The organism is Mesorhizobium sp. C432A (assembly GCF_030323145.1).
Classification (GTDB): Bacteria; Pseudomonadota; Alphaproteobacteria; order Rhizobiales; family Rhizobiaceae; genus Mesorhizobium.
On record NZ_CP100470.1, the window covers coordinates 2,645,008 to 2,753,666 of the forward strand.

Consider the following 108,659-nt stretch of genomic DNA (forward strand, 5'->3'; position numbering starts at 1 on the left):
TGGGCCGCGCACAAGCCGAAGGTCTACCGCATCATGCTGCCGGTGCTCGACCTGATGCAAACGCTGCCGACCTTCGTCTACCTGATCCCGGTTCTGACCCTGTTCGGTCTCGGCAACGCGCCCGGCCTCATCGTCACCATCATCTTTGTCATCCCGACCGCGGTCCGGCTCACCCATCTCGGCGTCGTCTCGGTGCCGAAGTCGATCATCGAGGCCGGCGAGGCGTTCGGCGCCACCAAGCAGCAGCTGCTGTGGAAGGTCGAGCTGCCCTCGGCCTTGCCGACCATCATGGCCGGGCTGACGCAATCGATCATGCTGTCGCTGTCGATGGTGGTGTTTGCAGCACTGATCGGCGCCGGCGGCCTCGGCACTGAAATCAACCGCGCGCTCGGCTCGCGCCGCATCGATCTCGGGCTCGAGGCGGGCCTGGCGATTGTCGTACTCGCCATCGTGCTCGACCGGATGACGCGTATCGGCGTTGGAGGCAAGAAATGACCGTCGCCGTCGATTTCAAAAATGTCGATATCGTCTTCGGCTCCGACCAGGCCGGTTCGCTGGCTCTGATCGACGGCGGCGCCACGCGCGCCGAAATCCTTGAAAAGACCGGCAATGTGCTGGGTTGCGCCGGCGCCAGCCTGACCGTGCATGAGGGCGAAATCTCGGTGCTGATGGGCCTGTCCGGCTCCGGCAAGTCGACGCTGCTGCGGGCGGTCAACCGGCTCAACGTGGTGTCGCGCGGCCAGGTGCTGGTCAAGGACGGCGACAATATCGTCGATGTCGTGACCTGCGATCAGGCGACGCTGCGGCGGCTGCGGCAGAAGCAGGTGGCGATGGTGTTCCAGCAGTTCGGCCTGCTGCCTTGGCGTACGGTGGAGGAGAATGTCGGCCTCGGCCTCGAACTCGCCGGCGTGCCGGAGCAAGAGCGCAAGGAGCGCGTGCAACGCCAGCTGAAACTGGTCAATCTCGACCAGTGGTCGAAGAAATACGCGCATGAGCTGTCCGGCGGCATGCAGCAGCGCGTCGGCCTGGCCCGTGCCTTCGCCACCGAGGCGCCGATCCTGCTGATGGACGAGCCGTTCTCGGCGCTCGATCCGCTGATCCGCACCAAGCTGCAGGACGAATTGCTGCAGCTGCAGGCGGAGCTGAAGAAGACCATCATCTTCGTCAGCCATGATCTGGAAGAGGCGCTGAAGATCGGCACCCACATCACCATCATGGAGGGCGGTCGCATCGTGCAGACCGGGGCGCCGGAAGACATCGTGCTCAAGCCCGCCAATGACTATGTCCGCGACTTCATCGCCAATGTGAATCCGTTGTCGGTGCTGACCGCCTGGAACGTCATGCGCGACAGCCGCGACCTCGAGCACGGCGATAATGGCTGGGTGTGGCTCGACCGGCGCAAGACGACGCGTTTCAAGATCGACGAGCACGGGCTGGTGGCGGCGGCGGAACGCGACGGCAAACCGGCGGTATGGGTGTCGTGCGCCGATGTCGAGGCGCAGCCGGAGGAGACGGCGCAAGTGTTCTGGGCCAACCCCGGGACCTCGCTGAAGACGGTGATGCTGGCCATGCACCGCTCGCAGACGGCACCCGTGGCGCTGTTCGACGACCAGTCGCGCTTTGTCGGCGCGATCGGGATACGCGATGTGCTGAGCGCGGTGTTGCGGCGCTAGACCATGATGAGATTTGGTTGAAATCTCATCATGATCTAACCCTTTGTTGGAGCATGATCTTTTCCAAAAACCGGTACCCACTTTTTGGGATCATGCTCTAAGCCAGCCCGATGCGCGTGGCGCCGAGCTTGAACAGGGCTGTGGCATCCCGGTCGAAGCGGAAGGTGTCGATGAAGTCGTCGGCTCGGTAATCCGGAAGCGTCTTGCGGATGGCGGCGGCGAAGTTTTCGCCTCGTCCAGCCGCCCAGCCAACGCCAGGCAGTGGGCGGCGATCGACAGGATGATGACATGGGCGTTGGGGCGGGCGGCCGCCTTCAGTGCCCAATCGGCTGCCTCGTCGAACTGGCCGAGGCGGACATGGGCCATGGCGCGCGCGCCCAACATGCCGAACAGCATCGGATCGAATGGTGACAAATGGCGCGAATGATCCGACGATCCGATCGCCGCTTGCGGATCGCCCGACTGCGACTGCACGAACGACAGCGCATAGTGGCCGAGGGCGAAGTTGGGGCTGAGGTCGACGGCTCTCTCCAGTTCGAGCAGGGATTGGTCGCCTTCGCCGCGCAGCCACAGCGCCCGGCCCATCGCCCAGTGCGCGGCCGGATTGTGGTCGTCGACCAGCAGGCTTTGGCCGGCCGCCTCAAAGGCGAGCGCGCTGTCCTGGTCGCGGTCGCCCCAGCGCTGGAAAGCACTTTGCCAATGGGTGAAGGACAGGCCGGCATAGGCGCGGGTGAAGGTCGGATCCTGCCTGACAGCAATGTCGAAGAAATGCCGTGCGAGGTCGTTCTCGCTGCGGGTGAAGCGATACATGTGCCAGAGGCCGCGATGGTAAGCCTCCCAGGCGTTGAGCGAATTGGGCGCCTTCAGCATGGCGCGGTTGCGCTCGACCATCTCTATCTCGGATGAGATAGAGGCCACGATGCTGTTGCCGATGTCGTCGAGGACAATGAAGATGTCCTCGGGCTTGCGCTCGAAGGTCTCGGCCCAGACGATCCTGGCCGTGCGAACCTCGACAAGCTCGACGGTGACGGTCAGCCGGCCCGCCAGACTGCGCACCGAGCCGGTGGCGACATAGTCGACATTCAGCCGGCGGCCGGCATCCTCCGGCGCGATGTTCTTTTCCGCCAGGGCAAAGACCGAGCCGCGGGCAATGACGAAAAAATCCCTGAGCTTGGCGAGGCGGGTAATGATGTCATGGGTCAAGCCGTCGGCCAGCCCACCACGAACGCCGCCGGCATCTTCGGCGAACGGCATGACGGCAAGCGAAGCCTTGTGCGGTGTCGCGGCTTCGGTGGGGGCACGCGCGATCGGGCTGTGGCCCGCCACCGGCGCCACCGCAGGCTGTGCCGGCAAAGTCGCGCAGTGACGTTCCGCGCGAATGGCAAGCCACGCCTGGCGCACAGGGCCGAAATCCAGCTCTTCCGATTGGAAGAGCGATGCCGCAGCGGCAAGATGGTCTTCGCAGGCGCCGAACTGGCCGCGCCGCGCCAGCCTCACCAGGAGTGCGACATGGGCGCTGCTGTCGAACGGGGTCAGTTCCAGCCATTTTTCGAGATGGGCGGAGACGGCTTCGCAATCGGCCGGCAGCGTCTTGACCAAATGTTCCAGTATAGCCGCGTGGCAGGAACCGAGACGGCGGCGCTGCGCGGTCAGCCAGCTGTTGAAGAGAGGGCTGCGGTCGATTTCCAGCCCTTCGAGGAAGTCGCCGACGAACAGGCCGGAGAGCGACTGCAGTCGCATCGGCTCAAGCGTTTCGATGCCTGCGGCAGCCGCCGCCGCGACATCCAGCACGTCGACTGAGATGCCGTCGAGATCGAGCGCGATCGTATCGCCCGATGTTTCGATTCTGCAGCGGCCCGGTTCGTCGAGCGCGGCCCGCAGCTTGCTCAGGCACCAGCGCAGCTCACCCTTGGGATCATTTGGAACATCCCACAGCAACTCGCAGAGCTTGCCACGTCCGACCGGATGGGGCGCCAGCGCCAGATAGGCCAGCAGCGCGCGCAGCTTGCGCGATGCCGGCAAGACCACCGGGACGCCGTCGCGCGCAATTGTCGGCGGCCCAAACAGGCGCACGACAACACCTTGATGGCTGCTCGCCAGGCTCGATTCCACGCCAGATACCACGCCTGCTCCCACGCTGACCTGCCGGCCCCTGCTTTACCACCGAGCACGACAAAGTGCACCCGGCTCGCAAAATTTGTGCGCCGAATGTGGTGTTTACCACACTGCCGCACGTCAAGGACCTGTAGTGCGGCAAGGTGTCGAAATCTCGCCGCCCAAACCGCCGGTGTGTAACCGGCCCGTGAGCAAGAACCAGGAGTCTACCATGTTGCATCAGCAGAAAATCAGAACCACGGCCGGCCGCGGCCGCCTGTTCGACAGCATTCTCGACACCATCGGCGACACGCCGGTCATCCGCGTCAATAATCTCGGACCGGCGCACGCCACCATCTACGTCAAGGCCGAGTTCTTCAATCCGGCGGCGTCGGTGAAGGACCGGCTGGCGCTCAACATCATCGAGGAAGGTGAACGCACCGGCGCGCTCAAGCCTGGACAGACCATTGTCGAGGCGACCAGCGGCAACACCGGCATCGGTCTTGCCATGGTCTGTGCGCAGAAGGGCTACAAGCTGGTGGTGACGATGGCCGACAGTTTCTCGGTCGAGCGCCGCAAGCTGATGCGGATGCTGGGCGCCAAGGTGGTGCTGACGCCGCGCGCCGAGAAAGGCTTCGGCATGTACAAGAAGGCGGTGGAACTGGCCGAAGCGAATGGCTGGTTCCTGGCCCGCCAGTTCGAGACCAAGGCCAACGCCGACATTCATGAAGCTACCACGGCACGCGAGATCGTCAACGATTTCGCCGGCTCGCGGCTCGACTATTTCGTCACCGGCTACGGCACCGGCGGCACCGTCGCCGGCGTGGCGCGGGTGCTGCGCCGCGAGCGGCCTGAGACCCGGATCGTGCTCACCGAACCGGCCAACGCGCAGCTTGTCGGCAGCGGCAAGCCGCAGATGCGTGGCGCCGGCGGAGCGCCGGCCGCCAGCCATCCGGCTTTCGAACCGCACCCGATCCAGGGCTGGACGCCGGATTTCATCCCGCACGTCCTGCAGGAGGCCATCGATGGCAACTTCTATGACGAGGTGATGCCGATCGCCGGGCCGGAGGGCATGAAATGGGCCAAGGCGCTGGCGCAGCAGGAAGGCATCTTCACCGGCATCTCCGGCGGTTCGGCTTTTGCCGTGGCGCGCCAGATCGCCGGCACAGCGCCGGCCGGATCGGTGATCCTGTGCATGCTTCCCGATACCGGCGAACGCTATATGTCGACGCCGCTGTTCGATGGCATCGAGGCCGAGATGAATGCGGAAGAGCTTGCTCTCTCGCGCTCGACGCCCGGTTGCCAGTTCCCGGCATGATGACGCGGGAGCAATCTGCATGGACGCGATGCCTGGACACTCGGCTACCAGTACCGAGGAAACGCTTGACCCCTCGGACTGGGCCGATGTGCAAAGCCTGTCGCATCGGATCGTTGACGATGCCGTCGCTTACCTGCGCGATGTCAGGCAACGGCCGGTGTGGCAGGAGATGCCTGGAGATGTGAGGGATTTCTTCACCGCCTCGCTGCCGCAATCGCCGACCCCACTTGCCGACATCTATGGCGATGTCGTGGACAAGGTGATGCCCTATCCGATGGGCAACATCCATCCGCGCTTCTGGTCCTGGTATATGGGGTCGAGCAACTTCACCGGCGCGCTCGGCGATTTCCTGGCGGCAATCCAGGGCTCCAATCTCGGCGGCGGCAATCATGCCGCCGCCCTGATGGATGGACAGGTCGTCGACTGGTGCAAGCAGATTACCGGCATGCCGGCTTCGGCCAGCGGCACGCTGGTCAGCGGCGGTTCGATGGCCAACATCATCGGGCTGACCGTGGCGCGCAACACCAAGGCCGGCATCGACGTGCGCGAGCACGGCGTTGGAGCAATCGAAAAGCCGTTGCGTTTCTATGGCTCGGACCAGGTCCATTCCTGTCACCGCAAGGGGATGGAAGCGCTCGGCCTCGGCAACAAGGCGCTGCGGCGCATTGCCAGCGACGCCGGACTTCGCATCGACATCGAAGCTTTGCGGGCGGCGATATCGGAAGATCGCGCGGCCGGGTTCAAGCCGGCCTGCATCATCGGCAATGCCGGCACTGTCAACACCGGCGCCATCGACGATCTGCAGGCGCTGGCCAAGCTGGCGCATGAGGAGGATCTCTGGTTCCATGTCGACGGCTGCATCGGCGCGCTGATCGCGATCGCGCCCGAGAATGCGCGTCGTGTCGCCGGCATCGAATGGGCCGATTCCATCGCGCTCGACCCCCACAAATGGCTGCACGCTCCGTTCGAGGCAGGCTGCGCGCTGGTCAGGGATGCCTCGGCGCATCGCAAGACCTTCGCGGTGACGCCGGAATATCTGGAATCGACACCGCGCGGCCTCGCCTCCGGCCAATGGCTGCACGATTATGGCCTGCAGACGTCACGCGGCTTCAAGGCACTCAAAGTGTGGATGGCGTTGCGAGAACACGGCGTCGAAAAATTCGGCCGCCTGATCGACCAGAACATTGCGCAGGGGCAGTATCTCTCAGGGCTAATCGCGGCCGAACCAGCGCTCGAACTGACGGCGCCGACCAGCATCAACATCGTCTGCTTCCGCTATCGCGCGGATGGTCTCGATGGCGAGCGCGCGAAAGCGCTCAACACCGAGATCATGCTGAGGCTGCAGGAAGAGGGCATCGCCGCCATTTCCGATACCACGGTGCAAGGCCAGCATTGCCTCAGGGTGGCGATCAACAACCACCGGACCCGGCGCGAGGATCTCGACCTTCTCGTCGCCGAAACGGTCCGCCTGGGCAACGAGATCGCTTCCGCCTGACCGGCCATGGGGTAGGGCAAGCGGCTCTCAGCCGCTGGCGGCCTCCTGGAAATCGCCCTTCGTCACGGGGAACGCCAGGCCGGGAAGGTAAAATGTGATCGGCCGGATTTCGTAGACCGCCGAGGGATTCACGCGGCGCAAGTCGCGCGCAGCCGCAATCGCCGCCTCCTGCGTGGCGCAGTCGAGGACATAGAGACCCAGCAATTGTTCCTTGGTCTCGGCAAACGGCCCGTCGATGACGATGCCTTCGCCCGGACCGCGCAGCGTGACGGCCTCGGCGGTCGCGCCCAGCCTGGCTGCCGGCCCAAGCTTGCCCTCACGGGTCAGCCTGGCATTGACCTCGAGCAGGTCGTGCATCAGCGCCGCATCCTGCTGTGGCGTCAGGGACTGGATGGTCTGTTCGACGTGATAGGCCAGGATGGCGTAAAACATGCGGCGATCTCCTCCTGTTCGAGCGGCCGCACTATTGCAAGGTTGGGTTGGCTGATCCAGCCCGGAAGCCCATCGAGACGCTAGTCTGCTGCCTTATGCCGCCAGCGGCAGGCTGAGCTCCGTCAGCAGGCCGCCGCGGGGATGGTTGGACAGGTTGACATCGCCGCCGGCGGCACGCGCAATGTTGCGGGCAATGGTCAGGCCGAGGCCGAGGCCGCCGGTCTGGCGGTTCCGCGATTGCTCCAGCCGCACGAAGGAACCGAACACCTGGTCGAGCTGCGCCTGCGGTATGCCCGGCCCCTCGTCGCGGATAACCAGCGTGACCGTGCCGTCCGACTGCCGCAGGCTGACATGGGCTTTCTTGCCGTAGGTCACGGCATTCTGGACCAGATTGTTGACGCAGCGCTTGAGCGCCACCGGCCGCGCCATGCAGATCATGCCGCGGGGCCTTGCGCCGTCATGGTCGAACGTGACGTCCTCGAAACTGTCGGCGATCGATTCCACCAGCGACCAGAAATCGATCCGCTCGCTCTTCTCCTCGGTGACTTCGAAGGTGGCGAAGTCGATGACGGAGCTGGCGATGCTCTCGATGTCGGCGAGGTCGTGGGCCAGCGCCTCGCGCGCCGTCGATCTGCGCAACAGTTCGAGGCGCAGCCGCATGCGGGTCAGCGGCGTGCGCAGATCGTGGGCGAGCGCGGCGGCCAGATGTTCGCGGTCCTCGACATAGTCGCGCAGCCGGACCTGCATGGCGTTCACGGCTTTGGCCGCGGCGCGGATTTCGCGGCTGCCGGTCTCGGCGATCGGCGGGCTCTTCAGGTCCGTGCCGATCCGGTTGACCGCCGTTTCCATCATCCGATAGGGCGCCGTCAGCCGGCGCAGCGACCAGATCGACATGATCACCACCAGGGCCGCGATCAGCGAATAGAGCGGCAGGCTGTCGAAGCTCAATATCGGTCCGACCGGCGTGTTGGGCTCGGTGAAATTCAGCCATTGGCCGTCGGCGAAGCGGACAGATGCCGTCAGCTTGTCGCTCTGGGCGAAGCTGGCCGCTAGCGATAACAGGTCGCGCTCCACCGCGCCGACATCCTTGGTCACGGCCACACCGCCAGGCGCGTTGGCTGCCTGGGTTGCCGGATCGCGCCGGACGCGGGCGTCGGTGATGCCGAATTTCGACAGCCGCCCGACCAGGATGTCCTCGAGTTCGGCCAGTTCGTCGTCGCCGGCGATCGACGAGGTGACCGCGGGTGTGTCCGACACGGTCAGCGCATAGGTGGCGTTGAACAGACCGGAGGCCGTCAGCTTGCGCTGCTCCGGCGTGTCGTCATGCATCAGCTGCACCAGCGAATAGGCGCGGTCGTTCAGCCTGTAGAGATCGACCTCGTCATTGGCGACGGCACGGTCTCGCGAGACGATGTAGAGCGTAGCGACCTGGCTGATCAGCAGGCCGGCAATGACGATGAGCAAAACCCAGACCGGCAGGGTTTGCGGCAGGAAACGTCTCATTCGGAGGTGGTCTCGGGCAGAAACTGGTAGCCTCCACTGCGCACGGTCAGGATCAGTTTCGGCGTCTTGGGGTCGTCTTCCATCTTGCGCCTGAGGCGGCTGACCAGGATGTCGATGCTGCGATCGAAGGAATAGTCGCTGTCGCCGCCGGAAAGCTCGATGAGCTGGTCACGGGTGAGCACTCGCTGCGCGCTTTTAACGAAGGTCTGCAACAGGTTGAACTCCGCCATCGTCAGCTCGACCCTGACGTCGCCCGGCGCCATCAGCCGGCGGCGCGAGCAGTCCATCGTCCAGCCGGCGAAATGATAGATCTGCTTGGTGGTGGCGCGCTTCGGCTCGGCAGCACCATTGCGCCTCAAAACGGCGCGGATACGGGCCAGCAGCTCGCGCGGATCGAAGGGTTTGGGCACATAGTCGTCGGCGCCCATTTCCAGGCCGACGACGCGGTCGGTGGTCTCGGTCACCGCCGTCAGCATGATGATCGGCGTCGAGTAGCTGGCGCGCAGGTCGCGGCAGAGCTCCAGCCCGCTCTTTCCTGGCAGCATCACATCAAGCACGATCAGGTCTACCTGCGTGCGGCGCAGTATGTCTTCCATCTCGACGCCGTCGGCGGCAACCGTGGTGCGCAGGCCGCGCTTCTGGAAGAATTCCTGAAGCAGGTCGCGAATGCCCTTGTCGTCGTCGACGATCAGTATGTGCGCATCGGATTTCACGGCGATCCTGTCATTGCTGGCGGCCGGTCGGCGGCTGCCTTCTGAGTCTGCTTCTGTGGCGTCACCCACACGATAGAATTCTGGCCACATGTTGGCCAGCGGCGATGATCGCCCGCAAAGCCGATTTGCCAGAAACAATCCAGAAACAAAATTCTATAGTCCGGAAAAACTCCCGAAAAAAATCAAGGGCATAAAGGGTGCCGTGGCGGTCAGGACATCGGCTGCGACGCGAAGTCTCCGGAGTAACGGACATTACCGATGCACAGGTTCACGATCAGCTTGATGGGTGCGCTGCTCAGCATTCCGCTCGTCACAGCCGCGATCGGAGCCACAACCGCAAAGGTGACGCCGATCACAAGGAGCGAGCGCTGCATCGATCTCAATCGCCAGGTAGACGAAGCCCTCGAAACCCATGCCGCGGCAACGCAGGTCACCGCGGCGAAAGCACTGCAAAGAAAGGGAAACCGGTTCTGCGCCAACAAGAAACAGGCACAGGGTATCCGGATGCTCGCGAACGCTTTGAAGCTGCTTGGAGTGACACCGATCGACCCGGTTCAGTGACACTCGAAACTCGACCCGCACAAAGAAGGAAATGAAGCCATGAAAAAGTCCATCCTCTCCGCCACCGGTCTCGCCGTCGCTCTCGCTTTCGCAATGCCGGCTCTGGGCAATGCCGCTGCCACCACGACCGCTGCTCCGGCTGCTTCCACGACCACCGCTCCGGCGACCACGACCGCCAAGCCCCCGGTGAAGAAGGTCGTCGCCAAGAAGCCCGTCAAGAAGCACAAGAAGGCGAAGAAGGTCGTCAAGACGGACGCCCCGAAGGCCTGATCCAGACAGCCAACAGGCTTGTCTGTAACAAGGCCGCTCCAGCACCCCCCGGCTGGAGCGGCCTTGTCGTGTGAGAGCATGATTACCCGTTGATGGGTGCCGGCCACCCAGGACTTTAACCCGTTTGCAATGCCGGTCCGGTAGGACAGCCCGCATGAAGAAGCGGCTTTCATCCATTCTGCGCTCGATGGCCATCGGCGGCCTTGTGGCCTCGGCCATGGTCAGGGTGCTGATCCAGTTCACCGCCAGCCCGGTGCCCGATCCGGTGAGCGGGCGCACGGAGCCGTCGCTGTTTGCACCGGCAATCTCCAGCAGCTGGCAATACATCACACCATGGCAAAGCCTGCTGCTGACCGTGATCACCGGCGCGGCGCTGGCCTGCTTCTTCGGCTGGCTCGCGGTCGCCTGGGTCGAATACAAGGCGGCCGGATCAAGGCCCGATGCGGCATCCAGCGCACGGCAATTCCAGGCTCGTCGCGTCGCCGACCGCCAGGGCCGTTGAACCGCAGCGCACAGTTCCTAAATTTGTGAACGGCAGCACTTCCGGGAAGCCGGTTTGGCGCGCCGATCAAAATGGACGACGGCTTTCCCCCATGACAAAGTGAGAGCGACCCCTCGCGCGATACCGGTTCCCGATGCCTGAAATCAGCTCCAAACCCCGGACCAAGACCAAGCCGCAGACCGAGCGACCGAAGCTCTACAAGGTCATCCTCATCAATGACGATTTTACGCCGCGCGAATTCGTGGTGACGGTGCTGAAGGGCGAGTTCAAGCTCAGCGAAGACCAGGCGAACCGGGTGATGATCACCGCGCACCGGCTCGGCGTTTGCGTCGTTGCCGTCTTCACCAGGGATGTCGCCGAGACCAAGGCGACACGGGCTACCGATGCCGGCAAGGCCAAGGGCTACCCGCTGCTGTTTACGACGGAGCCGGAGGAGTAGGTTGAGCGTCTTTCTCCCCGTATAGTGACGGGGAGAAGGGATCCTTACCTTCCCTCCCGGTACCACATCGCGCCCATGGCCAGCAGCAGCAGGCAAAGGCCGAGGAAGCCGCCGAACAGGGGTACGCGCGAGACGGCTTTGAGCACGCTGTCGTCGGTGCTGCGCAGGCCGATCCAGTCTGCGCCCGAGGCCGCACCGGAGGCGCGGACCGGGACGATGGAGGGCAGGGCGACACTGCCGGTGAGCTGGCCAAGGGTGGAGGAGGCCGCCAGCCGGCGCACGCTGCCGCCGGTGGCCTCAGTCGGAGCCTTCAACCGGTCCTCGGTAGAGACGACGTCGGAGAATTCCGGCGCGTTGACCGGGCCGACATGGGCGAGTGCGGTCAGGTCACCATTGCCGATCTGGTAGAGGCCGATCTCCTTGGTCTCGATGCTGCCCTGGAAAACGCCGGGTTCGGACTTCTCCAGCTTGACGATCAGCGCCTTGCCCGAAGGGGTGATCACCTGCGCCGGGCCGGGATCGTCGCTCATCGTCTGGCGGCGGATTTCCAGCATCATGCCGCGGCCGTCGGCGGTCAGCCGCTCTTCCTCGAGTTCAGGTTCCTTCATCAGCCAGTGGGCGATGCGGCGGTAAAGCTGGACATGCGGCCCGCCACCCTCGAAGCCGCGCGCCCATAGCCAGCCCTGATCGGACAGAAGCATGCCGACGCGGCCTTCGCCCTTATGATCGAGCAGAAGCAGCGGGCGGTTGTCGGCGCCCTTCATCACCACTTCGCCTTCGGGGTTCTGCACGCCGATGGTGCGGAACCAGCGGCTCCAGCGCGGCGGCTCGGTCGCCGAGCCGTCGAGGCCGCGCGTCACCGGATGGCGCTGGCCGAGATCGGTGAGGCGCGGATAGAAGGCCTTGTCGATGACTTCGCCGGTCGGCATTGCCGGCAGCGACGACATTAGCGGGGTGCGGGCAATCGAGGCGTCGCCGGCATATTCTGGCCCGGCAGCGATCAGCAGCGCGCCGCCTTTTTCGACGTATTCGGAGATGTAGTCGTAATAGAGGATCGGCAGCACGTCGCGGTGCTGGTAGCGGTCGAAGATGATGAGATCGAAATCCTTGATCTTCTCGACGAACAACTCGCGGGTCGGGAAGGCGATCAGCGACAGTTCGTTGATCGGCGTGCCATCCTGCTTTTCCGGCGGCCGCAAAATGGTGAAATGGACGAGATCGACCGAGGCGTCGGATTTCAGCAGATTGCGCCACGTGCGCTCGCCGGCATGCGGTTCGCCGGAAACCAAAAGCACGCGCAAGTTCTCGCGGATGCCGTCGATCAGCGCGATGGCGCGGTTGTTGGCGTCGGTCAGTTCACCCGGCTCGCGGTCGATGGAGAGTTCGACGATGTTGCGGCCGGCGCCGGGGATGGTCACCTGCAGCGGCATCGCTTGGCCGATGGTCGCCTCTTCGACCGCGACCTGCTCGCCATTGACCGAGACGCGGACGTCGACCGGGCCGGTTTCGCCGTCGGTGGCGATGACGCGGTAGGTCATGTCGAGCGGCTTGCCGACGAGGCCGAAGCGCGGCGCGTTCTCGAAGCGGATGCGGCGGTCCTTCTCGTGCTCGTTGCCGGTGATCAGCGCGTGCAGCGGCGCATTGAAGTCGGGGGCGGCCGGTGCGTCATGCACCTCGCCATCGGTGATCATGATGGCGCCACCGATGCGCGAGGGCGGCACGTCGCGGAAGGCGCCTTCAAGCGCTGCAAAAAGCTTGGTCTCGGTGCGCTCGTCGGCGGCTTCCGACTTGCCGGCCTCGACGACGCGGACGTCGAACTGCTTGAAGCGGCCAAGGCGCTGCTGCAAACCGGTAAGCGCTTCGTCGGTCTGTTTGGTCCGGTCGCCGATATCCTGGCTCTGGCTGCGGTCGACGATGACGGCAACGACGCTCTTCAGCGCCTCGCGCTCCTCATCGAGGAAGACCGGATTGAGGAGTGCTGCGCCCAGCGCAATCAGCGCCGCGAAGCGGAAGATCGCGCCGCGCTGGCGAAACCACAAGCCGACAGCCGCCAGCACCAGCAGCGGTGCGAGCACCAAAGCCAGCAAGGGCCAGGACAGCAGCGGTTCGAAGGAAACCGACCAGTTCATAGGCTTACTGCCCCAGCCGTTCGAGCAGGATCGGCACGTGCACCTGGTCGGATTTGTAGTTGCCGGTCAGCATGTACATCATGATGTTGACGCCGGCGCGCAGCGCATAGATGCGCTGCATCGGATCCGATGGCACGGTCGGCAAAAGCGGGTCACCATTCTCGTCGACGGCCCAGGCGCCGGCAAAATCATTGGCGGTGATCAGGATCGGCGAGACGCCGTCGCCGACGCGTACCGGCCGATTCTCGGCATTGCTGGCCTCGAGCGAGGCTTCCACCCAGAGCGGGCTGCCGGAGAAGCGGCCGGGAAATTCGGGCAGGATGAAGAAGGATTTGGTCAGCACATGGTCGGCGGGCACCGGCTCCAGCGGCGGCACGTTGAGATTGCCGAGAATGTCGCGCAACCGTTCCGTCGCCGGGCTCGCCGAATCCGCACCGATGCCGTTGGCGAACTGGTCGCGCGTGTCGAACAGCACCGTGCCGCCCTGCTGCATATAGGCGTCGATGCGGGCGATCGCGGCTTGGCTCGGCATCGGCGCGGAGGGGTCGATCGGCCAGTAGATCAGCGGATAGAAGGAAAGCTCGTCCTTCGAGATATCGACGCCCGCCGGCGCGCCCGGCTCGAGCGCGGTCTTCTCGATCAGGAAGCGGGTCAGGCCTTCGAGCCCGGCGCGGCTGATCGAATCGTCACCGGGCACACCGGTCAGCACATAGGCGATGCGGGTCTTGGCAATATCCTCGATAGCCGCGGCATCGCCGGGCTTGGCATCGTCGGCGCGGGCGAGGTCGGCATGGCCAAACAGCATGCCGAGGCCAAGCAGCAGCGCAGCCGTCGTTGCCGCAGCCGAGCGGGCGCGGCGCGGCCGGCGCGAGATCAGCCCGCCCATCCAGAACACCGCCAGCGTGTCGAGTAGCATAAGCACAAGTGCCGCTGTGACCAGCGATCCCTTGAGGTCGCGCGATTCATCGAAAGCGTACTGGATATTGGTCACCGGCACTGTGAATTGCGGGCGCACCAGCGGCGCGAAGGCGGTGGCCGGGTCGAGCAGATTGTGGGCGAAAACGCCGGTTTCCGAGCCATAGAGGCCGGGCGGGTTCTCGAACGTCACCGGCAGCGAGCCGGCGCCGGGGACCAGCGGTCGTGCGTCCGGCGTCGGCGGCACCAAAGTGCCGTCGGCGGCTATCATGCGATAAGGCGCCAGCGACGTAGCAGCGGCTTCAGCGTTGGCGACCGCCGCACCCTGGTTGCGCGACAGCTGCACAATGCGCCGCAGCATCTCGACGAAGCTGCCGGAGATCGGCAGCGTCGACCATGTCGCTTCCGGGGTGATGTGGAACAGAACCAGCGTGCCCTTGCCCTTCTTCAACCCGGTCACCAGCGGGGTGCCATCGGCAAGGGTTGCCCAGGTGCGTTCGACGATGTCCGGCGTCGGTTCGGCCAACACCTGCCGGCTCACCGTGATCTCGGCCGGCGGTGCGAGGTCGGCGAACGGGCCGTTCTTCGGGAATTCGGTCACCGCTTGCGGCGTCGTCCATGACAGCGCGCCGCCAAGCGAGCGCTCGCCGGTGCGCAGCCTGACCGGCAACAGATCATCGTCATTGCCGGCGGCGGCCAGCCGCGAACCGGCAAAGCGCACCAGCGTGCCGCCATTGTCGACCCAGTCGACCAGCCGCTGATGGACCTGCGGCGGAATGGTACCGATATCGGCCATGACGATCATCGCCGGCTTCTGGTCGAGAAGCTGCGGGATGGCGTCGGCGAGATCGACGCTCGACGGTTCGACCAGATCGGCGAAAGGCTGCAGCGCGCGCCTGATGTAATAGAGCGGCGACAGGAGCGGCTGCGCCTGGTCGGCCTCGGCCTGCGATAAAAGTCCGACGCGGCGGCGCTTGGAGCTTTCGTCGAGCACGCGCACCGCACCTGCCTGGCGTTCGCCGTCGAGCGCGATCGAGGCGAAGTCGTTGCGCAGTTCGAACGGCACCGCCATCGTGCCGGTGGCGGTGGTCTCACCCGGCGCGAAGGTCAGCGTCGCGTCGGCGATGCGGCGGCCCTTATCGTCGAAGGCGCCGGCGGTGACTTGGGCCGGCGCCGGATCGCCGGGCGCGCGGATGGCGGTCAGGGCGAAGCCGTCGACCTGATTTTCGGCGCCAGTGAGCCCAGTCAGCGCCAGCCGGTCGGAATTGGCCCAGACGACACGGGCGGCGCTTTTCGACAGCAGGGTGTTGAAGGCGGCCTCGTCGCCCTTTGCCGCAAGGCCGTCGGTGAGAACGGCAACGCTGGCGCCGGGCAAGGTTTCCAGCACGCCGGCGACGCGGGCATAGACAGCGGGTCGGTCGGTCGGGATCGGCCTCGGCTTGGCGGCGCGCAGCCGGTCGAGGGCAGCCGCCCCATCGAAGGGGCCGATCTCGGCGTTCGGCTTTTCGGCGGTGAAGGCGATGACGACCGGTACGCCGTTCGAACCGGCATCGGCGATCAGCCGCTGGGCGGTGGCGACGCGCTTGCCCCAGTCGGCGGCACTCGCCCAGTCATTGTCGATGACGAGTGCCAGGGCGGCGCCCTCGGCCGGCAATTTTTCGCGCGGATTGAAAACGGGTTCGGCTAATGCCGCGACGACAAGGGCTGCCATCAACAGCCGCAGCAGCGTCAGCCACCACGGGCTCTGCTGCGGCGTTTCCTCGCGCTTCAGCACGCGAGCGAGGATCTTCAGCGGCGGAAACATTTCGGACTGCGGCTTGGGCGGTGTGAGCCTGAGCAGCCACCAGATCACCGGCAGCGCCAGCAGGCCCCACAACACCATGGGAGCGCCAAAGGAGAGCGGCAGCCAGCTCATGCGCCGGCCCTTCCCACGAATGCGCCATCGGCGGTCATCGCCATGTGGATGCGCACCAGCGCCTCGGAAGCGAGGCGGTCGGTGTGGTTGACGGTATAGCTCCAGCCGAGGCGCTTGCACCAGCTGGCCAGCTCCTGGCGGCGGGCGGTGTAGAGCAGGCGATATTCGTCGCCGAGCATTTCGGCGCGGCCGGCGGTCAGCTTGTCGCCGGTCTCGGGATCGGTGAATTCGGTGCGGCCGGCATAAGGAAAGGTCTCCTCCGCCGGATCGGCAACCTCGATCAGATGCGCACGCACGCCATGCCGCGCCAGCACATCGAGCCATTCCATGGTCTCCTCGACCGGGTCGAGGAAATCGCTCACGACGACGATGTCGCAGAAGCGGCGGATGGCGGACAGGTCAGGCTTTGCTGGCAGGTCCGCGGCGTGCATCAATTGCGCTGCGATGCGCTCGGCGCCGTTGCGGGCGGTGAACGGATCTGTCAGGCCGGGCCATGCGATGCGCTCGCCGCTCCGCGACAAAAGTTCGGCCATGGCCAGCGCCAGCACCAGCGCGCGCGATTCCTTGGAAACGCTGGCGCCAGTCGATTTGTAGAGCATGGAGGGCGAGGGGTCGGCCCAAAGCCACACCGTGTGGGCTGCTTCCCATTCGCGGTCGCGCACATAGGTGTGGTCGTCCCGGGCCGAACGGCGCCAGTCGATGCGCGAGGAATCGCCTTCGACATAGGGGCGGAACTGCCAGAAATTCTCGCCGATGCCGCGCTTGCGGCGGCCATGCCAGCCGGCAATTACCGTATTGACGATACGGCGCGCCTCGACCAGCAGGTCCGGCACCAGCGAAGCCCGCAACCGGCCCCTGGCGAGCGCGTCGCGCGTCGCTGCCGGTGCCTGGACTTCGCCGATACGCGCCATCAGATTCCTTTGGCCAGTTTCGCCACCACGTCACGCACGGTCGTGCCCTCGGCGCGCGCGGCAAAGGTCAGCGCCATGCGGTGCTGCAGCACTGGTTCGGCCAGCGCGCGGATATCGTCGACCGACGGCGCCAGCCGCCCGTCATAAAGCGCGCGCGCACGGGCGCACAGCGTCAGCGCCTGGCTGGCGCGCGGGCCGGGACCCCAGGCGACATGCTTGTCGGTCTCGGCATTGCCCTGGCCGGGACGCGCCGAACGCACCAGTTTGAGGATGGCGTCGACGACGCTTTCGGGCACCGGCATACGGCGGATCAGCGTCTGGATTTCCCTCAGCCGCGCCGGCTGCAGCACGTTTTGCGCCTTGGCGTCCTCGATGCCGGTGGTCTCCAGCAGAATGCGCCGCTCGGCCTCGATTTCGGGATAAAGGATGTCGACCTGCATCAGGAAGCGGTCGAGCTGCGCTTCGGGCAGGGGATAGGTGCCTTCCTGCTCCAGCGGGTTTTGCGTCGCCAGTACATGGAAGGGCGCGGGCAGGTCGTGGCGAATGCCGGCGATGGTGACGTGATATTCCTGCATCGCCTGCAGCAGCGCCGACTGGGTGCGCGGCGAGGCGCGGTTGATCTCGTCGGCCATCAGCAATTGCGCGAAGATCGGGCCGGAGATGAAGCGGAAGGAGCGCCTGCCGGCCTCGTCCTGCTCCATCACCTCTGAGCCGAGAATGTCCGACGGCATCAGGTCGGGTGTGAACTGGATGCGGCGCGAATCGAGGCCGAGCACGACACCGAGCGTTTCGACCAGCTTGGTCTTGGCAAGGCCGGGCACGCCGACCAGCAGCGCATGGCCGCCGGCAAGCAGCGCCACCAGCGTGCGCTCGACCACCACTTCCTGGCCGAAAATGACGCGGCCGACGCCGTCGCGCACCCTGGAAATATCGGCCAGCGCCGTCTCGGCCTGGGCGATCATGTCCTTTTCGCTGATTGGGCTTTCCTTGACCATTACGCTCATGCCGCATCGATCCTTGTGCTGGAAGTACCGGCTTGCACTGTAGTGCCTTAGAATGCCGCGATTCGGCTTCGCCTGGCGCCTACGAATGAATTTAAATCACAGCCTTAGGCTGACAAGCGGAACAACAGTGACTATTTCGTGACCATGACGGAACGCTCCGAACATCGCGAGCACAGCCTTACTGCCGCAACCGAGGCGCGCGGTCTCGAAGCGTTGATCTCGCGTGCGGCTCGCGCCGGCAAGGGCGCGGCGCCGGTGGAGCGCTGGAATCCCGACTTTTGCGGCGATCTAGACATGGAGATCAAACAAGACGGAACGTGGTTCTATCTCGGCACGCCGATCGGCCGCATGCCGCTGGTGCAGCTGTTTTCCAGCGTGCTGCGCAAGGACGAGGATGGCAGGACCTATCTGGTGACGCCGGTCGAACGGGTCGGCATCCGCGTCGTGGACGCGCCTTTCATCGCGGTTGAAATGGATGTTTCCGGCGCCGGCGCCGAGCAGACCATCACTTTCCGCACCAATGTCGGCGATGTCGTCGAGGCCGGGCCTGGCCATCCGCTGCGCTTCGTCGACGAGAACGAGACCGGCGGCCTGAAACCCTATGTGCTGGTGCGCGGGCGGCTGGAAGCGCTGGTGGCGCGGCCGGTGATGTACGAACTGGTCGAGCATGGCGAGGAGATCGATATCGGCGGCAAGACGATGTTTGCCGTGCGCTCGAAAGGCGAAATCTATCCGATCATGCCGGCGGAAAAACTGAAGCGGCTGAGCGCATGATGGATCAGGTGAGGCCGCCGCCGTTTTCCACAGCGGATTTTCGCGCGCGGGTCGCGGCGCAAGCTGAAGTCCATGCCGGCGACGATTATGGCGATCATCGCTTCAACCCCGGCCATCCACGGTTGACGCAGCTCAAAGCGCTGCGCGACGCCGCGGTGCTGATCCCGGTCGTCGATCATGGACGCGATGCGACCGTGCTTTTGACCAAGCGGGCGGAAAAACTGCGCAGCCATTCCGGGCAGGTGGCTTTTCCCGGCGGCACCATTGATCCCACCGATGCGACCCCGGAAGCAGCGGCCTTGCGCGAAACCTTCGAGGAGATCGGGCTCGGCCAGGACCGCATCGAGATCATCGGCCGCATGCCCGATTATGTCGCCGGCAGCGGCTATCGCATCGCCCCGGTGCTGGCGATCGTCGAGCCCGGTTTTACGCTGTCGCTCAATTCCGACGAGGTCGACGCCGCCTTCGAAGTGCCGCTTTCGTTCCTGATGGATCCGGCCAACCACACCAGGGACAGCCGCATGTGGAACGACCTGGAATGGTTCTTCTACGATATGCCCTATGGCGGCCAGCGCATCTGGGGCGTCACTGCCGGCATCATCCGCACGCTCTATGAAAGGCTCTATGCTTGAGTGATCCGATATCGCTGGCGGGCAAGGCCGACTGGCTGGGTGAAAAGCATCTGCAGCGGCTGCTTGCCGTGCTGGCGCAAGGCGGCGAGGAAGCTCGCATCGCGGGCGGCGCGGTGCGCAATGCACTGATTGGGCAGCCGGTCGCCGATATCGACGTTGCTACCACTTGCCTGCCCGAGGAAACCGTTCGCCGCGCCGAGGCGGCGGGCTTCAAGGCGGTGCCGACCGGCATCGAGCACGGCACGATCACGGTGATTGCCGGCGGCGCGCCCTATGAGGTCACAACGCTGCGCGCCGACATCGAGACCGATGGCCGCCGCGCCAAAGTGTCGTTCGGCCGCGACTGGAAGGCCGACGCCGAACGGCGCGATTTCACCATCAACGCGCTCTATGCGGAGGCTGACGGGACGGTGGTCGACCTGGTTGGCGGCGTCGGCGATATCGAGGCACGAAGGCTGCGCTTCATTGGCGATGCCGAGCAGCGGATCCGCGAAGACTATCTGCGCATCCTGCGTTTCTTCCGCTTTTTCGCCTGGTATGGCGAGGGTCGGCCCGATGCCGAGGGATTGAAGGCCTGCGCCCGGCTCAAGGACGGTCTCGCCCATCTCTCGGCCGAACGCATCTGGTCCGAGCTGAAGAAGTTGTTATCGGCCCCAGATCCGTCGCGCGCCTTGCTGTGGATGCGCCAGGCCGGCGTGCTCACCAGCGCCCTGCCGGAAAGCGAGAAATGGGGCATCGATGCCATTCATGGGCTGACCAAGACAGAAAAGGATCTGGGCTGGGCGCCGGACCCGCTGCTCAGGCTGGAGGCGATCGTGCCGCCCGATGCGGCGAGGATGAAGACACTGGCCGAGCGGCTGAAACTTTCGACCACTGAGGCGGAGCGCCTGCGCCACTGGGCGCTGACGGCTGCCGTCGAGCCCAAGACAAGCGAAGCGGAACTGGCCAAGAAACTCTATTCCGGCGAGCGCCAGGGTTTTCTCGATCGCGTGCGGCTGTCGCTGGCGTCGGCGCGAGCGCGGGCTCTCGAGGACAATGACGCGCTGGTTCAGGCCGGCGGGTTTTCGCGCCTGCTCGCTTTTGCGCTGAAATGGGAAAAACCGGTGTTCCCAGTCAAGGGCGGCGATCTGACGGCGCTTGGCGCGTCGCCGGGGCCAATACTCGGTGCGATCCTGAAAAACCTGGAAAAGGAATGGATCGGGTCCGGCTTTGCGCTCGATCGCGACGCGCTGCTGGAGCGCGCCGCGGAAGCCTTGAAGGCCAGATAGGACTGCTCAGGCCGCGTCGCGAACTTTCTCGATGCGCGAGCGGATCGCCTCGATCATCGTCTCGCGAATGACCGTTTCGCCATGTGTCTCGCGCATATGGTCGACGGCGCGGCGCATGACCTCGGCTTCCTCACCGGCACGCGTGTGCCACTCACAGCCGGGAACCAGCGAGCCGCAATGGAATTCCTTCATGGGATTTTCTCCTTTCCTCCTTGGAGCCTGTGCCTCTCATGGGCACACGAAGCTCCGCCATCTCTGTTCCGCGCCCTGTCACAGCAGTCGGTTTCGGGGGCACGCACGGGGGAGCTAGCATAACACGGTTCGACCATTTTGGTTGCCGTGGTGCGAAAAAGGCGGAGCAGCGCTGCTCCGCCTCTCTTGTCAGGCTAAGCCAAAGGCGAGACCGTTCGGTCTTGTCCCGGTCACTTCACGATCTTGACGGACTCGGCAACCTTGTTCTTGCCGCTCATGTCCCAGGAAACGCGGACCTTTTCGCCGGCCTTCAGGCCAGGATCCTTGAAGGTCTTGGGCAGCGTAAAGGTCGATCCATCGTCCAGAACGAGGCTCATGGCCGTGCCATCATAGGTCTTGACCGTGCCCGTGGTGTGCTTGACCGCGGCAGAGGCAATCGAGCCGGAAGCGAGAAGGGCAGCGGCGGCTGCCGAAACAATGAGCTTTCGCATGTAATACTCCTGGAAATGCGGGCATCCGTTTGGAAAATGCTCCGCCTTGTTCAGGGCCGTCCGGTAGCGTCGTGTCGCGGTTCGGGACTGAACCGCCGGCGCTTCCCGGCCCGAAACGACAAATAGTCGTTTTATTTCAATCACCTATTAGACGAAAAAGATAATGGCGATGCCACATTGGCTGCCCAGATTCGGCGAATGGGACGTCAATGCGGCTCACGTTTCGCTCACCGATTTTTTAAGGCCACCTGACCTCCGGCGGCAGGCTGGACAGGATCGAAGCGACATTGCCGCCGGTCTTCAGGCCGAAGATGGTGCCGCGATCGTGAAGAAGGTTGAATTCGACGTAACGGCCGCGGCGAATGAGCTGCTCGTCGCGGTCGTCGTCGGTCCAGTTCTCGTTGAAATGGGCGCGAACCAGGTGTCCGTAGACGACAAGGAAAGAACGCCCGACATCCTGGACGAAGTTCAAATCGGCATTCCAGCCGCCTTTCTCCTCCCCCGAATGCAGCCAGTCGAAAAAGATGCCGCCGACGCCGCGCGGCTCGTGGCGGTGCGGCAGATAGAAATACTCGTCGCACCAGGCCTTGAATTTGGGGTGGTCGGCGATCGCAGCGTTCTTCTCGCAGGCGAACTGCATGGCTCGATGGAAGGCGACCGTGTCGGGGTGATCTTCCGTGCGGTTGCGGTCGAGCACCGGCGTCAGATCGGCGCCGCCGCCAAACCAGTGGCGCGACGTCACGACCATGCGGGTGTTCATGTGCACCGCCGGCACGTTGGGGTTCCAGGGATGCGCGATCAACGAAATGCCTGATGCCCAGAAGCTCGGGTCTTCCTCGGCGCCGGGCATCTGCTTCCTGAATTCGGGCGAGAATTCGCCATAGACGGTCGAAGTATGGACGCCGACCTTCTCGAAGACGCGGCCGCGCATCATCGCCATGGCGCCGCCGCCGCCCTTTCCATTGTCGCGTTCCCACGGCGTCTTCTCGAAGCTGCCGGGCGACCATTCGGCCAGTGGTCCCTGCAGTTCCTGTTCGATCTGCTCGAAGGTTGTGCAAATGCGCTCGCGCAGCGTCTCGAACCAGAGCCTAGCCTTCATTTTCTTCTGTTCGATGTCGGGTGGCAGGCCTGCCGGTATTTCTGGTCGTTCCAAAATGCTGTCTCCGGTCGCGGCCGACAAAGGACCTAGTGGAGTGAATTTGACATTTGCACACAGCGTGGCGCAGGGCACGATGCAAATGTCAAATTCGAAAACTCCACCAGAAACATAAACTTGCTAGTGGTCCTTGTGATTCCAACATTCGCAACGGCGCCTGGGGATTAGGGAGGCGAATGTTGGAATCGGACCACTAGCCTTTTCCGGGCGCGATCCCTAATCTCTTAGGGGCAAGGGTCAAGTGTCATCTGGTTCGGCCCAGGAGTTCTTTCATGCGCACGCCGGCAAGACCGCCGCTGCATGGCCTGAAGAAAAGGCTCGATCGTTCACGCGCCGAGCGCGAGCGCATGCCGCGTGACGGGTTTTTGCGCGAGACCTTCGTCCTGCCGCGCCCGGATGCGCGGCTCAAGGCCAAGGAATGGTTCGAGCGTTTTCCCAAGCAGGCCTACTGGACCGAGATCGAAAGCTGGTTCGAGCGGCCGGGCGACGTAATCGAATTCACCATACGGCGGCTGCCCGCGGCGGATTAGGATTCCACAAGCAGTCGCCTTGCGCCCGGCCCTTGCGCACTCAAGCGATCTTCCCTGTTTCGCAGCGGGCATTTGTCGATCGACATGCAGCCGCAGCCGATGCAGTCGGTAAGGCCGTCGCGCAGCTTCTTTAGCTGAGTGATCTTGCGATCGAGGTCGTCGCGCCAGCCGGTCGACAACAGGTTCCAGTCCTCGCGCGTCGGGGTACGGCCTTCTGGCAGCGATTCAAGTGCGGCGCCGATCTCGGCCAGCGAGATGCCGACCTCCTGGGCGATCCGGATGATCGCCACCCGCCGCAGCACGTCGCGGCCATAGCGCCGCTGGTTGCCCGACGTGCGGTGGCTGCGGATCAGCCCGCGCGCCTCGTAGAAATGCAGCGCCGACACCGCCACGCCGCTGCGCATGGCCAACTGGCCGACCGTCAATTCCTTTACCGGAGCCATCTCGATTTTCCGCTTGACCTCAACTTAAGTTGAGCTTGTAGCCAGGAAATGTCGATGGGCAATTGAGGAGAAGGCGATGTGCGCCTGGGTGAGAATGATGCAAGACGCAAGGGCCGTTGGCGATGACGACAACGCGTTGAAGGTTCTAGCCGAGTTGCCGGATGGCTTCACCGGCGACCATGGCGACGGACAGCGCGACGTTGATGCTGCGCGTGCCCGGCTGCATCGGGATCGTCAGCCGCGCATCCGCCGCCTGATGGACAGGATCCGGCACGCCGGCGGATTCGCGGCCGAACAGCAGGATGTCGCCTTGGGCGAAGCTGAAGCCCGTATAGGGGGTCGCGGCTTTGGTGGTGAGCAGCACCAGCCGGCAGGCTTGGCCCTTGCGCCAATCCTCGAAGGCGTTCCAGTCGACATGCCGGGTCAGGGCAGCCATTTCGAGGTAGTCCATCCCGGCGCGCTTGAGCGCTTTGTCGGAGAGCGGAAAGCCGGCTGGTTCGATAATGTCGACGCCAACGCCGAGGCAGGCGGCGAAGCGCAGGATTGTTCCGGTGTTGCCGGCGATGTCAGGCTGGTAGAGGGCGATGCGGAGACGGTGGTTCATTTCCGCGTCTTTCTAATAAGTGGCAGATCGGCCACAGCGGGTGGCTGGTTTTGGAAATTGCTGGACCTGCGGGTGGCCATTTTCTGCGAAGTCGATTATACCGCACGCATTGTCAACCCGAACCGATGGAGGGGTATTTCATGATGACCATGCACATCCAGCGCCCCTCCCGTGGGCTTACCTGCCTGCTGGCGGTTTCGGTACGACGATTTACCTGATCTCTTAGATCTGATCGCACCGATTCCCGCCGAACCCAATTTTCGGCTCTCGAAGGAATCCTGCGATGTTTTTCAAACGGTCAAAGGGGCCAAGCGCCCCAGCTGAGCATGTCGCGACCGAGGCCTATCGTCGTGTCCCGACGGATGCAATCCGTGCTTCCGGCCGAAGGCCGGCGCACGACATTGCTTCGCCTTTTTATGTCTATTTTCACACGGAGGACGGACCGATGTTCGATCCCTATAAGATACCTGGTTCAAGAAGCCTGCACGAACGCAAGACGGCGACCTGGGCGTTGCTAGTCGGCGAGACCTATTCGTCGGCGGTTCATGCCGAGACGCGCCGGCGTCCGCATCGCGGCATGTTGCCGGATGTCGATTTCTCGCGTGCGGTTCCCGACCACAGCCGGCCGTCGCTGGTGCGCCGGATCATCCGGCTGATCCGGCCGGGCGCGAAAAACCGGACTGGCGGCGGCGTGCCGTCAGCTCAGTCGAAGGCTTCTGTCGGTGAAAAGCCCGCAAGTCCCTATATTGCGCGAAGCAGGACCGATGGCCCGGGTGATTCCGGGCCGTCAGTCCCCGCCGACGTACGGTCTGGGGACGCGGAGCGCCCCGGGGATTTTTCCCGCGCCGCATGAGCGGACAACAGTTTTGTGAGCATCACTATGTTTAGCTGGTTTGAAAGAAGGCTCGATCCGTTCCCCGCAGCGGAACCGGTCGAGCCGCCGAAGACGCTGGTTGCCTTCTGCGTGCATTATACGCGCGGCGCCTGGCCATACATCATCGTCGACGCGGTGCTGGTGACGGCGATTGCCATCGCGGAAGTGTGGATGTTCGGCTTCATGGGCCACATCGTCGACTGGCTGTCCGGGCAGAACCGCGAAACCTTCCTGCAGACCGAGAGCTGGAAGCTTGCCGGCATGGCCTTCGTCGTGCTGTTCGCGCTGCCGGGTACGGTATGGCTGCATTCTTTGCTCAACCAGCAGACGCTGATGGGCAACTACCCCATGCGCATCCGATGGCAGGTGCATCGTTATCTCTTGAAGCAGTCGATGAGCTTCTACCAGGACGAATTTGCCGGCCGCATCGCCACCAAGCTGATGCAGACGGCACTCGCCGTGCGCGAATGCGTCATCAAGGTGATCGAGGTGCTCAATTACGTCATCGTCTATTTCCTCGGCATGCTGTTCATCGTCGGCTCGGCCGACTTGCGGCTGGCGGCACCTCTCGGCGTCTGGCTGCTCGGCTATATCGGGTTGTTGCGCTATATCATCCCGAAGCTGGGCAAGGTCGGCGAGGCGCAGGCCAATGCGCGCTCGACGATGACCGGCCGCGTCGTCGACAGCTACACCAACATCCAGACGGTCAAGTTGTTTTCCCATGCACGGCGCGAAGCAACGTTCGCCAAAGAAGGCATGGCAGGCTTCCTCGACACGGTCTACCGGTCGATGCGGCTGGTGACGGTGCTTTACGGGCTGCTCTATATCCTCAACGCGCTGCTCCTGTTTTCGGTGACGGCGCTGGCGCTGTGGCTGTGGCTCGGCCAGGCGGTGACGATCGGCGCCGTCGCCGTGGTCATCGGCCTCGTGCTCCGTATGTGGGGCATGTCGCAGTGGATCATGTGGGAAATGTCGAGCCTGTTCGAGAACATCGGCACGGTGCAAGACGGCATCGCCTCGATCTCGCTGCCGCGCCTGGTCGAAGACCGGCCGGGGGCGAAGGACATTGCCGTCACCAAGGGCGAGATCCGCTTCGACGACATTCGTTTCCACTATGGCAAGCAGAAGGGCGTCATCGAGAACCTGTCGCTGACGGTGAAGCCCGGCGAGAAAGTCGGCATTGTCGGGCGCTCGGGTGCGGGCAAGTCGACGCTGGTCAATCTCCTGTTGCGGTTCTACGACCTCGAGAACGGCCGGATCCTGATCGACGGCCAGGAGATCGCTTCGGTGACGCAGGATTCGCTGCGCGCGCAGATCGGCATGGTGACGCAGGACACTTCGCTGCTGCATCGTTCGGTGCGCGACAACATCCTTTACGGGCGGCCCGATGCGACGGAGGAAATGCTTGTCGAGGCAGCCGGGCGGGCCGAGGCGCTGGAGTTTATCGGCAGGCTTTCGGATCACACCGGACGTAAAGGGCTCGATGCTCATGTCGGCGACCGCGGCGTCAAATTGTCCGGCGGCCAGCGGCAACGCATCGCCATTGCTCGCGTTATGTTGAAGGACGCACCGATACTTATCCTTGACGAAGCGACGTCGGCGCTGGATTCCGAAGCCGAGGCCGCCATCCAGGAGAATCTCTACAAGCTCATGCAAGGCAAGACCGTCATCGCCATTGCGCACCGGCTGTCGACCATCGCGGCGATGGACAGGCTCGTCGTCCTCGACAAGGGCCGTGTCATCGAGGAAGGGTCGCACGAGGAACTCGTTGCCAGCGGCGGGCTCTACGCGCAGCTCTGGCAGCGCCAGTCGGGGGGGTTCCTGCTCGACGACGGTCCGGTCGATGCCGCCAATGACGCCGTTGCCAACGACATCGGCGTGAAGGGTGAAGCCGCAGAGTGATGACGTCAGCATGATGACAGCCGTCTATCGCTGGTTCGAGGACTGGGTCTATCCGTTCAGGGAGCCGGCGGACCTTCGGCCACCGCCAAGCGTCGGCGGCTTCCTCTGGCACTATGTCGGCCAGGCGAAGTTCGCCTTCTTCGCCATGCTGGTCATCGGCGGCATCGCGCCGCTGATCGAGGCCGGGCTTTTCTACTTCGTCGGGCGGCTGGTCGATATTCTCGACCAGCTTCCCGGTGAACGCAGCTGGGACGCGCTGTGGACCGCCGCCGGGCCTGAGCTTGTTTTCATGATCGCAGTGGTGCTGGTCATCCGCACCGTCGTCGTCGGCCTGTCGGCGCTGGTCAACGAACAGACGATCACGCCGGGCTTCTACAATCTGGTGCGCTGGCAGGCGCACCGGCATGTGTCGCGGCAGTCCTACACCTTCTTCCAGAACGATTTCGCCGGCCGTATCGCGACAAAAGTCTGGCAGGCCGGGCAGGCGACCGGCGACCTGATGGAGAGCTTCATCGAGGTCATCTGGTTCATGCTCATCTATACGGTGACGACCTTGGCGCTGGTCGCCGGGCTGGATCTGCGCCTGGCCGTGCTGGTGGTGATCTGGATCCTCGCGTTCGCCTGGCTGGCCAAGCTCTATCTGCCCTCGATCCGCAGGCATGCCGAGGCCACGGCTGAAGCTGGCTCGATGATCAATGGGCGCATCATCGATTCCTATTCCAACGTGCAGACGCTGAAGCTATTCTCGGCCGACGGCGACGACCGCTACATCAAGAACGGCTTCGACATCTATCTCGATGCACTACGGCCCTTCACCCGCCGGCTGACCGGCGTGCGCATGGCGCTGACGACGCTGTCGGGCATCATGATCACCGCGATTGGCTGCTTTGCCGTCTATCTCTGGGTCGAAGGGTCGATCACCGTCGGCGCCGTCGCGTTCACGCTGTCGCTGGTCTTGCGGCTCAACATGCTGCTCGGGCGCGTGATGATGCAGCTCAACGGCATATTGCGAAATCTCGGCGTCCTGGAAAACTCCAAGGCGCTGATCTCGCAGCCGCTTGGCCTTGTCGATGCGCCGGATGCGAAAGAGCTTGTCGTCGCCGGCGGCCGCATCGAGGTGAAGAATGTCGAGTTCCACTACGGCAAGGGTTTTGGCGTGCTGAATGGCATCGACCTTGTGGTCAAGCCTGGCGAGAAGGTCGGGCTGGTCGGGCCGTCGGGCGCGGGCAAGACGACGCTCGCCAACCTCATCTTGCGCCTCTACGACCTCGAGAGCGGCAAAATCCTGATCGACGGGCAAGACGTCGCCGAGGTGACGCAGAACTCGCTGCGCGCCAATATCGGCGTGGTCAGCCAGGACACGGCGCTGTTCCACCGCTCGCTGCGCGACAACATCAAGCTCGGCATGCCGGACGCGACCGAGGCCGAGGTGATCGCGGCGGCGAAGAAGGCCGAGGCGCACGAGTTCATATTGGGCCTGCGCGACAACCGGGACCGTACCGGCTACGAGGCTTTTGTCGGCGAGCGCGGCGTGAAACTGTCGGGCGGCCAGCGCCAGCGCGTCGCGATCGCCCGCGTCTTCCTCAAGGATGCGCCGATCCTGATCCTCGACGAGGCGACCTCGGCGCTCGATTCCGACATCGAGGCGGCGATCCAGGAGAATCTGGCCAGGCTGATGGAGAACAAGACGGTCATCGCCATAGCGCACCGGCTGTCGACCATCGCCGCGCTCGACCGTCTTGTGGTGCTGGACGGAGGCCGCATCGTCGAACAGGGCACGCATGACGAGCTGGTGGCGCTCGACGGGCTCTATGCGCGGCTGTGGAAGCGGCAGTCCGGCGGCTTCCTCTACCACGAGGAAAGCGTGCTGGAAGAGACACGGCCGGCGGAGTAGGGCATGGCAGCGTCGCCTGATATCGGCTACGTCCTCAAGCGGCTACGGCCAACCGCGCCGGCCTTCGATGCGCTGAAGGAGGAGAGCCGGCTGGAAGGCTACTGGATGCTGGTGCGGCTGGCGGATGGCTGGGCGGGCGGCCGCAACAAGTTCCTGAAACGAGGCGAGGCGCTGTTTGGTGCATGGCATGGCCGAGAACTCGCTGGTGTGTGCGGGTTGAACATCGATCCTTATTTCGAAGGCAGGGACCACGGCCGGGTCAGGCACCTGTTCGTCAGCGCGCGTCATCGCCGCAGCGGCATTGGCCGCATGCTGGTCGAGACCGTCATTGACAGGGCACGTCAGCATTTTGCCGTGCTGAACACCCGCGCGCCACAAGAAGCCTTTGGGTTCTATGAACGGCTTGGCTTCCAGCCGGTGGTGGGCGAAGAATTCGTCACGCACCGCATGATGCTCTCTCAAGACAGAAAAGGAGGCTGAGATGTCACTGCGTCCGCCATCCCTAGGCGCCTCGGCTGCCGAAGCCGCGTTCGACGCCCTCGGCCATGAGATACTGGCTGAAAAGGCCGCAGCGCTCGGCCGTGCCGGCCAACGGGTCGAGGAAACGCTGGCCAAGCTCCGTCAGAACAACGACGACGAGGAGCAGCGACTGCGGCTGCTCAAGGAGGCTGCCGCAGCGGTGCACGCCTATTTCATCCAGCGTGAACTCTGCGGCCTGCGCCGGCATGAGTCGGTCATCCGCGAATACGATATCCCAAGGGCCGTGCTGGTCAGGCTCGGTGCAAGCTAGAGGTCATCAGCCGGCAACAATCATTCCAGCCATTCGGTGATGAAGCTGCCGTTTTCGTGGATGTCGGTCGTTTCGAGCGGGCCTGGGCCGAGATTGGTGAATTTGTGCGGCGTATCAGGCGGCACGATCAGGATCTGGCCGGCCGTGGCCTCGATCTGCTGGTCGCCGATCGTGAACAGGCCGGTGCCTTGCCGGATGATGAAGATTTCACAATAGGGATGCGTGTGCAGGCGCGGGCCGCCGCCAATCTCTTCCTGATAGTTGAAAATCAGGCAGGAGTTGGAGTCGTAGGCGCCGCATTGCAGTTCGCCCTGCCAGCGGCCGGGCGTCCTGGTCCAGGTCTCGCGGTCGATGATGTGTGCCATAGCCTCTAACCCTTCGTCGGTATCCAGGGGTTGAAAAGCTTCACGCCGGTGCCTTCAAAATCCTTGGTGTTGCGGGTCACGACTGTCAAGTTTTTGACGAGCGCGGTAGCGGCTATGAGGGCGTCGCGCTCCGGCTTTGGATCGGGAACGTGAAGGTTTGCGCAACGCACGACAACAGCCTTGTCTATGCTCAATATCCGGTCGTCAAACTGTGGAATGAGTGTCTGATCCAACCACTCACGGTACATGGTGGCCTGGCGAGTATCCTTCCTCGACAAGAGCAATGTTCCGATTTCGAGTTCCAGGATCGAAATGACCGACATGAAAAAGCTGGCGATGTCGTGGGTCTCTGACCAGGCCAAAACGTTGCGATCGGCCTTGTCCCGACGACGCAGATTCGAAACGACATTGGTGTCAAGAATGAACATCAGTCGAGTTCGGGAATCTTGAAAAACGGTCCTTCCAGGCGAGGTGGTTCCCAGTCGAAATCTGCTTCGGGGCGATCATCGGCAATCGCGTCCGCGAGGCTTCTCGGCTTCTTCTCTAAACGCTGATATTCCTCCATCGACATCAGCACATGGGAGGGCTTGCCGCGGTCGGTAATGATGACCGGCCCGTTCTTGGCTGCCCGTTTGGCATGCGCCGTGTCCTGGTTGAATTCACGGCTCGACATGATGGTTATCGTCTTCGTCGAGATATTCATATCAACACCTCCATCCGGAAGATGTAGACATATTGCTACATTCGGCCAAGCTCGTCAAATTTCTCTTCGTGCGGAACGCCCGCGACAATCTGCCCTTGTGGCCTCAGCCCGCTGGACAAAAACGGGCTTCACGCATAAACCGAAATCCAAATGCCGGAGGAATTCGCTAGCTTGTTCGCCATGCGCTGTCGGGCCGGCGCGATGGAGCGGGGACAAAGCTCGGCCGCCGGCTCGGAAGAGGCGAAAGGATCAGGCACCCGTGAGCGCAACCGACACCCAGGATCCCAACCGTCGTGATTTTCTCTACGTCGCCACCGGCATGGCCGCAGTGGTTGGCGCAGGCGCCGTTGCCTGGCCCTTCATCGACCAGATGCGCCCTGATGCCTCGACGCTGGCGCTGGCCTCGGTCGAGGTTGATGTCGCCTCGCTGACGCCTGGCATGTCGCTGATCGTCAAATGGCGCGGCAAGCCGGTCGTGGTGCGCAATCGCACCGAGCAGGAGATGAAGGACGGCGAAGCCGTGAACCTTGCCGATCTCAAGGATCCTATTGCCCGCAACGCCAATCTGCCCGCCGATGCGCCGGCGACCGATGCCAACCGCACCACGCCCGGCAAGGAAGCCTGGATGGTGATGGTGCAAGTCTGCACGCATCTGGGGTGCATTCCGCTTGGCCAGGAAGGCGATTTCGGCGGCTGGTTCTGCCCGTGCCACGGTTCGGTGTACGATACCGCCGGCCGCATCCGCAAAGGCCCGGCGCCGGAAAACATGGCCGTGCCGGTATTCAAGTTCATTTCCGATACCAAAATCCTTATCGGTTGAGGCAGGGGATAATTCGATGAGCGAGGGACACTCGACCTATACGCCCAAGACCGGTATCGAACGCTGGTTCGACGCCCGCATGCCGCTGCCGCGCATGATCTATGACAGCTTCATCGCTTATCCGGTGCCGCGCAACCTCAACTATGCGTGGACCTTCGGCGGCATCCTCACGATCATGCTGGTGGCGCAGATCCTGACCGGTATCGTGCTCGCCATGCACTATACCGCCGACACCAATCTCGCCTTCAATTCGGTCGAGAAGATCATGCGCGACGTCAATTCCGGTTGGCTGTTGCGCTACATGCATTCCAACGGCGCCTCGTTCTTCTTCGTCGCCGTCTACATCCACATCTTCCGCGGGCTTTATTACGGCTCCTACAAGGCGCCGCGCGAGCTGCTGTGGATCCTCGGCTGCATCATCTATCTGCTGATGATGGCGACCGGCTTCATGGGCTATGTGCTGCCCTGGGGTCAGATGAGCTTCTGGGGCGCCACCGTCATCACCGGCTTCTTCAGCGCCATTCCGCTGGTCGGAAACTGGATCCAGGAACTGCTGCTCGGCGGTTTCGCCGTCGACAACCCGACGCTCAACCGCTTCTTTGCGCTGCACTATTTGCTGCCGTTCATGATCGCCGGCGTCGTCGTGCTGCACGTCTGGGCGCTGCATGTGGTCGGCCAGTCGAACCCGACCGGCATCGAGGTGAAATCGAAAACCGACACCGTTGCCTTTACGCCCTATGCGACCATCAAGGATGCATTCGGCATGATCGTGTTCCTGTTCTTCTTCGCCTATTTCGTCTTCTACCTGCCGAACTTTCTCGGCCATCCGGACAATTACACGATCGCCAACCCGCTGAAGACGCCGGCCCACATCGTGCCGGAATGGTACTTCCTGCCGTTCTACGCGATCCTGCGCGCGATCACCTTCAACATCGGGCCGATCAACTCCAAGCTCGGTGGCGTGCTGTGCATGTTCGGCGCCATCGTCATGCTGTTCCTGGTGCCGTGGCTCGACACCTCCAAGGTGCGCTCGGCGGTCTACCGGCCCTGGTACAAGCTGTTCTTCTGGCTGTTCGTCGCCGACGCTGTCCTGCTTGGCTGGCTTGGCTCGCAGCCGGCGGAAGGCGGCGGTCTGTTGACCCTCCTGATAGGTGAGGTCTCGGGCAACTACGTTGGCTACGCTCAAGCGGCGACACTGTTCTACTTCGCCTTCTTCCTCGTCATCCTGCCGGTGCTTGGCCTGATCGAGACGCCACGCAGACTGCCGAATTCGATCACCGAGGCGGTGCTGGAGAAGAACAAGGGTGCCGGAGGGGGACATCCGGCCGGTGCGACCGCGGCGCCGGAAACCAAAGGCTGAGTGAGAATCTAAGGGGATTTGGCATGAAAAAGATTCTCACCTCGCTCGCCCTGCTAGGCGTGTTTGCCGCTGGCATCGGAGCCGTCGGCAGTGTGGCGATCGCCGCTGAAGAGGCGCACAACGCGGCGGCACCGACGCATTTCCCGATCCACGAGCCGAAGGAGATGGACTGGACTTTTGCCGGTCCGTTCGGCACCTACGACAAGGCGCAGCTGCAGCGTGGCTTGAAGGTCTACAAGGAAGTCTGCTCGGCCTGCCACTCGATGAATCTGGTGGCGTTCCGCACGCTGGAGGACCTCGGCTATTCGGAAGCGCAGATCAAGTCGCTGTCGGCCGAGTACACCATCCATGATGGACCCAACGATGCCGGCGACATGTTCGACCGGCCGGGCAAGCCGTCAGACCATTTCCCGGCGCCGTTCGCCAATGAGGAGGCGGCTGCCGCTTCCAACGGCGGCGCTGCCCCACCGGATATGTCGCTGCTGGCCAAGGCGCGCGGCGTCGAGCGCGGCTTCCCGCGCTTCGTCTTCGACATTTTCACGCAATATGCGCAGGGCGGCCCGGACTACATCCATTCGCTGCTGACCGGCTACGACGAGACGCCACCTGCCGGCATGGTGATCCCCGAAGGCACCCACTATAATCCATACTTCATGTCCGGCGTGTCGCTGAAGATGCCCAAGCCGCTCTCCGACGGCCAGGTGACCTACGATGACGGTTCGCCGCAGACGATCGACCAGTATTCGCGCGACGTCTCGGCGTTCCTGATGTGGGCGGCCGAGCCGCATATGGAAGACCGCAAGAAGACCGGCTTCCGCGTGCTGGTGTTTCTGCTTCTGTTCGGGGCGCTGATGTATCTGACCAAGCGCAAGGTGTGGGAAGGCGTGGCGCACTAAGCCGCATCTTATTCCTCGGAAATGGAAAGGGCGTCTTCGGACGCCCTTTTTGCTTGCCAAACCGGACATGGTTCGCATCTTGGCGCAGCAGCCGTCCAGTAAGAAGTCCGTTGGCACGCCGCCATGCGATTGGTATTGCACGCGCGCCCGGCGGATCGCCGGCTAAAGGGGCATTTGGGATCGATGATGCGGCTACGCGACTGTCACAACTTTTCCGATTTCCGGCGCATGGCCCAGCAGCGGTTGCCTGGGCCAATCTTCAACTACATCGATGGCGCGGCCGACGACGAGGTCACCTATCGCCGCAACACCGAGAGCTTCGAGCGCTGCGACCTCGTTCCCAACGTGCTGCGCGGGGTAAGCGAGATCGACATGTCGGTGACGGTGATGGGCCAGAAGCTGGCCATGCCCGTCTATTGCTCGCCGACCGCCTTGCAGCGGCTGTTCCATCATCAAGGCGAGCGCGCGGTGGCCAAGGCTTCGGCCAAATTCGGCACGATGTTCGGCGTGTCCTCGCTCGGCACCGTCAGTCTTGAGGAAGCGCGCAAGATCAGCAGCAGCCCGCAGGTCTACCAGTTCTATTTCCACCGGGATCGCGGCCTCAACCGGGCGATGATGCAACGGGCGAAAGCGGTTGGCGTCGAAGTGATGATGCTGACCGTCGACAGCATCACCGGAGGCAACCGCGAGCGCGACAAGCGCACCGGCTTTGCCATCCCCTTCAAGCTCAACCTTTCCGGCATGCTGCAGTTCGCGCTGAAGCCGGGATGGGCGATCAACTATTTCACCCATGAGGGGTTCAAGCTGCCGCAGCTCGACGAGCATGTCGACATGGGCGGCGGCACGATGTCGATCAGCCGCTACTTCACCGAGATGCTCGATCCGTCGATGACCTGGGACGATGTTGCCGAGATGGTCAGACTGTGGGGAGGTCCGTTCTGTCTCAAGGGCGTCATGTCGGTGGAGGATGCCAAGCGCGCCGTCGAGATCGGCTGCAGCGGCATTGTGCTGTCCAACCATGGCGGCCGGCAGCTGGACGGCTCGCGGGCGGCGTTCGACCAACTGGCCGAGATCGTCGATGCCGTCGGCGACAGAATAGACGTCATCATGGATGGCGGCGTGCAGCGCGGCACCCATGTGCTGAAGGCCCTGTCGCTTGGCGCCAAGGCTGTTGGCGTCGGCCGCTATTATCTGTTCCCGCTGGCGGCGGCCGGCCAGCCGGGCGTAGAGCGGGCGCTGGAGCAGATGCGGGTCGAGATCGAGCGCGGCATGAAGCTGATGGGCTGCAGTTCGATCGAACAATTGTCGCGCAACAACCTCCGTTTCAGGTAATCTCGACCCATGAAATCCTCGCTCGAAGACACGCTGCTCGCCGCGATCCGCACCATTCCGGACTACCCCAAGCCCGGTATCCTGTTTCGCGACATCACCACTTTGCTCGGCAATGCGCGCGCCTTCCGCCGCGCCATCGACGAGCTGGTGCATCCCTATGCCGGCCAGAAGATCGACAAGATCGCCGGCATCGAGGCGCGTGGCTTCATCCTCGGCGGTGCGGTCGCGCACCAGCTTTCGGCCGGCTTCGTGCCGATCCGCAAGAAGGGCAAGCTGCCTTACGAGACGGTACGCGTCGCCTACAGCCTGGAATACGGGCTGGACGAGATGGAGATGCACAAGGACGGCGTTGCGCCGGGCGAGAAGGTGATCCTGGTCGACGACCTGATCGCGACCGGCGGCACGGCGGAGGCGGCGGTCAAGTTGCTGAGGCAGATCGGCGCCGATATTCTTGCCGCGTGCTTCGTCATCGACCTGCCGGATCTCGGCGGACGGGCGAAGCTCGAAGCGCTGGGCGTGCCGGTGCGGACGTTGATCGGGTTTGAGGGGCATTAGGGAGTAGGGAGTAGGGAGTAGGGAGTAGGGAGTAGGGAGTAGGGAGGGAAGCTCCGCATTCCGTGCAAGGCGCAGCACCCACTGCTGCCTAATCCCTACTGCCTAAAACCTACCCCCTACCCAGCCTTCACCAGCACGGCGCTGTCGAACTCCAGCACCTTGTCGCCCGTCGAATCGAATCCTTCCGAGCGCAGCGCGAGCAGCCGCCAGCCGGGGCGATTGGCGAGCGGGCGGTGGGAGACGGCCGTGCGGGTGAAGGTGACGGTTTCGCCGGCATAGACCGGCTTTGTCCATTTCAGATTCCTGAAGCCGGGCGAGGGGCCGAATTCTGGTACCGGGCCGGGTCCGGTCCATTGAGAAGCGTCCATAGGATTTTTGAGATTGAGCTTCATCCAGGTGGCCGCGGTGTGCCAGCCTGAGGCGCAGAGGCGGCCGAACACGCTTTTCTTCGCCGCCTCCTCGTCGACATGAAAGACCTGTGGATCGTACTTGCGGGCGAACGCCTTGATCGCCTCGGCTTCGAATGTGTGCGAACCGAGGTTGATGGTATCGCCGATGCGGAAGAACGCGTCGAGGCTCATGCGCCGGTCTCGCGGGTCAAGAACATGACAGTGTTCTCAAGTTCGAAGACGCTTTCACCGCGCTGGTTGAACAGTTCGCTGCGCAAGGTGACGAGGCCGAGCTGAGGCCTGGATTTCGACAGGCGCCTGGCAAGCACGCTGGTGCTGCCGGCCAGTGTGTCGCCGGCCAGCACCGGCTTCTTCCATTTGACCTGGTCGATGCCGGGCGCGCCTTGCGCGGTCGAGTCGAGCAGGAAGGCGTCGCACAGCATGCGCATGAAGATCGCGCAGGTGTGCCAGCCGGAGGCGGCCAAGCCGCCAAGGATGCTGGCCTTGCCGGCGGCTTCGTCGAGATGCATCGGCTGCGGGTCGAATTCGGTGGCGAATTCGATGATTTCGGCCGCACTCACCTGCTTGGCGCCGAGGTCGATCGATGCGCCCTCGGTGAAATCCTCGTAGGCCCAGCTTTTTGCGGTCATGATCCCAATCCGGTTGTACGATTACCGGGCATCCGGATGCCGTCCGGGCGGCGTTTGGTCAAGCGAATTCTATTGGGCCTACAACCAGCCGCGGCGGCGGAAATACCAGAACGGCAGGATCGCCGACAGGATCATCAGGCCGATGGCGAAGGGATAGCCGAGCTCCCATTTCAGCTCCGGGATGACGTCGAAATTCATGCCGTAGATCGAAGCCACCAGCGTCGGCGGCAGGAAGATGACGGCGGCGACCGAGAAGATCTTGATGATGGCGTTCTGCTCGATCGAGATCATGCCGAGCGTCGCGTCGAGCAGGAACGAGATCTTCTGCGACAGGAAGGTGGCATGGTCGGCGAGCGACAGCACGTCGCGCGATACGGTCTTGATGCGGGCGCGGACGTCCTTGCTCATCTTGATCTGGGTCGCGACGTGGGCAAGGAAGCCGGTGAGGCGCTGCAACGAGATCAGGCTGTCACGGATCGAGGAGGCGATGTCCTCCTTGCGGCCGATGGCCTTGAGCAGTTCCTGGAAGTCGCGATTGCGCTTGTTCACCTTGGTCGACCGCGCCTCGAAGATGTCGCGCGAGATCGTCTCGATGTCACGGCCGGCGCGTTCGAGAATATCGGCTAGGCGATCGACGATCGCCTCCAGCAGGCCGATCAGGATGGTGTTGCCGGTGGTGCAGCCTGTCGCCACCTTCTCGGCGCGCAGGGGAAAGGTCTTGAACGCCTTCGGCTCATGATAGCGGATGGTGACCAGTCTCGGGCCGGCAAGCACAAAGGTAACCGGTGACATCAAGGGATCATCGATTTCGGTCTGCGCCGGCAAGGTGGCGGTCATGAAGTAGGCGCCGTCCTCGATGTAGAGGCGGCTCGAAATCTCGATCTCCTCCATCTCCTCGCGCGTCGGGATGGCAACGCCGAGCCAGGTCTCGATCGCTGTTTCTTCTTCCTTGGTCGGGTTGAGAAGGTCGGCCCAGACGACCTGATCGCCATTGGCCACGAGATCGTCGGCGAGGCGCAGGCGATCATTGTCGACGACGAAGGCCTTGATCATCGCCGAATCTCCCTTGCCGGATTAAAGGGTGCGTTCAGATTGACGCGTCGTGTAGGACTGCACGGTTCTTCGTCGCGTGCTCCGACCGTGCGCCTGCCGCTTAAACTTATGAGGTGACAAAATCAAGACAGGCGACCGAACTGAGAGATGGCCTCCGGCCGGTTAGAAAATTCGTCGAAAGTGCCGCTGTTAGACTTGGTCTATCTCCACCAAGCTCGTCGTGGTACAGCCAGCCGGTTGTGAACAAATTCCTAGCAAATGTTTAGAACGACGTTTACAATGTCTATGCCACTCTTCCATCAACACGGAAGGTAAAGTGATGGCCGAAACATCAATCGAATGGACAGATGCGACCTGGAACCCTGTCGCCGGCTGCACAATTCTTACTGCCGGATGCACAAATTGTTACGCGATGAGGATGGCTGCTCGGCTGGAAGCCATGGGAGTCGACAAATATGTGGGAGTGACACGCAAAAGCGGTGGCAAAGCGAAATGGACAGGCAAGATTAAGCTCGACCGCGCATCGATTTCCGTTCCGCAAGAATGGAAGAAGCCTAAGCGTGTCTTCGTAAACTCAATGTCTGATCTCTTCCACGCGGAAGTGCCAACTGCCTTCATCGCTGAGATATGGCAGGTCATGGCAGCAACGCCTCGCCACACCTATCAAATTCTGACAAAGCGGCCAGATAGGATGTCGGAAGTACTTTCCTCCCCCGAGTTCAATGTGCTTCCAAACGTCTGGCTCGGCACCAGTGTTGAAGATAGTCGGGTGCTGTACAGGCTGGATGAACTCCGGGCGGTTCCTGCGGCCGTGAGATTTGTTTCATTCGAACCCCTGATCGGGTCTGTTGCCGGCGCCAATCTCAAAAGCATTCACTGGGCAATCGTCGGAGGCGAAAGCGGACCGCAGGCTAGGCCGCTAGATACCCGATGGGTGGACGAGATTTTCGACCAATGCACCGATGCCGACACGGCGTTCTTCTTCAAACAGTGGGGCGGCAAGAACAAGAAGATAACAGGTCGCACCTATCGTGATCGGCTTTGGGACGATCTTCCCGATTTGAGAATATGAGAGGCCATCTTTGTCGCTAGTGCGACTGCGGCCGGACTCGTGTTTGACACGGCGAAAAAGAGTGAAGCCAGTGGCGCGCCCCCTTTATGATGAAGGCGAACTGGCTCCAAAACAGCCCCTTTGAACACTGTGCGCAGGCGCTCCTTCACGTAGGATTCGATAGCGTTCACATCCGCCCGCCGAACTGCTTGCCCCTTCGTTTCGAATAGGTCTTGGCGCGCACTTTCGTGACCATACCAACGCTCCCGCCAGTCAGTTGCCCCTAGAACGCGATCCAGACTTGCCTGCTTGCTCGGATCGAGCTTTGCCGGATCATGGGGAGCGTTTCGGTACAGACCTGACAACGGAAAGAAATACCAACAGTCCAAGGCTTCCGTTGCTGCGATGGCTTTTACCGTCTCCCATGAAACTTCCATGCCATAGGGATCGAGGAAGACAACGCCACGAATCCCACGGCCGACGGTCTCCGCTCCGCGCCAATTTGTGCGCTTGCAAAGGCGTTGGACAAGATCGTTGGCGTCCCCGTTTCGAACAATTATCTTGCGATTGGGATACTCAGAGATCAGTTCACCGAGTTGCGCAAAACGGGAATTATCCCGTTCGATCAGCACGATAGAATGCATCGGCGGGTCGACTTCGATTGCAATCCTAGCCGACCCCTGAGTGGTTACCTCTTCTGGTTCTGCCATTTCTGAACCGAAGAGAGGAAGACCGGGGCGGACTTCCGTACGAGTCCCGGAGCCGGCAAAAGCGTCGATATAAATGCAAGCGAATTCCTGGTCGCGCAGAGCGATAGCAAAGGCTCGGAGATATTCCTGTAAGCAACGAAGCTTCTTAGGGGTGTCTGGCCCCCCAAAGACGTGTGTTACCATCGTCGTCATCCTCCACCCTGGTACATCGATACGCACAATGAGTGGAGTGTCTAGGAGGAACTATGTCATAGCGATATTTTATTGCGCAATCGAGGCTGAGTGATTTCGTCTACCCAGTTGTCGGCCGCCACAGCGCTGCGCTCTACAGTATCGAGGCCGCCACACCCTGCAATCTCGTACCTGCTGCGAGATTTAGGCGCCAGCCTTCTACATGGCCGCGCCGCCATGGGTGGCGTGCTACAAGAAATCAGGTGTTGAACTTGAACAGCAGAACATCGCCGTCCTGGACGACATACTCCTTGCCTTCGTCGCGCGCCTTGCCGGCTTCCTTGGCCGCCACTTCGCCGCCCAGTGTGACGTAGTCGTTATAGGCGATGGTCTGGGCGCGGATGAAGCCGCGCTCGAAATCGGTGTGGATGACGCCGGCCGCCTGCGGGGCCTTGTCGCCCTTGTGGATCGTCCAGGCGCGCGTTTCCTTCGGCCCGGCGGTGAAATAGGTGATGAGATGCAACAGATCGTAGCCGGCGCGGATGACCTTGTTGAGGCCAGGTTCGTCGAGGCCGAGCGAGGACAGGAACTCCATCTCTTCCTCGTCGGAGAGCTGGGCGACTTCGGCCTCGATCGCGGCTGAGATCACCACGGTGCCGGCGCCCTGCGCGGTCGCCATCTTTTCCACGGCCCTGGTGTGCTCGTTGCCGGTGGCGGCGTCGGCTTCGGCGACGTTGCATACATAGAGCACGGGGTGCGAGGTCAAGAGGTTCAGTCCCTGCAGGATGCGCAGGTCTTCCGCTGAAATGCCCTTGAGCAGGATGCGGGTCGGCTTGCCGGCCTGGAGGAGCTCGAGTGCTGCCTCCATCATCGGCAGCACGGTGGTTGCTTCCTTGTCCTTGCTGCCGGCGCGCTTGCGGATCTGCACGATGCGGCGCTCGAGGCTGTCGAGGTCGGCGAGCATCAGCTCGGTCTCGACCGTATCGGCGTCGGCGACAGGGTCGATCTTGCCCTCGACATGGGTGATGTCGTCATCCTCGAAACAGCGCAGCACATGCACGATGGCGTCGACCTCACGGATGTTGGCGAGGAACTGGTTGCCCAGCCCTTCGCCCTTGGAGGCGCCGCGCACCAGGCCGGCAATGTCGACGAAGGAGATGCGGGTCGGGATGATCTCTTTCGACTTGGCGATCGCGGCGATCTTCTGCAGCCGCGGATCGGGCACCGCCACCTCGCCGGTGTTCGGTTCGATGGTGCAGAACGGATAGTTGGCGGCCTGCGCCGCCGCCGTCCTGGTCAACGCGTTGAAAAGCGTCGACTTGCCGACGTTGGGCAAGCCAACGATGCCGCATTTGAAACCCATGTGTCCGGTCCTATCGGGAAACTAGAAATTTGATGAGGGCTATGGGCGATAGGGGTGAGCAACGTCAAGCCCCGCGGTCCCGATCCTATCGACGCTCAGTCCTTCTTGCCGAACAGTTTCTTCAGCATGGCGGCCATAGGGCCGCTTTCCGGCAGCTTGGCCGCCGCCTGCTGTGGCCGTGCCTGGCGGATGTGACTTTGAGCCTTTGGACCTTCAGCCTTCGGCGCCTTGGGCGGCGGCCGGTCGTCGTCGCTGGTCGGCACCAGCTTGTCACGCCAGGCCAGAGTAATGCGGTTCATGAAGGAACTGTCGTCGCCCTTGGCCAGCAGCCCGGCATCGTCGGCGATGGTGTCGAGCAGCACGTCCAGCCACTCGCGATCGGCCTTGGCGAAGTCGCCGAGAACATGGCCATGCACCATTTCCCGGACGCCGGGGTGTCCGACGCCGATGCGCACGCGGCGAAAATTCTTGCCGACATGCTGGTCGAGCGAGCGGATGCCGTTGTGGCCGCCGGCGCCGCCGCCGACCTTGACCCGCAATTTGCCGGCCGGCAGGTCGATCTCGTCGTAGAAGACGGTCAGCGCCTCGGGGCCGAGCTTGTAGAAGCGCAAGGCTTCGCCGATCGGCTGTCCCGACAGGTTCATGAAGGTCTGCGGTTTGATCAGGAGAATCTTTTCGCCGGCAATCGTGCCTTCGGCGATCAGGCCCTGGAACTTCTTCGACCAGGGCGAAAACGAATGGCGGCGGGCAATTGCGTCCGCCGCCATGAAGCCGACATTGTGCCGGTTATCAGCGTATTTCGCGCCCGGATTGCCGAGGCCTGCAAAGACAAGCATCGTGAACTCCGGGCCCGAAAATTACTTCTCTTCGGCAGCAGGAGCCGCCGCTTCGGGGGCTGCCGCTTCCGCCGTCTCTTCCGTCTCCGGCTTCATCGCCGAGGAGCCGGCAATTGTCGCGATGGTGAAGTCGCGATCGGAGATCACCGGCTTGACGCCGGCCGGCAAGGTAACCGCCGAGATGTGGATCGAATCGCCAATGTCGGCGCCGGTGAGATCGACGGTGATGAATTCCGGGATCGCATTGGCCGGGCAGTGGAACTCGACTTCGTGACGCACGATGTTGAGCACGCCGCCGCGCTTGATGCCGGGCGACTTGTCTTCATTGATGAAGTGCACGGGCACGTCGACGTTGACCTCGGTGTCCTTGCCGATGCGCAGGAAGTCGACATGGACCGGGAAATCCTTGACCGGGTCGAGCTGGAAATCCTTGGGCAGAACCTGGATTTTCTTGCCGTCGACGTCGATCGTGGCGATCGTGGTCAAAAACCCGCCGCCATGGATTTTGTAGAAGACGTCCTTGTAGTTCAGCGCAATCGCCAGGGGAGGCTGTCTGTCGCCGTAGATAACTGCAGGCACTTTACCGTTGCGGCGAACTGCACGGGCGGACCCCTTACCGACCTGTTCGCGCGCTTCGGCCTTGAGCTCGTAAGTATCGTGGCTCATGGCATTTCCTTTCGCGTTTTATGGAGCGTTTGCGGTGGCAGTGTGCCTGGACCGTAAACGTCGAAAGCCGCCAGGCCTGGATGTCCGAATGCCAGAAACCGCATACGCGGAGCTTTGTTCGGGATCACAAGGGAAGGCAGCCTTCCGCCGCGTTGCCTCCAAGGGTGTCTACGCGGGTGGCGGCTCTATAGCGGAAGGCGGGAAAGGGTGCAAGCCATGGCGGGCAAGGGCGGCCGATCCTGCGTTGGGCGCCGCATTGCGCTCAGGCCGGCAGGTCGGCGGGCGGATTTGATCCGTTTCCCTTGGCGCCACCCAGCGTGGACAGCGCGCTCAGCAGTTTCGTCCGGTCCTTGCCGATCATCAGCACGCCGCTGTCGGGCGCCAGCAGCGCCGAGAACGGAAGCATGGCAGCGCCGATCGAGGAGGCCTCAGGGCCGAATTGCCCCGACACGATCTCCGGCGCCACGATGCCGATTGCGCTGGCCTGGTTGAACTGGGTCTGCACCCTTGCCAGCAGTTCGAGATGGATCGGCCTGGGCAGGATCGAGTCGAGAACGATGGCCTCGATGTCGATGATGGAGGTGATGGCGATGATCGCCTCGACCAGCGCGCTCGCACAATCGTCGATCCATTCGAACAGCGGCACGCGCGCTTCGGGTGGCAACGGATCGAGTTCCCGCACACGATTGATCACCACGCCGCGCGACCTCAGGTGATTGACCAGCACATAGATCGAGGCGCGATGCAGCAGGCTCTGGTAGCGCGCAGGCTTCGCCGCCACCGAATCGAGGCTTGAGGGCGAGACCGGCAAGGGTCCGAGGGCAGCGCTGTTGCCATGCGGCCCGGTATGGACCCTGCCGCCTTGCACAAGGCCGCCGCCGACAAAAGTGTCGATCGAGATGTGCATGAAATCGCGAAAGCGGGCGCCAGCGCCCTGAACAAGTTCGGCCAGCGCCGCCGACGTGGCGTCGTTTTCCACGAACACCGGCGTCTTCGCCGGCGTGGCAAAGCATGTCGTCAGGTCGATCGCCTCCCAGCGGCTGCCGAGATCGTCGGGAAAGCCGAGTTCCTCGCTCCAGCCGCCGAGGAAATAGGGTGAGGCAATGCCGACGCCGACGATGCTGGCATCGCCAAGCCCATCCACCAGCTTTTCGAAGGTGGCCAGCGCCATGTTGCCGGCCTTCAGCACCAAATCAGGATCGGGGAAGCGGTATTCGTGCGACTCTCTTGCGCGGATTTCACCGGCGAAGTCGACCAGAACGGCTTCAAGCGCACGCCGGCCGATCTTGATGCCGACGCTGTAGATGCGCTCCGGCGTCAGCCGGTACAGCGTGGAGGGCGAACCGCGCTGCCCGAACCTTTTTCCCACTTGCTTTACGAATCCGGAAGATTCCAGGCCGTCGACGATGGCAGCGACGGCCGCCGGCGTCAGGCTTGCCGCGCGCGCCAGATCGGACTTGGAGGCTTCCTTGAGGCGACGGATGGCGTCGAGCACGAAACGCTCATTATAGTGCCGAACTTTGACAGAATTGCTGCCTTTCCCTGACAAAACCCGCACTCCCCAAATGTCCCGTTCCCGGCGCGAAGCCCGCAAACCACCTGCGGCCGAGCGCACCCTGCGGTGCCTATGTTGGCGGCGACAGTGCGCGACGGAACCATGGAAGTCAATTTTGCCGTTGCGCCTTTGCACTATTTAATATAGCAAATTGAAAAAATAACGGTCAGGGAGGAGACGTGCTGCACTCGGGCACACAAAGCGAAGCCGACGCTGCGGTGGTGCGGGCTGTTCCTGTTGCCCTGGTTCAGGCGACGAAGGCTTTCGGCGGCACGATTGCGCTCAAGGACGCCTCCTTCGAATTGCGCTCCGGCGAGGTGCTGGCGCTGCTTGGCGAAAACGGCGCCGGCAAGAGCACCTGCGTGAAGCTTCTCGCCGGTGTGCATTCTCCCACCAGCGGTCATGTCGAGGTTGACGGCAAATCAGCCGTCTTCCATTCGCCGCATGACGCGCAGGCGGCCGGCATTGCGGTCATGCACCAGCATCCTGGCCTGTTTCCCGATCTGTCGGTGGCGGAGAACATCTATCTCGGCCACATGCCGCGCGACCGCTTTGGCGGCATCGACAATGCCGCCATGCTGGCCGGCGCCCGCAAGGTGCTGGCTACCGTCGGGCTCGACGTGCCGGCGGCAACGCGGCTGGGAACACTGCGTACCTCTGAACAACAACTGGTCGAGATCGCCCGCGCGCTGTCGCTGGATGCCCGCGTGCTGATCATGGACGAGCCCACGGCGGCGCTGTCACAGCGCGAGGTCGAGCGGCTGTTTTCCGTCGTTGCCGATCTCAGGCTGCATGGCGTGGCGATGATGTTCGTCGGCCACCGCATGGATGAAATCTTCCGCATCGCCGACCGCATCGCCGTGCTGCGTGACGGGCGCCTGATCGGCGTCAAGCCGAAGGCCGAGCTTGGCCGCGCTGCCGCCATCAGCATGATGGTCGGGCGTGAAGTCACCGACCTCTATCCCGAACGGCGCCATGCCTCAGGCGCGCTGGTGCTGGAGGCGAAGGGACTTTCGCGCGCCGGCGGGTTTGCCGGTATCGACCTCAAGCTTCACGCCGGCGAGGTGCTGGGGCTTGGCGGCCTGGTCGGCAGCGGACGCACCGAGATTGCGCGCGTGCTGTTCGGTATCGACCGGCCCGACGCCGGCGAAATCCTGATCGACGGCAAGCCCGTGCAGTTCGCCTCGGCGCGCGACGCCATGGATGCGCGCATCGCCTATGTGTCGGAAGATCGCATGGGCCAGAGCCTGGTGATGGATTTCTCCATCCTCGACAATGCGGTGCTACCTGTTCTCGACAAGGCCGCACAACGCGGTCTCTACGGCACCGACCGCGCCATCGGTCTGGTGGCGGACTGGCTGAAGCGGATGAAGCTGCGCTTTTCCGGCTACGGGCAGCCGGTGAAAGAGTTATCCGGCGGCAACCAGCAGAAGGTGGTGCTGGCCAAATGGCTGCGCACCGAGCCGCGCGTGCTCATCCTCGACGAGCCGACGCAAGGCATCGATGTCGGTACCAAGGCGGAAGTGCATGCAATGATCGCTGACCTTGCCGCGCAAGGCATGGCGATCCTGCTGATCTCGTCAGAGATGCCCGAGCTGATCGGCATGTGCGACCGCATTATCGTGCTGCGCGAAGGCCGCCAGACTGCTGAGTTTTCGCGCGGGCAAGCCACGCAGGAAAAGGTACTGGAAGCGGCGACCAGGACCGATGAACGTGCCGGCCAGGCAGCGCAGATAGAACGCGCCGCCGAGGAGGAAAAGGCAAAAGGACCGTTCGATTTTCTGAGGCGGCGGGAATTCGGCCTGCTTGCGGCGATGCTCGCCGTCGCCATTCCGGTCACCATCATCAACCCGCGCATGGTGAGCGCGGCGAACCTCACCGCTGTGTCGATGGACGCGGCCTTGCTGATTGTCGCCGCACTGGCGCAGATGCTGGTGCTGATCACCCGCAACATCGACCTGTCGATCGCAGCTGTGATCGGCCTCTCCGCCTATATGGCGGCCAGCATGGTTCAGGCCTATCCCGGATTGGACATCGGCATCGGCCTGATCACCGCCTGCGCGGTCGGCGGCTTTGCCGGACTGCTCAACGGCCTTGTCGTTACCAGGGGAAAGATCCCGGCCATCGTCGTTACGCTGGCTTCGATGTCGATCTTCCGCGGTTTCAACTCGATCTGGGCGGCGGGCGACCAGGTCAGCGCCGACGAAGTCACGCAAGCCTGGCTCGACATGACCGGGCTGAAGATCGCAGGCGTGCCGCTGATCGTCATCATCGCTATTGTCATCCTGTGCGCCGGCTATGTGCTGCTCTATCGCACCGCAACCGGACGCGAGCTGTTTGCCACCGGCTCCAATCCCGACGGCGCACGGCTGATCGGCATCCCGGTCGACCGGCGCATCCTGCTGGCCTTCGGCATGGCCGGCCTGCTCGGCGGTCTGTGCGGGGCGCTGTGGGCATCGCGCTATGCCACCATCGATGCCCGCGTCGCGCTCGGCTTCGAACTCACGGTGATCGCCTCTGCAGTGGTCGGCGGCGTCGCCATCCGCGGCGGCTCGGGCACGCTGCTCGGCATCATCCTTGGCGCGCTCACTCTCTTGGTCATCAAGAACGGGCTGACGCTGGTGCGTGTCGACCCGCTCTGGCTGCAGGGCGTCTATGGCCTGGTGATCCTGGTTGCCATCGGCATCGACACCTTCATCGTGCGGCGTGCCGAACAGGCAAGACAGGCGAGGGCGAGATGAGAAAGTTTATCCGCTCGATCGACTTCTGGGATCTGCTGCTGGCGACCGCCTGCCTCGCCGTCTTTATCTATGCGGCGGCCTTCGTGCCGAATTTCGTTTCCGGCTTTAACCTTTCTCAGCTGGGGGCGAGCGCCTCGGAAAAGGCGTTGCTGATCCTGCCGATGACGCTGCTCATCATCACCCGCGAGATCGACCTGTCGATCGCCTCGGTGCTGGCGTTGACATCCGTGATTTTTGGCCTGCTTGTCCAGGCCGGCGTGCCGACGCTGGCCGCCATTCCGCTGACGCTCGTCTTCGGCGGCCTGCTCGGCGCCTTCAACGGCTATCTGGTGTCGGGCCTCGGGTTGCAGTCGCTGGTGGTGACGCTCGGCACCATGGCGCTGTATCGGGGCATTGGCTACATCCTGCTCGGCACCGGTTCGGTCAACATATTGCCGCCGGCGGTTGTCGATTTCGGCATCAGCAATCTGCCGGGCACACAAATCCCGTGGACCATCGTGCCGTTCCTGCTGCTGGCGCCGATCTTCGCGGTGGTGCTGCAGAAGACGCCGACCGGCAAGCGCATCTATGCGCTTGGCGGCAGCCCCGAAGTGGCGCGCTATTCCGGCATCGGCACGCGCCAAATGGTGCTGAAGCTTTTCGTCGTTTCGGGCCTCGTCGCGGCCATCGCCGGCATCGTCTACACCGCGCGCCTTTCCAACGCCCGCGCTAACAATGCGCTCGGCATGGAACTCGACGTCATCACCATCGTGCTGCTCGGCGGCGTCAGCGTCTTCGGTGGTAAGGGGCGGCTCACGGGGGTCATGCTGGCGCTGCTGTTGATCGCCATCATCCGCAATGTGCTGGCGCTCAACCAGATCGGCGGCGACGCCCAAGGCATGATCATCGGCCTGCTCCTGATCGGCTCGCTGCTGGTCGGCAATTACTGGCGCTCCCTGGAGGAGCGGCTGTCAAGATCGCGCGTCCTGCGCGAAACCAAGGGGTGATCTCGGGCCCCTTTCTTCAAGCCCGAATTCTGACGGAGGAGACACAATGAAAGCGTTTAGAATAGCCCTGCTCGCATCCGCGGTTCTGCTTGCGCCGGCCTCGCTGGCCTACAGCCAGGAATGCGCCAAGGAACCGGTGACCGTCGGCTTCCTGCCCAAGCTCGACACCGATCCCTACTTCAAGGTGGCTTTCGGCGGCGCCGAAGAGGCGGCGAAGGAAATTGGCGGCACCGCCACCCAGGTTGCCCCTTCGCAAGCGACGGCCGAGGCACAGATCGAATTCATCAACAGCCTTGTGTCGCAGAAGGTCGGGGTCATCGCTATCGCCGGCAACGACGCCAATGCGGTTGCGCCTGCGCTGAAGCGCGCCGTTCAGCAAGGCGTCCGGGTGATCTCGTACGATTCCGACGTCGCGGCCGATGCGCGCGCGGTGTTCGTGAACCAGGTGAAGGGCGACAGTCTGGCCGAAATGATGCTGGAAAGCGCATTCAACCTCAGCGGCGGCGAAGGCGAGTTCGCCATCCTGTCGTCGACGCCGACGGCGACCAACCAGAACGCCTGGATCGACTTCATGAAGGCGAAGATGGCGGCAGAGCCGAAATACGCCAAGATGAAACTGGTGCAGGTCGCCTATGGCGAGGAGAGCGAGCAGGTCAACCAGCAGCAGGCCTTGGCGCTGGTGCAGGCGTTTCCGGATCTCAAGGTGATCATCGTGCCGGCAGGCATTGGCCTTCCGGCGGCCGCGCGCGCACTCGAGGAAGCCGGCATGATCGGCAAGGTCAAGCTGACCGGCCTTGCGCCGGCCACTTTGATTTCGAAATACATCAAGGATGGCGCTGCCCAGGATATCTGGTGGAATGTCACCGATCTCGGCTACCTGACCTATCAGGCGGCCCAGGCGCTGGCGCAGTGCAAGATCACCGGCAAGGAAGGTGAGAAGTTCACGGCGGGCAGGCTCGGCGAATACACGATCGGGGCCAGCGGCGAACTGATCCTTGGCCCGGCCAAGATCGTGACGCCGGAAAATCTGGCCGAGTTTAAGTTCTAAGCCTCCCAAGGCCCGGCGGGCGCCGGTTCAAGCCGGCGCCCGCTCGTTCAATTGTCAGTCGAAAAGCGTGAGGGCGACGATGAAACTCTTGCTGGCAGGCGAGACCTTCGCGGCGACGACCTCGGTCGCCGCCGGCGGCGATGTGCTGACGAGTGCGACGTGGGTAAACGGCGCGACGGCCTTCAATGCCGCACTTGCCGCAGAGGGCATAGCGGTGACGCAGATCGGTGGCGATCGCTGCGCGGCCGAATTTCCGTATGACCTCGACGCGCTGGCCGAATACCAGGCGGTGGTGATCTCCGATGTCGGCGCGCTGACCTTGCTGGTCACGCCGGAGGCCCGCGCCGGGCGCATCGGCGTCAACCGCCTCGACGTCCTCAAGGCCTATGTCGAAGGCGGCGGCGGGCTGATGCTGGCCGGCGGCTATATGGGGTTCCAAGGCATGTTCGGCACGGCGCGTTTCCACGACACCCCGGTCGAGGACGTGCTGCCCGTGCGCTGCCTGCCATTCTCGGACGGGCTGGAAGTGCCGCAAGGCCTGCAGCCGTCGATCCTTCAGGCGTCGCATCCGATCCTTGCCGGTGTCGCGGGTCCGTTGCCGCCGATCCTCGGCATGAACAAACTCGATTTTAGGCGCGACGGCTCGTCCCAGCTTCTGGCGACCTGCCATTATCGCGGCACGGACTGGCCGCTGCTTGCGGTTCGTGAGCATGGCCGTGGCCGCACCGTCGCGTGGGCGACCGACATCGGCCCACACTGGCTGTCGCAGGACTTTTTGGGATGGCCGCTCTACGGCAAGCTGATGGGCAACGTCGTGCGCTGGCTGGCCGGCAAGGATTAAGCCTGGCGTGTTTGTAGGGCAGCTAGTCCGGCTTGCTGCTCAACGCTTCGCGCAGCGCTTGGATCCGCCGATTCAAGGCATCGAGATCAGCCATCGTCATGCCCGAGCGTTCGATCAGGGTTTCGTTGAGGCAGTTGCACTGGACGAGCAGCGCGCGGCCGGCAGGCGTCAGGTCGACCTGCACTTGGCGCTCGTCCGTCTGGCTGCGCTGGCGGGTGACGAGACCGGCCTGTTCCATGCGCTTCACCAGCGGCGTGATGGTGCTCGATTCCAAAGCGAGCCTGTGCGCAATCGAGCCGACCGACATCCCGCGGGCTTCGGCAAGTGCGTTCAGCACGAGATATTGCGGATAAGTGATGCCCATCTCGTCCAGCATGGGCTTGTAGGTGCGATTGATTGCTATGCTGGTGGCGTAAAGCGTGAAGCAGAGCTGGTTGTCCAACGGGAGAGGCACGAGGCATTCCTTTAGCCGACTGAGCACATCAATATGTACCACGAAAAATGATATCGCGATACATATTTTCTGTAGACAAGGATTTGGACCTGCGCTAGTCGTATGGTTATCGCGATATTGATTATCGCGGAAGCAATCAATGGAGAGCGAGATGACCAAGCCCGGCAGCAGCACGATCACCACCAAGGATGGCACCGAAATTTTCTACAAGGATTGGGGAACGGGACAACCCATCGTCTTCCATCACGGCTGGCCGCTGAGCAGCGACGACTGGGACGCCCAGATGCTGTTCTTCCTGTCCAAGGGCTACCGCGTCATTGCCCATGACCGGCGCGGCCATGGCCGCTCGACCCAGACCGATACCGGCAACGAGATGGACACCTACGCCGCCGATGTCGCGGAGCTTGCAGCGCATCTCGACCTCAAGAACGCCATCCATGTCGGCCATTCCACCGGTGGCGGCGAAGTGGCCCGTTATGTCGCGAAGTACGGCTCCGGCGGCCGTGTCGCCAAGGCCGCATTGCTCGGCGCGGTGCCGCCGATCATGCTGAAGACGGCGTCCAATCCCGGCGGCCTGCCGATCGAGGTGTTCGACGGTTTCCGCTCCGCCCAGGCAGCCAACCGCGCCCAGTTTTTCCACGACGTCGCGGCCGGCCCGTTCTACGGCTTCAATCGCCCCGGCGCCCAGGTGTCGCAGGCTGTCGTCGAGAATTGGTGGCGCCAGGGCATGATGGGCGGCACCAAGGCGCATTATGATTGCATCAAGGCGTTCTCGGAAACCGACTTCACCGACGATCTGAAGGCCATCGAGGTGCCGGTGCTGGTGATGCATGGCGACGACGACCAGATCGTTCCGATCGCCGACTCCGCGCTGCTGGCTGTCAAGCTGCTCAAAAAGGGCGAGCTCAAGGTCTACAAGGGCTTCCCGCACGGCATGGCGACGACCCATGCCGATGTCATCAATGCCGACCTGCTGGCGTTCTTCAAGGCCTAGAATCGTCCAGGCGGATAGGCAAATGCAGCCGCCGTCAGGCGGGTGCATTTGCTTTCGTCGAAATGTCAGCGGGACAGTGCCTATTTATCGAGAAAACCAGTGATCAGTTTGACGGTGTCGTCGGGGTTTTCCTCCATGATCCAGTGTCCGGAAGCGGGCACGATGCCGCCCGTTACATCGGTCGCAACAAGCCGCAGGAGATCGGCCTGCGTAGTGCCAGCGGATTTTTCACCGCCGACAGCCAGTAGCGGCATGGTCAGTTTGCCGCCGGCGGCAAGCATCGCCTGGTTGTCGATCGCGTCCTGGTCAAACGCCTTGAACTGCTCGAAAGCGTCATGCATCGCATGCGGGCGGGCATAGAGTTTGGCGTAGTGCCTGCGCGTCGCCTCGTCGATCTTCTTGGGGTCAGCCGACAGCTCGTTGTAGAAGCGGTCGAGATAGATGCGCTCGCGCCCCGCGACCAGCCGCTCCATATCAGGGCCGCGGAAGTTGAAGTGCCAAAGCAGCGGGCTTTGCTTGATCTTTTCCCAGTCGCCTATGCCGGGCAGCGGCGCGTCGATGATAACCCATTTGGTGATGCGCTTGGGATACTGAGCGGCGAGCGCATAGCCGACCATGTTGCCGATGTCGTGGGTGACGAGATCTGCCTTGTCGATCTTCAGGGCATCCAACACGCCGGCGATGTCGACGGCCTGGTTCTTCTTGGCGTAGCCCGCTTCCGGGTGGGCCGACAGACCCATGCCGCGCAGGTCCGGCACGATGACGGTGTGGTCCTTTGCGAGGGCGATGGCCGCGGCGCCCCACATGTCTCCGGTATCGGCAAAGCCGTGCAGCAGCACGACGGCGGGACCCTTGCCGCCAACGCGCACATAGAGTTTGGTGCCGTTGGTTTCGACGGACTGCGTCTTGAAACCCGGCGGAAAGGGAACGATGCGTGCCGTCGCCGGCAAGGTAACAAGAAGCACACCCAATACGGCCAATACGATCTTGCGCATGTCATCCCCCAGAGACGTCGAAGGCCCCAAGCCTTCGTTGATGACTATCTCTAGCAGGCTTTTCAACCAGCGCATGGTGAAAGAATCACAGAGGGCGCAGCAATGCCGCGCCCTGCGTCAAATCCGCAAAATCGACCGGTTTTATCTGGCCGCCGCTTGCGCCTTCCTGGCTTCCTTCATGTTGGGCAGGAACACCGTCAGCAGGCCGAGCAGCGGCAGATACGAGCAGATCTGGAAGACGAAATCGATGCCCTTCATGTCGGCGACGACGCCGAGCACGGCGGCTGCAATGCCGCCCATGCCGAAGGCGAAGCCGAAGAAGATCCCGGCGATGGTGCCGACACGTCCCGGCACCAACTCCTGCGCAAACACGACGATGTTGGAGAAGGCCGAGGACAGGATCAGGCCGATCAGCACCGTCAGCACCATCGTCCATTCGAAATTGGCGTAGGGCAGCGCCAGCGTGAACGGCAGCACGCCGACGATCGAGAACCAGATCATCGCCTTCTGGCCGTAGCGGTCGCCGAACGGTCCGCCGAGCAGGATGCCCAGCGCCGAGGCGCCGAGGAACAGGAACAGCATGACCTGGCTCATCTGCACCGACACGCCGAACTTATGGATGGAATAAAAGGTGTAGTAGCTGGAGAGCGAGGCGATGTAGGCGTTCTTGGTCAGCACCAGCAGCGTCAGCACCGCCAGCGCTCCCATCACCTTCTTGCGCGGGAAGGGGGAGACGAAGCTTGCCGCCTTGCGATTGCCCTGCGCGGCGCGCATCCGGCTGTACCAGCCGCCGACCCGCGACAAAACGATGATGCCGATCAGAGACCCGACGGCGAACCATGAAATGCTGGTCTGGCCGAAGGGCACAACGATGAAGGCAGCGAGCAGCGGCCCCATCGACTGGCCGAAATTGCCGCCGACCTGGAACAAAGATTGCGCCAGGCCAAAGCGGCCGCCGGAGGCAAAGCGGGCAATGCGCGAGGATTCCGGATGGAAGATCGCCGAGCCGATTCCGATCAGCGAGGCGCCGACCAGAAGCAGCGCATAGTGGCCGGCATAGGCCAGAACGATCAGGCCAATCAGCGAGGACGCCATGCCGTAGGGCAGCGAATAGGGCATTGGCCGCTTGTCGGTGATCATGCCGATGACCGGCTGCAGCAGCGACGCCGTGACCTGGAAGGTGAAGGTCAGAAGACCGATCTGCCAGAAATCGAGACCGTAATTCTCTTTCAGCAGCGGATAGATCGCCGGCAGCAGCGATTGCATGATGTCGTTGATGCCGTGGCAAAAGCTCACCGCCAGAATGACGGTGAAGGCGGTCGCCTGGGCTGAAGGGAGGCTGGCGCTTGGCTGCGGTGCAATGCTGGTGGCTGTCGTATCGGTCAAGGCAGGCTCCGAGGTCTTTTTGGCGGGTGTTTGCCCGCGGGCAGGCTTGGCGGCCGCTCCCGCGGACCGCCTTAAGGACGCTCGTCTGAAGCGCTTGGGCGACGCCCCTGCGGAGCGCCTTGGGGATGGCTGCCTTATAAGCCGCTTGCGAGGCGACTTCTTTCGTGGTTTGGTCCAATAGTTTCGCAAGTGGGCCATAGCCGATGCCACATGGCAGGGACATCTTCCGCGCCGGCAATGCCGATCTCGGCCGATTGCACGAAAGCCGCTGGCAGTGGCTGGAGGAGGTTTCCGGGCCGGCGGTGGCTTTGCCGACCGAATATCCGGACGGTTACCTCGTGCCGCAACACCGCCACAGCCGCAGCCAACTGCTGCATGCGCTGGTCGGTGTCGTGCTGGTGACGACCAGGTACGGGCGCTGGATGGTGCCGCCCGACCACGCAATGTGGATACCGGCCGGCACCGAGCATTCTGTCGAAATGCTGGGCGACGTCTCGATGCGCTCGGTCTATGTCATGCCGGGCGCTATCCCCGGCCTGCCGGAAGGCTTGCGTGTCGTCGGCGTCACCGAGCTGATGCACAGCCTGATCGTAGAATCGGAAAAGCTGCCGCAAGGTGGCGAACTGGAAGGCCGCGGCGGGTTGATCATGAACCTCTTGCTGCACGAGATCCCGACCTTGCCGGAACGGCCGCTCGGCCTGCCGTTCCCGTCCGACCCGAAGCTGGCGGCGCTCTGCCGACGCTTTGTCGCGGCACCTTCGCCGCACGCCACGATCGACGAGTGGGCGGATGCCGCAGGCATGAGCCGGCGCTCCTTCACCCGCGCCTTCCAGCGCCAGACCGGACTGTCCTTGTCGACTTGGCGCCAGCAGGCCTGCCTGTTTGCGGCACTTCCCAGGCTCGCCGATGGCGAGCCGATCACCAGGGTGGCGCTCGACCTCGGTTATGACAGCGTGCCGGCATTCATAACCATGTTCAAGCGCATGCTCGGGGCCTCGCCGCGCGGCTATATGCGCGGCGCCCGCGACGAAGGCATGCGGCGGGCTCAGCCTCGACTTGAGGCCCCGGCGCCGTAGCGCCAGGAAAAAGCCCGCAGCACTTTGTCGTAGGCCCTAGTCCAGCTGAACGCCGCTGGCCTTGACGATCGGTTCCCATTTGGCGAGTTCGGCCTTCACATGCGCTCCAAGCTCTTCCGGGGTGGAGGCCACTATCGAGGCGCTGAACTGGGCCATGCGGGCGATCACATCAGGGTCTTTCAGGGCTTCAACTGCCGCCTTCTGAAGAACGGCGACGACCTCCGGCGGCGTGCCTGCGGGCGCGAACAGAGCGTTCCAGCTGTAGGTTTCATAGCCGGGAATGGTTTCGGCAATGGCCGGTATGTCGGGGAAGGAGGGAACGCGCTCCTTGGTGGTGACGCCAAGCGCTCTCAGCGTCCCGCTCTTGATATGGCCCGATGAAGAGGGGAGGTTGTCGAACATCATCGGCACCTGATTGCCGATAACGTCGTTCAAGGCCGGTCCGGCGCCCTTGTAGGGAATGTGCTGCATACTGACGCCGGCCATCGTCTTGAAAAGCTCGCCGGAGAGATGCAGCGGGGTGCCATTGCCTGATGAGGCGTAGGCATATTTGTCCGGGTCCTTCTTCAGCATCTCGATCAGTTCCTTGACGTCCTTGGCGGGGAATTCAGGGTTCACGACCAGGACGTTTGGCACCAGCACGAGCAACGATATCGGCGCAAAATCCTTCTCCGCATCGTAGGGCTTTGTCTTCAGGATCAGCGGGTTGAGCGCGTGGGTTGCGACCGTGCCCATCAGGATCGTGTAGCCGTCCGGTTCGGCTCGGGCGACCTGGGCAGCGCCGATGCTGCCCCCGGCGCCGCCGACATTTTCGACGACAATCTGCTGGCCCAGCTTTTCGGACATCTTGTTGGCGACCAGGCGCGCGACCAGATCCGTCGAGCCACCGGCGGAAAAGGGGACAACCATGGTGATGGTCCGGTCCGGAAAATCGGCGGCCCAGGCCGCCGGTGCTGAAAGGGTGGCTGCGATGGAAACCGCGAGCCCGAGCAAAGTCCTACGCCGCATCTGCTACTCCTCCGTTGATTGGAGGGGCAGTATGGCCATGGTGAACTCCTCGCACAATGCAACCATGGACTGACTGCCCGCCTCAGGAGATCGGGCTTGACACCGATGCTTCGGTTGGCGTGCGCGAGAACGCCTCACCCCTCAGTTCAATCAGCCTTGGTCCAGCTGAAAACAAGCCATTTGTATCGTGACGTCTCTTCAGGCTCGGCCGTGTAGGTCATCTGCATGTCGCCGCCCTCGGCGTAGATGTCGAGCCTGGGCGCCGTGTCCAGTTCGAGCCACAGGGAATCGTTCTTGAACGACCATGTCCCGCACCAGACGCAAGGCCCCGATGCCGGGTCACCCGGTTGGTGAAAATTGTAGCGGCCGTCCGCCGTGATCTCCAGATAGCCGAAGGCGCCATAAAAGGCGGTCACAGTCTGCTGAAATTCGGTCGCAGACGCTTCCTGGTCGGGCTTCGCCGGCTCTTTCAGATCACGCGGTGGCCGGATTGCGGACCCTGCGATGCTCCATTTGCCGATGAAATCCTTTTCGGTGGGAAGATATTCCGTTTGCGCCTGCGCGGTCGAAACCGGAGCGATTCTCGGCGCATAGGCCGCGCTGGCGATGCCGATTGCGAGAAGCATTCCTGCGATGCCTGCAGCCTTGATTCGATTGCGCATCAGCTGGCTCCTTTCACGACGGTTTGGGGCAGATTCCAAAAAGGAGATTACCCCGAGCCAGGCCCGTGGGCACGCTTTTGGGCAACATGGATTAATCGAACAGGCTCGACACGGACTCTTCGGTCGCTGTGCGCGAAATCGCCTCGCCCATCAGGTCGGCGATGGAGATGACGCGGATATTCGGGGCGTCGAGCACGCCTTGCGTCGGCTGGATGGAATCGGTGATCACCAGTTCCTGCAGCTTCGAGCCGCTGATCCGGGCGACCGCACCGCCCGACAGCACGCCGTGGGTGATATAGGCGGTGACGCTGGTAGCGCCGTTGGCGAGCAGCGCATCGGCGGCGTTGCACAGCGTGCCGCCGGAATCGACGATGTCGTCGATCAGCAGGCAATCCTTGCCGGCGACCGCGCCGATGATGTTCATCACTTCGGATTCACCGGGACGTTCGCGGCGCTTGTCGACGATGGCCAGTTGTGCGTCGAAGCGTTTGGCGAGCGCGCGGGCGCGCACCACGCCGCCAATATCGGGCGAGACGACGACGACATTGGCAAGCTGTTTGTATTTTGCCTTCACGTCGCGGGCCATCACCGGCACCGAGAACAGATTGTCGGTCGGAATGTCGAAAAAACCCTGGATCTGGCCGGCATGGAGGTCGAGCGTCAAAACGCGGTCGACGCCAGCGCGGGTGATCATGTTGGCGACCAGCTTGGCCGAGATCGGTGTGCGGCCCGAGGCCCGGCGATCCTGCCTGGCGTAACCGAAATAGGGGATGACCGCGGTGATGCGCTTGGCCGAGGAGCGCATGAAGGCATCGATCATGATGAGCAGTTCCATCAGATGATCGTTGGTCGGGAACGAGGTCGACTGCAGGATGAAGACATCCTCGCCGCGCACGTTTTCCTGGATTTCGACGAAGATTTCCTGATCGGCGAAGCGTCTGACGCTGGCCTTGCCCAGCGGGACATTGAGATAGCGGGCGACCGCTTCGGCCAGCACCCGGTTGGAATTGCCCGCGAAAAGCTTCATGCACCGTTCCTGGCGAAGGATGGGGAGGTCCTCTTAATCGGGCTTGTAGCGAGCCGTGCCGGTATTGCAAGCCTCGTTGACGGGAATCCGCCGGCTAATCTCAAAAACGTCAACAGTGAACGGAAGCCGGTAACAGGCGGATCAGCCGGCGCTGCCGCCGAGCCAGGCCGCGAACTGGTCGATCGTCTGGTCGGCGATCGCCTGCATGGTAGCGGGTGCAACCGCGGGCCAGCCTTCGGCGGCATTGACCGAGGGCGCCTTCTGCTGGCCATTGATGCGGTGTAGCCGGTTGCCAGCGGGGTCATAGACGTCCCAGACATAGATAACGGTGGTATCCTTGCCTTCCGTCATGGTCGAGAAGTAGCCCTTCAGCACATGGGTGGCGGCCTGGTCGGCGCTGCCGGCAAGGGTGATGCCGCGCTGCTTGGCGCGTGTCTGCAGTTCGGCCGTCAGCGGCGTTGCCGCTTCCACGGAGGCGCCGACGATCGGCGCGATCTGCAGCCGGGTCTTCGACAAAGCGGCGGCGCTCTGCGCGGGGTTGGCGGGTGTCGTGGCGCCGACGGCCGGCGCTGGTGTGGCGGCGGGCGCGATGCCCGGGGCAGCCAAGGGCTGAGCCGGTTGGGCCGAGGCTGCCGGCGGCGTGATGGCGGACGGCTCAAGGACGTCCTTGGCATTGGTGCAAGCGGCCAGCACAAGCGCTGCGAGCAATGACACGGTCGTCACATGCGATCGTCTCATCTGCCCGAAAACTCCTTAGTCGCGAACGCCCCCGCGTGGACCAACCATTATGGATTCACTGTACGATCAAGTCGAGATCATGGCGCGAAAGCGGCTTCGGCTGGGATTCGGTGGTCAGGTAGGTGCGGCCAAGCGTCATCGCCGTCTCGGTTTCGGAGTCCATGATGATCATGTGCGCGAACAATGTCATGTTGGGCGCGATCGGCTCGGGATTGCCCTGGTAGAACATCGGCATATCCATCCAGGACGGGGTGAAGCGGGCGCCGACGGAATAGCCGCAGGCGTTCAACCGATGCTTGGTCAGGCTGTGCGCCTCCAGCGTGCGGGCATGCGCGTCGAAGACGTCGCCGAAGGTGTTGCCGGGCGTCATCGCCTTCTCGACCGCCAGAAGAGCCGCGCGGGCGGCGTCGAACAGCTCCTGATGGCGCTTCGACGCCTTGCCGGTCAGCACGGTGCGCATCATCGGCGCGTGATAGTGATGGAACACGCCGGCCCATTCGAGCGTCAGCTGATCGTTCTTGGTCAGCTTGCGGCGCCCGGCCTTGTAGCGGCAGAGCAGCGCGTCGATGCCCGAGCCGATGATGAATTCATTGGCCGGATAGTCGCCGCCGCCGGCAAACACCGCGCCCTGCATGGCGGCAAGGACCAGCGCTTCGTCGCCGCCCTGCTTGATCAGCGGCAGGGCTGCGTCGAGCGCGTCGTCGGAAAGGTTGGCGGCCTTTTCGGCCTTGGCGATTTCAGCCGGGCTCTTGAACAGGCGCAGACGGCCGACAATACCGGAGGCGTCGGCGATCTGGCCGAAGGTCTGCAGCTGCTCGTCGACGCGGCGGCCGTTGAAGGCGGTCAGGCCATGGGTGTCGTATTCGACGCCGATGCGGGCGCCGAGGAGATTGAGGTCGTTGAGCAGGTTGCGCAGGTCGATCGCCGGGTTGGCGCCGTCGCGGTCGGTCCACAGCACGATGTTGCCGATGATCGAGGTGTGGCGCGCCTGGCGCAAATCGGCCGAGCGGGTGAGCAGCACCATCGAGCCGTCAGCCTTCACAACCAGGCACTGGAAGAAACAGAAGCCGAACGTGTCGTAGCCGGTTAGCCAGTACATGCTCTCCTGGGCGAAAAGCAGTACAGCATCGAGCTTCTTTTCCGTCATCTCGATCATCAACCGGTCACGCCGGGCGTCAAATTCCGACCGTTCGAAATGCAGCGCCATTATCCGTTCTCCAAAACAATTGCCGAAACCTGCCGACCGTAGTCCGGTTCCTTGCGATGCGTCGCGCGCCGGTAGGAAAAGAAGAGATCCTCCTCGGCATAGGTGCAGCGGCCAAGCCCCTCGGCGGTCACGCCAGCCTTCTTCAGCCGGTCGACCGTATAGAGGTTGAGATCGAACATTGCATGCGCCGGATTGGCCGAAGGCGCGAAATAGCCGATGTTTTCGGCATCGGCTTCGACGAAACGGGCGACGAATTCCGGCCCGACCTCGTAATTGTCGGGGCCGATCGAAGGACCGAGAACCGCAATGATGCGCTCACGGCGGGCGCCGAGGCTTTCCATCGCGGCAATGGTGTTTTCAAGCACACCGGTGAAAGCACCCTTCCAGCCGGCGTGTGCAGCGCCAATGATGCGCGCTTGCGCATCGGCGAACAGCACCGGGCCGCAATCGGCCGTCGAGGCGCCGATGGCGATGCCCGGCCGGTCGGTGACGATGGCGTCGGCCTTGGGCCGCGGGCCGGGAAAGGGTTCCCTGGCAATAACGACATCGGGCGAGTGGACCTGATGCGCGGTCAGGAGATGGCTGGCCGGCACACCCATCCAGGCAGCGACGCGGCGGCGGTTCTCGGCGACCAGCATCTGATCGTCATCCGAGCCGGTGCCGATGTTAAGTCCCTGATAGATGCCGCCGGAGACGCCGCCGATACGGGTGAAATAGCCATGGCGGATACCTCGCGGCTTGGCCGCTTCCAGCAGCGGCGAGCGAACAGGATCCGGTTTGGTCTGATTCAGCATGGATGGGTTTGTTGTCCGCGCCGGCGTTTTCGTCAAGGCGAAGTTCGGCCGAGTGATTGCGACAGTGCTGCCGCGTCGACTTTGCATTGGCCAAAAGCAGGCATGCGACCACAAGCGACATGGCGAGACGGCTTGTAACGATCTCTGAGGGTCAGACTGGCTGATGCGGCAGGATTTTCAGGATTTTGAACAGCGTGCCCATGCCGTCGGGGCCGGCCAGGCGCTCGACGGCATCGGCAATGGTTTGTCGTGCCTCTTGGCTTGCCTGGCTGCCCAACTGGCCAGCTCGCTCAAGCAATCCCGTGCCAAGCAGAAAGTCGCCCTGCGTCGCCAATTCCACATCGAGGCCATGCGCCCGCACGACGGCGGCCAGTGCAGCGAAGTCGACATGGGCGGTGAGATCGGCTTCGCCGGGATTGGCCAGCACATCTTCGGGGGCGTGCCTGCGCACGGCCTGCAATGTGTCGCCGAAACCGGGCTGGAGATGGCCGTAATCGGGGAACAGCCCGGCGCCGCCGTGGTCGGCTATGCGTTCGGCAATGGTCGCCATCAGTGCCGCGCGGGCCGGTGCTATTTCGAAAATAGAGCCTTGTGGCGCCTCGGCGGCGTCTTCCGGCAGCAGCGTCGCCTCGACCGAGCCGGCGCCGGCGAAGAAGCTCAACTCGTCTGAGACATCGAGGCCGATCACCCGTTCGCGCCAGCCGGCGCCGGCGCGGATGAACTGGCGGATCGGCACAGCGTCGAACAATTCGTTGCCGACAATCAGCAACGGCGCCTGCGGTAGTGTGGCGATGGTTTCGTGCCAGCCGAGCTCAACCGAAGTTTCGGCAAGCGTCTGCTTCTGGATTTCGGTTAGCCGCGGACTGGTCTCGACCAGAGCGAAGGATGCTCCGGCGGCGATAGCCGGATCGAGCCGCGTCAGGGTGCGAAGCATGTCCTTCATCAGCGTGCCGCGGCCAGGCCCGATCTCCGCGATGGTGACCGGCAGGGGTCGGCCGATCGCCAGCCAGGCCTGATAGAGCCAGACGGCGACGAGTTCGCCGAACATCTGGCTGATCTCGGGTGCGGTGACGAAGTCGCCGGCGGCGCCGAACGGCTCGCGCGTGGTGTAGTAGCCGTCGCTGGGATCGAACAGGCAGAGCGCCATGTACTCGTTGACGGGGAGGGGGCCGAGCGCGCCGATCAGGTCGACGATGCGGGTCTTCAGCCGTGTCATGCCGGCTGTGGTTGCGGCGCCGGTTTGGCTGTGGCCATCGCCCAGATGCCGGCCAGCACCATCGGCAGCGACAGCACCATGCCCATGGTGAGCCAGCCGCCGAGGAGGTAGCCGAGCTGCTGGTCGGGCTCGCGGAAGAACTCGACGAAGATGCGTGACAGGCCGTAGCCGCAAATGAAGGCGCCGCCGACAAAGCGCGGCGTCTTCAGCTTCAGCCGCGAATGGGTGAGGAAGCGCAGGACCAGGAACAGCACCGCGCCCTCGAGCAGCGCTTCGTAGAGCTGGCTCGGATGGCGAGGCTCCAGGCCCGCGACACAACCCGCCACGGTCTGCTGGAGACGCTCGTTGCAGAAGACGACGCCCCACGACACGTCGGTCACGCGACCCCAGAGTTCGGCATTGACGAAGTTCGCGATGCGGACGAGGCCGAGCCCGACCGGCACGCCGGCTGCCACCACGTCGAACAGCGTCCAGGTGCGGATGCCGCGCTTGAGGGAAAACAGCGTCATGGCGAGGATGACGCCAAGCAGGCCGCCATGGAACGACATGCCGCCCTGCCAGACGGCGAAGATGTCGAGCGGGTGGTCGATATAGCGCTTTAAATCGTAGAAAAGCACATAGCCGGTGCGTCCGCCGAGCACGACGCCGACGGCGGCCCAGACGATGAAATCGTCGAGGTCGATCGGCTTCATCGGCAAGACGCCATCAGGCCACAGCCTTGTGTTGGTGACGAGCCGCTTGGCGTACCACCAGGCGAACAGGATGCCGACGATATAGCCGATGCCGTACCAGTGCACAGCCAGCGGGCCGATCTGAACCAGGATCGGGTCGATGTTGGGGAAGGACAGCGACGCCATCGGCAGCGGGAAATAGTCGTTCAACAGGATCTCCTGGGAGGGCTCGCGTTAGGGCGCGGACCATGCGGCAGGGTTTTGGCGGGGTCAAGGCAAGGTGACGACATCCTGATCGTCAGAGATAATGGGCTCAACCCTGCGGCTTGCCGGCGACCAATTGCCTGAGCGCATCGTTGATCCTGTCTTGCCAGCCGGGGCCATCTTCCTGGAAATGGTCGAGCACGGCGCGATCGATCCTGATCGAGACAAGCTCGCGAACGTTTGGTGCGGCGGAGGGTTCGCGAATGGGAGGCGCGGGTTTCTTGACCGGCTTGAAGGCCGCTTCAGCGGCTTCCATCGGATTGGTCGGTCGGCGCGGGGGCGTTGCCATTGGTTGATCCTGAATGAGAGTGACTCTTGCCTGGAGCAAGTCGTGAGGAAAACTAGGCCGCTGGTCTGTGAAGACCAGTAACTTCACTTGGTTCTCTCTGCCATTGCCCTGTATTTGGCTTCAAGCCTGTCCAGCACCTCGTCGCCAGGCTAGACCCGGCCCGCATCGGCATCCGAAATGCCCTTTGCGAGTGCTGCATCGAGTGCTGCAAAGCGCTTCTCCAAGTCCGCACTGTCCGTCACGGCAACCGTCGTTCCAAGAATCCATTTGCGATAATAGCAATCTGTCGGCCGGACCGTGAGCCAAATCGCGTCCGACATGAAGCCGCACCAGCTTCAACGTTCTTGCATTCCGCAGGCAGTGCCACTACGTCAATTCCAGCAAGCGAGGATTTGCCATGTCGACCGGACCGAACCGCATTCTCGATGAATTCGCCAAGCTGATGACCGATGCCGCGGGTGCCGCACAAGGCGTGCGCCGCGAGGTGGAGACTGCCTTCAAGGGGCAGGCCGAGCGCATCCTCAACACCATGGATGTGGTGCAGCGCGAGGAGTTCGAGGCTGCCCGCGACATGGCTGCCAAGGCCCGCGAAGAAAACACCAGGCTGGCCGCCCGCATCGATGCGCTCGAGGCCAGGCTTGCCGAATTGACCGGACAGGCCGCACCTGTGGCTGCGGCAAAGCCCAAAGCAAAAAAATAAAATTTGAACTTTTCCACAAAGCACAATCCGAAAAAATGCTTTGCCGTGAATCGTTTACCGGCGATGCATGAATCTTTGTGACAGCGCCTTTCCACATGCTGATGACGCAGTGCGAAAAATTAGGCTGTTCACGCGACTCCCGATCAATAGACTGAATTTGTTGCATGATTCGGAGCAGGGTCATGCGGCCGGGCGGTGGGGTCCGGTCCGGGGTCTTTGTGTCGTGAAGTCCTGGCCGTCCGAGTTCAAGACAAGATTGTTCGTCGTGTGTGCCCCGCGGAGCGTGTGGCGCTCCCCTGAACACAGGAAGCATTCCATGGAACTTCTCGAACTCGAATTCTCCCGCGAAATCCATCCGGTGGATGTCATCGAGCAGGTCGCCCATAACAATGACTGGTCCTTCGAAAGGGCCGGCGATGACGAAATCTCGATCTCGGTTGCCGGCAGCTGGACCGACTATCACGTCTCCTTCTCATGGATGGAGGATTTCGAGGCGCTGCATCTGGCCTGTGCTTTCGACATCAAGGTGCCGGAAGCCCGCGCGCTGGAAGTGATGCGGCTTTTGTCGCTGATCAACGAGCAGATGCTGTTTGGCCATTTCGATCTCTGGGAGCAGGAGGGCGCGATCATGTTTCGCCAGTCACTGCTGCTCGCCGGCGGGGTCGAACCGTCGAGCCAGCAGGTCGAGGTGCTTTTGTCGTCGGCGCTTGAAGCCTGCGAGTGCTATTTCCAGGCCTTCCAGTTCGTTGTCTGGTCGGGAACCTCGGCCAAGGATGCGCTGGCCGGCGTCCTGTTCGAGACCTATGGCAACGCTTGAGCTTCCATGAGTTCGAGCAGCGCGCGCAAGCCCGAGATCAGCTTTGCCGATTTTGATCGTGTCGACATCCGTGCCGGCACGATCGTCGAGGCCGAGCCTTTCCCCGAGGCGCGCAAACCCGCCTTCAAGCTGAAGATCGATTTCGGCCCTGAGATCGGCGTGAAGAAATCCTCGGCACAGATCACGAAATACTATGCGCCGGAAACGCTGGTGGGACGGCAGGTGTTTGCGGTGGTGAATTTCCCGCCGCGCCAGATCGGTCCGTTCATGTCGGAAGTGCTCACGCTCGGCTTCCCTGATGAGGAAGGCGCCGTGGTCCTTGGCGCCATCGAGCGCAAGGTGCCGGACGGCGGCAGGTTGTTTTAGGAAGATTGCGTCAGGCGGCCAGCTTGCGCCTTGTGCTCAGCGCCTCTTCGACCGTGTCCATGAACATTTCGGCGCAGGCTTTCCAGCTGTAGCGCATGGCGCGTTCGCGCGCCTCGGCGCGGTCGACATTGAGCGCGGCGAGCGAGGCCTCGCGCAGATCGGTCGACACCGCGCCGCCGATGCCGTCGCCGACAATGTCGATCGGTCCGGTGACCGGATAGGCGGCCACCGGCGTGCCGCTGGCCAGCGCCTCGATGATGACGTTGCCGAACGTGTCGGTGCGGCTGGGGAAAACGAAAACATCAGCCGAGGCGTAGATCTCGGCCAGCTCATCGTTCGGGCGATGGCCGAGGAAGTGCGCCTGCGGGTACTTCGCCCTGAGCCTAGCCAGTTCCGGTCCTTCGCCGACGATCACCTTGCTGCCGGGCAGGTCGAGATCGAGGAAGGCGCTCAGGTTCTTCTCGATGGCGACGCGGCCGACGCACAGGAATACCGGGCCGGGAAAGCCGAGGTCCTTCTTCTTGTCCGGGCGGAAGTGATCGGTGTCGACGCCCCGCGTCCACGGCCTGAGCTTGGTGAAGCCTCGCGACGCAAGGTCCTCCGCCAGCGACTGGGTGGCGACCAGCGTGCCTTGTCCGGAATTGTGGAAATCACGCAGCCAGCGATAGGCCCAGCTCTCCGGCACCGGCAGGCGGGCGCTGAGATATTCGGGAAAGCGGGTGTGATAGCTGGTGGTAAAGGGACGGCCAGCATTGCGGCAATAGCGCCGCGCCATGATGCCGAGCGGGCCTTCGGTGACGATATGGATATGGTCGGCCTTGCGAGCCTCGATCAGCCGCGCGACATGACCGGGCGTGGTCAGCGCCAGCCTGATGTCGGGGTAGGTCGGCAACGGCAAGGTGCGAAAGATGTTCGGGGTCAGGAAGTCGACCGCAACGTCGAAGGTTTTCAGCGTTTCGGTGAGCCGCTCCAGCGTGTGGACGACGCCGTTGACTTGCGGCCGCCAGGCGTCGGTAACCATCAGGATGCGCATTGCGGTCCTTTGCTCGGGTCGACGGTTGCCTTGATGCGATAGCGGTACGGCCCGGCTGCCCTCGCTTCGCTCCACCGCACCCGGGCAGGCACGAGGTCGAAGTAAGGCGGCTGAGCCGAATCAACTGAGGTCGCGCGCTTCATGCGCGCTCTTGGCCATGGTTTCATGACGGGCGGATGAAGCTGGTTTTTGGCCGAGCCCGCCTTCCAGATCATGCTTTGGTCAGGCGGGCACCTTGATCACCGCCCGCAGGCCGCCGAGCGGGCTGTCTTCCAGCGTGATGTCGCCGCCATGGCTGCGGGCGATGTCGCGGGCGATGGAGAGGCCAAGGCCGGTGCCGCTGGCGTCGAGGTTGCGCGCTTCGTCGAGCCGCACGAACGGTTTGAACACGTCCTCGCGCTTTTCCGGCGGGATGCCCGGACCGTCATCGTCGATGGTGACGACGAGTGAGCCGCGGCCGTGATCGGCGCTGATCTCCACCGTCTTGGCATAGCGCAAGGCATTGCCGGCGACATTGGACAACAGCCGGGCGAAAGCGTGCGGGCGCACATGCACGTCCGGATCACCGGCAAGCACGGTCGATAGCTTGCGCTTGTGCAGCGACGCCTCCTCGCCGAGCTTTTGGAAATAGGCCTCGAGATCGAAATGGCCGGCATCTTCCGACGCTTCGCCGCGGGCAAAAGCGATATAGCCTTCCAGCATCGACTGCATGTCGTCGATGTCCTGGTTGAGCGCGGCCTTGGTCTCGGGCTTGCCGCCGGCCAGCGCCAGCTGCAGCTTGAAGCGGGTGAGGATGGTTCTGAGATCGTGGCTGACGCCGGTCAGCATGGCGGTGCGCTGTTCCAGCTGGCGTTCGATGCGCTCGCGCATCTGGATGAAGGCAAAGCCGGCCCGGCGAACCTCCTCGGCGCCGCGTGGGCGGAAATCGCGCGGCATCGGCCGGCCCTTGCCGAAGCTTTCGGCGGCCTCGGCCAGAGACAGGATCGGCCGGATCTGGTTGCGAAGGAAGGGGATGGCAATCGTCAGCAGCACCAGTGACGTCCCGACCATCCAGATCAGGAAGATGTGGGTGTTGGAGGCATAGGCCTGGCTGCGGCGCACGAAGACGCGCAGCACCTTGCCCTCGAGCTGGATGCGGACCTCGACGATGTTGGAATTGCCGACCGTGTCGATCCAGAACGGGCGGTTGATCTGGCGGGTGATCTCGGTGGAAAGGACGTCGTCAAGGATCGAGAAGAATGGCTTGGGTCCAGGCGCCGGCAACGGGTCGGGCGGCAAGAGGTCGACCTTCAACTGCATGCGGTCCTGGGCGATGCGGATGATGTTCGCGTAGTCGCCATCGTGCGGATAGGTCTCGATCATGTCGATGATCGCGGCGATGTCGCGCACGGTGGCCTGCGACAGGCGCTGCGTCACGGTTGCCCAGTGGCGTTCCATGAAGTCGAAGGCGACGACCGACTGCAGAAGGATCATCGGCGCGATGACGATGATCAGCGAGCGGGCATAAAGCCGCTTGGGCATATAGAACGCAACCAGCCGCCAGAACCGCTTCCAGGCACGCGGCATTGCTTTCAGCGCGCGTGATACGCGCGCGCCAAAGCCGCCCTGTTCCGGCCGTTCCAGTTGCGTGGTCGCCATTTGTCCTTTCGCTGGGTCAATGGCCGCTGGTCGATGCCGCTGGTCGATGGCCACACATCTATGGCCAAGGGCGGCCGTCAGCGGCATTCTATTCCACGCTGAGCCGATACCCAATACCGCGCACCGTCTGCAGCCAGACCGGATTGGACGGATCGCGCTCGATCTTGCGGCGCAGGCGGTTGATCTGGACGTCGATGGTGCGCTCGCCGACTTCCGAATCGTCGCCGACAAGCTCGTGACGCGGGATCGTTTCGCCGGCCCGCGCGGCAAAGATCGCCAAGATCTCCTGCTCGCGGTCGGTCAGCTTCAGCGCCTCGCCGCCCCGCTTCAGCTCGCGCCTGGCGATCTGGAAGGTGTAGGGGCCGAAGACCAGCTGCTCGACCTTGGGCGTCGTCGCCGGGCCGCCGCGGCGCAGAATGTTATTGATGCGCAGGATCAGTTCGCGCGGGTCGAAGGGCTTGGGCAGATAGTCGTCGGCGCCGGCCTCGAGCCCAGTGATGCGGCTGTCGGTTTCCGATAGCGCGGTGAGCATCAGGATCGGTACGTTCTTCTCCGCCCGCAGCGCCTTGGTGAGGTCGACGCCGGTCTCTCCGGGCATCATGACGTCGAGGACAAGGAGGTCGAAGTCGAGTCCTGCAAGCTTTCGCCTGGCCTCGCCGGCATTTCCGGCGACTGTGACGCGAAAACCATTTTCGGTCAGATACTGCTTGAGCAAATTGCGAATGCGGGTGTCGTCGTCGACCACAAGCAGATGCGGCGCGTCATCGTCCGGCGCCGTCGGCTGGTCCACCCTCTCAATGGTCTCCATGGCTTTTCCCTGACATGTTTGCAGGCACAATGTCGATCTGCGCCCTTAGTTCCGGATTGACCATGGCTTCCAGGAATCGTTCGATCAAGGGACGCTCGCTGGCTCCGGAATCTTCCAATGCAGCACGGATGCGGCGTGACTGTGGCCGCGCCAGGGCCAGCGCCAGGGCGCGCCCCTTGGCTGTCGGATAGAGCTCCCGCTGGCGGCGGTCGCGCGGACCCTGCAATTGCACGATATGGTCGGTGTCGATCAACTGCTTGAGCACCCGCGCCAGGCTCTGCTTGGTGATCTTGAGCACGTCGAGCAGTTCAGCGACCGTCAGTCCCGGCCGGCGGTTGACGAAATGCAGCACCCGGTGATGGGCGCGGCCAAAGCCGTAATCGGCCAGGATCTGGTCCGGATCGGAAGTGAAATCGCGATACGCAAAGAAGAACAGTTCGATGATGGCGAAGTCGATGCCGTCCTCGTCGGTGATCGGCGTCTTGATCGGTTTTCCGGCAGCTGGGCTTCGATCCGTCATCATTTCTCCGTCCATAGAGGGAAATTATGTCAGTACTATTGACGTAATTTCCCCGCAATGGTAATTTTTGACAAGCTTTTGGGCTGAATGCGAACGAAAAGGCAAGGGAGTGCGGTTTTTCCGGAACTTCCTGAGTTTGCCAGAGTTCGATTCTCCGCTTACGCTTCAAGGGCCGCCCGACGCGGCTGTCGCGCAACAAGAACAACACTAATGATGTGCGGGTCGCCGCCCGCGGGAGGTTTCCATGGCATCCGTTCCCTTCGACCAACTGGACGGCTTCATCTGGATCAACGGCGAGTTCGTCAAATGGGCCGATGCCAAGATCCACGTGCTGACCCACGGCCTGCACTATGCCAGCGCCGTCTTCGAGGGCGAGCGCGCCTATGGCGGCGCCATCTTCAAGCTCAACGAGCACACCGAGCGTCTGCATGAATCGGCGCGCCTGCTCGGCTTCAATATTCCCTATTCCGTGGCCGAGCTCAATGACGCCTCGACCACGCTTCTGAAGAAGCAGGGTTTCCAGGACGCCTATGTCAGGCCGATCGCCTGGCGCGGCAGCGAACAGATGGGGGTGTCGGCGCAGAACAGCCGCATCAACTGCGCCATCGCCATCTGGCAATGGCCGAGCTATTTCGACCCGGCGCAGAAGCTCAAGGGCATCCGTCTCGATCTGGCGGAATGGCGCCGGCCCGATCCGCGCACCGCGCCGTCGAAGTCGAAAGCCGCCGGCCTCTACATGATCTGCACCATGTCCAAGCATGCCGCCGAGGCCAAGGGCTATGCCGATGCCATGATGCTCGACTGGCGCGGCCAGGTCGCCGAAGCAACGGGCGCCAACATCTTCTTCGTCAAGGATGGCAAGATCCACACGCCGAAGCCCGATTGCTTCCTCGACGGCATCACCCGCCGCACCGTCATCGGCCTCGCCAAGGACCGCGGCCTTGAAGTCGTCGAGCGCGCCATCATGCCTGAGGAACTCGAAGGCTTCGAACAGTGCTTCCTCACCGGAACGGCAGCGGAAGTGACGCCGGTCTCCGAGATCGGTCCGTACCGATTCGAGGTCGGCGAGATCGCCAAGACTTTGATGAACGACTATTCTGCTGCGGTGCAACCTAAGCATGCGATAGCCGCAGAATAACGAAAGTCACAGCTTTTTTCGCAAGCAGGGGCGGTTTTGAGGCCGGCCCCTTTATTTCAGCATCTGTGCATTTGACTTTCGTACAATTCAGCGTCTCATGATGGTGTCGGCCCGGGAGGCTGGCAGCTATGGAGGGACTAGGTACATGGATACGAATACGCTCATTGCGCTCGTTGTACAGGTAATTGCAGGTGTTGTCGGTGGTCAGGCGGTCGGCGTTGCGCTGAAGAATGCGGCGATGGGCCAGTTGACCAAAATCCTCGGCGGCGCGGTTGGCGGCGTTGGCGGGGCGGCGATCCTCGGCAGCCTGCTCGGCGGCACGGCCGACCCGGCAGCGGCTGCAACGGCAGCGGGCGGATTGGGCGATACGCTGAACCTCAAAAACCTGCTCGGCGGCGCCGGCGGCGGCGCCATCCTGACCGGCATCATCGGTGCGGTCATGGGCGCGATGAAGAAGTAAGCCTCTAGATCATTCACCGTTTCACGGCGAATGATCTAGTTTGTTGTTTTACCCAATTCCGGACGGAAAACCGCTTTACACTTTTCCTGGAATTGCTCGAGACTCAGGCTTCGTCAAATGGGCGGCCGTTGGGCCGCCCATTTCTGTTTTGGGACGGACTGTTTGCCTTTCAGCAGTGGACGGCCTTCGCCCGCGCCTCTACATCACGCTGGAACAGCGAAAGGACAATCATGGGTCAGCTCAATGCCGGCATCGTGCCGGTCACGCCTTTCCAGCAGAACTGCACCATCCTGTTCGACATGGATGACAAGCATGGCGTCGTCGTCGATCCGGGCGGCGACATCGACAAGGTGCTGGCGGTGCTGAAGGACAATGCGATCACCGCCGCTGCGATCTGGATCACCCATGGCCACATCGATCACGCCGGCGGCGCCATGGAGCTGAAGGAAGCACTCGGCATCGAGATCATCGGCCCGCACGAAGCCGACAAGCTATTGCTCGACAATCTCGAGAACCAGGGCCAGCGCTACGGCATTGCCGGGGCGCGCAACTGCGTGCCCGACCGGTTTCTCGCAGAGGGCGAGACGGTTTCGTTCGGCTCACATATGTTCGAGGTGCTGCACTGCCCCGGCCATGCGCCCGGCCATGTCGTATACTACAATCGCGCGGCGAAGTTCGCTCATGTCGGCGACGTGCTGTTTCGCGGCTCGGTCGGGCGCACCGACCTGCCGGGCGGCGACCATGCGGCGCTGATCGCCTCGATTAAGAACAAGCTTTTGCCGCTCGGTGACGAGATCGGCTTCATCTGCGGCCACGGCCCGGGTGGCCGCTTTGGCGAGGAGAGGCGGACCAATCCCTTCCTGACTTAGCGATGTCTTTCTGCCAAAAAAAAGCGCTGGCCTTGCGGTCAGCGCTTTTTGTGGGACAGGGAAGCTCAATTCGCGACGCAGAAATGCTGCTCACCGTCATTGCCGGTAAACGTGCCGCTGCGGGCATTGAAGCTCCGGTAGCGGTCCGAGCAGTATTCGTACCAGTCGCGGGTCCACGGCTCGGCATAGCGGTCGGCATAGACGACCCGCGGTTCGGCATAGTAACGGCGCACCGGCGCCGGCCGCACTTCGCGGTAGTCGTAATCGTCATCATAGCTGCTGTAGCGCGGCTGCGGGTTGCTCAGCGCACCGGCGATCAGAGCGCCGGCCGCAAGGCCGACGACACCGGCCGCAAGCGCGTCGCCATTATGATGACGACCATGGCCATGATGCCAGCGGTTCCAGTCCTTGGCATTGGCGGCAGGCAAGGTGGCGAGGGTGGTCGCGGCGAGAGCGGCGCCCAGGATGGCGGTCTTGAAAATGCGATTCATTTTGGTCTCCTTCGTGCCGGCCCGGATAGTTTTCGGGGATGCGGTCCAGCCTAGGGGACGATTAATAGAAGACCGTGGCTGAACGGGGGCTGAACGGAATTGGCTGATACGATCCAGTTCTTGCGGCAAAACCAAGCGCGTACGCAAGGCGCTCCGCCTCGTCAATCTCCGTCCGGACTGTCTTGAGCCGGCTTAGCCGACCGACAGGTTGACGGCCTTCGGACCCTTGCCGCGCTTGTCCGGCTCGGTGTCGAATGTCACTTTCTGTCCATCCTCCAGACCGGAAAGACCCGAAGCCTGCACGGCCGAAATATGAACGAAGACATCCTTCTGCCCGTCGTCGGGTGTAATGAAGCCGAAGCCTTTGGCATGATTGAAGAATTTGACGGTGCCGGTCTGCGGCATGGGAAGCTCCCTTTGATCCCATAAAGTCCAGTTTCGGGCCGGCAAATGCCCGAAGGGAAATTTGTCCTTTATTTTAGCGCTATCGGCAAGAGAAAGTTTTGGCCAGGGCGGCAACGCTGAAGGCTGGTCAAATAGATTGTTGCACCGAAGGCAATTCGCGCCAGACGATTGCTCCGGCGATCAGCCACGCCATGGACCGGTAGAGCGTCCTTTGCCTGCGGCGACGGCGGACATGAAAAAGGCGCGACCAGAAACGTCGCGCCTTCGAAACTCTGGACGGCTGACAAAGCCGGTTCAAACACGCTTGAGGTGCTTTTTCGAGCGCCCTGACGGGCGCGCGGGCACCGCCGGTTCAGGCCGCGCGGAGGTTGACCGCCTTCGGACCCTTGCCCATGCGGTCGGGTTCAACGTCGAAGGTGACCTTCTGGCCGTCGACGAGGGTACGCAGGCCCGAGGCCTCGATCGCGGAAATGTGGACGAACACATCCTTGGCGCCGCCGTCGGGCGTGATGAAGCCGAAGCCTTTGGTCGCGTTGAAGAATTTAACGGTGCCGGTCTGGGCCATTGGGGAAACTCCTTCACCCGTGTCAGTCTTATGGTTTGCCCGCCGCCTGGCATCGTGGGCAAGTCCCGGTGGTTGCTTCGGCAGTCCTGCATTTGCGCATGGTAAAACCCCCGCCGAAAACGGGGCCGTCAGAGATTCACAGTATCGGGGAAAGGTCGTCCAAAACGTTCCGCTCTCCGGGTCGCAAATGCCCGAACACAAAATTTATCGCACGGAAACGTGATAGTTGCAAGATAGCGCCGCGGGCCGCGTCCATCGACGCATCCCAACGAAGGCGCTTCGATAAACCTGGGTTCTTAAGAGTTCATCAGCCAGAGCCCGGCCACGCATGGTCCAGCGGTCTGGTCCAGGGCCAAACCAATGCGCGGGCCGGGCATCGCATGGCTCCCGCGCCGCAAACGGGGGTTGCATTTGGCAAGGCAATGGCGAGGATCGACAGGCGCGTTTTGCGCCGGGGACGGGGGTCTCGAGGGAGGCATATTCATGAGATTTCTTGCGACGATCTTCTCGCGCCAGGGTTTTACTATTCTCTTCCTGTCGGGTCTTCTTGCGGCCTGCACCGTCGTCGTCGATGACGGGCCGGGACCACGTCCGCGCCCGCCACGGCCGGAACCGGAATTCTGCACCAGGCAATACGAGCCGGTCTGCGCGCGGCGCGGCGGTGACCGCCAGACCTTCGCCAATGCCTGCCTTGCCGAACGGGAAGGCTACCGCATCGTTCGCGACGGCCCTTGCCGCGACGGCGGCGGTGGTGGCGGTGGTGGCGAAGAGCCGACATTCTGCACGCGCGAATACGCCCCGGTCTGCGCCCGCCGCCATGGCGAGCTGCGCACCTTTCCCAACGCCTGCGAGGCCCGTGCCGCCGACTACCGCGTCGTCGAGGACGGCCCCTGCTGATTTTTCCTTCTCCCCTGTCGGGTGAGTCCGCCGGAGGCGAATTCACCGTCCCACTGACACGATAAAAAAGGCGGCGAATGCCGGGACCCTGCGAAGCAGCGGGGACCGGGCGGGTGGACCGGACCACCCTTGGTCCTTCGCAGGCTCAGGGCGTTCGAAACTCGAAAAGCCAACAATTGGCTTTTCGTCTGCTGCGCGGACCGCTTCTCACCTCCAAGGGAAGAAGGATACCTTGTCGAGCGTGGCTTCGTCGACGTCGCGCGAGCGGCTCGACGAAGAACGTCAAGCAAGCCTCCGTTGCAGAGTTTTGCGCGAGATCGTCAGTCCATTGCTGGCAGGTACGCCAGGCGCGTCCCTGCCTTGTCAGCCCTTCGACTTCGGCTTCAGGCTGCTCTCGGCTTGCTTGACCGAGGAACCGAACGGGGAGGCGGCCTTGGCCACCACCTTGTCTTTCTTGGGCTTGCGAGTTTCGCGATTGCTGCGCTGCTGACCCTTGGCCATCTGTCTGCTCCTTCGTACGTGCTGGGTGGGTGCGGTGTCAGACGGCCGGGCTGTCGGGGACAGCCGGGGCGTCCGCCACTTCGAGGTTGTCTTCCGTGGTGACCCGCTCATAGGTCTCCTGCTCGCTGCGGATGCGATATTGCGGCGAGCCATCCTTGACCGGCAATCTGCTCTTGATCTGAAACAGCTCGGCGGTCTTCTGGGCGAGCCCGCTGCGGCTCTTCATGCGCACGGTCTGGCCGACGGCGAAGAGGTGCGAGGGCGTGTCGGTGCGCGGACGCGCATTCTGCTGGAAGCGGATCATGCTGCGTTCTCCTGGTCGCGCCTCAGCGCTGTTTCGAGTTCGAGGTAGTCGATGGCGACAAGCTGGCTGGTGGCCGGGTTCTTCACCGCCCTTGCCGGCAAATGGATGAAGGTGGCGACGCGACGCCAGGCAAGCCGCGACATGCCCTCGATCAGCTCTTCGTCGTGATCGATGTCATAGTCGCCGGCCGGCAGTTGCCCTTCCAGCCCGCTAAGCACGAAGGGTGCCGCGAAATGGGCGATGGAACGGGTGGTGCGATCCGGCATTGGCTTGGCTCTGGTTCGTCGATGCTTTCCGGCATCAACCGGGAACTCAACCATCGGCGATTGGAATGAGTTTGGCGGGTCGAGTATCTCCGACGCCGCTATATGCCAAGCTTGACCCAAAAAACGATCTCAGATCAATAATCCGAAATTGTTGGCTATTCAAGCTGATTTCCGCCACGGCTCGACCGGTATAAAAAATTTCTCGTATAAACCCCTAATAAATCTGCTATCGTGGAACAATATCAGCCAATTTCTTATTTAGAGCGCATCGGAATAATTATTCCGGTGCCCCTAAGATTATTTTTTACGAAAGGCAAAAATATATGAGATTCATGAAAACGCCGGATCGTCCGACCGCAACAATCGAGCCAATCGTCCTCTTCCCCAAGGCAATGTCAGTGCGCCTGACGATAAGAAGCGACGAAGCGGCACGGCGCAAGATTGCCGACACCGACGGCACGCAACGGCGGGAGCGCCGGCTCGCCGAGAGCAACCGGCTGATTTGAACGCTACATTTTCCTGGAATTCCTCTAGAGTTTCGAAGAGGTCCGCGCCCTTGGCGAGCCCACTCTTCCCTTGAACCTGCAGCGCCGATGGCCTAGATCGCGGCAAGCGGACAAAACACGGCAGGTTTCCCATCAACAGAGATCAGAGAAGAGCGGCGGGTGCTGGAGCTGGCGGACAGCCGCCGCTGGGCCTCGACCAATATGTGCAGCAGGCGCTGCAGCTGCATCAGGCCGGGCGCCGGCAGGAGGCCGAGACGCTGTACCGGCAGGTGCTGGCGCGCAAGGCCAATCACCCGGCAGCGGCGCATTTCCTGGGCCTGTTGCTGCACCAGACCGGGCGCAGCCCCGAAGGGCTGGAGCTGATCGAGCAGTCTGTGCGTCTGCAGCCGAAGAATCCCGATTTCCTCAACAATCTCGGCACGGTGATGCGCGATCTCGGCCGCGTTGCCGCGTCCGCCGATTTCTTCCGCGGCGCGGTCGATCTCAAGCCCGACCAGCTCGCGGCACGCGACAATCTGGGTTCGGCGTTGAAACAGCTCGGCCAGTTCGAGGCTGCGGAGGACATCTATCGCGGCACAATCGGGCGCAATCCCTTCCATGTCCGCGCCCGCATCGGGCTTGCCGAAACGTTGCAGGAAGCCGGTCGTCTGGATGAGGCGCTGGCGACCTTTCGCGAGGCGCTGACGATCCGGCCCAAGGATGCCGACCTGTTGCATGGGCTCGGCGTCGGGCTGATGGAAAAAGGCAAGCTCGATGAAGCGGCAGACCTGTTTCGGCAGGCGTTGGCGATCACGCCAGGCATGGCAAAGGCCTGGCTGATGCTGACGCAGGTCAAGCGCCAGAAGGAGCGCGACGCCGAACTCGCCGGCATGGAGGCCCAGCATGCCAAGGCGCCGGCCGACAGCCTGGCGCGCATGCAGCTGTCCTTCGGTCTCGGCAAGGCCAATGACGATTTGAAGGACTACAACAGGGCCTTCGACTATTTCGCTGAAGGCAATGCGATCCGCCGCAAGGGCATCGATTATGATCCGGTCAGGACGCGGGCCGAATTCGAGGCGATGAAGACGGTGTTCAACGCCGGCTTTTTCGAAAAGCACAAGCCAAGTGCAATCTCCGACGACACCCCGATTTTCGTCGTCGGCATGCCGCGCTCCGGCACCACGCTGGTCGAACAGATCATCGCCAGCCATCCACAAGTCTATGGCGCGGGCGAGCTCAGCATGTTGAAAACCGCGGTCGGCAAGCAATTTCCGCTGACCATGCCGGGAGGTTTCCCCTGGGGACTGGTCGATGTATCCGACGCGGAGTTTGCGGAGGCGGGCCAAGCCTATCTCGACATGCTGCATGAGCGCTATCCCAACTTCAGGCATGTCACCGACAAGATGCCCGGCAACTTCCTGCTCATCGGCTTCATCCATATGATGCTGCCGAAAGCCAAGATCATCCATTGCGCGCGCGATGCGGCGGCGACCTGCCTTTCGATCTACAAGGTGCATTTCCGCGGCGACAACCACCGCTACGGCTATGATCTGGGCGAGCTCGCCGATTTCCACAATATCTACACCGACATCATGGCGCATTGGCACGATGTTCTGCCGGGCGTCGTGCATAACGTGCGTTACGAGGATTTCGTGGCCGACCAAGAGGGACAGACGCGGGCGCTGATCGGGCATCTCGGCCTGTCCTGGGACGACAAGGCGCTGTCGTTCCACGAGACCGACCGCCCGGTGCGCACGGCCTCGGCCGCGCAGGTGCGCCAGCCGATGTATCGGGGCTCGGTCGATCTCTGGAAGCGCTATGGCGACAGGTTGAAGCCGCTGCTGGACAAGCTGGCCTGAGCAGCGGCTAAAGCTCGATGAAGGGCTGGAAGCCGCCGAAGATCATGCGCTTCATATCGAAGGGCATGGGCCCCAAATCGGGTGTCAAACGGGGATCGGCCATCACCTTGGCCATTACCGGCGTCGCGGCTTTGCCTGGACGAATAGACGGCCCAATCAAAGACGACGATCTCGTCGTCTTTTGCCTGAACGGCACGCGGAAACGAGGTCAACTCACCATAGGGCACGTCGTCGGCGGTACATTCGACATAGGCGAGCGCTCCGTGTTCCTTCCATATCGGGCCTGCGAGGTTGGCCAGCTTCTTGTAGTCATCGATATTTGCCTTCGGCACGGCGAGCACGAAACCATCGACATAGGACATTGGGTTTTCCTTGGAGTATCTCACAAAGCTCCTTACCGGCGTCAGCCGGTGAGGAGCTTTGTCAGCGGTGGTCAGTCTTTCTTCGCCGGCGCGTTCATCGCCCATTCGACCCCGAAGGGATCGCGCATGTTGCCCCACTGGTCGCCCCAGAACATCAGCTGCAGCGGCACTGCGACTTCGCAGCCGGCATCGACCGCGCGCTTCCACCAGCCATCGATCTCGTCGGCGCCGAGATGGAGCTGCATGGTATAGCCCTGCGGCTTGACGGCAGGCATGCCGTTTTCGGGGTAGAAATCGGAAATCATCAGCGTCGAGCCGTTGATGTGGAGATGGATGTGCATGGTGCGGCCCTGCTCATCGGGCGGATAGAAGAACACCTGCTCGGCGCCGAAGGCCTTCTTGTAGAATTCGGCGGCCTTGAAGGCGCCGTCCAGCTGCAGATAGGGGGTCAATCCACCGAGAACTTTCGCGGCCGGCTGAATGGGGGTCTGGTCGGTCATGTCTTGTTCCTCTTTGGGTTTGGTCTGGGCGCTTGGTCTGGCCTTTGCGAACCTCAGGACGAACGAGGCGGCGGCAATCCTACATGTCTGATGCGATTTTTTGGGCCGATGCGATTTTTGGGGTGAAATGAACTTGCGTCGGCGGCGCCCAATCAGAGCGCAATCCTCGGTATGAGCAGGTTAGAAAAGGGGACTGCTTCTCCAACCCGCTGAGACGACAATGATCCTCTATTACCAGACCCATTCGCCCTTTGCGCGCAAGGCGCTCGTCTTCGCCCATGAGGTCGGGCTTGCCGACCGGCTCGAGGTCATTCATCACGAGACCAGCCCGACCTTGCGCAATGCCCGTGTCTACGCCGAAAACCCGCTCGGCAAGGTGCCGGTGCTGCTGCGGCCGGATGCGCCGCCGCTCTTCGATTCCGATGTCATCTGCGCCTATCTCGATACGCTGCATGACGGCCGCAAATTGCTGCCGCAGGACGGCGAAGCGCGCTGGCAGGCGTTGCGGCTGCAGGCGGTCGCCCAAGGCCTGGCGCAGACGGGCATAGGCCTGCGCTGGGAGACGGAAAGGCGGCCCGAACAGTTGCGCTATGCAGCGCTTGCCGAAGGCTACCGGGAAAAAATCGAGGCCAGCTATGACTGGATCGAAAGCGCGCTGGACGCCGAGACATCGCTCCATGTCGGCCATGTAGCGCTTGCCACCACGCTGTCCTGGATGGCGTTCCGCCAGCTGCCGTCGTTTCGCGCGCGGGCGCGGCTGACGCGCTGGTTCGAGGCGTTCGAAAAGCGTCGATCGATGCAGGCGACGCCGCTGTCTGGCGATACGCATGACTGAGCAACGGTCGCCCCGCGGCGGCCTGCATCGATCTTTCCCGACCGCATGGTCAGGGCGCCCTGCAGATCCGCGGGCCGTTTTGCGCGTCGATGAGGATTTCCGGCCAGCCGATATCCTTGCGCAGTTCGATCGGCAGGGCCAGAAGCTCGCGCTCGCTGCGATAGCGGGCGCGGTTCTGTGCGTAACGGGCGGCGACGCGGCCTATGGATGACAAAATGGACATGATGCGTTCTCCTCAGATGAAGCCGGCATCATCGTGTCGGCATCCCAAGGACGCAGCAGGTTCAGCCGATCCGACAGAACGCTGAAAATATTTGCGGGAGATGCGAAAGCATGGACCGCAACACGGTGCGGCCCATGGTGGTAGTTCCTCAGCCCACCGTTTCAGCCACCGAGCGGAAGAAATCCTCGGGGTCTTCGACTTCGGTCAGCTTCCGCTTGTCGACCAGCCAGAAGCGGTTGCCGACGGCGCGGATGAAGGAGCGGTCATGCGAGGCGAGCACACAGCTCGCCTGGTGCTTGAGCAGTTCCTCCTCCAGCGCTTCCTGGCCGTCAATGTCGAGATGGTTGGTCGGCTCGTCCAGCAGGTAGAAGTTGGGGTGGGTGAGCCTGAGCGCCAGCATCATCAGCCGCGCCTTCTGGCCGCCGGACAGCACACCGATCTTTTTCTCCTGCATCTCAATGACCACGCCAGCGCCGGCAAGCAGCGAGCGGGCGCGTTGCTCGCCGACATCGTAGCGGTGCGAGACCAGGGCCAGCGGCGTGTCGTCGCCACTGATGCCGGCCAGCGCCTGGTCGCTGTAGCCAAGCACCGTCGACGGCGTCACCTTGACGTTCGGCACCGTGTCCGGCTCGGCGATGGCGTTGCGGATCAGATCGACGAAACGCGACTTGCCGACGCCGTTGCGGCCGAGCAGCACGATGCGGTCGCCCTGGCAGATGTGGCGCTTGCCGGTCTTGAACAGCAGCGTGCCGTCCGGCGTTTCCACTGCGGCGTCATCCAGCGTAATCAGCACCTTGGCATGGGTGCCGCGGTTGGCCAGCCGGATCGCGCCGGCTGATTTCTCGCGATGCGCCGATACCGCGGCGTCTTCCAGCTTCTCCGCCCGTTCCCTGAGTTGCTTGGTCTTCACCGTCAAAAGGTCGCTGCCGGAATTGATGCCGATGTTGTTGAGCTTGGCGGCCTGCTTGCGCAGTTGCTGCGCCACCTTCATGTCGCGCTCGAACCGGCGCGCCGTCGAAGCGTCCAGGTCGTCGAGCGCTTGCCTCGCCCTGGAATAGGGCAGTGCAAACACCGGCGAGTCCTCCGGGCGCAAGAACAGCGTGCGGTTGGTGACAGCGTCGAGAAAGGCGCGGTCGTGACTGGCGATGACCACCGGCACCTCGCGCGGCAGGGCGTTCAGCCAGCTTTCCAGCTGGCTGATCTTGGCGAGGTCGAGATGGTTGGTCGGCTCGTCGAGCAAAAGCACATCCGGATCGGTGACCCAGACGCGGGCGATCAGCGCCAGCCGCTGCCATCCGCCGCTCAGCGCCTGCATCGGCCGTTCGCGCATCGGCTCGGGCACGTCGAGCGAATCCAGCACCACATCGACGCGCCACATCTCGCTGTCGGCCTGCTCGGCCGGCAAGGCATCGGCCACCACCTGATGGAAGGTGCGGCTAAGAAGGGCAGGTGGAACCGACTGCTCGACATGGCCGACACGCAGGCCGCGCGTGCGAGAAATGTCGCCCGAGGTCGGCTCCAGCGCGCCGGTCAGGCATTTAAGCAAGGTCGACTTGCCACGGCCATTGGCGGCGACGATGCCGAGCCGGTCGCCGGCGCCGATGGTGAGGTCGAGGCTGGAAAACAGCGGCGCACTCATGGTGACGCCGAGGGATTTGAGGCTGATCAGGGCCATTTTGATTTCTCTGGTCTTGCCGGAGAGAACTCCGGATCCACTTTGACGGTGTGCTTGCCGGCCATCAGGCTCAGCTTTGCGCACCACGAAGGGCAGACCAAAAAAATCGAGCGGGAAAAAACCCGTGATGTCCCCGGTCAGCCCTGCAAGCGAACTCGCAGGGCAGAAATCGGGCCACGCTGACGATGGTGATCGATAGACACGCAGCCCTCCTTTCAAGACAAGACGTCGAGTGTGCGGAGCGATTACACCAAAGGCGGGGGTGGAGGCAAGTGGGCGACGGATGCGGCGGCGGTGGAGCGCTCTCCCTTCTCCCACAAGGGGAGAAGGAAAGAGGTGCTACTTCCCCGGCCGTCCCGTCTTTCCCGGCCGACGCTTTTCGCGGCGGGCGTCGGCGGGGTCTTCGTAGGAGCCGATGCCGGCGCGCTGGCGAATGATTGGCTTGGCGTCGCGTTCCTTCGCGCCCCCCTCTGCCCTGCCGGGCATCTCCCCCACTCGGGGGGAGATTGGCTGGGGCTTGGCCGGCACTTTTCCTTCGACCGGCTTTTCCGTGCGCCGCACGGTCATCTCGTCCAGCGAGTTTTTCTTGAACAGCGGCTTGGTGGCATCGCCCGGAATGCCGAAGTCGGAGCCGTGCGCCTCTTCGGCCGACTGTTTCTTGAACAGCGAGCGCGATACCGCTCCGGCCGGTGTCGGCATGTCGGTGCCTGGGCCCATGTCGTCGATCGAGGGCTTGGCGAACAGTGGCTTCTTTACCGGCACGGCGCCGTCGGCGCCCATTTCGTCGAGCGCCGGCTTGCGAAAGAGGTTGGACCGGGCAGCCCTGGCCGCCTCTTCGGCGGCACGTGCCTCATCGAACTTGCGGAACCGCTCCTGTTCCTCAGCCGTACGGTGCTTGGCCACGCCCTTGTTGTGCTTGCCCTTCTCGCGGCCCGAAACCGGGCTTTCCATGTCGGCATATTTGGCCAGCGGGTCTTCCGAGATGGACAGTTCCATCTCGCGCAGCCGCTTGATCTCGTCACGGATGCGGGCGGCCTTCTCGAAGTCGAGATTGGCGGCGGCGTCGCGCATCTGCTTTTCCATGGCGTCGAGATGAGCCTTGAGATTGTTGCCCATCATCGCACCGGCGCCGTCGGTGAACTGCGAGATATCGGCGCGGACATGGTCCTTCTCGTAGACCGAGTCCAGAATGTCGGAGATGCGCGACTTCACCGATTCCGGGGTGATGCCGTTGGCCGCGTTCCATTCCATCTGCTTTTCGCGGCGGCGGTTGGTCTCGGCCATCGCCCGCTCCATCGAGCCGGTGACCTGGTCGGCATAGAGGATGACCTTGCCGTCGACGTTGCGGGCGGCGCGACCGATGGTCTGGATCAGCGACGTCTCGGAGCGCAGGAAGCCCTCCTTGTCGGCGTCGAGGATGGCGACGAAACCGCATTCGGGAATGTCGAGGCCTTCGCGCAGCAGGTTGATGCCGACCAGCACGTCGAAAGCGCCGAGGCGGAGATCGCGCAGAATCTCGATGCGCTCCAGCGTGTCGATGTCGGAGTGCATGTAGCGAACGCGCACGCCTTGCTCATGCAAATATTCGGTCAGGTCTTCGGCCATGCGCTTGGTCAAAACGGTGACCAGCGTGCGGTAGCCGGCGGCCGTGGTGTCGCGGATTTCGCCGACGACATCGTCGACCTGGCTTTTCGCCGGGCGGACTTCGACCGGCGGATCGATCAGGCCGGTCGGGCGGATGACCTGCTCGGCGAACACGCCGCCGGCCTGTTCCATCTCCCAGGCGCCGGGTGTCGCAGAAACCGCGACGGAGAGCGGACGCATGGCGTCCCATTCCTCGAAGCGCAACGGGCGATTATCCATGCAGGAGGGCAGGCGAAAACCATACTCCGCCAGTGTCGCCTTGCGCCGAAAGTCGCCACGATACATGCCGCCGATCTGCGGCACGGTAACGTGGCTTTCGTCGATGAAGACCAGCGCATTGTCGGGGATATATTCGAACAAAGTCGGCGGCGGATCGCCCGGCTGGCGTCCCGTGAGATAGCGCGAATAGTTCTCGATGCCGGCGCAGGAGCCGGTGGCTTCCAGCATCTCAAGATCGAAGCGGCAGCGCTGTTCGAGCCGCTGTGCCTCCAGCAGGCGGCCGGCGCGCTCGAGCTCGACCAGCCGGTGCTTGAGCTCCTCCTTGATCGACTTGATCGCCTGGTTGAGCGTTGGACGCGGCGTCACATAGTGCGAGTTGGCGTAGATCTTGACGCTCTTCAGCTCGCCGGTCTTCTGGCCGGTGAGCGGATCGAATTCGGTGATCGCCTCGATCTCGTCGCCGAACATCGAGATGCGCCAGGCGCGGTCCTCAAGGTGGGCCGGGAAGATTTCGATCGTGTCGCCGCGCACGCGGAACGAGCCGCGCACGAAATTGATGTCCTGGCGCTTGTACTGCTGGGCGACGAGGTCGGCGAGCAGCGCCCGCTGGTCGAGCCGATCGCCGATCTGCATCTGGAAGGTCATCGCCGTGTAGGTCTCGACCGAGCCGATACCGTAGATGCAGGACACCGAGGCGACGATGATGACGTCGTCGCGCTCGAGCAGCGAACGCGTCGCCGAATGGCGCATGCGGTCGATCTGCTCGTTGATCGAGGATTCCTTCTCGATGAAAGTGTCGGTGCGCGGAACGTAGGCTTCCGGTTGGTAGTAGTCGTAATAGGAGACGAAATACTCCACCGCATTGTCTGGGAAGAATTTCTTGAACTCGGAATAGAGCTGCGCGGCCAGCGTTTTGTTGGGCGCCAGGATCAAAGCAGGGCGCTGCGTCTGCTCGATCACCTTGGCCATGGTGAAGGTTTTGCCGGAGCCGGTGACGCCGAGCAGCACCTGAGTGCGATCATTGTTGTCGACGCCCTCGACAAGATCCTTGATGGCGGTCGGCTGGTCGCCGGCCGGCTCGAAATCCGACACCATCTTGATGGCGATGCCGCCTTCGGATTTTTCCGGGCGGGCAGGGCGGTGCGGCGTCCACAGCACGCCGTCCTTGTGCAAGGGGTTGCCGGATTCGATCAGCGCCGACAGCGCCGCGACCGTGGCGGTGACGCTGCCCGAGGCCATGGTCTCGGCGTCTTCCAGCGAGATGTCGAGGCCGGCGACCGGATTGAGGCCGGCTGCGGTGCGTTCGCGGGCCGTGGCCGCGCCGCCCATCGAGGTGCCGCGCGAACTGCGGCCGGGCGCAGCGGACCGCTCCGGGATCTTTTTCGCGGACTTTGGCGATCTACCATCGCCCTTACCGGTGAGACGCCCTTCCTTCTCGGCCTCCTGCTCTATCTGCTCTGCCCAGTCGGCAATCGAGCCGCTCAGCGGCGTGCCGGTGAAATCGGCTTGCGGCGCTTCGGCGAAGCCGCCCTTGTGCAGGGGCTCCGAGGCATCGAGGAAATCGGTCAGCGGGCTGCGCCGCTTGGGCGGCGAAGCGCTGTTGTCACCCGCCGGAGACGGTGTCTTTTTCTCGGGAAGTTTGGCCATGCCCCAAATATGGGCAGAGTCCGCCAAAATGGAAAGAGTGCAGTGGCAAGGGACACTAAGCGGGTCGAAGCTCCTGACACAAGGGTGTCAGGAGCTGTGTCACGCAAAGCCGGGCCACCTGCTCAATTGAACCACAGCGCGAAGGTCAAAAACCCACCGCCACCGAACTGACGCTGGATCTGGTCGAACTCGCCGCTGGTCACGATCTCACCGCTCTCGAGGTAGGGCGCGATGGCCGGGCCGGTAATCGACAGCACGAGGTCGAAAGGCTTCGGTTCTTCGAAGAAACGCTTCATGTTGATGCCCTGGCCGGTGCTGGCCGTGATGCGGAAATGCGGCAGCAGCTTGCGGCCTTCCAAAAGGTCTTCGGCCATGGTCAGAGTGGCGAGCCAGGCCTCGACCTGCTCCTCGCCGACTTCGAGCCCGGTGAGCGGGTTCTCGCCCTTCTGCTGCGGTCCCGGCAACCATTCGCGGTCATTGTCGGTCTCGGCGCGGATCGCCTTCCAGTCCTGGCGCGACAGCCGGATCATTTCGAGCAGATGGCGGCGCGCCGCTTGACGTCGCTCGGGCTCGACCACCGGCCAGTTGACGAGGTGAACCATGGAGATGAAATCCGCGATGCGCCATTCCGATGAGAAGATGCTGCTGCCCATGTCCCCGGCGGGAGGCACGAGAATGTCCTGCAGCGGCAGTTTGGCGCGCGGAAACAGCATGTGGAACGAGCCGTCGAACATGGTCCTGAAATCATGCGCCAGCCAGAAATCGGCCTGCGCCATCAGGAATTCGGCATAGCCCTGCAGCCAGAAACCGTCGGCCCGATCGAAGCGGAATGTGAGCGAGGGAGCGGCGCCGTCCGACGAGATACCGCCGCGCGACAGCGCGGCCATGACCGCCGCGATGCTTTCATCCGGCGTGATACTGCCGTCCTCGTTGAGATCGATGCCGGCATGGGTGAGGTCGACGACCATGCCGATAGCGGCTCCCGCGGGCACCGAACCCAGTGTCGCCGCCGACCGTTCCAACCGGTCGCGAAAGGCGACCAGGATGGCGCGGAACTGCTCATAGGTCAGCGGTTCGGGATTGGGATTGTCCGGAACCGGCAGCCGCATCAGCGGCAGCATGAAGGATTGCGGGCTTTCGAACCCGTGGCGGTGCAGGCCGCCGGCCAGGATTTCCAGGGCGGTGAAGAATTCGCCGGCGCCGGCGGCGTAGGCTGACGCCGGATCGCCTTTCGCTGCAGACTCAAGCGTTGTGAGCGCACGGTTGCGCTCAGCCACCGTTTTGGCCTCGAACAGCGCGGTCGCCGCTTCGGGCGCGGCGGCGCGGGCCGACGATAAAGGCAGCAACAGGAGGAAGGCGGACGCCAGCAGGCCTGCAAAACGTGTCATCTCATTCCTCCACTATGCCATTGCGCAGACATTACACGCATTTGGCGCCGTGTCTGCCGGCGGCAGCGTTTCAAGGACTGACGGTCGACACTCCCCGGGCAGACCGTCTACACAAGCTAACCGATTGGGCAAACGATTGGGCGTCGCGTGTCGAACTATCCGCTTTCCTACAAACTGTCATGGCTGCCGCGCTTCCTGAAACCATCTCTCGGCGGCGATGTCCGGGATTTTGCACCGAGGGCGGCGACGACGATCATCGATCCGCCGCCGGGGCGGAAGGTGCGGCTGGCCTTTGTCGGCGATATTTCGGCGGTGGCCAACCGTAGTGCGCCGGAGTGCGATCCGGAAATCGCAAAGCTCTTGGGCTCAGCCGATCTGGTGATCGGCAATTGCGAAAGTCCGGTCGTCGAGCGGCCGAGCGTGGCGTTTGGCACGCGGCTTGGCACTCACCATGCGATGAGCGAGCGGTTTCTTGCCGCGGCGCTTGCCGCCGTAGGCATCGCGCGTGAAAAGCTCGTGCTGTCGCTGGCCAACAACCATGTGCTCGACCAGGGCGTCGCCGGTTTCGACGAGACCGTTGCGGCGTTGAAGCGGCTTGGCATCCGCACCATCGGCACCGCGAAAAAAGGACCGGTCGAGCAGGTCAAGGCCGGGCCGCTGACGATCGGCTTTGCCGCCTTCACACTGTGGCGTAATGGCGACGCCGGGCCATTCACCGAGCTTGTCTCGATGCAAAGCGATCCGGCGGCATGGCCGAGAGGCGCGGCCGACAAGAACATCGATCTCATCTGTGCGGTGCCGCACTGGGACTGGGAGTTCCGGCATTTTCCGCAGCCGCAAACGCAAACGCTGGCGAGGTTGCTGGCCGGTCACGGCGTGGGGCTGATTGCCGGGCACCACGCCCATGTCGTGCAGCCGGTGCAATGGGTCGGCAAGACGCTCGTGGCTTACGGGCTTGGCGACTTCCTCGGCACGGCGCTGGCGCGGCAGCCCTGGCCCGGCCGCATCGCCGGCATTTTCGTCGTCGATGTCAGCGCCGATCTCGGCAAGCGCGGCGCGATCGCCGGCTACCGGATGCATCCCTTCATGCGGCTGCGCGCAGGCGGGCATGAGCGGCTGGTTCCGGTCGAGGCGCTGACTGGCCGGATGAAGGGCAAGGTCGAGGCCAGGCTGAAGGCGATCTTTGGCGACTGACAACTTTCCCGTTATCATAGGTATAATAGGACTTTGCGAGGGGGCGATGGAAGCAGCTGAGTTCATGCCTGATGAAGCGGTGGTCGCCGGCATCAGGAAGAATATCGAGATCTATGAGGCTGGACGGGCTTCGGCCTACCGCCAGGTGCGCTGGCGGGTGCCGGTGTTTCTGGGGCTGCTGCTGGTTTTTGTCGTGCTGGTGGCCTGGCTGTTCAACAAGGTCGCCGACTTGAACGAGCAATGGTTCTCGACGCCGCATGTGTTCCTCTATGTCGGCGGTTTCTTCGCGGCGCTGCTGCTGTACTTCCTGGCGATCAGGCCGGCGACGCGGCTGCAGCAATCGTTCCGTGACACGCTGCTGCCGATCATCTTCGGCTTCATCAGGGATGTGCGCTATCAGCACAGCGTGACGCCGAATTCCTTCGACCGGCTGCCGCGCGCCGTGGTCGGCGCCTTCAACCGGCAGAGCTTCGACGACATCGTGTCAGGCCGCTACGAGGATTTTCCGTTCGAGCTCTACGAGGCGGAGTTGCGCCAAGGGTCGGGCAAAGGCTCGTCGACGGTCTTCAAGGGCGTCATCGTTGCGTTCGAGACAATCGCGCCGTTCCCCGGCATATTGGTCGCGACGCGCCGCAGCAACGCGGTGGTCGGTTTCTTCCGCGGCATCTTCGCCGGCAAGATGCAGGAACTGTCCAGCGGCGATCCGCTGCTCGACGGCGACTACGAATTTCGCACCGACAATGTCGCCGCCGCGCAGCCGCTGGTGAGCGGCCGGCTGGCGCAGGCGCTGAAATGGCTGCACGAGACATGGCGCGATGATCCGGCGCGGGTGGCGCTTAATGGCAGCGATGGTTTCCTGCTCTTGCCGCAGCCGAAGAATTTCTTCGAACTGCCCGCCATTTCCGTGCCGCTCGATTACACCAAGCACATCGCGCCGATGATCGCCGATATGGGCGCGATCCTGGCGACCGCGGCGCTGGTGCGCAAGATCGGCGCGACGGATGGCGAGGCCTAAAGCGCCGCGCGTCGAAACGAATTCATGCGACGCGCTTCAGGTCTTGTTTTCATGCATATCGTTGCGCCAAAACGGCGGTCCTGTTTGGGCGCATGCATTAGCCAGGCTGCCGCTCGTCAGCAGTCGAAGCCGTAGTTCTGGCGATAATATTCGACGTCTTCTTGCGCCATCGTCTTGAACATCACGCAGACGGTGAAGCTGCCGACCTGGCGACCGTTTCTGGTGTAGCCCCAGTCGGAAATATCGTCCCGGTTAAATTCGAGTTCCTGGCCGGCCACGACATTGTGCACCGCTTGCGGCTCATTGGCCAATGTTCCTGCAAAGCCGGTCGCGGTCTTGTGGAAGGGGATGATCCAGAAATGCTCCGAGGCGTCTCCGTCCCTGACCTCGACCTTCAATTTGTAGCTGGTTGTCCCGGCTGGCGGCGCATCCGACAAGGACAGGAATTCATCGAGGCTGGCGCGCGCCTGCGCAATGGCCGCCGCCATGTCCGGATCGTCCTTGGCGACGCCTACAACCTTGTCGCCGCCCTGGCCGGAATCCTGCGCACCGGCCGGAATCGGCGCCAACGCCAGCACCAGGGACAGCATGGTTCGAACTGCATGCTTCATGAAATGGCGCTCCTGCGTGTCGATGCTGACACCATCATGCATCTATCTAGAGTTTTCCACGGCAGTGCGACAGCGTGGTACGGTCCGACCGGCAGGCCGCTCACAACCCGCTCGGCACCAGGCCTGCCAGCCAGTTCGCGGACCGCTTGGCCATGCCGACCGTTGCCGACGCGACGCGGCCGAGATCTGTCTTCACCACGGCGTAGCCGTTCCTGGTGCGGTAGAGCACGCCTGTTCCGCCATCGACCACTTGCTCGTAGGCGACGGGCCGTACCGCTGCTGCCTCCATGGCCGTCGTCGGGGAGCCGACGGGAACGCTCGGCCGATGGCTCAGTTCCGGCGGCAACGGGGTTTGGACATTCCGGCTGGCCGGCTTCAGTTCCGGGCGGGATGCGGCCGCCGCCAGTTGCGAAGAAGACGCCGACCCCTTGCTGCGGCAGATGCCAGAGACCAGCGGATAGTCGAAGTTCTTCTGGTGCAGCATCTGGCTTTTCATCGCCGCTTCGCAGTCGGCGATAGTCGCCCACTTCGCCGGCGTCTCGCCGATATATTCGCAAAGCTTGGCGTCGCAGTCGCAGCCGACAATGGTCATGGCGACAAGGGCGGTCTTGATCACGGTCTTGTCCTTCGGATTGCCCCCCGGCAGCCAGTCCTTCCATCGCGCGCGAACAAGGCGGGATTTTGGCCGCGATCACGCGATGAGCCGGGGGATGCGTTTTTCGGGTACGGCTCACTATAGGTGGATTTCGAGACACCCGGTAGCAGATATGGCGGGGGCGTGATGCATTTGCAGGAAGAAGCCTGAATAAATCTTGTCGGCTATGGCCGCGACAAGTGTTTCTTGGGCCGGTTTTCTACTACGATACTCACGGGGCGATACAACAATATAGGAGGGGTTTGTCATGGGAAGAATTGTCCGGTCCGCCGAGCCTGTGCCGAAAAGGGATTCAACGCTCGAGGGCATTCCAGGCGATGCTCCGCTCGGCGTCGACGATGACAAGCAAGAAGATCAAGGATCGAAAGGCGGCGACGGCTATCTCGACCGGGTTGCGAAGTACGTGCCTGCCGAAGTCGTGGCATTTTTCATCTTCGTCAACTCCATCCTGGTCAATGCCACCGAGCAGCCGGTTGCCAAGGCGTTGACCGATGCGGTGGCGGAAGAGACCAAAGGCAATCCGGGGGACATTCCGGGTAAGGTGCAGGCAGCCATCTATAAGATTGAAATGGCCGGTATCAGCGTTTGGACAATTTCATGGATCATGTTGATCGTCGCGCTGGCGATGACGCCGGTGTATCTGAAATCGGTCAGCGATTCAGCGGACGATGCGGAGGCTCCGGGAGCCAACATCGTCATGTCGATGCTGGCCTTCCCATTCTGGGCCTATGCCGTCAACGCGCTGGCCCTCAGGCCATGGCATGACGGTGCGCTGGCCAGCATCATGCTCGCCACCTTCACGCTCATCAGCGGCGCCATACGGCCGGAATATATAAGCGCCGGCCTCAATTTGATCCCGGGCATCGGCCCGAAGAAGTAGCTTGGCCCGCCGGGCAGGTCGCGGTGCAGGGCGCGTCTTCAGTCGTAGAGGTGTTCCAGCCTGGCGCCTGCTTCGAACAGCGCCGGCAGCACGATGTGCAGCTTGCGCACGGCGACGATCAGCCCGGTGCGACGGGTGGCCGGATCGAGGAAACGGTTGGCTGAACAGCGCCCGGGCGCCTTCGGGCGGAGCGAAGTCCGCCGCCGAAAGCACGGTGAGCATGGTCGCGTCATTGCCACCGATCTCGACGAAGGACACGCCTCTGTCGATCAGGCGCGGGATCATGTCGGTGAATTGCTGACCCCGCCTGGTGATGAAGATGGTGCCGTCAGCGCCGAAATCGCGTTCCAACAAAGTATCGGCTTCTTCACGCGTCGCTTCGCCGACCGGACCCTTGGCCCAAAAGACAGTCGGCGCCGGGATTTCTCCCAGCGCCTCCCTGTCAGATCAGGACACGGTCGCGGCAGCAACTTCCGCAAAGTCGTCGCGCCATGCCGGCCTTGATTTTGACGGTCCTGCCAGTCACCGCCCGAGGACAGTGCCCGTTCCAGACCACGCCGTTCTCCACCCTTGCGAGCTTCGTTCGGCGCGCCATCGAAGGTTTTCGCCGTCCTTCATGGCAGCATCGGTCCGCCGTTGGCGTTCGCACGCTTTCCGCGGCCCCGTAGGTCTCGGCATCCGTCCCTCGAACAAGCAAGCCTGCTCTCGCTTCGGGCCGTACGGGCCTCAGGAAATCCGCCTTTTCGCTTTGCCTTTCGGCGTGGCGATCGGTAGCCGCCTGAGATGGGTTAAACTTACGCCGGGTAAGGGTTTTGGGGAATGGGCGTGAGCCTGTGGATAACGGGATTATCGGGGACGGTTTGCCACAAAGCTCGGAATTTCGACTCCAGCTGCATTAGACAGCCCGCCCGCTTTTTGGCGCCTGATCGGCTGTGCCCCTTGCTCCGCCGGCTGGCGCGGGCTTCAATGCAGGCAAAGCATCGAGCCTATCGGCTCGGTGCGGGGAGGGTGCGCATTGAAAGTCGGGGTGGTGCTCAATCCGATTGCCGGCGGCGGCCGGCTGAAACGGCATTGGCCGGAGGTCGCCGCATCGCTGAAAAAGCATTTCGGCGAATTCGAGCTGCGCGAGACGCAGGCCGAGGGCGACGCCGAAAGGCTGGCGCTCGACCTCGCGGCAAGCGGCTTCGGGCTGGTGATCGCGGCCGGCGGCGACGGCACCGCCAGCGAGGTGGCCGACGGATTGCTGCAGGCATTCGATGAGAGCGACCGGACAACCGAACTTGGCTTGCTGCCTTGCGGCACCGGCATCGATTTCGCGCGCGGACTCGGGCTGCCGAAAGAGGTGGATGCGGCGTTGAAGCGGATCGCCGAAGCCAAGGCGCGCAAGGTCGATGCCGGGCGCATCTGCTACATCGACGACCATGGCGCGCTGGCCAGCCGGCACTTCATCAATATCGCCAGCCTCGGCCTGTCCGGCGCCACGGACCGTGCGGTCAATGCCGACAAGCGCAAGGGCAGGATGTCGGCCAAGGCGCTGTTTTTCTGGCGCACCGTGGTCGAGTTCATCCGCTACCGCTTCCAGGACGTCAGGATCACCGTCGACGATGGCACCCCGGTCGAGGCGCGCATGGCGCTGGTGGCGGTCGCCAACGGAAAGTTCTTCGGCGGCGGCATGATGATCGCCCCGGACGCCGAACTCGCCGATGGCCAGTTCGACATCGTCATCCTGCGCGCGGCCGGCAAGCTGAAGCTGATCTGGGATATTCGGCTGCTCTATGGCGGCCGGCACCGCAACCATCCGGCCATCACCATATTGCGTGGCCGGAAAGTGGTGGTCGAACCTATCGGCGATGTCGAGAAGAACGGCGCGCTGGTCGACATAGATGGCGAGTCGCCGGGGCGTATACCCGCGACGTTTGAGATCCTGCCCGGAGCGCTGACGCTGAGATATTGAATCAAGGCGTTGAGGGATTGATTCAGGTGGTTTGAGCGGCGATTCCGGCCAACCGGCCAAGGGCCTGAAATCGCAGGACATATTTACCCGGCTTAGCTTTCCAGCTTGGCTGGGAAACCGGGCGCGCGCAGATCCATGTCGACGGCATCCTCGAGCAGTTTGACGATCTGGGTCGACCAGGCGCCGCCGCCATATTCCTGTTTGCCCATCAGGAAAATCTCACTCACAAGCGGCGCCAGTTGGAGTGGCAGTCTGAACTCCCTGCCCATCGCAAGCGCAAAGCCGAGGTCCTTCAGTGCCAGGTCCATGGTGAAGCCAATGTCGTAGGAGCCGTTGAGGATGAGCTGGCTTTCGGTCTCATGGACGAAGCTGTTGCCGGAGGAGGCGACGATGGCGTGGTAGGATTGCGCGAGGTCGAGGCCGCCTTGCTTGGCCAACATCAGCGCCTCGCCGGCGGCGACGAGATGGATGAAGGCCAGCATGTTGGTGATCACCTTGATCACCGCCGCCGAGCCGACCGGACCCATCAGGAACGACTTTGCGCACATCGCTTCGATGGCCGGACGATGGCGCTCGTAAAGCGCAGCATCGCCGCCGACAAGCGCGGTGATCTTTCCGACCGCGGCCAGATGCACGCCGCCGGTGACCGGGCACTCAAGCGTCTCGATGCCTTTGGCCGCGGCGAGGGCGGCTAGGCGCAGGATCTCGTCGCGGCCGTTGGTCGACATCTCGATCCAGGAGCCGCCCCTGGGCAGACCCTCGAGCAGGCCGCCGGCATTCGCCAGCACCGCTTCGCTGACCTTGGGCGAGGGCAGGCAAGTAATGGCATTGCCGGCCTGTGCCGCCGCTTCGGCCGGGCTGGTCGCGGCCGTGGCGCCGAGCGCCACGAGGCGCTCGACGGCGGCGGGGTCGCGGTCGAAGACGATGACGACAAAACCGTTGCGCAACAGGCTGGCGGCAAGGTTGCCGCCGAGATGGCCAAGGCCGATGAAGGCGTAGCGTTCGCTCACGGCATCAGCGGCGTTTGCATCATCTGCAAATGCAGGTCCTTGCCGGTGTAGGGATGCGCGTCGCAGACCGCTTCGTCCAGCTCGACGCCGAGGCCCGGCTCCTTCGATGGAATGACATTGCCGTCCTGCCATTCGATCTTCTTCTTGAGCAGTGTCGCGTGGAAGCCGTCCCACTGCTTCAGCGATTCCAGGATGAGGAAATTGGGCAGCGTCACCGCCAGTTGGATGTTGGCGGCGCCAACGATCGGCCCACAATAGCAGTGCGGCGCGATCTGGATGTGGTAGGCCTCGGCCATGGCGGCGATCTTCTTGGTTTCGAGAATGCCGCCGGAACGGCCAAGGTCCGGTTGCAGGATGGTGGCGGCGCGGTTCTCGATGATTCGGGCGAATTCGAACTTGGTCGTCAACCGCTCGCCGGTGGCGATCGGGATCGACGTGCCTCGCGCCACCTGAGCCATCACTTCGGGCATGTCGGGCGGCACCGGCTCTTCGAACCACAAGGGATCGTAGGGCTCGATGGCGCGTGCCATGCGCAGCGCACCCGACGCGGTGAACTGGCCATGCGTGCCGAACAGAATATCGGCGCGGGTGCCGACCGCTTCGCGGATCGCCTTGACCATGCGGGTGGAGGCATCGATGTCGATCAGGCGCGGCTGGTGGCCGTCGAAGGCGGTGTAGGGGCCTGCCGGGTCGAGCTTGACGGCGTTGAACCCCTGCTCGACATATTCGAGCGCGCAGGCGGCCGCCAATTCGGGGTCATTGTAGACGTTCCGGCCGTCCGGCGCGTCCTCCGAATGGACGCTGCCGGTGTGCGGATAGAGATAGGTGTAGGAGCGCAGCGTCTCGTGCACCTGGCCGCCGAGCAGTTTGTAGACCGGCTTGTCGGCTTCCTTGCCGACAATGTCCCAGCAGGCCATTTCCAGCGCCGAGAAACAGCCCATGCCGGTAACGTCGGGGCGCTGGGTAAATCCTGAGGAATAGGCGCGGCGGAAGAAGGTCTCGATGTCATGCGGATCGTGGCCGATCAGGTAACGCTCGGCCATGTCCTCGACCAGCTTGGCCGTTATGTGAGCCGAGAAGGTGGCGTTGTAGGCCTCCCCATAACCGACCACGCCGCCATCGGTGGTCAGCTTGACGAATATGAAATACTTGCCGCCGATGCCCGGCGGCGGGTTGCCGACTACCCAGGTCTTGACGTCGGTGATCTTCATTCTTGGTCCTCCAGAACCAGTTCGGCGCCCTTCCATCCGGTCATGACCGAGGCGGCGTTGGTGTTGCCGGTGATGTTGGCGGGAAAGATCGAGGCGTCTATGACGCGCAGACCTTCGAGCCCGTGCACTTTCAGGCGCGGGTCGACGACGGCGGCCCCGGCGTCCGGCCCATGCGGCAGGTCGAGACCGGGTGATAGACGGTGCCCGAGCGCTTCCTGAAATCCTGGATCAGGTCGGCATCCGATTGGATCGATGGGCCCGGCAAAACCTCCTCAGTGATGATCTCGGCCATGGCGGGCATCGAGGCTATCTTGCGCACGAATTTCACCGCCGCCAGCATCTCGTCGACATCGGCGTTGGTGGAATAAGCGTTGGCGACGATCCTGGGATAGTCCAGCGGATTGCTGGAGCGGATCATGATCTCGCCGCGGCTGGACGGGCGGCAGTTGGAGAGGCCGATGGAAAAGCCCGGCCACGGATCCGGCGTCAGGATCGGCCGCTCGCCGCTCTTCGGAATGACGGTCGAGAAAGCCTGGAAATAAAGCTGCATGTTGGGGCGCGAAAACGCCGGGTCGGTTCGGAAGAAGCCGCCGCCATGGTTCATCGACAGCGACAGCGGGCCGGAGCGGGTGAGGATGTACTGCATGCCGACCAGCAGCTTGCCCCACCAGGGCCGCAGGATTTGGTTGAGCGTCGGCACGTTTCCCTTGAAGGTATAGTTGATGCCGACATGGTCCTGCAGATGCGCGCCGACATTTTCGTTGGCGTGGACGACCGGGATGCCAAGCCCCTTGAGCAGTGACGAGGGGCCGACGCCGGACAGTTGCAAGAGCTGCGGCGAGTTGATCGAGCCGGCGGACAGGATGACTTCGCGGCCGGCCCGCGCCGTCTTGGTCTCGCCGTTCTGCAGATATTCGATGCCGACGGCTCGCTTGCCCTCGAACAGGATCCTGCTCGCCAGCGCATTCGTCTCGACGCGGACGTTTTTGCGCTTCATCGCGGGGCGCAGGAAGGCGCGCACGGCCGACATGCGGCGGCCGTTTTTGGTGGAGATCTGGTAGGTGCCGACGCCTTCCTGGGCGGCACCGTTGAAGTCGGGGTTGAGCGGCAGCCCGGCTTGCTGGCCGGCGGCGAGGTAGCGCCTGGTCAGCGGATGGACGGCGTTCGTCGTGTCGGTGATATGCAGCGGCCCGCCGGTGCCGCGCCATCTATCGGCGCCGGCCTCATTGTCCTCAAGCGCCTTGAAGCCCGGCAACAGATCGTCATAACCCCAACCGGGATTGCCGGCATCGCGCCAGTCATCAAAATCCTCGCGCGCGCCTCGGATCCAGACCATGGCGTTGATCGAGCTTGAGCCGCCAAGCAGCTTGCCGCGCGGCCAATGGTCGACATTGCCGGCAAGGCCGGGGTCCGGCTCGGGCTTGTAGTTCCAGTTGACCGCGGGGTCGAAGAAAGTCTTGCCGTAGCCAAGCGGCATCTGGACATAGAAGCGGCGGTCGCTGCCGCCGGCTTCCAGCACCAGCACGGAGTAACGGCCGGAAGCCGACAGCCTGTCGGCGAGAACCGAGCCGGCTGAGCCGGAGCCGACGATGATGAAGTCATAGGTCTGCATGATTGGTGTTGGCGGCTCCGCAAAACTGGCTGCAGCCTATCCGCGGCAGGCTTCCGAAGTCGCGGTGCCTTCCGGCATGCGTTGTGAAAAATGCGACCGTGAGACGCCTGGCCGGAAAAGCTGCCATGGAACCGACATTGCGCCGGGAGCCTCGCCCGTCGCGTTGACCTCTTGGGTCCATGACGCTAGGGGATCGAGGGCAATCGTTTCAGGGGATCCGGCAGATGGTGCATTACGCGGACGGACGGCCGATCGGCGATCTGACCTTGCGTACGCTCGCCATGCCGGCCGATGCAAATGCGGCCGGCGACATCTTTGGCGGTTGGGTGATGGCGCAGATGGATCTTGCCTGCGGCATCCGTGCGGCCGAGCGGGCCAAGGGTCGCGTGGTGACGGCGGCTGTCAAGGAAATGTCCTTCGCCAAGGCGATGAAGATCGGCGACACGCTGTGCATCTACACCCATGTCGAGCGCGTCGGCCGCACCTCCATGACGCTCAAGGTCGAGGCCTGGGCGCAACGCTACCTCTCCGACCTGATGGAGAAGGTCACCCACGCCGATTTCGTCATGGTGGCGCTGGATAGCGACGGCAAGCCGAAGCCGATTCCAACCGAAAGTTGACATCGTCGATTCTGCCAAGCTTGCGCTTATGTAACATCCCCCGCGCGGGCGATGCGCTGCGCGACATCCAATGGTTGCCTTCACATCCGATTCTGCGGGCGGCGGAGGGAAGACAATGCGTCAACACATGCTGAACGGCTGGCTCGTGGCGGCCCTCGTCGCGGTGATCTGCCTGCTTGGCACGACCGCTTATACCGAGATCAGGAAAGAGCTTCCAGGCGTTGCCTGCACGCACGACCGGACCGTTGGCAACGAGCGGACTGCCCAGCGGTCTGCAAGGGTAGAGACGTGCGGCGCAGTGTGTTGCAGCAACCCTGCGTCAAAGGCCTGAGGGCCCGTCAGCGGAAGACCTCGTCAGCCTCAAAATGATGATGCGCCGGCGAACGAAACGCTGCAGCTATGTCGCGATGGCGTGACCAACGATGCAAGGGCGGATCCAGTTAAACCCGGGTACGCGTCGTCGACGGCAAAATCCGTAAACTATTGCTGGGCAACGGTTTTCAGGCGTGCACGCCATCGAATCTTTCACGCGCCGCCTGGACCCGCGAGGTGTTCTTCCGCGCCCATTCGCCGAGCGCGCCGACCGGCACCAGCAGCTCATGGCCGAGCTCCGTCAGCTCATAGTCGACGCGTGGCGGGATGGTCGGGAACACGGTTCGGGTGACGAAGCCGTCGCGCTCAAGACCGCGCAAGGTGGTGGTCAGCATCTTCTGCGAAATGCCGCCGACAGCGGCGCGCAACTCATTGAAACGCAGCGGTCCGCCGCCCAGCTTGCCGACGACCAGAACGGTCCATTTGTCGCCGACGCGCTGCAGGATTTCCGAGACGGCGCGGCAGTCTTCGGTGTTGTGCGGGTGCCTCAGTAACATAACGGTGCCTCCTTGCGCTGCCATTTGTCAGTATCTCATATAGCGCTGGTATCCAAACGATACCAGCTTTTGCATATATGGAGAGCCCCATGTCCAAGCCCAAAATCGCCATCGTCGTCGGTTCGACACGCGCCGCGCGTTTCGCCGATGTGCCCGCCCAGTGGATCGCCAAGATCGCGAAATCTCATGCCGACATCGACGTCGAGACCGTCGACCTGCGCGACTGGCCGCTGCCCTTCTTCGACGAGGTCGCCTCGTCCGCCTGGGCGCCGTCGCAGAACGAAGTTGCCCAGCGCTGGCAAAAGAAGGTCGCCGAATTCGACGGCTTCATCTTCACCGCCGCCGAATACAATCATGGCCCGACGGCCGTGCTGAAGAACGCCATCGATTACGCCGCCAATGAATGGAACAAGAAGCCGGCCGGTTTCGTCGGCTATGGCAGCGTCGGCGGCTCGCGCGCTGTCGAACATTTGCGTCTTGCCGCGGTCGAATTGCAGATGGCGCCGGTCAAATCCGCCGTTCACATTGCCTGGAGCGATTTCCTGGCGGTGCGCCAGGGCGAGAAGAAGCTCGAGGAGATCGAGCATCTGAACCAGGCTGCCACGGCGCTGGTCAACGACGTTGCCTGGTGGGCCCGCGTGCTCAAGGCAGCGCGTCAGGCCGACGCGATTGCCGGCGAAGCCCAGGCGGCCTGAGCCTTATCCTCCCAAGGATCGATGATTTTTCCAAAGGGCGGCGTTTGCGCCGCCCTTTTTCATTCACGTGAAGAGGCGCTCTCGGCTCCCTTGGCCGGATGGTGGAGTCGGACCGGCAAACTCGCGCTGATGCCTTGACGATCCCGCGCGAAGGATCGCCGCCTGTCACAGCCAACCGCCGGAAAACCCGGCCCGGCGCAGTCCTGTGGTGATGGCCGGCACGCGGCGCATCAATCGCCACAGGAAGTCGGACCGGTAGTTCTCGATCATCAGGGCGATCGGCCCCTGGTTGATGCCGACATGGTCCGGCGATACCCAACCGCAGGCGCGGCCGTCGTCGGCAGCGATCGTCGGGTTGAAGCTCGCGGTGAAGCCGTAAGGGTTGCCGTCGCGCAGGTCCATCTCGTGGAAATGGCGCAGCGCCGGCAGCACGATTTCCGGCGCAAAAGGCAAGGAGGCGATTGCCGCCCATGGCGACAGCGTGCCGTCATCGGGGCCAAACGGTGCGCCGCGGGCGAGATAACCGAAGAAGCGGCGTCCATCGGCTCGCCGCGCGATCGGACCTGGGCCGTCGCTGGCGGTGACGCCCCAGCAATTCTCGCCATAGCCCGCGAACCCCCTCGGATTGCGGATTGCGTAATCGCGCTGCAGATACGTCGCCTGGCGGCTGTTTTCGAAATAGTCCCGGTCGTGATCGCGCATGAAGGCATCGCCGATGTCGCGAAAATCGATCCAGATATGCGAGAACTGGTGGATGAAAAGCGGGCCGGCATAGACCATCTCGCGGCCGTAGATGGTCTTCCATTTGTAAGTGGACAGCCAGGCCGCGTAGCTCTCGGGCGGCAGCGAGTGGGTCGGCGAACCGAGACCCAGGACGTACAGGATCAGCGCCTCGTCAAATCCTTCCCAGCGGTAGCGGAGAAAGCCTTTTCCAGGCCGCCAGCCATGGGTGACGGTGGCGCCGCCGTTCTGCGCCCAGCGCCAGTCGGCACGGCGGTAGAGCGCATCGGCAAGCTGGCGGATTTCCAGTTCGAGCTCATCGTCCTCGTCGAAATAAGCGCCGGCGGCCAGAACACCGGCAAGCAAAAGGGCGGTATCGATCGTGGACAGTTCGCAATTCCAGACGCGGCGGCCGGTCTTCATGTCGAGGAAATGATAGTAGAAACCCCTGTAGCCGGTGGCATCGGGCTCCGGCCCGTGCGGGGCGTTCCAGAAGAAGCGAAGCGTCGCGAGCGTCCGCTCGATTGCGGCATCGCGCGTCATGAAACCGCGCTCGACACCGACGGGATAGGACGACAAAGCGAGCCCGACGGCGGCTATGCTGGCAGGCGACGCCTGCGTGTTGCGGTCGGCGACCAGGCCGTTGGCAGGGTTGGCCTCGTTGAGAAAATACTCGAAGGACAGGCGCTGGATATCTTGGAGAAGCTCGTCGTTTAGCGCGTGTTCGTTCGATGCATCCATGACAATCGATATAGAGGCTTTGGCTGCTTTTGCCATTCTTCCAGCGGATCAATCATGGGTGAGGGCAGGCTGGGGCCGATAGCGAAAGGCGCTGCCGACGCACCGAATTCAAATCGAGGGGCTGCGAAGATCGGTTGGACCGCCATATGCACGGCCCTGCCATCTGGCCTGGCCGTCCTCCCCTGATATATCCGGCTGCGATCCATCACATGAGCATGCCCCGTGAAGTTACCCAGCCCGTCAGGCGTCGTTTCCCCCATGACCCCGGTGCTGGTCTGTGCACTTGCGATCTTCCTTCTGTCCGCCATGGATGCGGCAATGAAGATCCTGGTCATCGCCGTCGGTGTCTACAACACGGTGCTGTGGCGAAGCATGCTTGCGAGCGTGGTCGCGGGCACGGCCTGGGCGGCGGGGCCGCGTTCCCTTCCCACGCCTTCCGTGCTGCGGCTACACGCGCTGCGCGCCGTGGTCGTGGGCATCGTTCTGCTGTCGTTCTTCTGGGGCCTTGCCAGATTGCCGCTAGCGGATGGGATCGGGCTTAGTTTCGTCGCGCCGCTGTTCGCTCTCCTGCTGGCGGCGCTGCTTTTGGGCGAACGCATACAGCGCCAGGCGATCTGGGCCTCGCTGGCGGGCATCGCCGGCGTCGTCATCATCATGGCCGGACAGTTCGGGCAAGGGAACTATACCGGGGATGCCCTGCTTGGCACGGTGGCGGTGCTCGCATCGACGGTGTTCTACGCCTACAATCTGATCCTCTCGCGGCGGCAGGCGCTGGTGGCCAAACCAGTCGAGATCATGCTGTTCCAGAACCTGTGCGTTGTCGCCGTCCTTCTCCCCGCCGCTCCCTGGCTCGCGGTTGCCCTGCCGGGCAATCTCTGGCTTCCACTGGCCGGAGTGACGGCGCTGTCGCTCTCCGGCCAGTTCCTGATGAGCTGGTCCTACGCGCGGGCCGAAGCGCAATATCTAATCCCAACGGAGTATTCTGCCTTCATCTGGGCGATCGTGTTTGGCTGGCTGTTCTTCGACGAGGCGGCGACCTGGACCACGCTGGCTGGAGCGGCCCTGATCGTGGCCAGTTGCCTGATCGCCTCGCGCTCCAATCCGAAGCTTGCCGAACCGATCGAAGCCGCGGTCTGAGGGCGCTATTCGCTTTGACGGCAGAGTGTCAACGCACCACTTCGCGATGGCCGCTGGGCAGCCGGGTGGCGATCAGCTTGTCGATACGGCGGCCATCGAGGTCGACGACCTCGAAACGCCAGCCTTGCGCGTCGACGCATTCGCCGGTCGCCGGCAGATGGTGCATGTGCGACAGCACATAACCGGCGACGGTCTCGTAGTCGCGGTTTTCCGGCAGGTCGATACCGAGAACGTCAGCCATCTCGTCGGCTTGCATGTATCCCGCGAGCAGCCATGAGCCGTCCTCGCGCTTGACGGCGTTTTCCTCGTCGCCGGCATCAAGGTCGGCGCGGAAGACGCCGGTGATGGCCTCGAGAATGTCGGCAGGCGTGACGATCCCTTCGAAATGGCCGTATTCGTCATGCACCAGCGCCATCGGCACGTCGGATTCCTTCAGCTTCTGCAGCACATCCAGCGCGTCGGCCTGATCGTAGACGATGGGGGCGGCGCGCACATGCTTGCGCGGATCGAGTGCGCGGCCGGCGAGCAGGGCGGCCAGCACGTCGCGCGTCTGAACAACGCCAACCATGACGTCGACGCCGCCATCGCCGGCCGGCAGGCGCGAATGCTGGGTCTCCATCAAGAGCTTGCGGATGGCACCCTCATCGGACTGCAAATTGATCCAGTCGACCTCGGTGCGCGGCGTCATCACGGCGCGCACGGCGCGATCGCCGAGCCGCATGACGCCGGCGATCATGCGCCGCTCGTCGGATTCGATGGTGCCGTGGTGCTCGGCCTCGGCGACCAGCATCTTGATCTCTTCGTCGGTGACCTTCTCCTCGCTCTCGCCGCGCTGGCCAAGCAGCCACAATATGGCGCGGCCGGAAATGTCGAGCAGGAACACCAGCGGCGCCGAGACGGTGGCGAGGATGGTCATCGCAGGCGCTGCGCGGGCCGCAACACGCTCGGGATCGCGCAGCGCGATCTGCTTGGGCACCAGTTCGCCGACGATCAGCGAGAAATAGGTGATGATCGCAACGACAATGCCGACGCCGAGCGGATCGGCGATGTTTTCGCGCATGCCGGTCGAGGCCAGGTACACCGACAGCCTGTCGCCCAGCGTGGCGCCGGAGAAGGCGCCCGACAGCACGCCGACCAGAGTGATGCCGATCTGCACTGACGACAGGAATTTGCCGGGATTGGAGCCGAGCGTCAGCGCACGCCCGGCGCCATTGACGCCGCGGTCGATCATCGCCTTGAGCCGCGCCGGGCGCGACGACACGATGGCGAGCTCGGACATCGACAGAAGGCCGTTCACACAGATGAGGACGACCACGGTGGCGATTTCGACGTATAGCATCAGGGCTCAATAGCATTGCGGCGGGCCGCAGGAAAATAGTCCGCGATGATTTTTGGAAAATGACAGTGGTTCAGGGGAATTGCCTGAGCACCCCGACAACAGCCTTGCCGTCGGTGAAATAGGGATCGCCGCCGCCGTTGCGTCCGGTCCTGGTGGCGCCGATGCCCGGGATGTCGCTCACCGAGATCACCATGCCGGCCGCCGACAGGTCGTGGATCACGAGATCGCGCTCGGCGTCGATGTCAGGGGCGATATGGTGGGTGATGGCGCCGGTATCGTGGCTGAGACCAACGCCGCGGTCGAAGCTGGCCGAGCCCATCCAGAGCGTTCGGCCGTCGTCGCCGGTCGCATCGCTGCGCCAGAAGCGGACATGATGGCGCCGGTCGGCGCTCCCGCCGACCGGCTTTTCGAAGGCGAGATCCTGGGCGCGGCCTTCGAACAGCAGCCGGCTGACCGGGGCGTCAGGATAGGGATGGTCGAACAGCACGCTCTCACCGATTTCGATCGCGGTCTTTAGCGTCACGCCATCGGCCGTATCCCATCCGGTCATGGCGAAGGCATGGACCATCTCTTTTTCGGTACCGACAAGGCCGATATTGATCGGGTCGCCGGGAATACCTTGCGGCGTGTGTGTCACCATCTCGAAAGTCTGCGTGCGAAAGCCGCGGTCGCGAACCGTCCAGAATTCCGGCGCAGCGACATAGGCGAGGGCCAGCCAGACCGCCAGAAGAGCGGCGAGCCAGGTCAATGCGCGTCGTTGCAGGCTTCGTCGGCTCATGAAAGCGGCTCGATCCGTGCGGTATCTGTGCCTGACGGACCCTGGAAATCAATGGCCAGCGGCGAGCAGCCGTTCTATCGTCGGCCATCGTTTTTGCGGGGGGTGAGCAGCAATGGATAAGAAGCCGGTGGGTCGCAGCTCGATGGCATTGACCGCGGACCTTGTCGCAAGGGTGGAGCGTGTCGAACCGGATCCGGGTCCCGAGCCCGGAACAACCGAGCATACAGACGCGGAGTTCGATAGTCTTGTCGAGCAACTTCTGTCGGAGCATCGGCCTGAAGCGCTATGGGTCTTTGCCTACGGGTCGCTGATCTGGAACCCCGAATTTGCCCATGTCGAGCAGCGCCCGGCCACGGCGCCAGGATGGCACCGCTCGTTCTGCCTGACGCTGACCCGTTGGCGCGGAACCCGTGATTTGCCGGCGCTGATGCTGGCGCTCGATCGAGGCGGCAGCTGCAACGGCATCGTCTATCGGCTGCCCGCGGAAGACCATGTCGGGCAACTTGGCCAGTTGATGCGCCGCGAGATCGATGCCAATCCGCCGACTAACGTGCCATGCTGGATCAAGGTCAAGACCAAGGATGGGCCGTTGCGGGCCTTGGCTTTCGTCGCCGCGCCAGACGGCAGGGCCTATGCGGGCCGGCTGCCATTGGAGCAGGTTGCCGACACGCTGGCGCGGGCTGCCGGGCATTGGGGCTCGTCGGCTCAATACCTGTTCCGAACCGTCAGCAAGTTGGAAGAGAGCGGTATCCGCGACAGGAACCTTTGGCGCATCCAGGATCTGGTGGCCCAGCAAATCATCGCTTCCACCAGGAACGCCAATCCCGACTGATTTCTGAACGGTGAAACGCCTTAGCGGCAGGCGCGGTAGCCGCTTTTGCGGTTCTTGATGTCGAAATGGAAATGGTTGCGGTGATCGTAATTGTAGCCGGGACCGAGCACGGTGGTGAAATACTGGCAGCCGTCGGCACGCACATTGTTGAGGAAGCCGCGGGTGCGGAAGGCAAACAGGCCGGGCTTGCGCACGTCGATGTCGTCGCCGTTGTTGAGCTCGATGCTCATGACGTCGAGGGCGTTGCCCTTGCCGTGCTCGGACAGGACACCTTCGCCGGCGATGTTGCGGCAGGAATAGCTTGAGCCCTGGTGGATGGTCTTGACGCCCGAGAAATAGCGCCAGCGGGCGGAGGGAACCAGTTCGTTGCTGGTCCAGGCGGCGAAACTTGCGGCCATGTCGCAGGTCAATGTTGCGGCGGGCTTCATCTGGATGCCGCCGATGGCGGAGACCTTGACCGGCCAGTCTATGCCGCACTGTCCCTCGTGGATCGGCTGGACATCGGTGTAGACGACGCGAAGCCGCTTCAGCTCGCCACGGCAATCGGTTTCGCTGGCCGGCATCTGCTGCGGCTCCGACTCCGACATCGGCTCGTCCATGTGCGGATAGGCGGCAGTCATATAGGGATTGGACGGGACGAGCTTCTGCATGCCTTCATATTGCGGCACGGCCGCGGTCTGCGAGCCGACATCGACGGCCGGCTGCAGCGACAGCACGCTGCCAGTGTTGCAAGCCGAAACGGCGGCCAGCGCAAGACCGGCGGCCAGTATCGCTGCGCTTTTTGCCTTCGCGGCGCGAAATATTGCGGCCATGGGCGGAATCCTGTCCTTGATCGGTGGGATTTTAACGATCAAGGGTAAAGGAAAACTCAGCGTTCCCGTTCATGCCTGCGGCCGAAATGCGGCAGCCAGACCATCACCGGCATGACGATCACTGAAGGGCCATCACTGGCAGAAAGTGCCACCATTCCGGCGCGGTTCGAGATCGAGATGGAAATGCAGGGAATGGTCCGGGTCCGCGCCCGGTCCAAGCACGGTCTTGAACGGTCCGCAGGCGGCCTTGCGCACCGCATTGAGGAATTTGCCGTCCTTCTCGGGCGGCGTTGGACCGACTTCGACCTTTCTGCCATCTGACAACGTGAAGCTGGCAATATCGAGCGCGTTGCCGAAGGCATGTTCCGACAGATGGCGCGTGCCGTTGCGCGGCCGGCAGACAAAGGCCGATGCCTGGTTGATCGATTTCAGGTCGGCTCCGAACTCGGCTTTCGCCGCCGGCTGTATGATTTCGGCGGCAAAGCGGGCTGCAGCCTCGGCCATTGGGCAGTTGAGTTCGGTCGCGGGGCCGATGGCGATGGATTTTCCGAGCGACTTCAGCACCAGGGGATAGGGGATCGAGCAGCCGATGTCGGGATTGCTTTCCGCCTTATGCTCCTCGAATTCGACACCAAGGGCCGTCAGCCGCTCGCGACAGGCGACTTCCGCCGCCGGCATTTTTGCATCGGGCAAATCGGCCGAGCGCGCATCGGGCAGCATCTTCTTGTCGCCGGCATCGGGTTTTTCAGGTGGTTGCGGAGCAACGGCCGGCGGCTGAGCTTCAGGTTCCGAAGTGTCTGGCTTTTGTGTCGGAATCGGCGCCGCGGCCGGCGGCTCGGGCTCGCTTTGCCTATCGGTCGATGGCTTCGGGGCTGACGGTCCGGGCCGCGCCTGCTTTTTAAAACCGGATTTTTCTTCGTTGAATCGATCGTCATTGGACCGGTTGGGCGCGCCAAGGGGGTTCGGACCTTCGGCCTTTTGCTTTTCGATCGGTGCCGCGCCGGTCTTCGGCGCCTCTGAAGGACGCGCCTCGGGCAGCGGGACAACGCGCGAGGGCTGCACCGGAACATCGGCGGGCGAGGGCTTTTTATCCGGGGTCTTTTGTTCCACCTGCTTTGGCGTGATGTGCCGCTTTGGACTGGGCTTCTGGCGGTGCTTGCTGCGCGGCTTAGGATGCGAGTCGACCTGCGGTGAAAACAGCTGCTCCAACCGCTGTGACAGCGGCGTGTAATGCTTTTTGCGCTGTTTGGCGTCGGCTTGCGTCAGCAGGGGCGTCAGCAGCAGAGCCGTGACGACCATGACCAGTGCAACCCTGGATGTTCGGGAAAGTACAAGCGACCCCATCGTCCTCAACGGCGCGAACGCCCGGAGGTTGCCTGCGGCCCATCACGAACGGTAACGACGTCGTTACGCGCCAATCGCTTCCAGCCCTTCTTCCAGCCAGTCGGCCAAAAGCGGCATGCCGAGCAGGTATTTCGCCGTGCGCTTGTTGGCGCGGTCGCGCGCGGCGGCAACCGCATCGGACCATTCCGCTGCGTCATAGTCGCCGCGGCCGACCCAGGCCAGCGCGATCAACTCGGCCGCTTCGTCGACGTTGAGGTCGTTGATCAGCTCGCGCAGCTCTTCCTCGGTGAGGTCTTCCGCGCTTTCCTCCGCCAGACCGTCATGGTGGTGATTGGCATGTGATTCACCATCGAGCTCGACCTCATGCTCGGCACCGTCGGCATAGTCTTCGTTGACGGCAGCACTCAGTCCCTTTGCCTTGAGAATGAACAGGCGCACGGTGTCCGGGCCGATCGATAGCTCCCATTCCCGCTCACGGCGCTGTTGCACTCTCGGGCACCCCCGCTGATCATTTCCCGAATGATAGCGGATTTGCAGCGCGCGTCACGTCATGTTCTGATCCCTGGCTCCCGCCTTTGACCGAATTCAGGTTAGGCACGGCCGCACAAATAGTTTCGGCGGCTGCGGGTTTCCGGGATGAAAAGTCTGCATCCCGGCGTTAGCTTTTCATTATCGTCATTTTCCCTCAAGATCGTCATTATCCCTCAAGGAGGCTTCGATGCATAAAAGAGTGTTGATCCAGGCGGCTGCGGCGCTTGTGGCGCTGCAGTTCTTTGCGGTTCCGGTGTTTGCGGCCGGCGGCGGTGGCGGTGGTACCGAGACCACCACCCAGTGCAAGAAGGGGCAGGTCTGGGACAAGAAAAAGCAGAAATGCGTCGCGCCGAAGTACGGCATGCTGGACGACGATAACATCTATGATGCTGGTCACGACCTGGCCATGGCCGGGCGTTATGACGAGGCGATCGCCGTGCTCAGCCTTGCCGCCAACAAGCAGGATCCACGCATCCTCAACTATCTCGGCTATTCGCATCGCCATTCCGGCCGTGTCACCGTCGGCCTCGGCTATTACGAGGAAGCGCTCCGCATCAACCCGGATTACACGCTGGTGCGCGAATATCTCGGCGAGGCCCATCTGCAGATCGGCGATCTGGTCGGCGCCCAGGCGCAGCTGGCCGAGATCGAGAAGCGGACGGGCAAAGATTCGCGCGAATACGGCATGCTGGCCGAACAGATCTACCATTTCATGAGAAGCTGACCCCACCCCAACGGCTTTTCTGGGCCGGCTGCGAGCAATCGCAGCCGGTTTTTGTTGTCGCAACTGCAACACGCTGCACATGCCGTGACGGCAATTGCGCAAGTCGGCTCATGATTTTTCAAAAAGCCTGCTTTTTCAGCGTGAAAAACGCGCGAGGATCGCTATATTGGGGAAAATTGCGGTGAAACGGTTCCGTTAGCCCGAGGCTGCCGGACCCGTTTTCTTTTTATACCCATCGACAAGGCTTTCCCCGAAATGCGGGGGTGGCGGCAGGAAAGGTCAGGCATCATGAACAAGGTCCCGATGACAGGCGAGGGGTTCGCGTCATTGAAGGAAGAACTGCGCTGGCGCCAGCAGCAAGAGCGGCCGCGTATCATCGAGGCGATCTCCGAAGCGCGCTCGCATGGCGACCTGTCCGAAAATGCCGAATATCATGCCGCCAAAGAGGCGCAGAGCCTCAATGAGGGCCGTGTCAACGAACTGGAAGACTATATTGCTCGGGCCGAGGTGATCGACGTCACCAAGCTTAGCGGCGACAAGGTCAAGTTCGGCGCCACGGTGGTGCTGGTCGACGAGGACACCGAGGAAAAGAAGACCTACCAGATTGTCGGCGACCAGGAAGCGGATGTGAAATCGGGCCGTATTTCGATCTCCTCGCCGATCGCGCGCGCGCTGATCGGCAAGGAAGTCGGCGACGCCATCGAGGTCAACGCCCCCGGCGGCGCCAGGGGTTATGAGATCGTCCAGGTGCAATTTATCTAGCACCTCAGAATTGCTGGAAGGTCCTATGCCGAAGCTTGGAGCTTAAGGGCTAATAGCTTTTCTGCTTCCGGCACCACCTGTGCCGGCATGAGGCGCTCCCCCGCTGCGGCCAGCAACGTTGAGGCATATTGCCCGCGCGGGCCGGTCAAACCCGGCTCGGTCGCCAGGAACACCGCGACCGTCGGCAGGCCGAAGGCGCTGGCGAGGTGGGTCAGACCGGTGTCGGCGCCGATAACCAGCGTCGAGCGGCCAAGGATCGCGGCAATGTCTGCCAGCGGCGATCTCGGCACCACGATCGTTGACGGCACGGCTTTCGAGATCGCCTTGGCCACCGCCTTCTCACGCTCGTTCGACCAGGTGGTGACCGGCGTCATTCCGCTACCAACCAGCAGGCGAGCCGTTTCGATCCAGTCTTCGGCGGGCCATTTCTTGTCCTCGCGGCTGGTGCCGTGCAGCAGGAAGGCCGTCTTGCCGTCAATGCCGGCCAGGCCGCCGGGAGGCGGCACAATCCCGGATGCGAGCGCCGAAAGATCGGGCTCGTAGCCGAGCGCCAGCCCGAACAGCCGGCGCGTGCGTTCGATGGCGTGCAGGTTGCGCGGCACGGCGTATTTGCGCTGGTAAAACAACGTTGCCGAGGGCTCCCGCGCGCTTGCGCGGTCGAAACCTGCGATTGGTGCCGCTGCCTGTTTCGCAACCAGGGCCGATTTCAGCAGCCCCTGCGCATCGATGACGAGGTCGTACTCGCCTGCTTGCAGAGCGCGGCGCAAGCTTGTCGCCTCCCGCCATGTGCCGGCGTTGAACAGATGCTTGCGCCAGCGCCGGATGGCGACGGTATGGATCTTTGCTATCGCCGGATGCAGCGCGACGATGCCGGCAAAGGCCTCTTCGACGCACCAGTCGAAGGCGATATCGGGGCGCTTGCGGCGTGCATCTTCGACGGCGGGGAAGGTGTGGATGACGTCGCCCATCGAGGAGGTCTTGACGATCAACACCTTCATGCGGCGGCCGGGAGTTCCAGCAACCTGTCCGCCGCCGCTGCCACTCGGGCAACGTCCAGCGTCTTCAGGCAGTTGAGGTGGCCGAGCGGACAGACCTTCCGGTGGCAGGGCGAACAGGACAGATGCAACCAGATCAGTTCGCGCTGTTCAGCCAACGGCGGCGTGTTTTCCGGCGAGGTCGAACCGTAGACGGCAACGACCGGCGTGCCGACGGCGGCCGCGACATGCATCAGCCCGCTGTCGTTGGACACCGCCAGCCTGGCCGCGGCGATCAGGTCGATGGCGTCCTCCAGCCGTGTCTTTCCTGCCAGATCGACGACACCGGGCGCGAGTGCTGCGATCTCGGCGGTGACGTCGCGATCGTTCTTCGAGCCGAACAACGCGACCTTGAATCCTTTCGCCATCATCTCTCCGGCGAGGCCGGCATAGCTTTCGCTAGGCCAGCGTTTGGCCGGACCGAATTCGGCGCCGGGCATCATGGCGACGAATTTTCCCGGCTGCACTGCGAAGCGAGCGAGCAGATCTTTCTGATTGCCGGCGTCGACGGTGAGCCGCGGCGGCCGGAAATGTCCGCCTTGGGCGAGGCCAAAATAGGCCTGCGCGGTGCGCCGTTTGACGGCATCGGGCAGCGGCACGATGTCGGTCAGCAGGCCGTAGCGCATTTCCCGGAGATTGCCGAAGCGGCGGGGGATGCGGGCAAAGAA

The 108,659-nt window shown here is 63.0% G+C and carries 113 protein-coding genes and 3 pseudogenes (2 of these 116 only partly in view); 49 read left to right on the forward strand and 67 right to left on the reverse strand.

Annotation, left to right across the window (positions count from 1 at the left end):
- On the forward strand, positions 1–495 hold the 3' portion of the coding sequence (choW, locus tag NLY33_RS12770; protein WP_023669995.1) for a choline ABC transporter permease subunit. Its footprint begins 360 nt before the window's first position; the window shows 495 of its 855 coding nt (coding positions 361–855); the start codon falls outside the window, past its left edge; it ends in the stop codon at positions 493–495.
- A complete protein-coding gene (gene choV, locus NLY33_RS12775; protein WP_023669996.1) occupies positions 492–1,673 on the forward strand; it encodes a choline ABC transporter ATP-binding protein in 1,182 nt (393 codons plus the stop codon). Before choW ends, choV begins: the two co-directional genes overlap by 4 nt.
- 97 nt (positions 1,674–1,770) lie before the next feature.
- On the opposite strand, the pseudogene NLY33_RS12780 reads toward choV, so the two are convergent.
- A pseudogene (locus NLY33_RS12780) lies at positions 1,771–3,797 on the reverse strand (transcriptional regulator).
- A 202-nt stretch (positions 3,798–3,999) separates the two neighbouring features.
- Here NLY33_RS12780 and NLY33_RS12785 point away from each other — a divergent pair.
- Both NLY33_RS12785 and NLY33_RS12790 read left to right on the forward strand, forming a co-directional pair.
- Positions 4,000–5,085, forward strand: coding sequence for a PLP-dependent cysteine synthase family protein (locus NLY33_RS12785; protein WP_023705928.1), 1,086 nt, complete (start codon positions 4,000–4,002; stop codon positions 5,083–5,085).
- 19 nt (positions 5,086–5,104) lie between these two features.
- Positions 5,105–6,580, forward strand: coding sequence for a pyridoxal phosphate-dependent decarboxylase family protein (locus NLY33_RS12790; protein WP_023705927.1), 1,476 nt, complete (start codon positions 5,105–5,107; stop codon positions 6,578–6,580).
- 27 nt (positions 6,581–6,607) lie between these two features.
- On the opposite strand, the gene NLY33_RS12795 is transcribed toward NLY33_RS12790, so the two are convergent.
- The 3 genes from NLY33_RS12795 to NLY33_RS12805 all read right to left on the reverse strand — a co-directional run bounded on the left by NLY33_RS12795 (position 6,608) and on the right by NLY33_RS12805 (position 9,228).
- On the reverse strand, positions 6,608–7,012 hold the full coding sequence (locus tag NLY33_RS12795; protein WP_023705926.1) for a YciI family protein: 405 nt from the start codon (positions 7,010–7,012) through the stop codon (positions 6,608–6,610).
- A gap of 93 nt (positions 7,013–7,105) precedes the next feature.
- Positions 7,106–8,515: an ATP-binding protein gene (locus tag NLY33_RS12800; protein ID WP_023670001.1), complete on the reverse strand. Its 1,410-nt coding sequence runs from the start codon at positions 8,513–8,515 to the stop codon at positions 7,106–7,108.
- The gene (locus NLY33_RS12805) at positions 8,512–9,228 is read right to left on the reverse strand and encodes a response regulator (RefSeq protein WP_023670002.1); all 717 of its coding nucleotides are present in this window, start codon (positions 9,226–9,228) and stop codon (positions 8,512–8,514) included. Before NLY33_RS12805 ends, NLY33_RS12800 begins: the two co-directional genes overlap by 4 nt.
- Positions 9,229–9,486: 258 nt before the next feature.
- Between NLY33_RS12805 and NLY33_RS12810 the strand changes: the two genes are divergently transcribed.
- The 4 genes from NLY33_RS12810 to clpS all read left to right on the forward strand — a co-directional run bounded on the left by NLY33_RS12810 (position 9,487) and on the right by clpS (position 11,000).
- Positions 9,487–9,789, forward strand: a complete 303-nt coding sequence (locus NLY33_RS12810) for a hypothetical protein (protein WP_023705925.1) — start codon at positions 9,487–9,489, stop codon at positions 9,787–9,789.
- Between the two features lie 39 nt (positions 9,790–9,828).
- The gene (locus NLY33_RS12815) at positions 9,829–10,059 is read left to right on the forward strand and encodes a hypothetical protein (RefSeq protein WP_023670004.1); all 231 of its coding nucleotides are present in this window, start codon (positions 9,829–9,831) and stop codon (positions 10,057–10,059) included.
- Between the two features lie 154 nt (positions 10,060–10,213).
- Positions 10,214–10,561 (forward strand): hypothetical protein, encoded by a 348-nt coding sequence (locus NLY33_RS12820; RefSeq protein ID WP_023705924.1) that lies wholly within the window; start codon positions 10,214–10,216, stop codon positions 10,559–10,561.
- Between the two features lie 133 nt (positions 10,562–10,694).
- Complete coding sequence (gene clpS / locus NLY33_RS12825) at positions 10,695–11,000, forward strand: ATP-dependent Clp protease adapter ClpS (RefSeq protein ID WP_023705923.1); 306 nt, start codon at positions 10,695–10,697, stop codon at positions 10,998–11,000.
- A 44-nt stretch (positions 11,001–11,044) separates the two neighbouring features.
- On the opposite strand, the gene NLY33_RS12830 is transcribed toward clpS, so the two are convergent.
- From NLY33_RS12830 to NLY33_RS12845, 4 genes are read right to left on the reverse strand one after another with little or no spacing between them, the layout of a single operon-like run.
- Complete coding sequence (locus tag NLY33_RS12830; protein WP_023705922.1) at positions 11,045–13,129, reverse strand: membrane protein; 2,085 nt, start codon at positions 13,127–13,129, stop codon at positions 11,045–11,047.
- A gap of 4 nt (positions 13,130–13,133) precedes the next feature.
- Positions 13,134–15,959: a DUF4159 domain-containing protein gene (locus NLY33_RS12835; RefSeq protein WP_023701553.1), complete on the reverse strand. Its 2,826-nt coding sequence runs from the start codon at positions 15,957–15,959 to the stop codon at positions 13,134–13,136.
- A complete protein-coding gene (locus NLY33_RS12840; protein ID WP_023695816.1) occupies positions 15,956–16,870 on the reverse strand; it encodes a DUF58 domain-containing protein in 915 nt (304 codons plus the stop codon). The genes NLY33_RS12835 and NLY33_RS12840 overlap by 4 nt, the downstream gene beginning before the upstream one ends.
- A complete protein-coding gene (locus tag NLY33_RS12845; RefSeq protein ID WP_023705921.1) occupies positions 16,870–17,874 on the reverse strand; it encodes an AAA family ATPase in 1,005 nt (334 codons plus the stop codon). Before NLY33_RS12845 ends, NLY33_RS12840 begins: the two co-directional genes overlap by 1 nt.
- A 144-nt stretch (positions 17,875–18,018) precedes the next feature.
- On the opposite strand from NLY33_RS12845, the gene NLY33_RS12850 reads away from it, so the two are divergent.
- Genes NLY33_RS12850 through NLY33_RS12860 form a run of 3 tightly spaced genes read left to right on the forward strand, consistent with a single transcriptional unit; the run spans position 18,019 to position 20,548 of the window.
- Entirely contained in the window at positions 18,019–18,648 is a 630-nt protein-coding gene (locus NLY33_RS12850; RefSeq protein WP_023686147.1) for a DUF1285 domain-containing protein, read from the forward strand.
- Complete coding sequence (locus NLY33_RS12855; RefSeq protein WP_023705920.1) at positions 18,648–19,280, forward strand: CoA pyrophosphatase; 633 nt, start codon at positions 18,648–18,650, stop codon at positions 19,278–19,280. The genes NLY33_RS12850 and NLY33_RS12855 overlap by 1 nt, the downstream gene beginning before the upstream one ends.
- The gene (locus NLY33_RS12860) at positions 19,277–20,548 is read left to right on the forward strand and encodes a CCA tRNA nucleotidyltransferase (protein WP_031195887.1); all 1,272 of its coding nucleotides are present in this window, start codon (positions 19,277–19,279) and stop codon (positions 20,546–20,548) included. Before NLY33_RS12855 ends, NLY33_RS12860 begins: the two co-directional genes overlap by 4 nt.
- 6 nt (positions 20,549–20,554) lie before the next feature.
- Here NLY33_RS12860 and NLY33_RS12865 read toward each other — a convergent pair whose 3' ends face one another.
- The 3 genes from NLY33_RS12865 to hemF form a co-directional block, all read right to left on the reverse strand.
- Positions 20,555–20,740, reverse strand: coding sequence for a DUF1059 domain-containing protein (locus NLY33_RS12865; protein ID WP_023670013.1), 186 nt, complete (start codon positions 20,738–20,740; stop codon positions 20,555–20,557).
- 230 nt (positions 20,741–20,970) lie between these two features.
- Complete coding sequence (locus NLY33_RS12870; RefSeq protein ID WP_023705918.1) at positions 20,971–21,231, reverse strand: DUF1344 domain-containing protein; 261 nt, start codon at positions 21,229–21,231, stop codon at positions 20,971–20,973.
- 238 nt (positions 21,232–21,469) lie between these two features.
- A complete protein-coding gene (gene hemF, locus NLY33_RS12875; RefSeq protein ID WP_023695814.1) occupies positions 21,470–22,384 on the reverse strand; it encodes an oxygen-dependent coproporphyrinogen oxidase in 915 nt (304 codons plus the stop codon).
- Between the two features lie 275 nt (positions 22,385–22,659).
- Here hemF and NLY33_RS12880 point away from each other — a divergent pair, with 275 nt between their 5' ends.
- Positions 22,660–22,917, forward strand: coding sequence for a hypothetical protein (locus NLY33_RS12880; protein WP_023683688.1), 258 nt, complete (start codon positions 22,660–22,662; stop codon positions 22,915–22,917).
- Here NLY33_RS12880 and soxR read toward each other — a convergent pair.
- Both soxR and NLY33_RS12890 read right to left on the reverse strand, forming a co-directional pair.
- Complete coding sequence (gene soxR, locus NLY33_RS12885; RefSeq protein ID WP_023691595.1) at positions 22,914–23,360, reverse strand: redox-sensitive transcriptional activator SoxR; 447 nt, start codon at positions 23,358–23,360, stop codon at positions 22,914–22,916. The two genes, NLY33_RS12880 and soxR, sit on opposite strands and share 4 nt — an antisense overlap.
- A gap of 145 nt (positions 23,361–23,505) precedes the next feature.
- Positions 23,506–23,964 (reverse strand): tRNA (cytidine(34)-2'-O)-methyltransferase, encoded by a 459-nt coding sequence (locus NLY33_RS12890; RefSeq protein WP_023705917.1) that lies wholly within the window; start codon positions 23,962–23,964, stop codon positions 23,506–23,508.
- A gap of 445 nt (positions 23,965–24,409) precedes the next feature.
- Here NLY33_RS12890 and NLY33_RS12895 point away from each other — a divergent pair, with 445 nt between their 5' ends.
- From NLY33_RS12895 to NLY33_RS12915, 5 genes are read left to right on the forward strand one after another with little or no spacing between them, the layout of a single operon-like run.
- Positions 24,410–24,817 (forward strand): hypothetical protein, encoded by a 408-nt coding sequence (locus tag NLY33_RS12895; protein WP_023705916.1) that lies wholly within the window; start codon positions 24,410–24,412, stop codon positions 24,815–24,817.
- A gap of 27 nt (positions 24,818–24,844) precedes the next feature.
- Positions 24,845–26,740 (forward strand): ABC transporter ATP-binding protein, encoded by a 1,896-nt coding sequence (locus NLY33_RS12900; protein WP_023705915.1) that lies wholly within the window; start codon positions 24,845–24,847, stop codon positions 26,738–26,740.
- 10 nt (positions 26,741–26,750) lie between these two features.
- Positions 26,751–28,634, forward strand: a complete 1,884-nt coding sequence (locus NLY33_RS12905; protein WP_023705914.1) for an ABC transporter ATP-binding protein — start codon at positions 26,751–26,753, stop codon at positions 28,632–28,634.
- Positions 28,635–28,637: 3 nt separating this feature from the next.
- Positions 28,638–29,114, forward strand: coding sequence for a GNAT family N-acetyltransferase (locus NLY33_RS12910; protein ID WP_023691590.1), 477 nt, complete (start codon positions 28,638–28,640; stop codon positions 29,112–29,114).
- A 1-nt stretch (position 29,115) separates the two neighbouring features.
- Complete coding sequence (locus NLY33_RS12915; RefSeq protein WP_023691589.1) at positions 29,116–29,424, forward strand: DUF6665 family protein; 309 nt, start codon at positions 29,116–29,118, stop codon at positions 29,422–29,424.
- Positions 29,425–29,444: 20 nt separating this feature from the next.
- On the opposite strand, the gene NLY33_RS12920 is transcribed toward NLY33_RS12915, so the two are convergent.
- From NLY33_RS12920 to NLY33_RS12930, 3 genes are read right to left on the reverse strand one after another with little or no spacing between them, the layout of a single operon-like run.
- A complete protein-coding gene (locus NLY33_RS12920; protein WP_023683696.1) occupies positions 29,445–29,789 on the reverse strand; it encodes a cupin domain-containing protein in 345 nt (114 codons plus the stop codon).
- A gap of 5 nt (positions 29,790–29,794) precedes the next feature.
- Positions 29,795–30,217, reverse strand: coding sequence for a type II toxin-antitoxin system VapC family toxin (locus NLY33_RS12925; RefSeq protein ID WP_023691588.1), 423 nt, complete (start codon positions 30,215–30,217; stop codon positions 29,795–29,797).
- Positions 30,217–30,492 (reverse strand): type II toxin-antitoxin system Phd/YefM family antitoxin, encoded by a 276-nt coding sequence (locus tag NLY33_RS12930; protein ID WP_023701566.1) that lies wholly within the window; start codon positions 30,490–30,492, stop codon positions 30,217–30,219. The genes NLY33_RS12925 and NLY33_RS12930 overlap by 1 nt, the downstream gene beginning before the upstream one ends.
- Before the next feature lie 259 nt (positions 30,493–30,751).
- On the opposite strand from NLY33_RS12930, the gene petA reads away from it, so the two are divergent.
- The 5 genes from petA to NLY33_RS12955 all read left to right on the forward strand — a co-directional run bounded on the left by petA (position 30,752) and on the right by NLY33_RS12955 (position 35,455).
- Positions 30,752–31,312, forward strand: a complete 561-nt coding sequence (gene petA, locus NLY33_RS12935; protein WP_023670027.1) for a ubiquinol-cytochrome c reductase iron-sulfur subunit — start codon at positions 30,752–30,754, stop codon at positions 31,310–31,312.
- Positions 31,313–31,328: 16 nt separating this feature from the next.
- Positions 31,329–32,672, forward strand: a complete 1,344-nt coding sequence (locus tag NLY33_RS12940) for a cytochrome b (protein WP_023683697.1) — start codon at positions 31,329–31,331, stop codon at positions 32,670–32,672.
- 23 nt (positions 32,673–32,695) lie between these two features.
- Positions 32,696–33,568: a cytochrome c1 gene (locus tag NLY33_RS12945; RefSeq protein ID WP_023670029.1), complete on the forward strand. Its 873-nt coding sequence runs from the start codon at positions 32,696–32,698 to the stop codon at positions 33,566–33,568.
- A 186-nt stretch (positions 33,569–33,754) separates the two neighbouring features.
- Positions 33,755–34,900, forward strand: a complete 1,146-nt coding sequence (locus NLY33_RS12950; protein WP_023705913.1) for an alpha-hydroxy acid oxidase — start codon at positions 33,755–33,757, stop codon at positions 34,898–34,900.
- Between the two features lie 9 nt (positions 34,901–34,909).
- Positions 34,910–35,455, forward strand: a complete 546-nt coding sequence (locus NLY33_RS12955) for an adenine phosphoribosyltransferase (RefSeq protein WP_013529989.1) — start codon at positions 34,910–34,912, stop codon at positions 35,453–35,455.
- A gap of 116 nt (positions 35,456–35,571) precedes the next feature.
- Here NLY33_RS12955 and NLY33_RS12960 read toward each other — a convergent pair whose 3' ends face one another.
- From NLY33_RS12960 to corA, 3 genes are all read right to left on the reverse strand, one after another.
- Positions 35,572–36,036, reverse strand: coding sequence for a MaoC family dehydratase (locus NLY33_RS12960; protein ID WP_023705912.1), 465 nt, complete (start codon positions 36,034–36,036; stop codon positions 35,572–35,574).
- Positions 36,033–36,494: a MaoC family dehydratase gene (locus tag NLY33_RS12965; RefSeq protein ID WP_023705911.1), complete on the reverse strand. Its 462-nt coding sequence runs from the start codon at positions 36,492–36,494 to the stop codon at positions 36,033–36,035. The genes NLY33_RS12960 and NLY33_RS12965 overlap by 4 nt, the downstream gene beginning before the upstream one ends.
- A 78-nt stretch (positions 36,495–36,572) precedes the next feature.
- Entirely contained in the window at positions 36,573–37,547 is a 975-nt protein-coding gene (corA, locus tag NLY33_RS12970; RefSeq protein WP_023670034.1) for a magnesium/cobalt transporter CorA, read from the reverse strand.
- A gap of 319 nt (positions 37,548–37,866) precedes the next feature.
- Here corA and NLY33_RS12975 point away from each other — a divergent pair, with 319 nt between their 5' ends.
- Complete coding sequence (locus NLY33_RS12975; RefSeq protein WP_023705910.1) at positions 37,867–38,619, forward strand: DUF5131 family protein; 753 nt, start codon at positions 37,867–37,869, stop codon at positions 38,617–38,619.
- Here NLY33_RS12975 and NLY33_RS12980 read toward each other — a convergent pair.
- The 5 genes from NLY33_RS12980 to NLY33_RS13000 all read right to left on the reverse strand — a co-directional run bounded on the left by NLY33_RS12980 (position 38,574) and on the right by NLY33_RS13000 (position 43,839).
- Complete coding sequence (locus NLY33_RS12980) at positions 38,574–39,491, reverse strand: three-Cys-motif partner protein TcmP (RefSeq protein ID WP_245260951.1); 918 nt, start codon at positions 39,489–39,491, stop codon at positions 38,574–38,576. The two genes, NLY33_RS12975 and NLY33_RS12980, sit on opposite strands and share 46 nt — an antisense overlap.
- Positions 39,492–39,738: 247 nt before the next feature.
- Positions 39,739–40,842 carry a redox-regulated ATPase YchF gene (gene ychF / locus NLY33_RS12985; RefSeq protein WP_023683702.1) on the reverse strand — a complete coding sequence of 368 codons (1,104 nt, stop codon included), beginning with the start codon at positions 40,840–40,842 and terminating at the stop codon, positions 39,739–39,741.
- Positions 40,843–40,937: 95 nt separating this feature from the next.
- A complete protein-coding gene (pth, locus tag NLY33_RS12990) occupies positions 40,938–41,678 on the reverse strand; it encodes an aminoacyl-tRNA hydrolase (protein WP_023705908.1) in 741 nt (246 codons plus the stop codon).
- Between the two features lie 21 nt (positions 41,679–41,699).
- Positions 41,700–42,344 carry a 50S ribosomal protein L25/general stress protein Ctc gene (locus tag NLY33_RS12995; protein WP_023686131.1) on the reverse strand — a complete coding sequence of 215 codons (645 nt, stop codon included), beginning with the start codon at positions 42,342–42,344 and terminating at the stop codon, positions 41,700–41,702.
- Between the two features lie 262 nt (positions 42,345–42,606).
- Positions 42,607–43,839 carry an ROK family transcriptional regulator gene (locus NLY33_RS13000; protein WP_245260953.1) on the reverse strand — a complete coding sequence of 411 codons (1,233 nt, stop codon included), beginning with the start codon at positions 43,837–43,839 and terminating at the stop codon, positions 42,607–42,609.
- A gap of 239 nt (positions 43,840–44,078) precedes the next feature.
- Between NLY33_RS13000 and NLY33_RS13005 the strand changes: the two genes are divergently transcribed.
- From NLY33_RS13005 to NLY33_RS13020, 4 genes are all read left to right on the forward strand, one after another.
- Positions 44,079–46,640: an ATP-binding cassette domain-containing protein gene (locus NLY33_RS13005; RefSeq protein WP_023705906.1), complete on the forward strand. Its 2,562-nt coding sequence runs from the start codon at positions 44,079–44,081 to the stop codon at positions 46,638–46,640.
- Positions 46,637–47,626, forward strand: a complete 990-nt coding sequence (locus NLY33_RS13010; protein ID WP_023705905.1) for an ABC transporter permease — start codon at positions 46,637–46,639, stop codon at positions 47,624–47,626. The genes NLY33_RS13005 and NLY33_RS13010 overlap by 4 nt, the downstream gene beginning before the upstream one ends.
- A gap of 46 nt (positions 47,627–47,672) precedes the next feature.
- Positions 47,673–48,674: a rhamnose ABC transporter substrate-binding protein gene (locus NLY33_RS13015; RefSeq protein ID WP_023701576.1), complete on the forward strand. Its 1,002-nt coding sequence runs from the start codon at positions 47,673–47,675 to the stop codon at positions 48,672–48,674.
- 79 nt (positions 48,675–48,753) lie between these two features.
- A complete protein-coding gene (locus NLY33_RS13020; RefSeq protein ID WP_023695801.1) occupies positions 48,754–49,515 on the forward strand; it encodes a glutamine amidotransferase in 762 nt (253 codons plus the stop codon).
- 22 nt (positions 49,516–49,537) lie between these two features.
- Here NLY33_RS13020 and NLY33_RS13025 read toward each other — a convergent pair whose 3' ends face one another.
- Positions 49,538–49,969 (reverse strand): MarR family winged helix-turn-helix transcriptional regulator, encoded by a 432-nt coding sequence (locus NLY33_RS13025; protein WP_023705903.1) that lies wholly within the window; start codon positions 49,967–49,969, stop codon positions 49,538–49,540.
- Positions 49,970–50,120: 151 nt separating this feature from the next.
- On the opposite strand from NLY33_RS13025, the gene NLY33_RS13030 reads away from it, so the two are divergent.
- Positions 50,121–50,963 (forward strand): alpha/beta fold hydrolase, encoded by an 843-nt coding sequence (locus tag NLY33_RS13030; protein ID WP_155929564.1) that lies wholly within the window; start codon positions 50,121–50,123, stop codon positions 50,961–50,963.
- An 80-nt stretch (positions 50,964–51,043) separates the two neighbouring features.
- On the opposite strand, the gene NLY33_RS13035 is transcribed toward NLY33_RS13030, so the two are convergent.
- Positions 51,044–51,958, reverse strand: a complete 915-nt coding sequence (locus NLY33_RS13035; RefSeq protein ID WP_023705901.1) for an alpha/beta fold hydrolase — start codon at positions 51,956–51,958, stop codon at positions 51,044–51,046.
- Positions 51,959–52,099: 141 nt separating this feature from the next.
- The gene (locus tag NLY33_RS13040; protein ID WP_023670046.1) at positions 52,100–53,344 is read right to left on the reverse strand and encodes an MFS transporter; all 1,245 of its coding nucleotides are present in this window, start codon (positions 53,342–53,344) and stop codon (positions 52,100–52,102) included.
- Positions 53,345–53,547: 203 nt separating this feature from the next.
- On the opposite strand from NLY33_RS13040, the gene NLY33_RS13045 reads away from it, so the two are divergent.
- The gene (locus NLY33_RS13045) at positions 53,548–54,420 is read left to right on the forward strand and encodes an AraC family transcriptional regulator (protein ID WP_023686122.1); all 873 of its coding nucleotides are present in this window, start codon (positions 53,548–53,550) and stop codon (positions 54,418–54,420) included.
- Positions 54,421–54,456: 36 nt separating this feature from the next.
- On the opposite strand, the gene NLY33_RS13050 is transcribed toward NLY33_RS13045, so the two are convergent.
- From NLY33_RS13050 to NLY33_RS13090, 9 genes are all read right to left on the reverse strand, one after another.
- Entirely contained in the window at positions 54,457–55,428 is a 972-nt protein-coding gene (locus NLY33_RS13050) for a Bug family tripartite tricarboxylate transporter substrate binding protein (protein ID WP_023691573.1), read from the reverse strand.
- A gap of 146 nt (positions 55,429–55,574) precedes the next feature.
- Positions 55,575–56,090 carry a hypothetical protein gene (locus tag NLY33_RS13055; RefSeq protein ID WP_023705900.1) on the reverse strand — a complete coding sequence of 172 codons (516 nt, stop codon included), beginning with the start codon at positions 56,088–56,090 and terminating at the stop codon, positions 55,575–55,577.
- A gap of 91 nt (positions 56,091–56,181) precedes the next feature.
- Positions 56,182–57,117, reverse strand: coding sequence for a ribose-phosphate pyrophosphokinase (locus tag NLY33_RS13060; protein ID WP_023686119.1), 936 nt, complete (start codon positions 57,115–57,117; stop codon positions 56,182–56,184).
- Positions 57,118–57,258: 141 nt separating this feature from the next.
- Positions 57,259–57,855: a hypothetical protein gene (locus tag NLY33_RS13065; protein WP_023686118.1), complete on the reverse strand. Its 597-nt coding sequence runs from the start codon at positions 57,853–57,855 to the stop codon at positions 57,259–57,261.
- Positions 57,856–57,910: 55 nt separating this feature from the next.
- The gene (locus tag NLY33_RS13070) at positions 57,911–59,062 is read right to left on the reverse strand and encodes a M24 family metallopeptidase (RefSeq protein ID WP_023705899.1); all 1,152 of its coding nucleotides are present in this window, start codon (positions 59,060–59,062) and stop codon (positions 57,911–57,913) included.
- Entirely contained in the window at positions 59,062–59,856 is a 795-nt protein-coding gene (gene pgeF, locus NLY33_RS13075) for a peptidoglycan editing factor PgeF (RefSeq protein WP_023705898.1), read from the reverse strand. Before pgeF ends, NLY33_RS13070 begins: the two co-directional genes overlap by 1 nt.
- Positions 59,857–60,007: 151 nt before the next feature.
- On the reverse strand, positions 60,008–61,072 hold the full coding sequence (locus NLY33_RS13080) for a class I SAM-dependent methyltransferase (protein WP_023683719.1): 1,065 nt from the start codon (positions 61,070–61,072) through the stop codon (positions 60,008–60,010).
- Positions 61,069–61,953, reverse strand: coding sequence for a prolipoprotein diacylglyceryl transferase (gene lgt / locus NLY33_RS13085; protein ID WP_023672032.1), 885 nt, complete (start codon positions 61,951–61,953; stop codon positions 61,069–61,071). The genes NLY33_RS13080 and lgt overlap by 4 nt, the downstream gene beginning before the upstream one ends.
- A gap of 103 nt (positions 61,954–62,056) precedes the next feature.
- Positions 62,057–62,296 carry a BrnA antitoxin family protein gene (locus NLY33_RS13090; protein WP_023683720.1) on the reverse strand — a complete coding sequence of 80 codons (240 nt, stop codon included), beginning with the start codon at positions 62,294–62,296 and terminating at the stop codon, positions 62,057–62,059.
- A 397-nt stretch (positions 62,297–62,693) separates the two neighbouring features.
- Between NLY33_RS13090 and NLY33_RS13100 the strand changes: the two genes are divergently transcribed.
- The 3 genes from NLY33_RS13100 (at position 62,694) to NLY33_RS13110 (ending at position 64,179) form a co-directional block, all read left to right on the forward strand.
- Entirely contained in the window at positions 62,694–62,996 is a 303-nt protein-coding gene (locus NLY33_RS13100) for an accessory factor UbiK family protein (protein ID WP_023672029.1), read from the forward strand.
- A 316-nt stretch (positions 62,997–63,312) separates the two neighbouring features.
- Complete coding sequence (locus tag NLY33_RS13105) at positions 63,313–63,813, forward strand: type III secretion system chaperone family protein (RefSeq protein ID WP_006202532.1); 501 nt, start codon at positions 63,313–63,315, stop codon at positions 63,811–63,813.
- Positions 63,814–63,819: 6 nt separating this feature from the next.
- On the forward strand, positions 63,820–64,179 hold the full coding sequence (locus NLY33_RS13110; protein WP_023672028.1) for a tRNA-binding protein: 360 nt from the start codon (positions 63,820–63,822) through the stop codon (positions 64,177–64,179).
- 10 nt (positions 64,180–64,189) lie between these two features.
- Here the strand turns inward: NLY33_RS13110 and NLY33_RS13115 are convergent, their stop codons facing one another.
- From NLY33_RS13115 to NLY33_RS13130, 4 genes are all read right to left on the reverse strand, one after another.
- The gene (locus NLY33_RS13115; protein WP_023683722.1) at positions 64,190–65,212 is read right to left on the reverse strand and encodes a glycosyltransferase family 4 protein; all 1,023 of its coding nucleotides are present in this window, start codon (positions 65,210–65,212) and stop codon (positions 64,190–64,192) included.
- Positions 65,213–65,434: 222 nt separating this feature from the next.
- Positions 65,435–66,850, reverse strand: a complete 1,416-nt coding sequence (locus tag NLY33_RS13120) for an ATP-binding protein (protein WP_023705896.1) — start codon at positions 66,848–66,850, stop codon at positions 65,435–65,437.
- 88 nt (positions 66,851–66,938) lie between these two features.
- Entirely contained in the window at positions 66,939–67,658 is a 720-nt protein-coding gene (locus tag NLY33_RS13125; RefSeq protein ID WP_023672025.1) for a response regulator, read from the reverse strand.
- Positions 67,645–68,178, reverse strand: coding sequence for a MarR family winged helix-turn-helix transcriptional regulator (locus tag NLY33_RS13130; RefSeq protein WP_023683723.1), 534 nt, complete (start codon positions 68,176–68,178; stop codon positions 67,645–67,647). The genes NLY33_RS13125 and NLY33_RS13130 overlap by 14 nt, the downstream gene beginning before the upstream one ends.
- A gap of 244 nt (positions 68,179–68,422) precedes the next feature.
- Between NLY33_RS13130 and NLY33_RS13135 the strand changes: the two genes are divergently transcribed.
- The 3 genes from NLY33_RS13135 to NLY33_RS13145 all read left to right on the forward strand — a co-directional run bounded on the left by NLY33_RS13135 (position 68,423) and on the right by NLY33_RS13145 (position 70,645).
- A complete protein-coding gene (locus NLY33_RS13135) occupies positions 68,423–69,316 on the forward strand; it encodes a branched-chain amino acid aminotransferase (protein WP_023672023.1) in 894 nt (297 codons plus the stop codon).
- Positions 69,317–69,461: 145 nt separating this feature from the next.
- Entirely contained in the window at positions 69,462–69,776 is a 315-nt protein-coding gene (locus NLY33_RS13140) for a hypothetical protein (RefSeq protein ID WP_023672022.1), read from the forward strand.
- A 230-nt stretch (positions 69,777–70,006) separates the two neighbouring features.
- Entirely contained in the window at positions 70,007–70,645 is a 639-nt protein-coding gene (locus NLY33_RS13145) for an MBL fold metallo-hydrolase (RefSeq protein ID WP_023695789.1), read from the forward strand.
- A 65-nt stretch (positions 70,646–70,710) separates the two neighbouring features.
- Here the strand turns inward: NLY33_RS13145 and NLY33_RS13150 are convergent, their stop codons facing one another.
- The 3 genes from NLY33_RS13150 to NLY33_RS13160 all read right to left on the reverse strand — a co-directional run bounded on the left by NLY33_RS13150 (position 70,711) and on the right by NLY33_RS13160 (position 72,106).
- The gene (locus tag NLY33_RS13150; protein WP_023672020.1) at positions 70,711–71,136 is read right to left on the reverse strand and encodes a BA14K family protein; all 426 of its coding nucleotides are present in this window, start codon (positions 71,134–71,136) and stop codon (positions 70,711–70,713) included.
- 192 nt (positions 71,137–71,328) lie between these two features.
- Positions 71,329–71,541 carry a cold-shock protein gene (locus tag NLY33_RS13155; RefSeq protein WP_023672019.1) on the reverse strand — a complete coding sequence of 71 codons (213 nt, stop codon included), beginning with the start codon at positions 71,539–71,541 and terminating at the stop codon, positions 71,329–71,331.
- Positions 71,542–71,893: 352 nt separating this feature from the next.
- The gene (locus NLY33_RS13160; protein WP_006202520.1) at positions 71,894–72,106 is read right to left on the reverse strand and encodes a cold-shock protein; all 213 of its coding nucleotides are present in this window, start codon (positions 72,104–72,106) and stop codon (positions 71,894–71,896) included.
- Between the two features lie 483 nt (positions 72,107–72,589).
- On the opposite strand from NLY33_RS13160, the gene NLY33_RS13165 reads away from it, so the two are divergent.
- Positions 72,590–73,003: a Kazal-type serine protease inhibitor domain-containing protein gene (locus NLY33_RS13165; RefSeq protein ID WP_023672018.1), complete on the forward strand. Its 414-nt coding sequence runs from the start codon at positions 72,590–72,592 to the stop codon at positions 73,001–73,003.
- Between the two features lie 363 nt (positions 73,004–73,366).
- On the opposite strand, the gene NLY33_RS13170 is transcribed toward NLY33_RS13165, so the two are convergent.
- The 3 genes from NLY33_RS13170 to NLY33_RS13180 are packed head-to-tail and all read right to left on the reverse strand — an operon-like array spanning position 73,367 to position 74,074.
- Positions 73,367–73,504 carry a hypothetical protein gene (locus NLY33_RS13170; RefSeq protein WP_023683725.1) on the reverse strand — a complete coding sequence of 46 codons (138 nt, stop codon included), beginning with the start codon at positions 73,502–73,504 and terminating at the stop codon, positions 73,367–73,369.
- Between the two features lie 37 nt (positions 73,505–73,541).
- Positions 73,542–73,808, reverse strand: a complete 267-nt coding sequence (locus tag NLY33_RS13175; RefSeq protein WP_023683726.1) for a hypothetical protein — start codon at positions 73,806–73,808, stop codon at positions 73,542–73,544.
- Positions 73,805–74,074, reverse strand: coding sequence for a hypothetical protein (locus tag NLY33_RS13180; protein ID WP_023701590.1), 270 nt, complete (start codon positions 74,072–74,074; stop codon positions 73,805–73,807). Before NLY33_RS13180 ends, NLY33_RS13175 begins: the two co-directional genes overlap by 4 nt.
- 323 nt (positions 74,075–74,397) lie before the next feature.
- On the opposite strand from NLY33_RS13180, the gene NLY33_RS13185 reads away from it, so the two are divergent.
- Both NLY33_RS13185 and NLY33_RS13190 read left to right on the forward strand, forming a co-directional pair.
- A complete protein-coding gene (locus tag NLY33_RS13185) occupies positions 74,398–74,580 on the forward strand; it encodes a hypothetical protein (RefSeq protein WP_023705895.1) in 183 nt (60 codons plus the stop codon).
- Positions 74,581–74,783: 203 nt separating this feature from the next.
- Positions 74,784–76,418 carry a tetratricopeptide repeat-containing sulfotransferase family protein gene (locus NLY33_RS13190; protein WP_023701593.1) on the forward strand — a complete coding sequence of 545 codons (1,635 nt, stop codon included), beginning with the start codon at positions 74,784–74,786 and terminating at the stop codon, positions 76,416–76,418.
- Positions 76,419–76,425: 7 nt separating this feature from the next.
- Here the strand turns inward: NLY33_RS13190 and NLY33_RS13195 are convergent.
- Both NLY33_RS13195 and NLY33_RS13200 read right to left on the reverse strand, forming a co-directional pair.
- Positions 76,426–76,780 (reverse strand): annotated as a pseudogene (locus NLY33_RS13195) (DUF1428 domain-containing protein).
- 71 nt (positions 76,781–76,851) lie between these two features.
- Positions 76,852–77,280, reverse strand: a complete 429-nt coding sequence (locus NLY33_RS13200; RefSeq protein ID WP_023705894.1) for a VOC family protein — start codon at positions 77,278–77,280, stop codon at positions 76,852–76,854.
- Positions 77,281–77,500: 220 nt separating this feature from the next.
- Here NLY33_RS13200 and NLY33_RS13205 point away from each other — a divergent pair, with 220 nt between their 5' ends.
- Entirely contained in the window at positions 77,501–78,115 is a 615-nt protein-coding gene (locus tag NLY33_RS13205; RefSeq protein WP_023705893.1) for a glutathione S-transferase family protein, read from the forward strand.
- A gap of 49 nt (positions 78,116–78,164) precedes the next feature.
- On the opposite strand, the gene NLY33_RS13210 is transcribed toward NLY33_RS13205, so the two are convergent.
- From NLY33_RS13210 to NLY33_RS13225, 4 genes are all read right to left on the reverse strand, one after another.
- Positions 78,165–78,338 (reverse strand): hypothetical protein, encoded by a 174-nt coding sequence (locus tag NLY33_RS13210; RefSeq protein WP_023672009.1) that lies wholly within the window; start codon positions 78,336–78,338, stop codon positions 78,165–78,167.
- Between the two features lie 148 nt (positions 78,339–78,486).
- Complete coding sequence (locus tag NLY33_RS13215) at positions 78,487–80,013, reverse strand: ABC-F family ATP-binding cassette domain-containing protein (protein WP_023705892.1); 1,527 nt, start codon at positions 80,011–80,013, stop codon at positions 78,487–78,489.
- Between the two features lie 339 nt (positions 80,014–80,352).
- Positions 80,353–83,523: an excinuclease ABC subunit UvrB gene (gene uvrB / locus NLY33_RS13220; RefSeq protein ID WP_023705891.1), complete on the reverse strand. Its 3,171-nt coding sequence runs from the start codon at positions 83,521–83,523 to the stop codon at positions 80,353–80,355.
- 122 nt (positions 83,524–83,645) lie between these two features.
- A complete protein-coding gene (locus tag NLY33_RS13225) occupies positions 83,646–84,911 on the reverse strand; it encodes a hypothetical protein (RefSeq protein ID WP_023705890.1) in 1,266 nt (421 codons plus the stop codon).
- A 147-nt stretch (positions 84,912–85,058) separates the two neighbouring features.
- Here NLY33_RS13225 and NLY33_RS13230 point away from each other — a divergent pair, with 147 nt between their 5' ends.
- Positions 85,059–86,105 (forward strand): CapA family protein, encoded by a 1,047-nt coding sequence (locus NLY33_RS13230; RefSeq protein WP_023705889.1) that lies wholly within the window; start codon positions 85,059–85,061, stop codon positions 86,103–86,105.
- Between the two features lie 46 nt (positions 86,106–86,151).
- Entirely contained in the window at positions 86,152–87,120 is a 969-nt protein-coding gene (locus NLY33_RS13235) for a DUF3137 domain-containing protein (protein WP_023683735.1), read from the forward strand.
- 116 nt (positions 87,121–87,236) lie between these two features.
- Here NLY33_RS13235 and NLY33_RS13240 read toward each other — a convergent pair whose 3' ends face one another.
- Together NLY33_RS13240 and NLY33_RS13245 are read right to left on the reverse strand one after the other, a co-directional pair.
- Complete coding sequence (locus NLY33_RS13240; protein WP_023705888.1) at positions 87,237–87,731, reverse strand: YegJ family protein; 495 nt, start codon at positions 87,729–87,731, stop codon at positions 87,237–87,239.
- Between the two features lie 100 nt (positions 87,732–87,831).
- Entirely contained in the window at positions 87,832–88,347 is a 516-nt protein-coding gene (locus tag NLY33_RS13245) for a hypothetical protein (protein ID WP_023705887.1), read from the reverse strand.
- A gap of 286 nt (positions 88,348–88,633) precedes the next feature.
- On the opposite strand from NLY33_RS13245, the gene NLY33_RS13250 reads away from it, so the two are divergent.
- Positions 88,634–89,266 (forward strand): hypothetical protein, encoded by a 633-nt coding sequence (locus NLY33_RS13250; protein ID WP_023709078.1) that lies wholly within the window; start codon positions 88,634–88,636, stop codon positions 89,264–89,266.
- Positions 89,267–89,304: 38 nt separating this feature from the next.
- Here the strand turns inward: NLY33_RS13250 and NLY33_RS13255 are convergent, their stop codons facing one another.
- Positions 89,305–89,499, reverse strand: a complete 195-nt coding sequence (locus tag NLY33_RS13255; RefSeq protein WP_023705884.1) for a hypothetical protein — start codon at positions 89,497–89,499, stop codon at positions 89,305–89,307.
- 782 nt (positions 89,500–90,281) lie between these two features.
- Here NLY33_RS13255 and NLY33_RS13260 point away from each other — a divergent pair.
- Entirely contained in the window at positions 90,282–91,220 is a 939-nt protein-coding gene (locus NLY33_RS13260; RefSeq protein WP_023705883.1) for a diacylglycerol/lipid kinase family protein, read from the forward strand.
- Between the two features lie 92 nt (positions 91,221–91,312).
- Here NLY33_RS13260 and NLY33_RS13265 read toward each other — a convergent pair whose 3' ends face one another.
- The 3 genes and pseudogenes from NLY33_RS13265 to NLY33_RS13275 all read right to left on the reverse strand — a co-directional run bounded on the left by NLY33_RS13265 (position 91,313) and on the right by NLY33_RS13275 (position 95,053).
- Entirely contained in the window at positions 91,313–92,230 is a 918-nt protein-coding gene (locus NLY33_RS13265) for an NAD(P)-dependent oxidoreductase (protein WP_023683741.1), read from the reverse strand.
- Positions 92,227–93,441 carry a mandelate racemase/muconate lactonizing enzyme family protein gene (locus NLY33_RS13270; RefSeq protein ID WP_023705882.1) on the reverse strand — a complete coding sequence of 405 codons (1,215 nt, stop codon included), beginning with the start codon at positions 93,439–93,441 and terminating at the stop codon, positions 92,227–92,229. The genes NLY33_RS13265 and NLY33_RS13270 overlap by 4 nt, the downstream gene beginning before the upstream one ends.
- Positions 93,438–95,053: pseudogene (locus tag NLY33_RS13275) on the reverse strand (GMC family oxidoreductase). Before NLY33_RS13275 ends, NLY33_RS13270 begins: the two are co-directional and overlap by 4 nt.
- Before the next feature lie 224 nt (positions 95,054–95,277).
- Between NLY33_RS13275 and NLY33_RS13280 the strand changes: the two are divergent.
- Entirely contained in the window at positions 95,278–95,673 is a 396-nt protein-coding gene (locus NLY33_RS13280; protein WP_023671995.1) for an acyl-CoA thioesterase, read from the forward strand.
- A 500-nt stretch (positions 95,674–96,173) separates the two neighbouring features.
- On the opposite strand, the gene NLY33_RS13285 is transcribed toward NLY33_RS13280, so the two are convergent.
- Positions 96,174–96,542, reverse strand: coding sequence for a winged helix-turn-helix transcriptional regulator (locus NLY33_RS13285; RefSeq protein WP_023683744.1), 369 nt, complete (start codon positions 96,540–96,542; stop codon positions 96,174–96,176).
- 89 nt (positions 96,543–96,631) lie between these two features.
- Here NLY33_RS13285 and NLY33_RS13290 point away from each other — a divergent pair, with 89 nt between their 5' ends.
- Positions 96,632–97,237 carry an NADPH-dependent FMN reductase gene (locus NLY33_RS13290; protein WP_023671992.1) on the forward strand — a complete coding sequence of 202 codons (606 nt, stop codon included), beginning with the start codon at positions 96,632–96,634 and terminating at the stop codon, positions 97,235–97,237.
- A gap of 165 nt (positions 97,238–97,402) precedes the next feature.
- On the opposite strand, the gene NLY33_RS13295 is transcribed toward NLY33_RS13290, so the two are convergent.
- The gene (locus NLY33_RS13295; RefSeq protein WP_023705879.1) at positions 97,403–98,698 is read right to left on the reverse strand and encodes a glucoamylase family protein; all 1,296 of its coding nucleotides are present in this window, start codon (positions 98,696–98,698) and stop codon (positions 97,403–97,405) included.
- Positions 98,699–98,956: 258 nt separating this feature from the next.
- On the opposite strand from NLY33_RS13295, the gene NLY33_RS13300 reads away from it, so the two are divergent.
- Positions 98,957–99,835 carry a DMT family transporter gene (locus NLY33_RS13300; protein ID WP_050587720.1) on the forward strand — a complete coding sequence of 293 codons (879 nt, stop codon included), beginning with the start codon at positions 98,957–98,959 and terminating at the stop codon, positions 99,833–99,835.
- Between the two features lie 28 nt (positions 99,836–99,863).
- On the opposite strand, the gene NLY33_RS13305 is transcribed toward NLY33_RS13300, so the two are convergent.
- Together NLY33_RS13305 and NLY33_RS13310 are read right to left on the reverse strand one after the other, a co-directional pair.
- Positions 99,864–101,174 (reverse strand): hemolysin family protein, encoded by a 1,311-nt coding sequence (locus NLY33_RS13305; protein ID WP_023705877.1) that lies wholly within the window; start codon positions 101,172–101,174, stop codon positions 99,864–99,866.
- A 70-nt stretch (positions 101,175–101,244) separates the two neighbouring features.
- Positions 101,245–101,952 carry an LssY C-terminal domain-containing protein gene (locus NLY33_RS13310; protein WP_023705876.1) on the reverse strand — a complete coding sequence of 236 codons (708 nt, stop codon included), beginning with the start codon at positions 101,950–101,952 and terminating at the stop codon, positions 101,245–101,247.
- A gap of 112 nt (positions 101,953–102,064) precedes the next feature.
- On the opposite strand from NLY33_RS13310, the gene NLY33_RS13315 reads away from it, so the two are divergent.
- Complete coding sequence (locus tag NLY33_RS13315; protein WP_023705875.1) at positions 102,065–102,784, forward strand: gamma-glutamylcyclotransferase; 720 nt, start codon at positions 102,065–102,067, stop codon at positions 102,782–102,784.
- A 20-nt stretch (positions 102,785–102,804) separates the two neighbouring features.
- Here NLY33_RS13315 and NLY33_RS13320 read toward each other — a convergent pair whose 3' ends face one another.
- From NLY33_RS13320 to NLY33_RS13330, 3 genes are all read right to left on the reverse strand, one after another.
- Positions 102,805–103,596, reverse strand: coding sequence for an extensin-like domain-containing protein (locus NLY33_RS13320; protein ID WP_023695766.1), 792 nt, complete (start codon positions 103,594–103,596; stop codon positions 102,805–102,807).
- A 132-nt stretch (positions 103,597–103,728) separates the two neighbouring features.
- Positions 103,729–104,805, reverse strand: coding sequence for an extensin-like domain-containing protein (locus NLY33_RS13325; protein ID WP_023705873.1), 1,077 nt, complete (start codon positions 104,803–104,805; stop codon positions 103,729–103,731).
- A 198-nt stretch (positions 104,806–105,003) separates the two neighbouring features.
- A complete protein-coding gene (locus NLY33_RS13330; RefSeq protein ID WP_023683751.1) occupies positions 105,004–105,429 on the reverse strand; it encodes a DUF3775 domain-containing protein in 426 nt (141 codons plus the stop codon).
- 229 nt (positions 105,430–105,658) lie between these two features.
- Between NLY33_RS13330 and NLY33_RS13335 the strand changes: the two genes are divergently transcribed.
- Positions 105,659–106,195, forward strand: coding sequence for a tetratricopeptide repeat protein (locus tag NLY33_RS13335; RefSeq protein ID WP_023705872.1), 537 nt, complete (start codon positions 105,659–105,661; stop codon positions 106,193–106,195).
- Positions 106,196–106,483: 288 nt separating this feature from the next.
- Complete coding sequence (greA, locus tag NLY33_RS13340; RefSeq protein WP_023683753.1) at positions 106,484–106,957, forward strand: transcription elongation factor GreA; 474 nt, start codon at positions 106,484–106,486, stop codon at positions 106,955–106,957.
- A gap of 23 nt (positions 106,958–106,980) precedes the next feature.
- Here the strand turns inward: greA and waaC are convergent, their stop codons facing one another.
- Positions 106,981–107,955, reverse strand: a complete 975-nt coding sequence (gene waaC, locus NLY33_RS13345) for a lipopolysaccharide heptosyltransferase I (RefSeq protein ID WP_023683754.1) — start codon at positions 107,953–107,955, stop codon at positions 106,981–106,983.
- Positions 107,952–108,659, reverse strand: partial view of a lipopolysaccharide heptosyltransferase II gene (gene waaF / locus NLY33_RS13350; protein WP_023695762.1) — the 3' portion only. It continues 300 nt past the right edge of the window; 708 of the gene's 1,008 nt are visible here — the last part of the coding sequence; the start codon falls outside the window, past its right edge; the stop codon is at positions 107,952–107,954. The genes waaC and waaF overlap by 4 nt, the downstream gene beginning before the upstream one ends.

Bases quoted from the DNA above. Each gene is read 5' to 3' on its own strand.
- NLY33_RS12815 (WP_023670004.1), top strand. From the start codon at position 9,829: ATGAAAAAGTCCATCCTCTCCGCCACCGGTCTCGCCGTCGCTCTCGCT.
- NLY33_RS12945 (WP_023670029.1), top strand. From the start codon at position 32,696: ATGAAAAAGATTCTCACCTCGCTCGCCCTGCTAGGCGTGTTTGCCGCT.
- NLY33_RS13335 (WP_023705872.1), top strand. From the start codon at position 105,659: ATGCATAAAAGAGTGTTGATCCAGGCGGCTGCGGCGCTTGTGGCGCTG.
- NLY33_RS13070 (WP_023705899.1), bottom strand. From the start codon at position 59,062: ATGGCGCTGCATTTCGAACGGTCGGAATTTGACGCCCGGCGTGACCGG.
- NLY33_RS13205 (WP_023705893.1), top strand. From the start codon at position 77,501: ATGATCCTCTATTACCAGACCCATTCGCCCTTTGCGCGCAAGGCGCTC.
- NLY33_RS13080 (WP_023683719.1), bottom strand. From the start codon at position 61,072: ATGACACGGCTGAAGACCCGCATCGTCGACCTGATCGGCGCGCTCGGC.
- NLY33_RS13285 (WP_023683744.1), bottom strand. From the start codon at position 96,542: ATGTTACTGAGGCACCCGCACAACACCGAAGACTGCCGCGCCGTCTCG.
- pgeF (WP_023705898.1), bottom strand. From the start codon at position 59,856: ATGCTGAATCAGACCAAACCGGATCCTGTTCGCTCGCCGCTGCTGGAA.
- NLY33_RS13305 (WP_023705877.1), bottom strand. From the start codon at position 101,174: ATGCTATACGTCGAAATCGCCACCGTGGTCGTCCTCATCTGTGTGAAC.
- NLY33_RS12905 (WP_023705914.1), top strand. From the start codon at position 26,751: ATGATGACAGCCGTCTATCGCTGGTTCGAGGACTGGGTCTATCCGTTC.
- NLY33_RS12840 (WP_023695816.1), bottom strand. From the start codon at position 16,870: ATGGCGCGTATCGGCGAAGTCCAGGCACCGGCAGCGACGCGCGACGCG.
- waaC (WP_023683754.1), bottom strand. From the start codon at position 107,955: ATGAAGGTGTTGATCGTCAAGACCTCCTCGATGGGCGACGTCATCCAC.
- NLY33_RS12800 (WP_023670001.1), bottom strand. From the start codon at position 8,515: ATGAGACGTTTCCTGCCGCAAACCCTGCCGGTCTGGGTTTTGCTCATC.
- NLY33_RS13170 (WP_023683725.1), bottom strand. From the start codon at position 73,504: ATGGCCAAGGGTCAGCAGCGCAGCAATCGCGAAACTCGCAAGCCCAAG.
- NLY33_RS12910 (WP_023691590.1), top strand. From the start codon at position 28,638: ATGGCAGCGTCGCCTGATATCGGCTACGTCCTCAAGCGGCTACGGCCA.
- NLY33_RS12830 (WP_023705922.1), bottom strand. From the start codon at position 13,129: ATGAACTGGTCGGTTTCCTTCGAACCGCTGCTGTCCTGGCCCTTGCTG.
- NLY33_RS12925 (WP_023691588.1), bottom strand. From the start codon at position 30,217: ATGTTCATTCTTGACACCAATGTCGTTTCGAATCTGCGTCGTCGGGAC.
- NLY33_RS12900 (WP_023705915.1), top strand. From the start codon at position 24,845: ATGTTTAGCTGGTTTGAAAGAAGGCTCGATCCGTTCCCCGCAGCGGAA.
- NLY33_RS12960 (WP_023705912.1), bottom strand. From the start codon at position 36,036: ATGAGCCTCGACGCGTTCTTCCGCATCGGCGATACCATCAACCTCGGT.
- NLY33_RS13185 (WP_023705895.1), top strand. From the start codon at position 74,398: ATGAGATTCATGAAAACGCCGGATCGTCCGACCGCAACAATCGAGCCA.
- NLY33_RS13280 (WP_023671995.1), top strand. From the start codon at position 95,278: ATGGTGCATTACGCGGACGGACGGCCGATCGGCGATCTGACCTTGCGT.
- NLY33_RS13290 (WP_023671992.1), top strand. From the start codon at position 96,632: ATGTCCAAGCCCAAAATCGCCATCGTCGTCGGTTCGACACGCGCCGCG.
- greA (WP_023683753.1), top strand. From the start codon at position 106,484: ATGAACAAGGTCCCGATGACAGGCGAGGGGTTCGCGTCATTGAAGGAA.
- NLY33_RS13175 (WP_023683726.1), bottom strand. From the start codon at position 73,808: ATGATCCGCTTCCAGCAGAATGCGCGTCCGCGCACCGACACGCCCTCG.
- NLY33_RS13055 (WP_023705900.1), bottom strand. From the start codon at position 56,090: ATGCGCAATCGAATCAAGGCTGCAGGCATCGCAGGAATGCTTCTCGCA.
- NLY33_RS13150 (WP_023672020.1), bottom strand. From the start codon at position 71,136: ATGAATCGCATTTTCAAGACCGCCATCCTGGGCGCCGCTCTCGCCGCG.
- NLY33_RS13315 (WP_023705875.1), top strand. From the start codon at position 102,065: ATGGATAAGAAGCCGGTGGGTCGCAGCTCGATGGCATTGACCGCGGAC.
- NLY33_RS13210 (WP_023672009.1), bottom strand. From the start codon at position 78,338: ATGTCCATTTTGTCATCCATAGGCCGCGTCGCCGCCCGTTACGCACAG.
- NLY33_RS12870 (WP_023705918.1), bottom strand. From the start codon at position 21,231: ATGCGAAAGCTCATTGTTTCGGCAGCCGCCGCTGCCCTTCTCGCTTCC.
- ychF (WP_023683702.1), bottom strand. From the start codon at position 40,842: ATGGGTTTCAAATGCGGCATCGTTGGCTTGCCCAACGTCGGCAAGTCG.
- NLY33_RS12785 (WP_023705928.1), top strand. From the start codon at position 4,000: ATGTTGCATCAGCAGAAAATCAGAACCACGGCCGGCCGCGGCCGCCTG.
- NLY33_RS12820 (WP_023705924.1), top strand. From the start codon at position 10,214: ATGAAGAAGCGGCTTTCATCCATTCTGCGCTCGATGGCCATCGGCGGC.
- NLY33_RS12915 (WP_023691589.1), top strand. From the start codon at position 29,116: ATGTCACTGCGTCCGCCATCCCTAGGCGCCTCGGCTGCCGAAGCCGCG.
- NLY33_RS13035 (WP_023705901.1), bottom strand. From the start codon at position 51,958: ATGCGCAAGATCGTATTGGCCGTATTGGGTGTGCTTCTTGTTACCTTG.
- NLY33_RS13100 (WP_023672029.1), top strand. From the start codon at position 62,694: ATGTCGACCGGACCGAACCGCATTCTCGATGAATTCGCCAAGCTGATG.
- NLY33_RS13140 (WP_023672022.1), top strand. From the start codon at position 69,462: ATGGATACGAATACGCTCATTGCGCTCGTTGTACAGGTAATTGCAGGT.
- NLY33_RS13050 (WP_023691573.1), bottom strand. From the start codon at position 55,428: ATGCGGCGTAGGACTTTGCTCGGGCTCGCGGTTTCCATCGCAGCCACC.
- NLY33_RS12845 (WP_023705921.1), bottom strand. From the start codon at position 17,874: ATGAGCGTAATGGTCAAGGAAAGCCCAATCAGCGAAAAGGACATGATC.
- NLY33_RS12890 (WP_023705917.1), bottom strand. From the start codon at position 23,964: ATGAACCACCGTCTCCGCATCGCCCTCTACCAGCCTGACATCGCCGGC.
- NLY33_RS12880 (WP_023683688.1), top strand. From the start codon at position 22,660: ATGCGCACGCCGGCAAGACCGCCGCTGCATGGCCTGAAGAAAAGGCTC.
- NLY33_RS13135 (WP_023672023.1), top strand. From the start codon at position 68,423: ATGGCATCCGTTCCCTTCGACCAACTGGACGGCTTCATCTGGATCAAC.
- NLY33_RS13215 (WP_023705892.1), bottom strand. From the start codon at position 80,013: ATGGCCCTGATCAGCCTCAAATCCCTCGGCGTCACCATGAGTGCGCCG.
- NLY33_RS13165 (WP_023672018.1), top strand. From the start codon at position 72,590: ATGAGATTTCTTGCGACGATCTTCTCGCGCCAGGGTTTTACTATTCTC.
- NLY33_RS13045 (WP_023686122.1), top strand. From the start codon at position 53,548: ATGCCACATGGCAGGGACATCTTCCGCGCCGGCAATGCCGATCTCGGC.
- NLY33_RS13320 (WP_023695766.1), bottom strand. From the start codon at position 103,596: ATGGCCGCAATATTTCGCGCCGCGAAGGCAAAAAGCGCAGCGATACTG.
- NLY33_RS13105 (WP_006202532.1), top strand. From the start codon at position 63,313: ATGGAACTTCTCGAACTCGAATTCTCCCGCGAAATCCATCCGGTGGAT.
- NLY33_RS12930 (WP_023701566.1), bottom strand. From the start codon at position 30,492: ATGAATATCTCGACGAAGACGATAACCATCATGTCGAGCCGTGAATTC.
- NLY33_RS13270 (WP_023705882.1), bottom strand. From the start codon at position 93,441: ATGAAGATCACCGACGTCAAGACCTGGGTAGTCGGCAACCCGCCGCCG.
- NLY33_RS13240 (WP_023705888.1), bottom strand. From the start codon at position 87,731: ATGAAGCATGCAGTTCGAACCATGCTGTCCCTGGTGCTGGCGTTGGCG.
- NLY33_RS12810 (WP_023705925.1), top strand. From the start codon at position 9,487: ATGCACAGGTTCACGATCAGCTTGATGGGTGCGCTGCTCAGCATTCCG.
- NLY33_RS13225 (WP_023705890.1), bottom strand. From the start codon at position 84,911: ATGACACGTTTTGCAGGCCTGCTGGCGTCCGCCTTCCTCCTGTTGCTG.
- NLY33_RS12975 (WP_023705910.1), top strand. From the start codon at position 37,867: ATGGCCGAAACATCAATCGAATGGACAGATGCGACCTGGAACCCTGTC.
- NLY33_RS13120 (WP_023705896.1), bottom strand. From the start codon at position 66,850: ATGGCGACCACGCAACTGGAACGGCCGGAACAGGGCGGCTTTGGCGCG.
- NLY33_RS13300 (WP_050587720.1), top strand. From the start codon at position 98,957: ATGACCCCGGTGCTGGTCTGTGCACTTGCGATCTTCCTTCTGTCCGCC.
- NLY33_RS13020 (WP_023695801.1), top strand. From the start codon at position 48,754: ATGAAACTCTTGCTGGCAGGCGAGACCTTCGCGGCGACGACCTCGGTC.
- NLY33_RS12940 (WP_023683697.1), top strand. From the start codon at position 31,329: ATGAGCGAGGGACACTCGACCTATACGCCCAAGACCGGTATCGAACGC.
- NLY33_RS12955 (WP_013529989.1), top strand. From the start codon at position 34,910: ATGAAATCCTCGCTCGAAGACACGCTGCTCGCCGCGATCCGCACCATT.
- NLY33_RS12855 (WP_023705920.1), top strand. From the start codon at position 18,648: ATGGATCAGGTGAGGCCGCCGCCGTTTTCCACAGCGGATTTTCGCGCG.
- NLY33_RS12865 (WP_023670013.1), bottom strand. From the start codon at position 20,740: ATGAAGGAATTCCATTGCGGCTCGCTGGTTCCCGGCTGTGAGTGGCAC.
- NLY33_RS13060 (WP_023686119.1), bottom strand. From the start codon at position 57,117: ATGAAGCTTTTCGCGGGCAATTCCAACCGGGTGCTGGCCGAAGCGGTC.
- NLY33_RS13130 (WP_023683723.1), bottom strand. From the start codon at position 68,178: ATGACGGATCGAAGCCCAGCTGCCGGAAAACCGATCAAGACGCCGATC.
- NLY33_RS13250 (WP_023709078.1), top strand. From the start codon at position 88,634: ATGGGAAGAATTGTCCGGTCCGCCGAGCCTGTGCCGAAAAGGGATTCA.
- NLY33_RS13015 (WP_023701576.1), top strand. From the start codon at position 47,673: ATGAAAGCGTTTAGAATAGCCCTGCTCGCATCCGCGGTTCTGCTTGCG.
- clpS (WP_023705923.1), top strand. From the start codon at position 10,695: ATGCCTGAAATCAGCTCCAAACCCCGGACCAAGACCAAGCCGCAGACC.
- NLY33_RS12850 (WP_023686147.1), top strand. From the start codon at position 18,019: ATGACGGAACGCTCCGAACATCGCGAGCACAGCCTTACTGCCGCAACC.
- NLY33_RS13155 (WP_023672019.1), bottom strand. From the start codon at position 71,541: ATGCCGCAGACCGGCACCGTCAAATTCTTCAATCATGCCAAAGGCTTC.
- NLY33_RS13235 (WP_023683735.1), top strand. From the start codon at position 86,152: ATGGAAGCAGCTGAGTTCATGCCTGATGAAGCGGTGGTCGCCGGCATC.
- NLY33_RS12795 (WP_023705926.1), bottom strand. From the start codon at position 7,012: ATGTTTTACGCCATCCTGGCCTATCACGTCGAACAGACCATCCAGTCC.
- NLY33_RS13160 (WP_006202520.1), bottom strand. From the start codon at position 72,106: ATGGCCCAGACCGGCACCGTTAAATTCTTCAACGCGACCAAAGGCTTC.
- NLY33_RS12790 (WP_023705927.1), top strand. From the start codon at position 5,105: ATGGACGCGATGCCTGGACACTCGGCTACCAGTACCGAGGAAACGCTT.
- corA (WP_023670034.1), bottom strand. From the start codon at position 37,547: ATGATCAAGGCCTTCGTCGTCGACAATGATCGCCTGCGCCTCGCCGAC.
- NLY33_RS13255 (WP_023705884.1), bottom strand. From the start codon at position 89,499: ATGACGCGACCATGCTCACCGTGCTTTCGGCGGCGGACTTCGCTCCGC.
- NLY33_RS12980 (WP_245260951.1), bottom strand. From the start codon at position 39,491: ATGGTAACACACGTCTTTGGGGGGCCAGACACCCCTAAGAAGCTTCGT.
- NLY33_RS13030 (WP_155929564.1), top strand. From the start codon at position 50,121: ATGACCAAGCCCGGCAGCAGCACGATCACCACCAAGGATGGCACCGAA.
- NLY33_RS13125 (WP_023672025.1), bottom strand. From the start codon at position 67,658: ATGGAGACCATTGAGAGGGTGGACCAGCCGACGGCGCCGGACGATGAC.
- NLY33_RS12920 (WP_023683696.1), bottom strand. From the start codon at position 29,789: ATGGCACACATCATCGACCGCGAGACCTGGACCAGGACGCCCGGCCGC.
- NLY33_RS12950 (WP_023705913.1), top strand. From the start codon at position 33,755: ATGCGGCTACGCGACTGTCACAACTTTTCCGATTTCCGGCGCATGGCC.
- NLY33_RS13090 (WP_023683720.1), bottom strand. From the start codon at position 62,296: ATGGCAACGCCCCCGCGCCGACCGACCAATCCGATGGAAGCCGCTGAA.
- NLY33_RS13310 (WP_023705876.1), bottom strand. From the start codon at position 101,952: ATGAGCCGACGAAGCCTGCAACGACGCGCATTGACCTGGCTCGCCGCT.
- NLY33_RS13180 (WP_023701590.1), bottom strand. From the start codon at position 74,074: ATGCCGGATCGCACCACCCGTTCCATCGCCCATTTCGCGGCACCCTTC.
- NLY33_RS13145 (WP_023695789.1), top strand. From the start codon at position 70,007: ATGGGTCAGCTCAATGCCGGCATCGTGCCGGTCACGCCTTTCCAGCAG.
- NLY33_RS12995 (WP_023686131.1), bottom strand. From the start codon at position 42,344: ATGAGCCACGATACTTACGAGCTCAAGGCCGAAGCGCGCGAACAGGTC.
- NLY33_RS12965 (WP_023705911.1), bottom strand. From the start codon at position 36,494: ATGACCGCAAAAAGCTGGGCCTACGAGGATTTCACCGAGGGCGCATCG.
- NLY33_RS13115 (WP_023683722.1), bottom strand. From the start codon at position 65,212: ATGCGCATCCTGATGGTTACCGACGCCTGGCGGCCGCAAGTCAACGGC.
- uvrB (WP_023705891.1), bottom strand. From the start codon at position 83,523: ATGGCCAAACTTCCCGAGAAAAAGACACCGTCTCCGGCGGGTGACAAC.
- NLY33_RS13065 (WP_023686118.1), bottom strand. From the start codon at position 57,855: ATGAGACGATCGCATGTGACGACCGTGTCATTGCTCGCAGCGCTTGTG.
- NLY33_RS12895 (WP_023705916.1), top strand. From the start codon at position 24,410: ATGTTCGATCCCTATAAGATACCTGGTTCAAGAAGCCTGCACGAACGC.
- choV (WP_023669996.1), top strand. From the start codon at position 492: ATGACCGTCGCCGTCGATTTCAAAAATGTCGATATCGTCTTCGGCTCC.
- soxR (WP_023691595.1), bottom strand. From the start codon at position 23,360: ATGGCTCCGGTAAAGGAATTGACGGTCGGCCAGTTGGCCATGCGCAGC.
- NLY33_RS13200 (WP_023705894.1), bottom strand. From the start codon at position 77,280: ATGACCGACCAGACCCCCATTCAGCCGGCCGCGAAAGTTCTCGGTGGA.
- NLY33_RS12835 (WP_023701553.1), bottom strand. From the start codon at position 15,959: ATGAGCTGGCTGCCGCTCTCCTTTGGCGCTCCCATGGTGTTGTGGGGC.
- pth (WP_023705908.1), bottom strand. From the start codon at position 41,678: ATGCTTGTCTTTGCAGGCCTCGGCAATCCGGGCGCGAAATACGCTGAT.
- NLY33_RS13295 (WP_023705879.1), bottom strand. From the start codon at position 98,698: ATGGATGCATCGAACGAACACGCGCTAAACGACGAGCTTCTCCAAGAT.
- NLY33_RS13110 (WP_023672028.1), top strand. From the start codon at position 63,820: ATGAGTTCGAGCAGCGCGCGCAAGCCCGAGATCAGCTTTGCCGATTTT.
- NLY33_RS13010 (WP_023705905.1), top strand. From the start codon at position 46,637: ATGAGAAAGTTTATCCGCTCGATCGACTTCTGGGATCTGCTGCTGGCG.